General features: G+C 65.3%; 104 protein-coding genes, 1 tRNA gene, 2 pseudogenes and 1 riboswitch (1 of these 108 cut by a window edge). Of the genes and pseudogenes, 69 read left to right on the forward strand and 38 right to left on the reverse strand.

Annotation, left to right across the window (positions count from 1 at the left end):
* The 5 genes from NH14_RS29860 to msrQ all read left to right on the forward strand — a co-directional run.
* Positions 1–340 carry the 3' portion of a c-type cytochrome gene (locus tag NH14_RS29860; protein ID WP_035531697.1) on the forward strand. 332 nt of this gene lie to the left of the window's left edge, so 340 of the gene's 672 nt are visible here — the last part of the coding sequence; the start codon falls outside the window, past its left edge; it ends in the stop codon at positions 338–340.
* A 149-nt stretch (positions 341–489) separates the two neighbouring features.
* On the forward strand, positions 490–2694 hold the full coding sequence (locus NH14_RS29865; RefSeq protein WP_035531696.1) for a cytochrome c biogenesis protein ResB: 2205 nt from the start codon (positions 490–492) through the stop codon (positions 2692–2694).
* A gap of 72 nt (positions 2695–2766) precedes the next feature.
* Positions 2767–4002 carry a c-type cytochrome biogenesis protein CcsB gene (gene ccsB / locus NH14_RS29870; RefSeq protein ID WP_035531695.1) on the forward strand — a complete coding sequence of 412 codons (1236 nt, stop codon included), beginning with the start codon at positions 2767–2769 and terminating at the stop codon, positions 4000–4002.
* A gap of 217 nt (positions 4003–4219) precedes the next feature.
* Entirely contained in the window at positions 4220–5221 is a 1002-nt protein-coding gene (gene msrP / locus NH14_RS29875; RefSeq protein ID WP_035531694.1) for a protein-methionine-sulfoxide reductase catalytic subunit MsrP, read from the forward strand.
* Positions 5222–5285: 64 nt separating this feature from the next.
* A complete protein-coding gene (gene msrQ / locus NH14_RS29880) occupies positions 5286–5990 on the forward strand; it encodes a protein-methionine-sulfoxide reductase heme-binding subunit MsrQ (RefSeq protein WP_052148394.1) in 705 nt (234 codons plus the stop codon).
* Between the two features lie 77 nt (positions 5991–6067).
* Here msrQ and lysA read toward each other — a convergent pair whose 3' ends face one another.
* Together lysA and lptM are read right to left on the reverse strand one after the other, a co-directional pair.
* Positions 6068–7351, reverse strand: a complete 1284-nt coding sequence (lysA, locus tag NH14_RS29885; protein WP_035531690.1) for a diaminopimelate decarboxylase — start codon at positions 7349–7351, stop codon at positions 6068–6070.
* A 36-nt stretch (positions 7352–7387) separates the two neighbouring features.
* Positions 7388–7753 carry an LPS translocon maturation chaperone LptM gene (gene lptM, locus NH14_RS29890; protein ID WP_152617264.1) on the reverse strand — a complete coding sequence of 122 codons (366 nt, stop codon included), beginning with the start codon at positions 7751–7753 and terminating at the stop codon, positions 7388–7390.
* A gap of 35 nt (positions 7754–7788) precedes the next feature.
* On the opposite strand from lptM, the gene cyaY reads away from it, so the two are divergent.
* The gene (gene cyaY, locus NH14_RS29895; RefSeq protein WP_035531687.1) at positions 7789–8106 is read left to right on the forward strand and encodes an iron donor protein CyaY; all 318 of its coding nucleotides are present in this window, start codon (positions 7789–7791) and stop codon (positions 8104–8106) included.
* Positions 8107–8201: 95 nt separating this feature from the next.
* Here the strand turns inward: cyaY and NH14_RS29900 are convergent, their stop codons facing one another.
* On the reverse strand, positions 8202–10685 hold the full coding sequence (locus NH14_RS29900) for a penicillin-binding protein 1A (RefSeq protein WP_035531685.1): 2484 nt from the start codon (positions 10683–10685) through the stop codon (positions 8202–8204).
* A gap of 348 nt (positions 10686–11033) precedes the next feature.
* Between NH14_RS29900 and pilM the strand changes: the two genes are divergently transcribed.
* From pilM to ugpQ, 8 genes and pseudogenes are all read left to right on the forward strand, one after another.
* Positions 11034–12056, forward strand: coding sequence for a type IV pilus biogenesis protein PilM (gene pilM, locus NH14_RS29905; protein ID WP_035531683.1), 1023 nt, complete (start codon positions 11034–11036; stop codon positions 12054–12056).
* A complete protein-coding gene (locus NH14_RS29910; protein WP_052148393.1) occupies positions 12053–12751 on the forward strand; it encodes a hypothetical protein in 699 nt (232 codons plus the stop codon). Before pilM ends, NH14_RS29910 begins: the two co-directional genes overlap by 4 nt.
* Positions 12748–13647 carry a type IV pilus inner membrane component PilO gene (locus NH14_RS29915; RefSeq protein ID WP_152617263.1) on the forward strand — a complete coding sequence of 300 codons (900 nt, stop codon included), beginning with the start codon at positions 12748–12750 and terminating at the stop codon, positions 13645–13647. The genes NH14_RS29910 and NH14_RS29915 overlap by 4 nt, the downstream gene beginning before the upstream one ends.
* Positions 13644–15314, forward strand: coding sequence for a type IV pilus secretin PilQ (locus NH14_RS29920; protein WP_237179818.1), 1671 nt, complete (start codon positions 13644–13646; stop codon positions 15312–15314). Before NH14_RS29915 ends, NH14_RS29920 begins: the two co-directional genes overlap by 4 nt.
* A gap of 151 nt (positions 15315–15465) precedes the next feature.
* A complete protein-coding gene (gene aroK, locus NH14_RS29925) occupies positions 15466–16020 on the forward strand; it encodes a shikimate kinase AroK (protein WP_035531679.1) in 555 nt (184 codons plus the stop codon).
* Between the two features lie 42 nt (positions 16021–16062).
* On the forward strand, positions 16063–17145 hold the full coding sequence (gene aroB / locus NH14_RS29930; RefSeq protein WP_420874243.1) for a 3-dehydroquinate synthase: 1083 nt from the start codon (positions 16063–16065) through the stop codon (positions 17143–17145).
* A gap of 184 nt (positions 17146–17329) precedes the next feature.
* A pseudogene (locus tag NH14_RS29935) lies at positions 17330–18460 on the forward strand (deoxyguanosinetriphosphate triphosphohydrolase); the annotation flags it as partial.
* A gap of 33 nt (positions 18461–18493) precedes the next feature.
* Positions 18494–19255: a glycerophosphodiester phosphodiesterase gene (gene ugpQ / locus NH14_RS29940; protein ID WP_035531673.1), complete on the forward strand. Its 762-nt coding sequence runs from the start codon at positions 18494–18496 to the stop codon at positions 19253–19255.
* Between the two features lie 106 nt (positions 19256–19361).
* Here ugpQ and NH14_RS29945 read toward each other — a convergent pair whose 3' ends face one another.
* Positions 19362–19739 (reverse strand): ElaB/YgaM/YqjD family protein, encoded by a 378-nt coding sequence (locus NH14_RS29945; protein ID WP_035531671.1) that lies wholly within the window; start codon positions 19737–19739, stop codon positions 19362–19364.
* Positions 19740–20146: 407 nt separating this feature from the next.
* Positions 20147–20866, reverse strand: a complete 720-nt coding sequence (locus NH14_RS29950; protein WP_035531669.1) for an OmpW/AlkL family protein — start codon at positions 20864–20866, stop codon at positions 20147–20149.
* Between the two features lie 188 nt (positions 20867–21054).
* On the opposite strand from NH14_RS29950, the pseudogene NH14_RS29955 reads away from it, so the two are divergent.
* The 4 genes and pseudogenes from NH14_RS29955 to thpR form a co-directional block, all read left to right on the forward strand.
* Positions 21055–21744 (forward strand): annotated as a pseudogene (locus NH14_RS29955) (transposase); the annotation flags it as partial.
* A gap of 649 nt (positions 21745–22393) precedes the next feature.
* Complete coding sequence (locus NH14_RS29960) at positions 22394–27094, forward strand: glutamate synthase-related protein (RefSeq protein WP_035531668.1); 4701 nt, start codon at positions 22394–22396, stop codon at positions 27092–27094.
* A gap of 118 nt (positions 27095–27212) precedes the next feature.
* A complete protein-coding gene (locus NH14_RS29965; protein ID WP_035531667.1) occupies positions 27213–28679 on the forward strand; it encodes a glutamate synthase subunit beta in 1467 nt (488 codons plus the stop codon).
* Positions 28680–28989: 310 nt separating this feature from the next.
* Positions 28990–29562 carry an RNA 2',3'-cyclic phosphodiesterase gene (gene thpR / locus NH14_RS29970; RefSeq protein WP_035531666.1) on the forward strand — a complete coding sequence of 191 codons (573 nt, stop codon included), beginning with the start codon at positions 28990–28992 and terminating at the stop codon, positions 29560–29562.
* Between the two features lie 27 nt (positions 29563–29589).
* On the opposite strand, the gene NH14_RS29975 is transcribed toward thpR, so the two are convergent.
* From NH14_RS29975 to NH14_RS29990, 4 genes are all read right to left on the reverse strand, one after another.
* Positions 29590–30966, reverse strand: coding sequence for a D-amino acid dehydrogenase (locus tag NH14_RS29975; RefSeq protein WP_035531665.1), 1377 nt, complete (start codon positions 30964–30966; stop codon positions 29590–29592).
* A 52-nt stretch (positions 30967–31018) separates the two neighbouring features.
* Positions 31019–32323 (reverse strand): MFS transporter, encoded by a 1305-nt coding sequence (locus tag NH14_RS29980; protein WP_052148392.1) that lies wholly within the window; start codon positions 32321–32323, stop codon positions 31019–31021.
* A 231-nt stretch (positions 32324–32554) separates the two neighbouring features.
* Positions 32555–33331, reverse strand: a complete 777-nt coding sequence (locus tag NH14_RS29985) for an SDR family NAD(P)-dependent oxidoreductase (RefSeq protein WP_035531664.1) — start codon at positions 33329–33331, stop codon at positions 32555–32557.
* The gene (locus NH14_RS29990) at positions 33328–35085 is read right to left on the reverse strand and encodes an ABC transporter ATP-binding protein/permease (RefSeq protein ID WP_035531663.1); all 1758 of its coding nucleotides are present in this window, start codon (positions 35083–35085) and stop codon (positions 33328–33330) included. The genes NH14_RS29985 and NH14_RS29990 overlap by 4 nt, the downstream gene beginning before the upstream one ends.
* Positions 35086–35347: 262 nt before the next feature.
* A riboswitch (TPP riboswitch) is annotated at positions 35348–35452 on the forward strand.
* Positions 35453–35715: 263 nt separating this feature from the next.
* Between NH14_RS29990 and NH14_RS29995 the strand changes: the two genes are divergently transcribed.
* The 28 genes from NH14_RS29995 (at position 35716) to tatC (ending at position 57615) form a co-directional block, all read left to right on the forward strand.
* Entirely contained in the window at positions 35716–36858 is a 1143-nt protein-coding gene (locus tag NH14_RS29995) for an FAD-dependent oxidoreductase (protein ID WP_035531662.1), read from the forward strand.
* 126 nt (positions 36859–36984) lie between these two features.
* Entirely contained in the window at positions 36985–37182 is a 198-nt protein-coding gene (thiS, locus tag NH14_RS30000) for a sulfur carrier protein ThiS (protein ID WP_028218467.1), read from the forward strand.
* Between the two features lie 76 nt (positions 37183–37258).
* Positions 37259–38074 (forward strand): thiazole synthase, encoded by an 816-nt coding sequence (locus NH14_RS30005; RefSeq protein ID WP_035531660.1) that lies wholly within the window; start codon positions 37259–37261, stop codon positions 38072–38074.
* On the forward strand, positions 38071–39180 hold the full coding sequence (gene thiE / locus NH14_RS30010) for a thiamine phosphate synthase (RefSeq protein WP_084225819.1): 1110 nt from the start codon (positions 38071–38073) through the stop codon (positions 39178–39180). Before NH14_RS30005 ends, thiE begins: the two co-directional genes overlap by 4 nt.
* Before the next feature lie 177 nt (positions 39181–39357).
* Entirely contained in the window at positions 39358–40179 is an 822-nt protein-coding gene (locus tag NH14_RS30015; protein WP_035531658.1) for an ABC transporter ATP-binding protein, read from the forward strand.
* Positions 40176–40952 (forward strand): lipid asymmetry maintenance ABC transporter permease subunit MlaE, encoded by a 777-nt coding sequence (mlaE, locus tag NH14_RS30020; RefSeq protein WP_035531656.1) that lies wholly within the window; start codon positions 40176–40178, stop codon positions 40950–40952. The genes NH14_RS30015 and mlaE overlap by 4 nt, the downstream gene beginning before the upstream one ends.
* A 54-nt stretch (positions 40953–41006) precedes the next feature.
* Positions 41007–41594 carry an outer membrane lipid asymmetry maintenance protein MlaD gene (gene mlaD / locus NH14_RS30025; RefSeq protein WP_176329294.1) on the forward strand — a complete coding sequence of 196 codons (588 nt, stop codon included), beginning with the start codon at positions 41007–41009 and terminating at the stop codon, positions 41592–41594.
* Between the two features lie 28 nt (positions 41595–41622).
* On the forward strand, positions 41623–42624 hold the full coding sequence (locus NH14_RS30030; protein WP_035531762.1) for an MlaA family lipoprotein: 1002 nt from the start codon (positions 41623–41625) through the stop codon (positions 42622–42624).
* A gap of 177 nt (positions 42625–42801) precedes the next feature.
* Positions 42802–43434, forward strand: coding sequence for an MlaC/ttg2D family ABC transporter substrate-binding protein (locus NH14_RS30035; RefSeq protein ID WP_035531654.1), 633 nt, complete (start codon positions 42802–42804; stop codon positions 43432–43434).
* Entirely contained in the window at positions 43431–43703 is a 273-nt protein-coding gene (locus NH14_RS30040) for an STAS domain-containing protein (protein WP_035531651.1), read from the forward strand. The genes NH14_RS30035 and NH14_RS30040 overlap by 4 nt, the downstream gene beginning before the upstream one ends.
* Before the next feature lie 260 nt (positions 43704–43963).
* Positions 43964–44899: an ABC transporter ATP-binding protein gene (locus NH14_RS30045; RefSeq protein ID WP_035531761.1), complete on the forward strand. Its 936-nt coding sequence runs from the start codon at positions 43964–43966 to the stop codon at positions 44897–44899.
* Positions 44896–45651 (forward strand): ABC transporter permease, encoded by a 756-nt coding sequence (locus NH14_RS30050; RefSeq protein ID WP_035531649.1) that lies wholly within the window; start codon positions 44896–44898, stop codon positions 45649–45651. Before NH14_RS30045 ends, NH14_RS30050 begins: the two co-directional genes overlap by 4 nt.
* Positions 45652–45678: 27 nt before the next feature.
* Positions 45679–45918, forward strand: coding sequence for a BolA family protein (locus NH14_RS30055; RefSeq protein WP_035531648.1), 240 nt, complete (start codon positions 45679–45681; stop codon positions 45916–45918).
* Positions 45919–46026: 108 nt separating this feature from the next.
* Positions 46027–47289: a UDP-N-acetylglucosamine 1-carboxyvinyltransferase gene (gene murA, locus NH14_RS30060; protein WP_035531758.1), complete on the forward strand. Its 1263-nt coding sequence runs from the start codon at positions 46027–46029 to the stop codon at positions 47287–47289.
* A complete protein-coding gene (gene hisG / locus NH14_RS30065) occupies positions 47286–47972 on the forward strand; it encodes an ATP phosphoribosyltransferase (protein WP_035531646.1) in 687 nt (228 codons plus the stop codon). The genes murA and hisG overlap by 4 nt, the downstream gene beginning before the upstream one ends.
* 53 nt (positions 47973–48025) lie before the next feature.
* On the forward strand, positions 48026–49345 hold the full coding sequence (gene hisD, locus NH14_RS30070; protein ID WP_035531644.1) for a histidinol dehydrogenase: 1320 nt from the start codon (positions 48026–48028) through the stop codon (positions 49343–49345).
* Positions 49346–49607: 262 nt separating this feature from the next.
* Positions 49608–50684 (forward strand): histidinol-phosphate transaminase, encoded by a 1077-nt coding sequence (hisC, locus tag NH14_RS30075; RefSeq protein WP_035531755.1) that lies wholly within the window; start codon positions 49608–49610, stop codon positions 50682–50684.
* Between the two features lie 94 nt (positions 50685–50778).
* Positions 50779–51366 carry an imidazoleglycerol-phosphate dehydratase HisB gene (gene hisB, locus NH14_RS30080; protein ID WP_035531642.1) on the forward strand — a complete coding sequence of 196 codons (588 nt, stop codon included), beginning with the start codon at positions 50779–50781 and terminating at the stop codon, positions 51364–51366.
* A 12-nt stretch (positions 51367–51378) separates the two neighbouring features.
* Positions 51379–52020, forward strand: a complete 642-nt coding sequence (gene hisH / locus NH14_RS30085; protein ID WP_035531640.1) for an imidazole glycerol phosphate synthase subunit HisH — start codon at positions 51379–51381, stop codon at positions 52018–52020.
* A 183-nt stretch (positions 52021–52203) separates the two neighbouring features.
* Positions 52204–52956, forward strand: a complete 753-nt coding sequence (hisA, locus tag NH14_RS30090; protein ID WP_035531639.1) for a 1-(5-phosphoribosyl)-5-[(5-phosphoribosylamino)methylideneamino]imidazole-4-carboxamide isomerase — start codon at positions 52204–52206, stop codon at positions 52954–52956.
* Positions 52957–53139: 183 nt separating this feature from the next.
* A complete protein-coding gene (gene hisF / locus NH14_RS30095; protein WP_035531638.1) occupies positions 53140–53913 on the forward strand; it encodes an imidazole glycerol phosphate synthase subunit HisF in 774 nt (257 codons plus the stop codon).
* Between the two features lie 4 nt (positions 53914–53917).
* Entirely contained in the window at positions 53918–54358 is a 441-nt protein-coding gene (gene hisI, locus NH14_RS30100; RefSeq protein WP_035531636.1) for a phosphoribosyl-AMP cyclohydrolase, read from the forward strand.
* Complete coding sequence (locus NH14_RS30105) at positions 54355–54723, forward strand: phosphoribosyl-ATP diphosphatase (RefSeq protein WP_035531634.1); 369 nt, start codon at positions 54355–54357, stop codon at positions 54721–54723. The genes hisI and NH14_RS30105 overlap by 4 nt, the downstream gene beginning before the upstream one ends.
* Before the next feature lie 113 nt (positions 54724–54836).
* Positions 54837–55241, forward strand: a complete 405-nt coding sequence (locus NH14_RS30110; protein WP_035531753.1) for a DUF4870 family protein — start codon at positions 54837–54839, stop codon at positions 55239–55241.
* 70 nt (positions 55242–55311) lie between these two features.
* The gene (locus NH14_RS30115; RefSeq protein WP_035531632.1) at positions 55312–55680 is read left to right on the forward strand and encodes a histidine triad nucleotide-binding protein; all 369 of its coding nucleotides are present in this window, start codon (positions 55312–55314) and stop codon (positions 55678–55680) included.
* A gap of 242 nt (positions 55681–55922) precedes the next feature.
* Positions 55923–56165 (forward strand): Sec-independent protein translocase subunit TatA, encoded by a 243-nt coding sequence (tatA, locus tag NH14_RS30120; RefSeq protein ID WP_035531630.1) that lies wholly within the window; start codon positions 55923–55925, stop codon positions 56163–56165.
* 49 nt (positions 56166–56214) lie between these two features.
* The gene (tatB, locus tag NH14_RS30125; protein ID WP_035531629.1) at positions 56215–56769 is read left to right on the forward strand and encodes a Sec-independent protein translocase protein TatB; all 555 of its coding nucleotides are present in this window, start codon (positions 56215–56217) and stop codon (positions 56767–56769) included.
* Between the two features lie 57 nt (positions 56770–56826).
* Entirely contained in the window at positions 56827–57615 is a 789-nt protein-coding gene (tatC, locus tag NH14_RS30130; RefSeq protein ID WP_035531628.1) for a twin-arginine translocase subunit TatC, read from the forward strand.
* Between the two features lie 84 nt (positions 57616–57699).
* On the opposite strand, the gene NH14_RS30135 is transcribed toward tatC, so the two are convergent.
* Positions 57700–58914 (reverse strand): Do family serine endopeptidase, encoded by a 1215-nt coding sequence (locus tag NH14_RS30135; protein ID WP_035531626.1) that lies wholly within the window; start codon positions 58912–58914, stop codon positions 57700–57702.
* Between the two features lie 19 nt (positions 58915–58933).
* Here NH14_RS30135 and NH14_RS30140 point away from each other — a divergent pair, with 19 nt between their 5' ends.
* The 7 genes from NH14_RS30140 to NH14_RS30170 all read left to right on the forward strand — a co-directional run bounded on the left by NH14_RS30140 (position 58934) and on the right by NH14_RS30170 (position 64075).
* Positions 58934–59680: a Nif3-like dinuclear metal center hexameric protein gene (locus tag NH14_RS30140; RefSeq protein ID WP_035531623.1), complete on the forward strand. Its 747-nt coding sequence runs from the start codon at positions 58934–58936 to the stop codon at positions 59678–59680.
* Positions 59681–59852: 172 nt separating this feature from the next.
* Positions 59853–60473 carry a ubiquinol-cytochrome c reductase iron-sulfur subunit gene (petA, locus tag NH14_RS30145; protein WP_035531620.1) on the forward strand — a complete coding sequence of 207 codons (621 nt, stop codon included), beginning with the start codon at positions 59853–59855 and terminating at the stop codon, positions 60471–60473.
* Complete coding sequence (locus NH14_RS30150; RefSeq protein ID WP_035531617.1) at positions 60473–61873, forward strand: cytochrome b; 1401 nt, start codon at positions 60473–60475, stop codon at positions 61871–61873. Before petA ends, NH14_RS30150 begins: the two co-directional genes overlap by 1 nt.
* Before the next feature lie 24 nt (positions 61874–61897).
* Positions 61898–62680, forward strand: coding sequence for a cytochrome c1 (locus tag NH14_RS30155; RefSeq protein WP_035531750.1), 783 nt, complete (start codon positions 61898–61900; stop codon positions 62678–62680).
* A gap of 112 nt (positions 62681–62792) precedes the next feature.
* On the forward strand, positions 62793–63404 hold the full coding sequence (locus NH14_RS30160; RefSeq protein ID WP_027797364.1) for a glutathione S-transferase N-terminal domain-containing protein: 612 nt from the start codon (positions 62793–62795) through the stop codon (positions 63402–63404).
* Positions 63405–63483: 79 nt separating this feature from the next.
* The gene (locus NH14_RS30165; RefSeq protein WP_035531614.1) at positions 63484–63981 is read left to right on the forward strand and encodes a ClpXP protease specificity-enhancing factor; all 498 of its coding nucleotides are present in this window, start codon (positions 63484–63486) and stop codon (positions 63979–63981) included.
* 18 nt (positions 63982–63999) lie between these two features.
* Positions 64000–64075: transfer RNA gene (locus NH14_RS30170), tRNA-Thr, on the forward strand.
* 68 nt (positions 64076–64143) lie between these two features.
* On the opposite strand, the gene NH14_RS30175 is transcribed toward NH14_RS30170, so the two are convergent.
* Positions 64144–66678 (reverse strand): type IIG restriction enzyme/methyltransferase, encoded by a 2535-nt coding sequence (locus tag NH14_RS30175; RefSeq protein WP_035531611.1) that lies wholly within the window; start codon positions 66676–66678, stop codon positions 64144–64146.
* Positions 66679–66930: 252 nt separating this feature from the next.
* Between NH14_RS30175 and NH14_RS30180 the strand changes: the two genes are divergently transcribed.
* On the forward strand, positions 66931–68094 hold the full coding sequence (locus NH14_RS30180; RefSeq protein WP_035531608.1) for a methyltransferase: 1164 nt from the start codon (positions 66931–66933) through the stop codon (positions 68092–68094).
* Positions 68095–68266: 172 nt separating this feature from the next.
* Here the strand turns inward: NH14_RS30180 and NH14_RS30185 are convergent, their stop codons facing one another.
* On the reverse strand, positions 68267–68587 hold the full coding sequence (locus NH14_RS30185) for a hypothetical protein (protein WP_035531606.1): 321 nt from the start codon (positions 68585–68587) through the stop codon (positions 68267–68269).
* A gap of 387 nt (positions 68588–68974) precedes the next feature.
* Between NH14_RS30185 and NH14_RS30190 the strand changes: the two genes are divergently transcribed.
* Positions 68975–69844 carry a class I SAM-dependent methyltransferase gene (locus NH14_RS30190; protein ID WP_035531603.1) on the forward strand — a complete coding sequence of 290 codons (870 nt, stop codon included), beginning with the start codon at positions 68975–68977 and terminating at the stop codon, positions 69842–69844.
* 42 nt (positions 69845–69886) lie between these two features.
* Here NH14_RS30190 and NH14_RS30195 read toward each other — a convergent pair whose 3' ends face one another.
* Both NH14_RS30195 and NH14_RS30200 read right to left on the reverse strand, forming a co-directional pair.
* Positions 69887–70477 (reverse strand): DUF1415 domain-containing protein, encoded by a 591-nt coding sequence (locus tag NH14_RS30195; protein ID WP_035531599.1) that lies wholly within the window; start codon positions 70475–70477, stop codon positions 69887–69889.
* A gap of 20 nt (positions 70478–70497) precedes the next feature.
* Positions 70498–71172 (reverse strand): TetR/AcrR family transcriptional regulator, encoded by a 675-nt coding sequence (locus NH14_RS30200; protein ID WP_035531747.1) that lies wholly within the window; start codon positions 71170–71172, stop codon positions 70498–70500.
* A gap of 189 nt (positions 71173–71361) precedes the next feature.
* Here NH14_RS30200 and NH14_RS30205 point away from each other — a divergent pair, with 189 nt between their 5' ends.
* From NH14_RS30205 to NH14_RS30215, 3 genes are all read left to right on the forward strand, one after another.
* The gene (locus NH14_RS30205) at positions 71362–72645 is read left to right on the forward strand and encodes an MFS transporter (protein WP_035531596.1); all 1284 of its coding nucleotides are present in this window, start codon (positions 71362–71364) and stop codon (positions 72643–72645) included.
* 148 nt (positions 72646–72793) lie between these two features.
* On the forward strand, positions 72794–73396 hold the full coding sequence (locus NH14_RS30210; RefSeq protein ID WP_035531592.1) for a nitroreductase family protein: 603 nt from the start codon (positions 72794–72796) through the stop codon (positions 73394–73396).
* Positions 73397–73604: 208 nt separating this feature from the next.
* Complete coding sequence (locus tag NH14_RS30215) at positions 73605–74867, forward strand: Hsp70 family protein (RefSeq protein ID WP_035531589.1); 1263 nt, start codon at positions 73605–73607, stop codon at positions 74865–74867.
* Between the two features lie 156 nt (positions 74868–75023).
* On the opposite strand, the gene NH14_RS30220 is transcribed toward NH14_RS30215, so the two are convergent.
* Positions 75024–75227, reverse strand: a complete 204-nt coding sequence (locus NH14_RS30220) for a cold-shock protein (RefSeq protein ID WP_027797379.1) — start codon at positions 75225–75227, stop codon at positions 75024–75026.
* A 431-nt stretch (positions 75228–75658) separates the two neighbouring features.
* On the opposite strand from NH14_RS30220, the gene NH14_RS30225 reads away from it, so the two are divergent.
* Positions 75659–77254 carry an APC family permease gene (locus tag NH14_RS30225; protein WP_035531585.1) on the forward strand — a complete coding sequence of 532 codons (1596 nt, stop codon included), beginning with the start codon at positions 75659–75661 and terminating at the stop codon, positions 77252–77254.
* An 84-nt stretch (positions 77255–77338) separates the two neighbouring features.
* On the opposite strand, the gene NH14_RS30230 is transcribed toward NH14_RS30225, so the two are convergent.
* The 7 genes from NH14_RS30230 to NH14_RS30260 all read right to left on the reverse strand — a co-directional run bounded on the left by NH14_RS30230 (position 77339) and on the right by NH14_RS30260 (position 83564).
* The gene (locus NH14_RS30230) at positions 77339–78133 is read right to left on the reverse strand and encodes a DODA-type extradiol aromatic ring-opening family dioxygenase (protein WP_035531582.1); all 795 of its coding nucleotides are present in this window, start codon (positions 78131–78133) and stop codon (positions 77339–77341) included.
* 133 nt (positions 78134–78266) lie between these two features.
* Positions 78267–78881, reverse strand: a complete 615-nt coding sequence (locus NH14_RS30235; protein WP_276511630.1) for a UbiX family flavin prenyltransferase — start codon at positions 78879–78881, stop codon at positions 78267–78269.
* Between the two features lie 84 nt (positions 78882–78965).
* On the reverse strand, positions 78966–79277 hold the full coding sequence (gene grxD, locus NH14_RS30240; protein WP_035531579.1) for a Grx4 family monothiol glutaredoxin: 312 nt from the start codon (positions 79275–79277) through the stop codon (positions 78966–78968).
* Positions 79278–79375: 98 nt separating this feature from the next.
* The gene (gene prmC / locus NH14_RS30245) at positions 79376–80224 is read right to left on the reverse strand and encodes a peptide chain release factor N(5)-glutamine methyltransferase (RefSeq protein WP_084225822.1); all 849 of its coding nucleotides are present in this window, start codon (positions 80222–80224) and stop codon (positions 79376–79378) included.
* Between the two features lie 23 nt (positions 80225–80247).
* Complete coding sequence (gene prfA / locus NH14_RS30250; RefSeq protein ID WP_035531573.1) at positions 80248–81330, reverse strand: peptide chain release factor 1; 1083 nt, start codon at positions 81328–81330, stop codon at positions 80248–80250.
* A gap of 107 nt (positions 81331–81437) precedes the next feature.
* Positions 81438–82790 (reverse strand): glutamyl-tRNA reductase, encoded by a 1353-nt coding sequence (gene hemA, locus NH14_RS30255; RefSeq protein WP_052148390.1) that lies wholly within the window; start codon positions 82788–82790, stop codon positions 81438–81440.
* A 27-nt stretch (positions 82791–82817) separates the two neighbouring features.
* Entirely contained in the window at positions 82818–83564 is a 747-nt protein-coding gene (locus tag NH14_RS30260) for a response regulator transcription factor (RefSeq protein ID WP_052148389.1), read from the reverse strand.
* 195 nt (positions 83565–83759) lie between these two features.
* Here NH14_RS30260 and NH14_RS30265 point away from each other — a divergent pair, with 195 nt between their 5' ends.
* The 3 genes from NH14_RS30265 to NH14_RS30275 all read left to right on the forward strand — a co-directional run bounded on the left by NH14_RS30265 (position 83760) and on the right by NH14_RS30275 (position 86641).
* Positions 83760–84023, forward strand: coding sequence for a hypothetical protein (locus NH14_RS30265; RefSeq protein ID WP_035531570.1), 264 nt, complete (start codon positions 83760–83762; stop codon positions 84021–84023).
* A 141-nt stretch (positions 84024–84164) separates the two neighbouring features.
* Positions 84165–85979: an aminopeptidase P family protein gene (locus NH14_RS30270; protein ID WP_035531567.1), complete on the forward strand. Its 1815-nt coding sequence runs from the start codon at positions 84165–84167 to the stop codon at positions 85977–85979.
* Positions 85980–86017: 38 nt separating this feature from the next.
* On the forward strand, positions 86018–86641 hold the full coding sequence (locus NH14_RS30275; protein ID WP_035531564.1) for an HAD family hydrolase: 624 nt from the start codon (positions 86018–86020) through the stop codon (positions 86639–86641).
* A gap of 105 nt (positions 86642–86746) precedes the next feature.
* Here NH14_RS30275 and ettA read toward each other — a convergent pair whose 3' ends face one another.
* The gene (gene ettA / locus NH14_RS30280) at positions 86747–88411 is read right to left on the reverse strand and encodes an energy-dependent translational throttle protein EttA (RefSeq protein ID WP_035531562.1); all 1665 of its coding nucleotides are present in this window, start codon (positions 88409–88411) and stop codon (positions 86747–86749) included.
* 48 nt (positions 88412–88459) lie between these two features.
* On the reverse strand, positions 88460–89554 hold the full coding sequence (gene ychF / locus NH14_RS30285) for a redox-regulated ATPase YchF (RefSeq protein ID WP_035531559.1): 1095 nt from the start codon (positions 89552–89554) through the stop codon (positions 88460–88462).
* 347 nt (positions 89555–89901) lie between these two features.
* On the opposite strand from ychF, the gene NH14_RS30290 reads away from it, so the two are divergent.
* From NH14_RS30290 to NH14_RS30305, 4 genes are all read left to right on the forward strand, one after another.
* Complete coding sequence (locus NH14_RS30290; RefSeq protein ID WP_035531557.1) at positions 89902–91074, forward strand: UbiH/UbiF family hydroxylase; 1173 nt, start codon at positions 89902–89904, stop codon at positions 91072–91074.
* A gap of 191 nt (positions 91075–91265) precedes the next feature.
* Entirely contained in the window at positions 91266–91997 is a 732-nt protein-coding gene (locus tag NH14_RS30295) for a DsbC family protein (RefSeq protein WP_035531554.1), read from the forward strand.
* Between the two features lie 152 nt (positions 91998–92149).
* A complete protein-coding gene (locus tag NH14_RS30300; RefSeq protein WP_035531552.1) occupies positions 92150–93940 on the forward strand; it encodes a M61 family metallopeptidase in 1791 nt (596 codons plus the stop codon).
* Between the two features lie 239 nt (positions 93941–94179).
* A complete protein-coding gene (locus tag NH14_RS30305; protein ID WP_035531550.1) occupies positions 94180–94776 on the forward strand; it encodes an FMN-dependent NADH-azoreductase in 597 nt (198 codons plus the stop codon).
* Between the two features lie 132 nt (positions 94777–94908).
* Here NH14_RS30305 and NH14_RS30310 read toward each other — a convergent pair whose 3' ends face one another.
* From NH14_RS30310 to rpe, 8 genes are all read right to left on the reverse strand, one after another.
* Positions 94909–95880: a uracil-DNA glycosylase gene (locus NH14_RS30310; protein ID WP_035531546.1), complete on the reverse strand. Its 972-nt coding sequence runs from the start codon at positions 95878–95880 to the stop codon at positions 94909–94911.
* Between the two features lie 184 nt (positions 95881–96064).
* Entirely contained in the window at positions 96065–96691 is a 627-nt protein-coding gene (locus NH14_RS30315; protein WP_035531543.1) for a CYTH domain-containing protein, read from the reverse strand.
* A gap of 34 nt (positions 96692–96725) precedes the next feature.
* A complete protein-coding gene (gene trpC / locus NH14_RS30320) occupies positions 96726–97511 on the reverse strand; it encodes an indole-3-glycerol phosphate synthase TrpC (protein ID WP_035531540.1) in 786 nt (261 codons plus the stop codon).
* A gap of 50 nt (positions 97512–97561) precedes the next feature.
* Entirely contained in the window at positions 97562–98590 is a 1029-nt protein-coding gene (gene trpD / locus NH14_RS30325) for an anthranilate phosphoribosyltransferase (protein ID WP_035531536.1), read from the reverse strand.
* Between the two features lie 16 nt (positions 98591–98606).
* Positions 98607–99182: an aminodeoxychorismate/anthranilate synthase component II gene (locus tag NH14_RS30330; protein ID WP_035531534.1), complete on the reverse strand. Its 576-nt coding sequence runs from the start codon at positions 99180–99182 to the stop codon at positions 98607–98609.
* Positions 99183–99196: 14 nt separating this feature from the next.
* The gene (trpE, locus tag NH14_RS30335; RefSeq protein WP_035531522.1) at positions 99197–100690 is read right to left on the reverse strand and encodes an anthranilate synthase component I; all 1494 of its coding nucleotides are present in this window, start codon (positions 100688–100690) and stop codon (positions 99197–99199) included.
* A gap of 540 nt (positions 100691–101230) precedes the next feature.
* Entirely contained in the window at positions 101231–101938 is a 708-nt protein-coding gene (locus NH14_RS30340; protein ID WP_035531519.1) for a phosphoglycolate phosphatase, read from the reverse strand.
* Positions 101935–102633, reverse strand: coding sequence for a ribulose-phosphate 3-epimerase (gene rpe, locus NH14_RS30345; RefSeq protein ID WP_035531739.1), 699 nt, complete (start codon positions 102631–102633; stop codon positions 101935–101937). Before rpe ends, NH14_RS30340 begins: the two co-directional genes overlap by 4 nt.
* A gap of 322 nt (positions 102634–102955) precedes the next feature.
* On the opposite strand from rpe, the gene apaG reads away from it, so the two are divergent.
* Positions 102956–103330 (forward strand): Co2+/Mg2+ efflux facilitator ApaG/CorD, encoded by a 375-nt coding sequence (gene apaG, locus NH14_RS30350; protein WP_035531517.1) that lies wholly within the window; start codon positions 102956–102958, stop codon positions 103328–103330.
* 35 nt (positions 103331–103365) lie between these two features.
* Here apaG and NH14_RS30355 read toward each other — a convergent pair whose 3' ends face one another.
* On the reverse strand, positions 103366–103503 hold the full coding sequence (locus tag NH14_RS30355) for a hypothetical protein (protein ID WP_035531736.1): 138 nt from the start codon (positions 103501–103503) through the stop codon (positions 103366–103368).
* Between the two features lie 61 nt (positions 103504–103564).
* On the opposite strand from NH14_RS30355, the gene mltA reads away from it, so the two are divergent.
* Complete coding sequence (gene mltA, locus NH14_RS30360) at positions 103565–104821, forward strand: murein transglycosylase A (RefSeq protein ID WP_237179819.1); 1257 nt, start codon at positions 103565–103567, stop codon at positions 104819–104821.
* 120 nt (positions 104822–104941) lie between these two features.
* On the opposite strand, the gene paaK is transcribed toward mltA, so the two are convergent.
* From paaK to paaN, 5 genes are all read right to left on the reverse strand, one after another.
* Positions 104942–106240, reverse strand: coding sequence for a phenylacetate--CoA ligase PaaK (gene paaK / locus NH14_RS30365; RefSeq protein ID WP_035531516.1), 1299 nt, complete (start codon positions 106238–106240; stop codon positions 104942–104944).
* Between the two features lie 70 nt (positions 106241–106310).
* A complete protein-coding gene (paaI, locus tag NH14_RS30370; RefSeq protein ID WP_035531731.1) occupies positions 106311–106772 on the reverse strand; it encodes a hydroxyphenylacetyl-CoA thioesterase PaaI in 462 nt (153 codons plus the stop codon).
* A 13-nt stretch (positions 106773–106785) separates the two neighbouring features.
* Positions 106786–107577 carry a 2-(1,2-epoxy-1,2-dihydrophenyl)acetyl-CoA isomerase PaaG gene (paaG, locus tag NH14_RS30375; RefSeq protein WP_035531510.1) on the reverse strand — a complete coding sequence of 264 codons (792 nt, stop codon included), beginning with the start codon at positions 107575–107577 and terminating at the stop codon, positions 106786–106788.
* A gap of 131 nt (positions 107578–107708) precedes the next feature.
* On the reverse strand, positions 107709–108911 hold the full coding sequence (gene pcaF / locus NH14_RS30380) for a 3-oxoadipyl-CoA thiolase (RefSeq protein WP_035531508.1): 1203 nt from the start codon (positions 108909–108911) through the stop codon (positions 107709–107711).
* 97 nt (positions 108912–109008) lie between these two features.
* Positions 109009–110709 carry a phenylacetic acid degradation protein PaaN gene (paaN, locus tag NH14_RS30385; RefSeq protein WP_035531506.1) on the reverse strand — a complete coding sequence of 567 codons (1701 nt, stop codon included), beginning with the start codon at positions 110707–110709 and terminating at the stop codon, positions 109009–109011.
* Positions 110710–110848: 139 nt separating this feature from the next.
* Between paaN and NH14_RS30390 the strand changes: the two genes are divergently transcribed.
* Complete coding sequence (locus tag NH14_RS30390) at positions 110849–111625, forward strand: enoyl-CoA hydratase (protein WP_035531501.1); 777 nt, start codon at positions 110849–110851, stop codon at positions 111623–111625.
* Positions 111626–111934: the final 309 nt, after the last annotated feature.

Raw genomic sequence — 111934 nt, forward strand, 5'->3', positions numbered from 1 at the left:
TCAGGATATGATCAACGTTGCGGCCTGGTTCGCATCGCAGACGCCCAAGCCCGGCACCGCGCATGATGCGAATACCGTGCCGGTCGGCCAGAAGATCTGGCGCGCCGGTATCGCTGATAAAGGCGTGCCCGCATGCGCCGCGTGCCACGGACCCACGGGGCAGGGCATTCCGGTTCAGTACCCGCGGCTCTCGGGCCAATGGTCGGAATACATCGTCGCGCAGTTGCAGGCGTTCCAGCAGCGCACGCGCAACAACAACGAGCCGATGCGCGAAATCTCGCACCGTCTCTCGGACGACGAGATCAAGGCGGTCGCCGACTACGCAGCCGGCCTGCATTGACCCCGGCCTCGCGCCGGGCAGCCGAAGAACAAGAAAAGGGTGTGGGCGCCGCGTGCATACGGCGGTCCCGCACCCTTTTTTGCTGTAATGCGCTGACGAACAGCACAGTAAGAAGTGCCATGAGAGGCGCAATGAGAAGCGGAGTTTGAATGAGCGTCACCACGCAGGGTCTGCAGTTGAATATCCGCCAGAGAGCGGTCAGGAGCACCATCGAGCTGCTCAGCTCGATGCGCTTTGCCATCGCGCTGCTCGTGGTGCTTTCCATTGCGAGCATCATCGGCACGGTGCTCACGCAGGACGACCCGTACCCCAACTACGTCAATCAGTTCGGCCCGTTCTGGGCCGATATCTTCCGCGCGCTGAGCCTTTACACGGTATATAGCGCGTGGTGGTTCATGACCATCCTCGGCTTTCTCGTGGTGTCGATCTCGCTGTGCGTGATCCGCAACGCGCCGAAGATGATCGCCGACACGAAGAGCTGGAAGGACAAGGTTCGCGAAGGCAGCCTGCGCGCGTTTCACCACAAGGGCGAGTTTGTGCTCGAGGGCGGCTCGCGCACGCAGACCGCCGCGACGCTCGGTAAGCTCGCGCAGCGCCTCGGCTACAAGTTCGTCACGCGCGAAACCGGAGGCGCGACGCTCATCGCCGCCAAGCGCGGCGCGCTCGCGAAGATCGGCTATATCTTCGCGCACCTCGCCATCGTGGTGATCTGTCTCGGCGGCCTGCTCGACAGTAATCTGCCGATCAAATTCCAGATGTGGCTCTTCAACAAGACGCCCATCCAGAGCAACGCTGTCATCAACGACATTCCGCCCGAACATCGGCTTTCCACCGCGAATCCGACTTTCCGCGGCTATGCGTGGGTGCCCGAGGGCCAGTACGTTTCCACGGCCATCCTGAACCAGCCCAACGGCTCGCTCATTCAGGATCTGCCGTTCTCGATCCAGCTCAACAAGTTCATCGTCGATTACTACTCGACCGGCATGCCCAAGCTCTTCGCGAGCGACATCGTCGTGATCGACCACAAGACGGGCCAGCGCATTCCGGCGCGCATCGAGGTGAACGAGCCGTTCGAGTACGAGGGCGTGTCGATCTATCAGTCGAGCTTCCAGGACGGCGGCTCGCAGATGCACATGACTGCCTGGCCCATGGCCGGCGCGAGCGCGAAGAGCTTCCCGTTCGACGGCACCATCGGCAACTCTGCGAAGCTTGCGTTGCCCGCGGGCCAGAGCGTGCCGGGCGTGGACGGCCAGACCATCGAGTTTGCCGACTTCCGCGCGATCAACGTCGAGAACATCTCGAACGGCAGCGGCCAGACCGACGCGCGCGGCGTCGCGCGTCAGACCCTCAAGGAAGCGTTCGACGAGCGCCTCGGCTCGGGCGCGAAGAGCTCGAAGCCGCTCGATCTGCATAACGTCGGGCCCTCGGTGCAGTACAAGGTGCGCGACAAGGACGGCCAGGCGCGCGAGTACAACAACTACATGCTGCCTGTCGACGTGAACGGCGCGCGCATCTTCCTCGCGGGCATGCGCGAGAACCCCGACGAGCCGTTCCGTTACTTGCGCATTCCCGCCGACAGCGGCGGCACGATGAAGGAGTGGATGCTGCTGCGAGCCGCGTTCGAGGATCCGGCGCTGCGCGATCAGGCCGCGCAGCGCTTCGCCGCACGCTCGGTCCCCGATGCGAACCGCGAGTTGCAGCAGCATCTGCAAGAAAGCGCCTCCCGCGTGCTGACCCTTTTCGCGGGCGCCGATCGTTCGGCGCAGGGCACGTCCCAGGCGCAAAAGGGCGGCTTCCAGGCGGTGGCGATCTTCATCGACAAGTCCGTGCCCAAGAACCAGCAGGAAAAGGCCGCCGGGCTCCTGCTGCGCATGCTCGAAGGCGCGACGTGGGACCTTTGGCAACTCGCGCGCACGCAGGCGGGCGAGCCCGTGCTCAAGCCCGACGCGCAATCGACGCGCTTCGTCCAGGACTCGATCAATGCGGTTTCGGACAGCTTCCTGTACGGATCGCCTGTCTATCTACAGCTTGATTCATTCAAGCAGGTGCAAGCTTCGGTATTTCAGTTGACGCGCGCGCCGGGCAAAAAACTCGTGTATCTTGGCAGTCTGTTGCTCGTAATCGGCATCTTCTCGATGTTTTATGTGCGCGAGCGACGTCTGTGGTTCTGGCTGAAGGACCGGAGCGAGGCCAACGGCGGGGGCGTCGACGTCATCATGGCGATGTCGACCGCGCGCCGCACCCTCGACTTCGAGAAAGAGTTTGCCCGTACCCGCGAAGCGGTGTCCCGAGCCTTGGGCGCGAAACCCGAGGCCGCAAGCGCTAGCAGCAGCGGAACGGACCGTACCCCTTGATCCACGCGCCACTCACGCGTTTCACACGATTGGCGCGATCCACGGAAACTCACGATCGACACCGGTAAGCCCATGGACTTGACTCAAGTAACTTCATCCGCGCAAACCCGCCGCGCCGACCGCGCGGCAGCGGCCGCGTCGCACGATGCGGCGCTTGCGCACGATCCCCACGCGGACGCGTTCTTCGACGAGCGCCCCTTCCTGCGCCGTCTCACGGCGCTCGACTGGCTGTTCGCGCTGGCGCTGGTGCTGGGTGCGGGCTTCGCGCTCTCGCGCTATCACGCGCACATGAATTACTACGACAAGCTGGTGCTGTGCGGCACGGTGCCGGCGCTCGTCGTGCTGGGCTGGCGCTGGAAGCCGGCGCGTCTGCTGATGGCGGGCATTGCCGTGCTGTCGGTCGGCGCGATCCAGATTTATCAGGGCGACCTCGCGCGCGCCGATCAGGCGTTCTTCCTCAAGTACTTCCTCTCGAGCCAGTCGGCCATCCTGTGGATGAGCGCGCTGTTCGTGCTGGCCACGCTGTTCTACTGGATCGGCCTGCTTTCGCGCTCGGCCACGGGCGGCGCGATCGGCACGAAGCTCACGTGGACGGCGGTGCTGATCGGCTTCGTCGGCCTGATGGTGCGTTGGTACGAGTCCTATCTGATCGGCGCCGACGTCGGCCATATTCCCATCTCGAACCTCTACGAAGTGTTCGTGCTGTTCAGCCTCATCACGGCGCTGTTCTATCTGTATTACGAAAAGCACTACAACACGCGCTCGCTCGGCGCGTTCGTGCTGCTCGTGATCAGCGCGGCCGTGGGCTTCCTGATGTGGTACTCGATCTCGCGCGACGCGCAGCAGATCCAGCCGCTCGTGCCCGCGCTGCAAAGCTGGTGGATGAAGATCCACGTGCCGGCGAACTTCATCGGCTACGGCAGCTTCGCGCTTTCGGCGATGGTGGGCGTGGCCTACATCATGAAGGAGCGCGGCGTGCTGGCGGACCGTCTGCCTGCGCTCGACGTGCTGGACGATGTCATGTACAAGTCGATCGCCGTCGGCTTTGCGTTCTTCACCATCGCGACCATCCTGGGTGCGCTGTGGGCTGCGCAGGCGTGGGGCGGCTACTGGAGCTGGGACCCGAAGGAAACCTGGGCGCTGATCGTGTGGCTCAACTACGCGGCGTGGCTCCACATGCGCCTCATGAAGGGCCTGCGCGGCGGCGTGGCCGCGTGGTGGGCGCTCACGGGCCTGCTCGTTACGACCTTCGCGTTCCTCGGGGTGAACATGTTCCTCTCGGGCTTGCATAGCTACGGCAAGCTGTAACGCGAGGTAACACGTGGTATTGGCAGGCGGTGTAACCGCCGCCGCCCGCCCAGCGAACTAACCGTCGGATGCCTCGCGCTCCGGCGGTTTTTTATTTGCGGGGCGGAAGAATTGCGGGCCGCGTGCGTTTGCCTGGTAGTGGAGGGCACCGAACGGCGCGCGGACGCAGCGGGGGCCCGGACAGGCCGAAGCGGGCCGATTCGACAGGAGCAACATCATGTGGATCAAGCGCAGCAGCAGGATCATCCTCAACGGCGACGACATTGCCGCGAGCGAGATCACGCCGCAAAAGGTGTATGAACAGCGTCGCCGTTTGCTGCAGGCGGCCGGAGCGGCCGCGCTGGGCGGTGTGGCGGGCTTGATCGGCGCGCGCGATGCGTTCGCGGAATACGCGCCGCCCGATGCGAAGGCGCCCAGTCTGGCTGCGAAGACCAACACGAAGTTCGTCGCGCTCGACAAGGTCACGCCCTACAAGGACATCACGACCTATAACAACTTCTACGAATTCGGCACCGACAAGGGCGATCCCGCCGAGAACGCGCATACGCTGCGGCCGCGCCCCTGGAAGGTGAGCGTGGAGGGCGAGGTGAAGAACGCGAAGGTCTACGACATCGACGAGATTCTCAAGCTCGCGCCGCTCGAGGAGCGCGTGTACCGGCACCGCTGCGTGGAAGGCTGGTCGATCGTGGTTCCGTGGATCGGCGTGTCGCTTTCCGAGTTGATTCGCCGTGTGCAGCCTACCGGCAACGCGAAATACGTGCAGTTCATCACTCTTGCCGACCACTCGCAGATGCCCGGCCTCGCCGATCCGATCCTCGATTGGCCGTACTCCGAAGGATTGCGCATGGACGAGGCGATGAACCCGCTCACGCTGCTTACCGTGGGGCTCTACGGTCAGGTGCTGCCGAACCAGAACGGCGCGCCGGTGCGCGTGGTGGTGCCGTGGAAGTACGGCTTCAAGAGCGCGAAGTCGCTCGTGAAGATCCGCTTCGTGGAAAAGCAGCCGCCCACGAGCTGGAACACCTACGCAGCCAACGAATACGGCTTCTATTCGAACGTCAATCCGAACGTCGATCACCCGCGCTGGAGTCAGGCGACGGAGCGGCGTATCGGCGAGGACGGTTTTTTCGCGCCCAAGCGCAAGACGCTCATGTTCAACGGATACGGCGATCTGGTAGCGTCGATGTATCAGGGCATGGATCTGCGCAAGAACTTTTGAGCTTTTGCATGGGACCAGAGTAAGGAGCTTTGCTCCAACTCTGGTCGACATTCGCGAGACGGCAATGGAGCAACCGATGGAATCGACGACCGTTTCTCCGCGCACCGGCGCGGCGACCGCGCGCGCGGCGCGGGTGTTGCCCGCCGCTACGGGCCCGCACTGGCTGCCGTGGGCCAAGGGCGCGGTGTTTGTGGCGGCGTGGTATCCGCTCGCGCGGCTGGTGTTCTTCGGCGTGACGGACCGGCTCGGCGCAAACCCGATCGAGTTCATCACGCGCTCGACCGGCCTCTGGACGCTCGTGTTCCTTTGCATCACGCTCGCGGTCACGCCGTTGCGCCGCCTTACGGGCTTCAATGCGCTGATCCGCTTCCGGCGCATGCTCGGGCTCTACGCGTTCTTCTACGCCGCGTTGCATTTCACCACCTATATTTGGTTCGACAAGTGGTTCGACGTGGCCGCGATGCTCAAGGACGTCGGCAAGCGGCCCTTCATCACCGTGGGCTTCACGGCGTTCGTGCTGCTGATTCCGCTCGCCATCACCTCCACGCGCGCGATGGCGCGCAAGCTCGGGCGTCGCTGGCAGACGCTGCACCGGCTGGTCTACGCGATCGGCGTGCTCGCGATCCTGCACTTATGGTGGATGAAGGCGGGCAAGCACGATCTCGCACTGCCGAAGCTCTATGGCGCGATCATGGTCGCGCTGCTTGGCTGGCGAATCGGCGTGTGGCTGCTTGCGCGCTGGAAAGCGCGATCGGCGACATCTCCGTAACCGCTCATGCCGTGCGCGGGCAATAAAAAAGCGACGCACGGAGCGTCGCTTTTTTGCATTCAGCGCCGGAGCATCGCTCAATCGGGCAGCAGATGCTCGCCGGCGAACAGTTGCTGCACCGTCTCGCGCTCGCGCGCGACGTGCACGCGCGTGCCGTCGACGAGGACTTCGGCCGCGCGCGGACGCGTGTTGTAGTTCGAGCTCATCACGAAACCGTAGGCGCCCGCCGAGCGGATCGCGAGCACATCGCCGGCCTCGATCGCGAACGTGCGCTCGCGGCCGAGCCAGTCGCCGCTCTCGCAAACGGGGCCGACGATGTCGTAGGTGTGCGCGTCGCCCGCGCGCTCGGTGACCGGCTCGATGGCGTGATACGCCTCGTACATGGCCGGGCGCGCGAGGTCGTTCATTGCGGCGTCGACGATCGCGAAGTTCTTCTCCACGCCGGGCTTCAGGAATTCGACGGTCGTGAGCAGGATGCCTGCGTTGCCGACCAGCGAGCGGCCCGGCTCGAAGTACACCTCGCGGGTTTTACCGGTTTTCGCGCCGTGCGCCTCGATGCGATCGAGCACGGTGCGCACGAACGCGCCGATATCGGGCGGCGTTTCATCGTCGTAACGGATGCCGAGGCCGCCACCCACGTCGATGTGATGAATGTGCACGCCATCCGACTCGATCTGGTCGACGAGTTCGAGCACCTTGTCGATGGCGTCGAGATACGGCGCGACTTCGGTGATCTGCGAGCCGATATGGCAGTCGATGCCGACCACGTCCAGATGCCGCATGGCGGCCGCCGCGCGGTAGGTCGCGCGCGCCTCGTCGAACGCGACGCCGAACTTGTTCGACTTCAGGCCCGTGGAGATGTACGGATGCGTTTTCGCGTCGACGTCCGGGTTCACGCGCAGCGAGACCGGCGCCTTCTTGCCCAGCTCGCCGGCGACGGCGTTCAGGCGGTCGAGTTCGGGAATCGACTCGACATTGAAGCACTTCACGCCCGCTTCGAGCGCCATGCGCATTTCGTCGGGATGCTTGCCCACGCCCGAGAACACCGTGTTCGCCGCTTTGCCGCCCGCTGCCAGCACGCGCGCGAGTTCGCCGCCCGAGACGATGTCGAAGCCCGCGCCTTCGCGCGCGAACACGTTGAGCACCGCGAGATTGCTGTTCGACTTGACCGCGAAATGCACCGTGGCGCGTCGGCCTGCGCACGCGTCGGCGTAGGCGTGCCAGGTGGCGGTGAGTGCCGCGCGCGAGTAGACGTAGAGCGGGGTGCCGTACTGAGCGGCGAGGTCGGCGGCGGACACGCCTTCGACGAAGAGCGTGCCGTTGTCACGGTGAAAGGCACGATGAGAAGCGGGCTGGGTCATGCGAGCGTCTGGTTGAAGTCGGGGCGGGTTTGCTGCTTACTGATTCGGTGCTGCTGCGGACGCAGGCTGTAAATCGGGCTGCGCGCCGCTGGCGGGCACGGATTTGAGTTCGGCATCCGGGGACAGCGAAAGCGGCGTGCCCGACGTGTCGGGAAGCTCGCCGGCTTGCACGCCCGATGCGGGCAGCGCGGTGGCGGGCGTCGGCTGGGCGTTGTCGTCGGTTTGCGTTTCGAAATTCGGCTTCTGCGGGAGCGGCGGCACCTTGGGCATGTAGAGCGGCCCTCTCTGGCCGCAGCCTGCCAACGAAAGCGCGGCTACTGCGCCGATCGCGAAAGCGGCTAGAATCGCGCGGGGCGTCGATACGCGGGATGCCGGTGCGCGCATCCTGGAATTGACACGCATAATTGTCCCTGAATGATTAACCGGTGGAGTTTAGCATGCCAGATAGTGACTACCTGAGCCGCGCGGAGGCCGTGCTAGCGGCGGTGGAGCGCGTCGCCGACGAGGCCGAGGCCGATATCGAACTCGAGCGCAGCGGCAACGTTTTGACACTCGAATTCGAGAATCGCACGAAGATCATCGTGAATCTGCAGCCGCCGATGCGAGAGATCTGGATCGCGGCGAAAGCGGGCGGGTTTCACTATCGTTTTATCGATGGCGAGTGGCGCGACACCCGCACGGGCACTGAGTTCTTCTCGGCGCTCACGGCCTACGCGAGCGAGCAGGCGGGCGAGCCGGTCACGTTCAAGCCGTGATCTTGCTGTGAATGCCGGTCGCTGCGAAGCGATCAGGCGCTCACCATGAAAAACGGGCACCCTCGGGTGCCCGTTTTTCATGGTGATGAGCGTGCTCAATGGCCGCGGAACAGGTTCATGATGTCTTCCTTCTCCTTGGCGTTGACCTGCTCGGGCGCCGAACCTGCCCCTGCCTGAGCGCCCCCGGCGCCGCTCGACTGAGCGTCGAGCGCGGCCTGGCTGATGCCCACCGTCGAGACGAAGCCGTGGCCCGGCGTGGCGTCGGCGTAATAGAGCTCGTCGCCGAGCGTGACGACGCCATCGGGCATCGGCATCTTGTACTCGGGCACGCCGTTGAGCGCCTTCTGCATGTACTCGATCCACACCGGCAGCGCGAGGCCGCCGCCGGTTTCCTTGTCGCCGAGGCTGCGCGGATTGTCGTAGCCGATCCACGCAATGGCCGCGAGCGTGTGCTGATAGCCCGCGAACCAGGCGTCGCGCGAGTCGTTGGTCGTGCCGGTCTTGCCGCCGAGGTCGGTGCGCTTGAGGACGTTCGACTTCGCGCCCGTGCCGCGCTGGGCCACGCTCTGCAGCAGGCTGTTCATGATGTACGCGTTGCGCGGGTCGATCGCGCGCGGCGCGTTCTGGCCCGCCACGAGCGGCTGCGCCTGTGCGACCACCATGCCGCGCTGATCGGTGACTTCGGCGATCAGATACGGATTCACGCGATAGCCGCCATTGGCGAACACCGAATACCCGCCTGCCATTTGCAGCGGCGTGACGAGACCCGCGCCGAGCGCCATCGGCAGATAGGCGGGATGGCGATCGGCGTCGAAGCCGAAGTGCGTGACGTATTGCTGCGCGTACTTCGTGCCGATGTGGTTGAGGATGCGGATCGACACGAGGTTCTTCGACTTCATGAGCGCGGTGCGCATGGTCATCGGGCCGTCGAAGCCGCCGCCGTAGTTCTTCGGCTCCCACGCCTGGCCGCCCGTTTCGGCGGCGCTGAAGAAGAGCGGCGCGTCGTTGATGATGGTGGCCGGCCCGAGCCCCTTGTCGAGCGAAGCCGAATAGATGAACGGCTTGAAGCTCGAGCCCGGCTGGCGCCATGCCTGGGTGACGTGGTTGAACTTGTTCTTGTTGAAGTCGAAACCACCCACGAGCGCGCGGATCGCGCCGTCTTGCGGCACGACCGAAACGAACGCGCCTTCGATCTGCGGCAGTTGCGTGATCGACCATTCGCCGACGCTGCTGCCTGCATTGTTTCCTGCGCCGTTTCCGGAACTGTTTGCAGCGTTATGTCCGGCGTTATTGCGCGTGATACGGATGATCGCGCCCGGGCGAATGCGCTGGTTCGGCTGTGCGCGCGCGCTCAGGTTGTATTGCGCGAAGCGCAGGCCCTCGCCGGTGATGGTGGCCGTGTTGCCGTCCATGAGGGTCGCCTGCACCTGTTTCGGGCTTGCCGACGTGACCACGGCCGCGACGAGTTCGCCGTTATCGGGGTGTTCGAGCAGGGCGTCGTCGATGGCCTGCTCGCGGTCGTCCGCGTCGGCGGGCAGTTCGATGAACGCCTCGGGCCCGCGATAGCCGCGCCGCCGCTCGTAGTCGAGCAAGCCCTTGCGCAGCACGCGATAGGCGACGTCCTGGTCGGCCGAATCGATGGTCGTGACCACGCTCAGGCCGCGCGTGTACGCCTCTTCGTGATACTGGGCGTACATCATCTGGCGCACCATTTCCGCGACATACTCGGCGTGCACGCTGAATTCCTTGCCCGCGCCCTTGACCACGAGCGGCTGCTGCGCGGCTGCGTCGAATTGTTGTTGGGTTATGTAGTGCAGCTCCAGCATGCGTTCGAGAATGTACTCCTGGCGCACCTTGGCGCGCTTCGGATTCACGACGGGGTTATACGCCGAGGGCGCCTTGGGCAGACCCGCGAGCATCGCGCATTCCGCGAGCGTGAGATCTTTCAGATCCTTTCCGAAGTACACGCGCGCGGCGCTCGCGAAGCCGTAGGCGCGCTGTCCCAGATAGATCTGGTTCATGTACACCTCGAGAATCTGATCCTTGGAGAGCTTCGACTCGATCTTGTAGGCGAGCAGCATCTCGTAGATCTTGCGCGTGTAGGTCTTCTCGCTCGACAGGAAGAAGTTGCGCGCTACCTGCATGGTGATCGTGCTCGCGCCCTGCGAGGCGTGGCCATTGGTGAGCGCGACGAAGCCCGCGCGCGCGATGCCCGTGAGGTCGACTCCGCCATGCTCGTAGAAGCGCGCGTCCTCGATCGCGAGGATCGCTTTCTTCAGATTGTCGGGCACGTCCTGGATATGCACGATGTCGCGCCGTTCCTCGCCGAATTCGCCGATCAGCACATGGTCGCGCGTATAGATGCGCAGCGGCACCTTCGGCCGATAGTCAGTGAGCGCGTCGAGCGACGGCAGGTTCGGGGTGGCGACGATGAGCGCATAGCCGAGCACGAGCGCCGCGCTGGCGGCCGCGCCCACGATCAGCACGACAATGCCGATCAGCAGCTTGAGCCACCACGGCCGCTTGCGTTTGGGCGGCGCGGACGGCGGAACGGATGAGGGAGGCAGAGCTTCTTGCATACGGACACCGAAAAAACAGTCCCGCGATTATAGCCGCCTGCCCAGGCGTGCTTTCGGAACGCTTACGCGAGGTGGCGAGGCGAGCATAACGGCCGAGCGGCATAGACGCACTCTAGCCGTGTCTCGCATGCGCGAGAAGATCGCGTGACGGTTGCACTCGATCGCACTCAGCCGCACCCGGTTGTATTCGGTTGCGGTTGCGGTTCGGTTGCATTCGGTTGACGCGAAGCCACTGCATGCACGGATTGGCCATCCGGACGAGTGTGCGCGGCAAGCACCGCTTCGCACAATTTCCCCCTTGAGCGCGTCACGAATGGTTCGCGGCGCGACGCACATGGGAGGAATGCGATGAGCTTGCTCAATCCGCTGTTGCTGGGTGCGCGCCGCTTTGCTGCGGGCGTCGATGTGGGGGCGCGTGGCGTCACGCTGGTGGTTCTGAGTCAGCGGGTGTTCGGCGGCGGGCCGTTGCGCATCGAATGGCTGGGCCGCGCGCCGCTTGCGCGCGAGGCGCTCTCGGGCGCCGAGATCGTCAATCGTCAGGCGCTGGCAGGCGCGCTGCAGGAGGTGTTCGGTTCGCTGCCGCCCGCTTGTGCGCAGGCCACCTTGCGTTGCGCGATGGCGCTGCCCGCCGGCGCGACAATGCTTGCATCCATGCCGCTCGCGCGGCTGGCGTCCGCGGACCGGGGCAGCCGCGCCGGCGGGATGGACCGGTTGGACATTTCGGGCCTTTACACCGAACTCGAGCCGCTCGTGCTCGCGGAGGCGGAGCGCGTGTCGGGCGTCGAGCGCGCCGAGCTGGCCGTGGATTGGCGCGTCGGCCCGCTTGCACTGGAGTGTGGCGTGGCGTACGCGCACGAAACGCAGGTGACGATTGCGGCCACGGCACGCGCTCATCTGGAGGCGCGCATCGAATGCGCCGCGATGGCAGGCGTCGCGCTATGCGCCGTGGACGACGAGGCGCATGCGGCACTGCGCGCGATGCGTCATGCCGCTGAGTTCGAGTTGCCGCCTCACGAGGCATGGGTGGCGCTGTGGATCGGCGCGGACGGCATGCACGGCTGGTTCGTCGCCGAAGAAACCGTCGTGCGAACCATGCGTTTTCCGGCGCTGGAGCACGTCGATCTGGTCGAAGCGCTGCGCGATCTGGCGGGAAGTGAGCAAACGGGTTGCACGTTCGTGTCCGGCGACCTCGCCCTGTTGCACGGCGCGCATTTTTCGCTCGCCGATATCGGCGACGTGCTCGGCAGTCCGGTGCTGCCGTTCGAGTGCGCGCCGCTTGCAGACATTGAACACCCGCTTGACGCCAATCTGCTGCACGACCCGTCGTGTGCCGTCGCGTTCGGCCTCGCAATGCGCGGGGTAAGCGAATGAGCGCGGGAGCGGGCCGCGTGCGCGAGCAGAGCGTTGTGCCGGGAGCGTGGAGCGATGGATTCAACTTGCTGCCATGGCGGTCGGGTGCGATGCGGCGTTTGCGCCGCCGCCGCGCGGTCGAGTGGCTGGCGGCGTTGATCGTAGGCGGTGCATGCGGCAGCGCCGTGGCCGGGTGGCAGCTGTTCGAGAGCACGCGAATCGAGGCGCGCCGCGAGGCGGTGGATCGACAGCTTGCGCAGTTGGCCGTGCCGCTGGCGCTCGCGCACAAGCTCGAACGCGAAGCCGACGCGCGCCGCGCCGCGCGTTCCGAAGCGCAGCAGCGGGCGAAGCCGCTTGCGCACGTGTTTGCGCTCATGGACGCGTTGCCGGCGGCGCGCACGATGGGCGTGACCCTCGAGCAGCTTGCGCAACGCGCCGAAGAATCAGAGTTGCACGCAAGCGCGATCGACGAGGCGGCGGCAGCGGCGTGGCTCGCAAGCCTGCACGCGATACCGGGCGTCGAGGCGGTCGACGTGCGCGAATTGAAGCGTGCACAGGAGGCTGGACTCATGCGCGAGCGCGTGCCGCCTGGTGCGTCGCGCGGTGCGGTGCCGGCCCGTGCGCCGATTCGTGTGGCCGTGCGGCTGGTATGGATGGGCGCGGCGGCGAAAGCGGCCAGCGCGGCGCGTGGCGTGAGCGCGAAGGGGGCGAAATGATGGCCGCGCTGGGGATGCGCGCCCGTCCGTTTGGACGCGAAAGCTCGCATGGTGGCGTGCTGCACACATGCTTGCGCGGCTGGCGGCCTGTACACGCGTGGAGCGGCCGGCGCCGCGCCATAGTCGCTGCGGTGTTCGGTGTGCTCGCCATGTGTCTGGTGAGCGGCGCTTGTGTGGTTTTGGACGTGGGCGGCGCGCAGGCGGCGCAATCCGCGCTTGCCGATGCCCATACGCGGCTCGCGGGAGCGCGGCAAACACTGGTGCGTCTGCCGGCCTTGCAGCGCGGCACGCAAGACGGGCAGCAGCGCGGGCGCGAGGGCAGCGCCGCTGGCGATATTCGCGACATCTCGCAGCTTGCGGCGCAGGCCGGGCTCGTGCTCGTCGCGCTCGAGCCAGCGGCGGCTTCGGGCGGCGCCCAGGCGCCGGCGTTCCGCACGACGAAGCTGGTTGCGCTGGGCAGCTTCGAGCAACTGTCGACTTTTCTCGAAGGGCTCGCGACATTGCCCGAACTCGTCGTGCCTGCCGAGTTCTCGGTCAGGCGCAGCGGAGGCAGCCTTGCGGTGTCGGCCATGCTGCAGGTGTTCGACGGACTGACCGCGGGTGCGCTCGCGCGCAATGGCAACGAAGGCGGCCCGCTTGCAGATCCGTTCGCAAGCGGATTCTCCGGCGTTCAGGGCGCTGCGGGGATGCAGGGCAACGCTGCGATGCGTCTGTCCGGCATGCTGGTGGAGCGCGGGCGAGCGGTTGCGCTCGTAGAAACCGCCGACGGCACCGTGGCCGTGCAGACCGGCGCCACGCTTGCGGGCGCGCAGGTGTCGAGCGTAGATCCGGTGCGCATCGTGCTCTCGCTCAATGGCGCGACGCACACCCTGGGCTGGGCGGAGGATGCCAAATGAAACTGGGGCAATCGGTGCGTCCGGGCGCTGGCCGACTTTGGGTTCCGGCGCGTCGCACGATCCATTGGCTGAGTTGCGTGCTTGCGTTGATGGCGCAGACCGTGCTGCCGGCACAGGGCGCTGTGCCGCCGCCGCTGCCGGCGTGGAGCCAGGTAGCCGTGCCAGTTGCGCGTTATGATGCGCCGCCGCTGCCACCATCACCACCGCTCCCTGCGGGCGGAACGCAGGGGGAGTCCGATGCCCCGCCAGGCTGGGTCGCGAATCCGTTCGTGCCCGAAAACGGCGCGGGCGCTGCTTCGCTACCCGGTGCTGCCGAAGGTGAAGGCGGCAATGCAGCGGCGCAGCGTGCGGCAGTGCCGGCTACGCCCGAGGCGTCGCCGCCGCTTGAAGGGCCGCCCGTGCCGCTACGTCCACCTGCCCGCTTGAGCGGCGCGGCATCGGATGATGACGGCTTGCCGCCCAATCGGCCGATCTCACTCAATTTTCAGCGTGCGGAACTCACGGCCGACCTGCACGCGTTTGCGCAATTCACGAAGCTGAACGTCGTTGCGAGCGAGCGCGTGCGCGGCCAGGTCACGCTGCGGCTCGATCGCGTGCCATGGCGTGCCGCATTCGATCTGCTGCTCGTGTCGAACGGCCTCGCCATGGAGCGCACGGGCAGCGTGATCTGGGTCGCGCCTGCGGCAGACATGGCGGCGCGCGAGCGCCAGCTATTCGAAGCGCACGCGCGTGCCGCCGAGCTGGAGCCGCTTGCGAGCCGCGCGTTCGAACTTCAGTACGCGCGCGCCGAGGACCTGCGCCGGCTCCTCACTGGCTCGGGCACGCAGCGCGCGCTCTCGAAGCGGGGCGCCGCCGTGGCGGACACGCGCACGAATTTGCTGTTCGTCACGGATTTGCCGGCGCGCCTCGATCAGATCGCGGGGCTGATCCAGCGCCTCGATGCGCCCGCGCGCCAGGTGCTGATCGAGGCGCGCATCGTCGAAGGGGACGAAGGCCTGTCGCGCGAACTGGGCGTGCGGCTCGGGCTCTACCCGACCAATCCCGATGGCGTCCCGCGCGGGGTGCATGGTGATGCGGCAGGCGCGGTCTACGACTTGCCGGCCGGGCCGCTCTCCGGTTTCGAAGCCGCCCAGCTCGGTCTCACGCTGCTGGCCGCGCGCGCGACCCGCCTGCTCGACATCGAGTTGAGCGCGCTGGAAGCCGAAGGGCGCGGGCGAGTGGTGTCCAGTCCACGCGTCGTGACCGCCGACCGCACCAAGGCCGTCGTCGAGCAGGGTACCGAGTTGCCGTATCAGGCGAAGGTCGGACAGGGCGTCTCGGGCGTGCAATTTCGCCGCGCCACGCTGAAGCTGGAGGTCGAGCCGCAGATCACGCCCGATGGCCGTGTGATTCTTGATCTCGACGTGGCCAAGGACAGCGTGGGCGAGCAAACCGCCGCGGGGCCGGCGATTCACACCAAGCACGTACAGACGCGGGTGGAGATCGAGGACGGCGGAACGGTCTCGATTGGGGGCATCGACGCGACCGATGACCGGGACGATGTGACGCGGGTGCCGGTCCTGGGCAAAATACCGTTTTTGGGCGCGCTTTTTTCGCATCGCGCGCATCGTGACCGACGCAGCGAACTGGTGGTGTTCATTACGCCGCGCGTGGTCAGTGCAGACTGAGCGGGCGGCGTGCGCGAAGCGCGTGGTTCGCGCCCCAAATTGAAGCGGCGTCGCGCAGGCTGGCCGAAAAGGGCCGGACCGCGGGCGCCGCAGGCTCGACAACGCCGCTGCTTTGCCAGTAAGCTGCGGCACCAACCTTTCGTAGGAAACGCTGCAAGTGCGGGACGCAAACGCCAATGTATTTTTCGTAGGGCTCATGGGCGCCGGGAAGACGACCGTGGGCCGGGCGGTCGCGCGTCGGCTTGAGCGTCCGTTTTTCGACTCCGATCACGAGATCGAGGCGCGCACGGGCGCGCGCATTCCGGTGATCTTCGAGCTGGAAGGCGAAGCAGGCTTTCGCGAGCGTGAGGCGCACGTGATCGACGACCTTAGCGCGCGCGAAGGCATCGTGCTGGCGACGGGCGGCGGCGCGGTGCTGCGGCCCGAGAACCGCGCGGCGCTCAAGGAGCGCGGCTTCGTCGTTTATTTGCGCGCGAATCCGCACGACCTCTGGCTGCGCACGCGCCGCGACAAGAACCGGCCGCTGCTGCAGACCGAAGATCCCAAGGGGCGGCTCGAAGCGCTCTACGAGCAGCGCGATCCGCTTTATCGCGAGGTCGCCGACTTCGTGATCGAGACCGGCCGCCCGTCCGTGAACGGCCTCGTCAACATGGTGTTGATGCAGCTCGACATGGCCGGCGTCGCTCGAACCCCGGCGAGCGAGTAGGGCGTTCCTGCTCGCATCACCCATCCTGAACGAATGCCTCGCATGATTACCGTCAACGTCGAACTGGGCGACCGCGCCTACCCCATCCACATCGGCACCGACCTCATCGGCCAGACGGCGCTCTTCGCGCCGCATATCGCCGGCAAGTCGGTGACCATCGTGACCAATACGGTCGTCGAGCCGCTTTATGGCGACCAGCTGCGCGCCGCGCTCGCGCCGCTCGGCAAGGACGTCCACACGGTCGTGCTGCCCGATGGCGAGGCGTACAAGAACTGGGAAACGCTCAACCTGATCTTCGACGCGCTGCTCACCGCGCGCGCCGACCGCAAGACCACGCTGATCGCGCTGGGCGGCGGCGTGACCGGCGACATGACGGGCTTCGCGGCCGCTTGCTACATGCGCGGCGTGCCGTTCATCCAGGTGCCCACGACGCTGCTCTCGCAGGTCGATTCGTCGGTGGGCGGCAAGACCGGCATCAACCATCCGCTCGGCAAGAACATGATCGGCGCGTTCTATCAGCCGCAGGCCGTGATCGCCGATATCGGCGCGCTGCGCACGCTGCCGGCGCGCGAACTGGCAGCGGGCGTGGCTGAGGTCATCAAGACCGGGGCGATCGCGGACGCCGAATTCTTCGAATGGATCGAGGCGAACGTCGAGGCGCTCAACCGCTGCGAGCCCGAAGCGCTCGCGCATGCGGTGAAGCGCTCGTGCGAGATCAAGGCGTCGGTGGTGGCCGCCGACGAGCGCGAAGGCGGCCTGCGTGCGATCCTGAACTTCGGCCACACGTTCGGTCATGCGATTGAAGCGGGCCTCGGCTATGGTGAGTGGCTGCACGGCGAGGCCGTGGGCTGCGGAATGGTGATGGCGGCCGATCTTTCGGTGCGCCTCGGCATGCTCGACGAAGCGTCGCGCGAGCGGCTCGTGCGTGTGGTGAAGGCGGCGAATCTGCCCATCGTGGCTCCCGCGCTGGGTGCTGCGCGCTACGTCGATCTCATGCAGGTCGACAAGAAAGCGGAGGGCGGCGCGATCAAGTTCATCCTGCTCGAGCGCTTCGGGCAGACGCAAATCGGCCGCGCGCCCGACGAAGCCGTGCAGGCGACGCTGGCCGCCGCTGTGAAAGGCTAAAAAGGGCTTGAACCTGGCGGCCTGACTTTGCGCGGTCCGTGCCCGCGAGGCCGTGGCCGCCCCACATGCGATCCTTGCGGAGGAACCGTTGAGCGACACCCGCAGCGACATCAGAGGCGAACGTCCCGGTGGGCACACAGGCCCGGACCGTGCCCGCGCGCCGGGCGCGGTCGGTGTGCCAGTCGATCTCGAAGCGGGGCTTGCGCCCTACGCGGCCCGTTCCGCGAAATCGCGCGGACGCCGCTTCGCCGAGCCGCCGCCCTCCGCGCGCAGCGAATTTCAGCGCGACCGCGATCGCATCGTCCATTCCACTGCGTTCCGACGGCTCGAATACAAAACCCAGGTGTTTGTGAACCACGAGGGCGATCTCTTTCGCACGCGGCTCACGCACAGCCTCGAAGTCGCGCAGATCGCCCGCTCGGTCGCCCGCAACCTGCGCGTGAACGAGGATCTCGTCGAGGCCATCTCGCTCGCGCACGACCTTGGCCATACGCCGTTCGGCCATGCGGGCCAGGACGCGCTCAACGAATGCATGCGCGGGCACGGCGGCTTCGAGCACAACTTGCAGAGCCTTGCCGTCGTCGACGAGCTCGAGGAGCACTACGGCGCGTTCGATGGCCTGAATCTATGCTTCGAAACGCGCGAGGGCATCCTCAAGCACTGCTCGCGCGAACATGCACGGCAGCTCGGCGAACTGGGCGAGCGTTTCCTGCTCGGGCGCCAGCCTTCGCTCGAAGCGCAGATCGCCAACATCGCGGACGAAATCGCCTACAACAATCACGACGTGGACGACGGGCTGCGTTCGGGGCTCCTCACCATCGAGCAGCTTGCCGAGATCGAACTCTGGCAGATGCACTACGAGGCCGCACGCGCCGAGTACCCGCAAATAGAGGGGCGGCGCCTCGTGCATGAGATCGTGCGGCGCATCATCAACACGCTGATCGTCGACTTGATCGACGAGACGAGCCGCAATCTCGCGAGGTTCGCACCGCAATCGCTGGACGATGTGCGCGCTGCGCCGCCCATTGTCGCGCACAGCGAGCGCGTCGCGGTCCAGGCCGCCGCGCTCAAACGGTTTCTGTACCGCAACCTGTACCGGCATTACCGCGTGATGCGCATGGCGAACAAGGCGCAACGCATCGTGAAGGGGCTTTTCGAGGCATTTTCCGACGATCCGCGCCTGCTGCCCCCCGCCTATCAGACGCACGACGAAGCCTCGCAACCGCGTCAGATCGCGCACTACATCGCGGGCATGACCGACCGTTATGCGCTCAAGGAGTACCGGCGCCTCTTCGTCGTGTCCGACGAGGTTTGAGCGATCCCCTTTCCTGAATCCGGAGTTCAGACGATGAATAACTGGCCGTATCCGCGCGTTGCCGCGCACCGCGGCGGCGGTACGCTCGCACCCGAGAACACGCTGGCGGGCCTGTGCGTCGGCGCCGGGTTCGGGCACACGATGGTGGAATTCGACGCCAAGCTTTCGGCCGACAACGTCGCGTTCCTGCTGCACGACGACACCGTCGAGCGCACCTCGAACGGGCGCGGCGCGGCGGCGCAACTGCGCTATGCGCAGATTGCGGCGTTCGATGCGGGCAGTTGGTGCGATTCGCGCTTCGAAGGCGAGCACATGCCGACGCTCGCCGAAGTGGCGCAGTGCTGCCGCGAGGAAGGCCTGGTGGCGAATGTGGAGATCAAGCCGTGTCTGGGGAGGGAGGTGGAGACGGGTCGTGTCGTCGGGGCTGAGACGGCGCGGCTGTGGCGTGCGTCGGGGCCGGATAGAGCCGCAGTGCAGCCGCTGCTTTCCTCATTCTCGCCCGAGGCGCTCGCGGCGGCGCGCGACGCCGCTCCCGATCTGGCGCGCGGCCTGCTGGTCGAGCGCGTGCCCGACGACTGGCGCGAGCAGACGGCCGCGCTCGGTTGCGTTTCGCTGCATGCGAGCCACCGGCATCTGGACGAGGGACTGGTCCACCGCATCAAGGAAGCCGGCCTTTTCATCCTCGCCTACACGGTGAACGACCTCGAGCGCGCGCGACTACTCGTAAGCTGGGGCGTGGACACCATCTGCACCGACCGCATCGATCTGATCGGGCCGCACGCGCTCGACGGATAGCACGGCTTCGGGCCCGCATCGGGGCCTGAATAAGGCCCGGATCAGAATTGCCGGGCCGGCCGCGAGCCCATCGGTGCGGCCTCACGGGCGAGCGGGCGGCGCGGCCTCAGCGCAGGCGCGAAAGCAGCGCGCCTGCGACCAGCGCGACGCCGCCTACGATGGCGAGGGCTTGCCACGGGTTGGCGCGCACGTAGTCGTCGGCCTGGGCCATGGCTGCGTCGGTGCGCTCGCGCGCGGAGGCGCGCGCAACTTCCAGGCGCTCGCGCGCCGAATCCAGACGCTTGCGAATGTCGGCGCGCAACTCGGCAGCGTCGGCTTGCGTGCCTTCGCCCAGCGTCGTTTCCAGTTCGGCGAGCAAGTCCCGCAATTCTTCCGTGATATCGGCGGCCGCGTTGCGGCCGCGGCGCGCGATGCGGCGCGCATGGCGGCCCGTACGCGTCCAGGATTCTCCGATGGCGTCTCGCGTGTTCGGAAATGCGCTCATGAATGGCTCCATCGTTAAAAAACGGGGTTAGAGGGCCCGCCGCGCCTGCACCCTAAAAGCGGACGCGGCGGGCGAAAGGATTCAAGTATTGCGCATTTCGGGTGCCCGGTACGCCAGCGTGTACAGCCGGGATTACACGTAGGCCGCCCGGCCAGGCAAGCCTGGCGAGGCTCCGCGGCCCGCGAGAGGGTGCCGGACAGCAAATCGGGGCGTCTTGTTAGCGACAAATGATTACGGGGACAGCACGGCTTTTCCGAGAGGCATAGAATCAGGGAAAGCCAATCGAGACGTAACGGATAGTTGCTGTTGATGTCGGAGGCGTCGCCCTCCGTCGGTCGCCGGGAGGGCGGGACGGAGAGCAGGGCGGCCGGGGAAGGCCGGGGCGGGTTTCCGGGACGCGCTGGCGCTCAGAAGTTGTAGCCGACTTTCAGGAAGGTGACGAGCGGGTTCAGGTGGATCTTGGCTTCGGAGCGTCGCTGGGTGGCCAACTGGTTGGCGACCGTAGTATCGAACGTGGCAACCACACTGACCGGAATGTACGAAAGCGAGAAGCCGGCGAACCAGTGCTTCGTGAAGTTGTAGTTGAAGCCAACATTAAATACGGGTGCCCAGGAACGATCCGTCGAAACACTGGTCGGACCCCCAAGTACACCATGCTCGAATGTGGGGTTCGTGATTTTCGCGTCGGTGAACCAGACGTACGTGAAACCGATGCCGGCGTAAGGACGGAATTTTGCTTCGGGCGTGTTGAAGTAGTACTTGAGCAAGAGTGCCGGGCTCCACAGGCGCGCTTCGCCAACCTTGCCGAACTGGTTGAAGCTGCCGCTGCCGTAGAGGTCGAACTTCGGCGGAATGCCCAGCTCAGCTTCGGTTGCGATGTGGTCGGTAATGAAGTAGCCGAGTGAGAGGCCGACGGTGTCGGACGAGCTAATGCTGGCGCCCGTGTTCGGAATGGCGAGGTTGACGGGCCGGCCGCCCGCGCTGTCGATTTTGAGCGGGTCGCTGCTGTCCTGCGGCGCGAAGTGGAACCATCCGGTTGTAACGTAGAAGGTGTTGGCCGATTGTGCGTAAGCCCCCGACACGCAGGCGAGTGCGGCGGTGGCTGCCAGCGCCTGTTTTAATTTCATATATGTGCTCCTCCATGAAAGGCCCGCTCATTATGAACACAACGTTTGCAACAAACCATACACGACCGTTAGAGCTTTTTCCCTAAGCGCCGCGAGCGTTCCGCTCGAGCCGTCATGCCTGCGAAATCGAGCGCTGGCGCGGCCTGGCGGGCATGCGGGTATTCACTAACGTACCAGGAAGATCGAGCATGGCACGGCTTGCACGTCTTTATGTTCCCGACCAGCCGCAGCATGTGATTCTGCGCGGACTGGACCAGCAGCCCGCTTTCGTCGACGACCAGGATTACGAACTGTTCATCGACTGCCTGAAGGCGGCGGCGCGCGATCATCATCTGGCGGTTCACGCGTGGGTCTTGATGCCCGGCGCGGTGCAACTGCTCGTCACGCCCTCTGACGAATCGAGCCTTCCCAAGGCGATGCAGGCGGTCGGCAGACGCTATGTGGCGCATTTCAACCGTCGTTACGCCCGTCGCGGCACGCTCTGGGAGGGGCGTTATCGCGCCACGGTCATCGAGGGCGAGCGTTTCTTCCTGCTCGCGAGCCGCGTGGTCGAGCTTGCGCCGGTGCGCAATCACCTCGTGACGGCGGCGGAAGACTACCGATGGTCCAGTTATCGGCACCACATCGGGCTCACTGTCGATAGCCTCATTACCGACCATCCGCTTTACTGGGCGCTCGGCAACACGCCGTTCGAGCGCCAGCGCGCCTATCGCGAACTCTGCGAGCAGCCGTTCGACGAGCGCGAGACCACGCAGTTGATGCAGGCCACGCTCAAGGGATGGGTGCTCGGCAGCGACACCTATCGCGAGTGGGCTTCGCGCACGGCTAACCGGCGCGTCTCGCCGCTGCCGCGCGGGCGGCCGCGCAAGGTGCGCGAGACACCCGCCGCATCGGCGGCGCCCGGCGCGCCAGGCGCCAGCGCGGTAGGTGCGGCAAGCACTGCTACTGCCGGCGGCAGCGCAGCGGCGCCGAACGCGCCTCAGTCGCATCCCGGCGGGCAATCCAACCCCAATTACTCGTCGCCTGCTGGCGCGCATCCCGGTACGCATTCGGGAGGCCATGGCGGCACGCATGCGGGGAGTGGTTCCGGCGCAACGCCAGGGACAAATACGGGTGGCGCGGGGGGGCATTCGTCAGGTTCGGCGTCGTCCGGTTCGGATACCGGCTCCGGTTCATCGCCAGTTCATCACGAGCACAAGCCCGGCACCGGAACGCATTAATCCGCTTCCAGATCAACGGGTTACCCAAAAAACGGCATCCTCGGGTGCCGTTTTATTTTGCCCACTTTAGATGCGGCCCCAATAAAAATAGAAGGCGATGCACCATCTTGATAATTAGGGTTCTATCATGCTAATTTATTTGCATGTGCTTGATTCGTCGCGTATATTCGCGATTCGGCTCTCCTGGACGCACAACGCGGGAAGCCAGCATCGCCCGCGCAACGCCGTACAGCGGTCACGCAAGCGGCGGGAAACAAAAAAGTACGGAATCAACGGCCAGCTCTGGCCACTCTTGGACGGTGTCCCCATGAACGATCACCTGCAGCGCGCCGCGGTGCCCCCCGCGCAAGGTCTGTATGACCCGCAAAACGAACACGACGCGTGTGGCGTCGGCTTCGTCGCCCACATCAAGGGCAAGAAGAGCCACGAAATCATTCAGCAAGGTCTGAAGATTCTCGAAAACCTCGACCACCGGGGCGCCGTAGGCGCCGATCCGCTGATGGGCGACGGCGCGGGCATCCTGATCCAGATTCCGGACGCGTTCTATCGCGAAGAGATGGCGCGCCAGGGCGTGACGCTGCCGCCCGCCGGTGAGTACGGCGTCGGCATGATCTTCCTGCCGAAGGAGCACGCCTCGCGTCTCGCATGCGAGCAGGAGCTCGAACGTACCGTGCGCGCCGAAGGCCAGGTCGTGCTGGGCTGGCGCGACGTGCCGGTCGACCACGCCATGCCGATCTCGCCCACCGTGAAGGCGAGCGAGCCGCTGATCCGCCAGATCTTCATCGGCCGCGGCAAGGACGTGATGGTCACCGACGCGCTCGAACGCAAGCTCTACGTGATCCGCAAGACCGCGAGCCACCGCATCCAGGCGCTCAAGCTCAAGCACGGCAAGGAATACTTCGTGCCGTCGATGTCGGCGCGCACGATCGTCTACAAGGGCCTGTTGCTCGCGGGTCAGGTTGGCGTGTACTACCGCGACCTGCAAGACGAGCGCGTGGTCTCGGCGCTCGCACTCGTGCACCAGCGCTTCTCCACGAACACGTTCCCGGCATGGGAGCTGGCTCACCCCTACCGCATGATTGCCCACAACGGTGAAATCAATACCGTGAAGGGCAACGTGAACTGGCTCAACGCCCGTACCGGCGCGATCGCCTCGCACGTGCTCGGCGACGACCTGCCCAAGCTCTGGCCGCTGATCTACCCGGGCCAGTCGGACACGGCTTCGTTTGACAACTGTCTCGAACTGCTCGTGATGGCGGGTTACCCGCTCGTGCACGCGGTCATGATGATGATTCCGGAGGCGTGGGAACAGCACACGCTGATGGACGAGAACCGCAAGGCGTTCTACGAGTACCATGCCGCGATGATGGAGCCGTGGGACGGCCCTGCCGCCATCGCCTTCACCGACGGCCGCCAGATCGGCGCGACGCTCGACCGTAACGGTCTGCGTCCGGCGCGCTACATCGTCACGGACGACGATCTCGTCATCATGGCCTCGGAAGCCGGCACGCTGCCGATCCCCGAGTCGAAGATCGTCAAGAAGTGGCGCCTGCAGCCGGGCAAGATGTTCCTGATCGACATGGAGCACGGCCGCATCATCGACGACAAGGAACTCAAGGACAACCTCGCCAACGCCAAGCCCTATAAGAGCTGGATCGACGCTGTGCGCATCAAGCTCGACGAGATCGAGCCGAAGGCGGAAGACGTCGCCACGGCGCGCGCCGAAGCCGCCGCGCTGCTCGACCGTCAGCAGGCGTTCGGCTATACGCAGGAAGACCTCAAGTTCCTGATGGCGCCGATGGCGATGTCGGGTGAAGAGGCCGTCGGCTCGATGGGCAACGACTCGCCGCTGGCGGTCATGTCCAACAAGAACAAGACGCTCTACAACTACTTCAAGCAGCTGTTCGCGCAGGTCACGAACCCGCCGATCGACCCGATCCGTGAAAACATGGTGATGTCGCTCGTGTCGTTCATCGGCCCGAAGCCGAACCTGCTCGACACCAACAACATCAACCCGCCGATGCGTCTCGAAGTGTCGCAGCCGGTGCTCGACTTCAAGGACATCGCGAAGATCCGCGCGATCGAGCAGTACACGGGCGGCAAGTTCAGCAGCTATGAACTGAACATCTGCTATCCGGTGGCCTGGGGCAAGGAAGGCATCGAAGCGCGTCTCGCGTCGCTGTGCGCGGAAGCCGTGGACGCGGTCAAGTCGGGCTACAACATCCTGATCGTCTCGGACCGCCGCGCGGACCGCGGCAATGTCGCGATTCCGGCGCTGCTCGCCACCTCGGCAATTCATTCGCATCTCGTGAAGCACGGCCTGCGCACGAGCACGGGCCTCGTCGTGGAAACGGGTTCGGCGCGCGAAACGCACCACTTCGCGCTGCTCGCCGGTTTCGGCGCGGAAGCCGTGCACCCCTACCTCGCGATGGAAACGCTCGCGCAGATGGCGCAGGGCCTGAAGGGCGACCTGTCGGCGGACAAGGCCGTCTACAACTTCACCAAGGCAGTGGGCAAGGGCCTGCTCAAGGTGATGTCGAAGATGGGCATCTCCACGTACATGTCGTACACGGGCGCGCAGATTTTCGAAGCGATCGGCCTTGCGGACGACCTCGTGCAGAAGTACTTCGCCGGCACGGCATCGAAGGTGGGCGGCATTGGCCTCTTCGAAGTGGCCGAGGAAGCGATCCGCCTTCACCACGACGCATTCGGCGACAACCCGATCCTCGCGAACATGCTCGACGCAGGCGGCGAGTACGCGTACCGCGTGCGCGGCGAAGACCACATGTGGACGCCGGACGCGATCGCCAAGCTCCAGCACTCGGCGCGCAGCAACTCGTACCAGACGTACAAGGAATACGCGCACCTGATCAACGATCAGACCAAGCGCCACTTGACGTTCCGCGGCCTGTTCGAATTCCGCCTCGACCCGGCGCGCGCGATCTCGATCGACGACGTCGAGCCGGCCAAGGAGATCGTCAAGCGCTTCGCCACGGGCGCGATGTCGCTCGGCTCGATCAGCACGGAAGCGCACGCCACGCTCGCTGTCGCGATGAACCGCATCGGCGGCAAGTCGAACACCGGTGAAGGCGGCGAGGACGAAAATCGCTACCGCAACGAACTGCGCGGCATTCCGATCAAGAACGGCGATACGATGCGCTCGATCATCGGCCCCGAAGTCGTGACGGACATCCCGCTCAAGGAAGGCGACTCGCTGCGCTCGAAGATCAAGCAGGTTGCGTCGGGGCGCTTCGGCGTGTCGGCCGAGTACCTGTCGTCGGCGGACCAGATCCAGATCAAGATGGCGCAGGGCGCGAAGCCGGGCGAAGGCGGTCAGCTGCCGGGCCACAAGGTTTCGGAGTACATCGGCAAGCTGCGTTACTCGGTGCCGGGCGTGGGCCTGATCTCGCCGCCGCCGCACCACGACATCTACTCGATCGAAGACCTCGCGCAACTGATCCACGATCTGAAGAACGTGAACCCGGTTTCGTCGATCTCGGTGAAGCTGGTGTCGGAAGTGGGCGTGGGCACGGTGGCTGCCGGCGTTGCCAAGGCCAAGGCCGATCACGTCGTGATCGCCGGCCATGACGGCGGCACGGGCGCTTCGCCGCTCTCGTCGGTCAAGCATGCGGGCACGCCGTGGGAACTCGGCCTTGCCGAAACCCAGCAAACCCTCGTGCTGAACCAGCTGCGCGGCCGCATCCGCGTGCAGGCCGACGGCCAGATGAAGACGGGCCGCGACGTGGTGATCGGCGCGCTGCTCGGCGCAGATGAATTCGGCTTCGCGACGGCGCCGCTCGTCGTCGAGGGCTGCATCATGATGCGCAAGTGTCATCTGAACACCTGCCCGGTCGGCGTCGCGACGCAAGATCCGGTGCTGCGCGCGAAGTTCTCGGGCCAGCCCGAGCACGTCGTGAACTTCTTCTTCTTCGTTGCTGAAGAAGTGCGCGAAATCATGGCGCAACTCGGCATTCGCAAGTTCGACGATCTGGTCGGCCGCGCGGACCTGCTCGACACCCGCAAGGGCGTGGAGCACTGGAAGGCGAAGGGTCTGGACTTCTCGCGCGTGTTCTACCAGCCGCAAGTGGGCGCCGAAGTCGCGCGCATGCATGTCGAGTCGCAGGACCACGGCCTCGATCGCGCGCTCGATCACACGCTGATCGAAAAGGCGAAGGCCGCGATCGAAAGCGGCGAGCACGTCTCGTTCATCCAGCCGGTGCGCAATGTGAACCGCACGGTGGGCGCGATGCTCTCGGGCGTGGTCGCGAAGAAGTACGGCCATGACGGTCTGCCCGACGACTCGATCCATATCCAGCTGAAGGGCACGGCGGGCCAGAGCTTCGGCGCGTTCCTCGCACGCGGCATCACGCTGGATCTGGTCGGCGACGGTAACGACTACGTGGGCAAGGGCCTGTCGGGCGGCCGCATCATCATCCGTCCGACCAACGATTTCCGCGGCAAGTCCGAAGAAAACATCATCTGCGGCAACACGGTGTTGTACGGCGCGCTCGAAGGCGAAGCCTTCCTGCGCGGCGTGGCAGGCGAGCGCTTCGCGGTGCGCAACTCGGGCGCGACGGCCGTTGTGGAAGGCACGGGCGACCATGGCTGCGAATACATGACGGGTGGCACGGTGGTCGTGCTCGGCGAGACGGGCCGCAACTTCGCGGCCGGCATGTCGGGCGGCGTGGCCTACGTCTACGATCCGGAAGGCACGTTCGCCGGCAAGTGCAACAAGTCGATGGTCGCGCTCGATCCGGTTCTGCAACAGGCAGAACAGGAGCGCACCGTGGACCGCGCGCTGTGGCACGCGGGCGAAACCGACGAAGTGCTGCTCAAGGGACTCGTCGAGCGTCACTTCCAGTTCACCGGCTCGCCGCGTGCAAAGGCGCTGCTGGAAAACTGGGATGCGGCGCGCCGCCAGTTCGTGAAGGTGTTCCCGACGGAATACAAGCGCGCACTGGGCGAGCTCGGCGCGAAGAAGGCGAACCGGGAAGAACTGGCCGCTTAATTCCGCGACGACGACATCAAGACGAAGGAGCGCCCGCCGTGCGACATGAGTTACGACAACTCGCGCAGCGGCGGGCGCGGTCCCCTCACCGAATCAGATAGAGATAGACGAGAACCAAATGGGTAAGGCAACCGGTTTTCTCGAGTTCGAGCGCCAGCATGAGGCGTACGAAGCACCGCTCACGCGCGTGAAGCACTACAAGGAATTCGTCGCGGCACTTTCCGACGCCGACGCGAAGGTCCAGGGCGCGCGCTGCATGGACTGCGGCATCCCGTTCTGCAACAACGGCTGCCCGGTCAACAACGTCATTCCTGACTTCAACGACCTCGTGTTCCGCCAGGACTGGAAGAGCGCGATCGAAGTCCTGCACTCGACCAACAACTTCCCCGAGTTCACGGGCCGCATCTGCCCGGCGCCGTGCGAAGCGGCGTGCACGCTCGGCATCAACAACGACCCGGTCGGCATCAAGTCGATCGAGCACGCGATCATCGACAAGGCCTGGGCTGAAGGCTGGGTCGCGCCGCAAGTCGCGAAGCACAAGACGGGCAAGAAAGTGGCCGTGGTCGGCTCGGGCCCCGCGGGCCTCGCCGTCGCGCAGCAGCTCGCGCGCGCCGGCCACGACGTGACCGTGTTCGAGAAGAACGACCGCATTGGCGGGCTGCTGCGCTACGGCATCCCCGACTTCAAGCTGGAGAAGTGGCTGATCGACCGCCGCATGCGCCAGATGGAAGCCGAAGGCGTGACGTTCCGCACCAGCGTGTTCATCGGCAAGGGCGAGTTGCCGGCGCACATCGGCAATACGGCCAAGCAGACCATCACGCCCGACGAGTTGAAGGAACAGTTCGACGCCGTGGTGATCGCGGGCGGTTCCGAAACGCCGCGCGATCTGCCGGTGCCGGGCCGCGAGCTGGAAGGCATCTACTACGCGATGGAGTTCCTGCCGCAGCAGAACAAGGTCAACGCGGGCGACAAGCTGCCGGACCAATTGCTGGCCAAGGGCAAGCACGTAGTCGTGATCGGCGGCGGCGATACGGGCTCCGACTGCGTGGGCACCTCGAACCGCCACGGCGCGAAGAGCGTCACGCAATTCGAGTTGCTGCCGCAGCCGCCCGAGGAAGAGAACAAGCCGCTCGTGTGGCCGTACTGGCCGGTCAAGCTGCGCACCTCGTCGTCGCATGAGGAAGGCTGCTCGCGTGACTGGGCGGTCGCAACCAAACGCCTCGAAGGCAAGAACGGCAAGGTTGAGAAGCTCATCGCCGCGCGCGTCGAGTGGAAGGACGGCAAGATGGTCGAAGTGCCGGGTTCGGAGTTCGAAATGAAGGCCGATCTCGTGCTGCTCGCGATGGGCTTCACGCAGCCGGTCTCGCCGGTGCTCGAAGCGTTCGGCGTCGAAAAGGACGCGCGCGGCAACGTGCGCGCCGCGACCGAAGGCGAGAAGGCGTACTACACGTCGGTCGACAAGGTCTTCACGGCCGGCGACATGCGCCGTGGCCAGTCGCTCGTGGTGTGGGCGATCCGCGAAGGCCGTCAGTGCGCACGTTCCGTCGATGCGTACCTGATGGGTAGCTCGGAACTGCCGCGCTGAGATTGACTGAGCCGATTCAAGCCGGCGAGCGATCCTCGCTGGCTGCATTGGGTCGCGTTGGTTCGCATTGGGCCGCAGTGACCAACACGCAGTAAAAACAGTTCTGCATGGGACCGGAGTAAGCGCTAAAGCGCTAACTCCGGTCGACACGTCCAGCCGGGCCGCCTGTAAGGGTGGTCCGGCTTTTTTTCGCTGGCTTTTATCGAGGCGAGCCGTCGCTGCGTGGGCCGGCGCAAGCGCTAAAGCGCAGCAAACGCTGGCAGGCGCGCTACCATGGGGCGGTTGTTCCTCACCCAGAGGCCTGCCGATCATGTCCGAAGCCCGCGAGACCGATCAATGGCGGCGCTGCTTCGTTGCGCTCGCGCCCGATGCGCCTTCGCGCGACGCACTCGCCGCGCTCGACGTGCCGCCCAATGCGCGCCGGGTGCCGTATGCGCAGTTGCATCTCACGGTGGCGTTCATTGGCGCGATGTCGTTCGTGCAGGGCGAGTCGCTCGCGGCGCGCCTTGCTGAGCGTACGGCGGCGCCTTTATCTCCATTCCCGCCCGCGGCCGTCACGAAGATCGAGTGCTGGCCGGGGCGTGCGCAGCCGCGCCTGATGGTGGCCGTGCTGGCCATGTCCGATGCGTTCACGGCACTCGACTGGCGGGTGCGCTCCTTGATGGGCGAGGTGGGTTTGCCGCTCGATGCGCGCGCGTTCCGGCCGCACATTACGCTGGCGCGCTTTGCGCGCGACGCGCGTGGCGTGCCGCCTGAATACGCTCTGCGGGAGGGCATTGCGCAGGCGCTGCCGCCATTGCGGTTTACCTCGATCGTGCTGTATTCGAGCACGCTCGCGCGGCAGGGCGCGCGTTATGAGGCGCTGGCGAGCGTGGCGGTCTAACCCGCTCTAACCCGCTCTACACCGCCATTAGCGCCGATACCGCTCCAGCGTCAACCCATCGAGATCGATCTCGGGCGAGCGCCCGGCGATCAAATCGGCGACCACGCGTCCCGAGCCCATCGACATCGCCCAGCCGGTCGAGCCGTGGCCGACGTTGAGCCAAAGCCCTTGCACGCCGGAATGGCCGAGCAGCGGCGCGCCGTCCGGCACCATCGGCCGGCGTCCGACCCAGAACTGCGCGGAAGACGGCGTGGCCGCGTGCGGGAACCAGTCGTCGAGCACTTTCATGAGCGTTTGCAGCGCCTGCTCGCGCAGCGTCGTGCGATGGTTGCCGAGCTCCGCGGTGCCGGCTACGCGCAGGTAGGGCCCGAAGCGCGTGATGGCGGTCTTGAGCGACTCGTCCATAAGCGCCGCGCGCGGGGCTTTTTGCTCGTCGACCACGGGCAGCGTGGCCGAGTAGCCCTTCACCGGATACAGCGGCACCCGCACGCCGAACGGCGCGACGAGCGCCGCGCTCTCCACGCCGAGCGCGACCACCACGGCGTCCGCCGCGAGCGTTTGCGGCTCGGTATCGGCCACCTCGTTCAAGTCGGCGGGGCGCAGCACTTCGGCGGGCGCGCGGCGTTGCTCGCGGCGCTGCTCCCGCAGCTCGCGGCGGTTGTTTGCCGTGCGCCGCCCGGGCACGGGCCGCACGCGCACGCCGCTCACCCGGCCGCCCGTGGCTTCGAGCGCGAGCACTTCGGTGTCGAAAACGAACTTCACGCCCCTTGCCTCACAAACGGCGCGCAACTCGCGCGTGAAGCGTGCGCAGTCGCCGGCCTCGTCGTCGGGCAGATAGATGCCGGCCACGGGCTTCACGCTTGACCACGCGAGGCCTGGCTCGATCTGCGCGCAGCCCGCGGCGTCCACCTCGCGAAAGGCGATGCCAGCGTCGCGCAGCACGCCCAGCGCCGGTTGGGCGAGTTCGACGTCGTAGTTGCTGCGAAAGATCTGGAGGTAGCCCTGGCTGCGCCCGTACTCGAACGCATGCTGCGCGCGAAACGCGTGCAGGCAGGCGCGGCTGTAGTAGGCGATGCGCTGCATGCGCTGCTTGTTCACGCGAAAGCGATCGAGGTCGCACTCGCGCAGCCAGCGCGCGATCCAGCGCCATTGCGCGGCATCGAGCGTGGGCCGGAAGATCAGCGGCGATGTCGGCTTGAGCAGGTACTTGATGAGCTTGCCCGGCATGCCCGGCGCGGCCCAGGGGGTGACGTACCCCGGCGCGATCACGCCGGCGTTGCCGAAGCTCGTGCCCAGCGCGACGCCGGGCTCGCGCTCGATGACCGTGACGTCGCAGCCCCGTTCACTCAGGTAATACGCAGTGGCGACGCCGATCACACCGGCGCCGAGGACGATCGTTTTCATGCCGGTCGTAGTGAGTGAAGCGGGAACGGGCGGTATTGCAGCACGTTCGCGCTCATTGTGCAGTGGAGTCGACGGAGGGGCGGGTGGCCGCGCTGCCTGCCGCCGGGGCGGGATTGTCGGTCAGCGCCTTGCCCTTCGTTTCGGGCAGGCACAGGGCGGACACAATCACGAGCAGATAGCCTGCGCCGGCTACCGCGCCAATCGCTTTCACGAGCGTCGTGGTCTGCGCGAGCGTACCCACGAGAATTGGGAAGAACGAGCCAAGGCCGCGCCCGAGGTTGTAGCAGAAGCCCTGGCCCGAGCCGCGGATCGCATTCGGGTAGAGCTCGGAAAGATAGGCGCCCACGCCCGCGAAAATCCCCTGCACGACAATGCCGAGCGGAAAGCCGAGCAGCAGCATGGCGGTATCGGTGATCGGCAGCATCGTGTAGGCCATGCCGAGCGCGAACGAGCCGATGGCGAACAGGACGAAGGATGCGCGCCGGCCAATCTTGTCGCACAGAATGGCACCGACGATATAGCCCGTGAACGAGCCCACGATCAGCACGACCAGGTAGCCGCTCGTGTTGAACACCGACAGATGGCGCACGGTTTTCAGATAGGTGGGCAACCACGTGGTGATTGCATAGTAGCCGCCCAGCATGCCGGTGCACAGTGCGCTGCCGAGCAGCGTCGTGGCGAGGTGCGCGGGGGCGAAGATCTGCAGGAAATGGCCGTGCGTTTCGCCGCGCTCGCGGGCGCGGCGCGTTTGCAGGAACACTTCGGGGTCGCTCACGTTGCGGCGCACGTAGAAAATCCACAGCGCGGGCACGATGCCGATCCAGAAGCACGCGCGCCACGCGTACTGCTCGGGCAGCAGCGCGAAGAACGCCCAGTAGAGAACAGCGGCGGCGCCCCAGCCGAACGACCAGCTGCTCTGTACGGTGCCCACGGCTTTCGCGCGGTGCTGCGGCGAGCGGATCGTCTCGGCCATCATGATCGTCACCACGGACCATTCGCCGCCGAAGCCGATGCCCTGCAGCGTGCGCGTTGCGAGCAGCTGCCAGAACGAGTGCGTGAAGCCGGACAGAAACGTGAAGAGCGCGAAGGTGGCGATGGTCCACTGGAGCACGCGCACGCGGCCGTAGCGGTCGGCGAGGATGCCCGCGAGCCAGCCGCCGAGCGCCGAGGAGATCAGCGAACTTGTCGCGATCATGCCGGCTTCGCTCTTGGTCATGCCCCAGGCGGCGATGAGCGTCGGGATCAGGAACGAGTAGATCATGAAGTCGAACGCGTCGACCGCATAGCCGCCGAAGCCAGCGTAGAGCGTGCGCCGCTCGCGCTCGTTCAGCTCCCTGAACCACTGGAAAGATCCCATTGTGTCGCCCCCATATTTGTTGTGCTTGCAACGACGCATGAAGCCGTGAAGCGGCGAGTCGCGCTGCGGTGTCCGCCGGGGCGGGCGCCGCAGCAGGCGCTCGAACGGCGCTATTTTACGGTGCGAAAGGCCGTCGCGGCCAGGGGGCTGGAAGCCTGGGTGTGCGGTGGGGCAAGCGATGCCCGCCAGGGTGCGCTTTGGGACTGCGCGCGGAGCCCGTTGCGCCGGGCTTCAGCCCAGCGTCAGGCCGCCGTCGACGTGGATGGTCTGGCCGGTGATATGGCGTGCTGCGTCGGACAGCAAAAAGGCGATGAGTTCGGCGATGTCCGCGGGTTCCGCTACGCGGCCAAGCGGCGTGGCCTCGGCGGCGCGCGCCCAGGCCGGCGCGTTTTCGGGCTTCGGGCCTGCGTCCTTGCGGGTGTAGCCCGGCGCCACGCAGTTCACGGTCACGCCGTGCGGCGCGAGTTCGGCGGCGGCGCTCTTTGCGAGCGATTCGAGCGCGGCCTTGGCGGCCGCGGTGGCGGCAAACGGTGCATCGGCGCGGTAGCGGTGCGCAACAAAGGAGCTGACCGCCACCACGCGGGCGTGCGCCGAGCGCACCAACGCAGGCCGCGCCTCGCGCACGAGCGCCGCGAACGCGGCGGGCATCGAGGCGAAGGTGGCGGCGAGCGTGTCGGGCTCGAGGTCCGTGAGCGACTGACGCCGTGCGTGGCCCGCGTTGGCGACCAGTTGATCGAGCGCCGAAAAGCGCGCAAGCGTCGTTTCGACGAGCCGCGCGGCTGCGCCTGCAACGGCCAGATCGGCGCAGGCGGTCGCGCAGGCCGCGCCTTGCGCTTCGCACGCTGACGCAACGGTGGCGAGGCGCGCTCGCGCCGCTTCATCGGCGCCTCGCGCATGCAGCATCAACGCGACGCCGGGAGCGGCCAGGCGCCGGGCGAGCGCGGCCCCAATGCCGGAGCCCGCGCCCGTGATCAGGACGACGCGCGCGCTGGTGTTTGTCCCGCTCACGCCGCGACCCGCTCCTCAGGCGTGCGCTCGATTTCGAGCGTCTCGTGGTGGTACGCCGCGAGCGACTCGCGGTGCGCCACGCTCACGATTGCCGATTTCGGCAGTCGTTCCACGAAGAGCTTGTAGAGACGGCTTTCGTTGTCGGGGTCGAGCGCGCTCGTTGCTTCGTCGAGGAACAGATAGTCGGGCTTGTGCAGCAGCACGCGCGCGCCAGCAAGCCGCTGCTGCTCGCCCGGCGAGAGCACGCGGGTCCAGTGCGCCGACTCGTGCAGGCGCTCCACGTAGTCTTCGAGGCGGCATGCGCGCAGCGCGTCGCGGCAGTCTTCGTCGCTGTAGTCGTCGGCGGGCGAGGGGTAGGTGAGCGCGGCCTTGAGCGTGCCGATCGGCAGATAGCTCTGCTGCGGAATGAACATCATGCGCGCGTCGACGGGCGCGTCGATTGAGCCCTCGCCGAACGGCCAGAGGCCCGCGAGCGCGCGGATCAGCGTGCTCTTGCCCGCGCCCGAGGGGCCGCGCACGAGCCAGCGCGAGCCGGGCTTGATGGCGATGTCGCGCACCTCGGAGAGCGGCGTGCCGTTGGGCAGCGCGAGCTTGAGATGCTCGGTCGAAACCGCGTTGTTGTCGACGTAGTGCAGATTGATGCCGCCGTGTTCGGTTGCGGGCGAGACGGTCTCCTTCAGGCGCGGCGAGTGCATCACGCGCACGAATTCGCGTAGACGGTTCACGGTGGCGCGCCATTCGACGAGGGTGGAGTAACTGTTGATGAACCACGAGAACGAGTCGCTCACGGTACCGAACGCACTCGAAATCTGCATCAGCACGCCGAAGGTGAAGGCGCCCGCGAAGTAGCGCGGCGAGGCCACGACGATCGGAAAAATGATGGCGATCTGGCCATAAAAACTCAGCACGAAGGTGAGGCGCTTCGTGTACTTCATCACGCGCCACCAGTTGTCGCGGATGTGGTGGAACAGGCCCTGCGCGTTGTTGCGCTCGGTGTCCATGCCGTCGTAGAGCGCGATCTGCTCGGCGTTCTCACGCAGGCGAATCAGGCCGAAGCGGAAATCCGCCTCCACTTTCTGCTGCTGATAGTTGATCGACACGAGCGGATGGCCGACCTTCTGGATCACGAGCGAGCCGAACACGGCGTAGAGCGCGGCGGCCCACACCATGTAACCCGGAATCGTGATGGGCGTGCCGCCCACCGCGAACGTGAGCGCGCCCGCGAGCGACCACAGGATCATGATGAAGGAGACCAGCGTGACGACCGTGGAGAGCAGGTCGAGCGTGAGCGAGAGCGTGGTGGTGGCGAACGACTGGAGGTCGTCGCTGATCCGCTGGTCGGGGTTGTCGGCGAGGCGGTCGCGCTCGATGCGGTAGAACGCGCCCTGGCCGAGCCATTCGTTCAGGAAGCGCGTGGTGAGCCACTGGCGCCAGCGAAACCCGAGCATCTGGCGCAGATACCGCCCGTACACCGCGAGGATGATGAACCCGAACGCCAGCGCGGTAAAGATCATCAGCAGATGCGGGAACTGTTTGGCATCCTTGTTTTGCAGCGCGTTGTAGAAGTCGCGGTTCCAGTCGTTGAGCCGCACGTTGATCCACACGACGGTGAGATTCATTGCGATGATCGCCACCAGCAGGCCCCAGGCGACCCAGCGTTCCTCGGACACCCAGTAGGGCTTGATCAGGCTCCAGGCCGTGATCTTGTGATGCTCGTTCTGATCCGGCGTGGCGCGGGGAGTGAGGTTGGTCATGTGCGTCCTGATGTTGTGCCGGCCCGCGGCCGGAATAGACGATACCCGCCGCACGCGGCGTCGTGGCGCAGCGATTGTGTCCCGAAGCGCTTAAACAAGACTTAATCGTCTGCACGCGGCGTCCGGGCGACGCGGGTTCGACATTGTCTCACCGCCCGCGTGTGCTGGGGTTCACCGTGGCTCGGGCATTGTGCCAGAGCAGAAATAGCCGGCCGTCCCGCGGTGGTTTGCGGCGTGCGCGGCTTTTGTGGTCTAATGACCGCTGACGAAACAGGGGTGCTTCACTGGCAGGCCGCCGTGAGGCTGAGAGAGACCCTTCGCACCCGATCCGGGTAATACCGGCGCGGGAAGTTTCCGGAAAGTCTTGCTGGCGCCGTGGATGATGAGTTCGAGCGGCCGATTCGTTTCGGCCGGGGTCATTCAGGCGTCCAGATTCCCGCCGGGCAGCACGTGCCGCGCATGTCGGGTTTTTGCGCTTCACGTCGTTTGCACGGCCGGCTTTGCCAGCCGGTTTCGTCCTTGGGTACGCATGCTTGTTTGCCGTACGGAAAGGATACGATGACCGCCTCTTCTGCACCTTATTCAGATCATTCCCCGGTTTCTGCCGGCGCTCACGCGTCGGCGTCCTCCATGCCCGATTTCGCCGTGCTCGGCGGCGGGCTATGCGGACGTCTCGTTGCATGGCGTCTCGCGGGCGCGGGGCATCGCGTGGCGCTCTATGAGCGCGGCGGGCCCGAGGGCGGCGAGTCGGCCGCCTGGATCGCGGCGGCGATGCTCGCGCCGCTGGCCGAGGCCGCCGTCGCCGAACTATTGATCACCGAGCTGGGCGTCGCCTCGCTCGAGACCTGGCCGCGCATTCTCGCCGAGTTGCCCGAGCCCGTGTTTTTCCAGCGCAACGGCACGCTCGTGGTCTGGCATCACGCCGATCGCACCGAGGCGCCGCTGTTCGAGCGCCGCGTGCGCGCGAACGCGCCGCGCGCACTTGCAGACGCCAACTTCACTACGCTGGTGGGCGCGCAGATCGACGCCGCCGAACCGGCGCTCGCCGGGCGCTTCGCGCGCGGCTGGCTGCTGGCCGGCGAAGGCCAGCTCGACAACCGCCAGGCGCTGGCGGCGCTGGCAGCGGGCCTCGCGCAGCGCGGCGTGCAAACGCACTGGCACACGAGCGTCGAGGACACGAGCCTGCCGCGCGCGCGCGTGACGATCGATTGCCGGGGCCTTGGCGCCAAGCCGGCGCTGCCGGCGCTGCGCGGCATTCGCGGCGAAGTAGCGCGCGTGCACGCGCCGGGCATCGGCCTCACGCGGCCGGTGCGCCTGCTGCATCCGCGCTATCCGCTCTATATCGCGCCGAAACAGGACGATCTCTATGTGATCGGCGCAACCGAGATCGAGGGCGAGGATCGCTCGCCCGTGAGCGTGCGCTCGGCGCTCGAATTGCTGAGCGCGGCGTTCGCCGTGCATCCGGCCTTTGGCGAGGCGCGCATTCTCGAATTGAACTCACAGTGCCGTCCGACACTGCCCGATCACCGTCCCGCGCTCATCTGGGACGGCGGACAGGGTGACGGCCGGGGGGGCAGCACTACGCTGCGCGTGAACGGTCTCTATCGCCACGGCTTCATGATCGCGCCCGCCGTGGCCGACGAGGCGGTGCGCGTGGCCGAGGCGATGCTGGCGGGCCAGCTCGCCGACGCCGACGCCTTCGAGTCGCTGCGCCGCGAATCGCGCTGGGCGTCGATGCTGCACGCGCCGCAGGGTGCGCACGAGCCCGCGTGAACCAGGGCGGCCCAAGCGCGCCCGGGAACCGATCGTAAAACCAGGCCCGCGCGCGCGACATCACCAACAGGAGACGAGGCGCACGGTTCGCGCCTTGCCGGAAACAACGTAGTCAGACGAATTGCCATGGATATCCAGATCAACCAGAAGCCGCTCACGCTGCCCGAAGGCGCGACTGTCGCCGATGCGCTCGCCGCATTCGGCGCGCGTCCGCCGTTTGCCGTCGCCGTGAACGGCGATTTCGTCACGCGCACCCAGCACGGGGCGCGCACGCTTTCGGCGGGTGACCGCCTCGACGTCGTCAGCCCGGTGGCCGGCGGCTGATCGCACGCGCGATCCCGCCGCTTCACTCGCGTTCCGCGCGCCGCCTGTCCGCTGCCACCTGTCCAGGATTCAAGCCATGACTCATCATCCGACCGCCGATGCCCTCACGCTGTACGGCGAAACCTTCGCGAGCCGCGTGCTGCTCGGCACCTCGCGCTATCCGTCGCTGCAAGCGCTCTCCGATTCGATGGAGGCCGCGCGCCCCGGCATGATCACCATCGCGCTGCGCCGCCAGATGAACGACGGCACCGCGGAAGCCGGCTTTTTCGATTTGCTCAAGCGCCACGGCGTGCCGTTCCTGCCGAACACCGCGGGCTGCCTCACGGTCAACGAGGCGGTCACCACAGCGCACATGGCGCGCGAAGTCTTCGAGACCGACTGGATCAAGCTCGAGCTGATCGGCGATGACTACACGCTCCAGCCGGATCCGGTGGGCCTGATCGAAGCCGCGGCGCGCCTCGTGAAGGACGGCTTCAAGGTGCTGCCTTACTGCACCGAAGACCTCGTGATCGGCCGGCGCCTGCTCGATGCGGGCTGCGAGGCGCTGATGCCGTGGGGCGCGCCCATCGGCACGGGCAAGGGCGTGATCAATCCGTATGGCCTGCGCGTGCTGCGCGAGCGGCTGCCCGACGTGCCGCTGATCGTCGACGCGGGTCTCGGCCTGCCGTCGCATGCGGCGCAGGTGATGGAGTGGGGCTTCGACGGCGTGCTGCTGAACACGGCCGTGGCGCAAGCCACGCACCCCGAGGCGATGGCGCGCGCGTTTGCGCTGGGCGTCGAGGCGGGTCGCACCGCATATCTCGCCGGGCCGATGGCCGAGCGCGAGGCGGCCGTGGCGAGCACGCCCGTGGTCGGCATGCCGTTCTGGCATCAGGATGGAGGCCAGCAATGACCCAAACGCTGCGACTCAAGGATCGCGACCTGTTCTGGCCGCCCGCAGATGAACTCACCGAAACGGTGGAGCGCATTCGCGCGCGCCTTGGCGACTGGCAGCCTACACACGCGCCGTGGCGCATCTGCTTGACGCCGCCCGACTCGCCCAACGGCGGCGATCTGATCATCGTGACCGACGCCGCGCCGCATCTCGCGAACATCGCGCGCTGGATGACCGATGGCGCGGGCGTGATCGAGGCGGCGGGCACGCCTTCGGCGGGCCGCGCGACGCTGCATCTGGGCGGCGAGCGCTACGCGCTCGAAGGCACGCTCGCGGAGGACTGGATTCCGGCGCTGGCGGCGTTTCTCGACTGCGGCTTCGATCCGCACGATGCGCTCGTGCTGGCGCTCGCCTGGCGCGACGGCGACGAGCAGCAGGCTGACGCGTGGCCGGTCGACATCGCCCGTTTTCCGCGCGTGCTCGGCTTGCCCGATGCGCCCGCGCAGCCGTTCGCGCCGTGCCCCGCGAAGCTCGGCCTCTACCCCGTGCTGCCCACCGCCGACTGGGTCGAGCGCGTGCTCGACTACGGCGTGAAGACCGTGCAGCTGCGCAGCAAGCAGCCGAAGTCTCCGGAGCTCACGCGCGAGATCGAGCGGTGCGTCGCGGCGGGCCGCAAGCACGACGCGCAGCTCTTCATCAACGACCACTGGCAGGCGGCGATGGCCGCAGGTGCGTACGGCGTGCATCTGGGCCAGGAGGATTTGCGCGAGGCGGATCTGAACGCACTCGCCGCATCGGGCATCCGCCTCGGTCTGTCGACGCACGGTTATTTCGAGATGCTGACCGCGCTGCATTTCCGGCCGAGCTACATTGCGTGCGGCGCGGTGTTTGCCACCACGACCAAGACCATGCCGACCGCGCCGCAAGGGCTCGCGCGTCTCGCGCGCTACGTGAAGCTGCTCGACGGCGTGGTGCCGATGGTCGCGATCGGCGGCATCGACTTTGCCGCGCTCCCCGCAGTGCTCGCGACCGGCGCACCCAGCGCGGCGGTTGTGCGCGCCGTCACCGAGGCCGCCGACCCGGCAGCCGCGGTTGCTGCGCTGCGCAACGCGTTTACGCAATAATTAGCCCGCTTCGCCGCCGTCCGCGCTCCGGATTCGTTCCGGGCCGGCCGGCGCGCAAGCGCGAGCCGCGGCCCCCTCGGGGATGCCCGACTTGCATCAAGGGGCTTGGGCGTGCCACGGCAGCATTCGTACGATGGCCCTATAATCCCGCCTTCGTATAAATGGACTGCCTGCTACGTGCCCTCGAACTCTGAGACCCTTCTAGAGCTGCGCGACGTCGACTTCGGCTACGGCGACCGGCTCGTCCTGTCCGGCCTGAACATGCGCTTTCGGCGCGGTCAGGTGGTTGCGGTCATGGGCGGCTCGGGCGGCGGCAAGACCACGGTGCTGCGGCTGATCGGCGGCCTCGTGCGCGCCCAGCGCGGGCAGGTGCTGTTCCAGGGCCAGGATATCGGCGTGCAATCGCGCGAAGGCCTTTACGCGCTGCGCCGGAAAATGGGCATGCTGTTCCAGTTCGGCGCGCTCTTCACCGACATGTCGGTGTTCGAAAACGTCGCGTTTGCGCTGCGCGAACACACCGATCTCCCCGAAGAACTGATCCGCGACCTCGTGCTCATGAAGCTCAACGCGGTGGGTCTGCGCGGTGCGCGCGACCTCGCGCCTTCGGAGATTTCGGGCGGCATGGCGCGGCGCGTGGCGCTCGCGCGGGCGATCGCGCTCGACCCCGAACTCATGATGTACGACGAGCCGTTTGCCGGCCTCGACCCCATTTCCCTCGGCATCACCGCGAACCTGATCCGCACCTTGAACGACGCGCTCGGCGCCACGTCGATCCTCGTCACGCACGACGTGCCCGAATCGTTCGCGATTGCCGACTACGTGTATTTCCTCGCGAACGGCCGCGTGCAGGCGGAGGGCACGCCCGCCGAACTGCGCGCCTCGATTGACCCGATCGTGCGCCAGTTCATCGACGGCGCGCCTGACGGCCCGTTCCGCTTTCATTACCCGACGGACGTGCCGCTCGACGCGGACTTCGGCGTCGGCGGAGGCCGCTCATGATCGGCGCCATCAGTTCGCTCGGCCGCGCGGTCCTCGACTCGATCACGCGCGCCGGCCATGCCTCGCGCTTCTTCGTGCGCCTCGTGCTGGAATTCTTCCCGCTGCTGCGCCGTCCGCGCCTTGTCACGAAGCAGATCCACTTCGTCGGTAATTATTCGCTGCTGATCATCGCGGTGTCGGGCCTGTTCGTGGGCTTCGTGCTGGGCCTGCAGGGCTACTACACGCTCAACCGCTACGGCTCCGAGCAGGCGCTCGGGCTGCTGGTCGCGCTCTCGCTCGTGCGCGAGCTCGGGCCCGTCGTCACGGCGCTGCTGTTCGCGGGCCGCGCGGGCACTTCGCTCACGGCCGAAATCGGCCTCATGAAGGCGGGCGAGCAACTCACGGCCATGGAAATGATGGCGGTCGACCCGGTGCGCGTCGTGGTTGCGCCGCGCATGTGGGCGGGCGTGGTCGCCATGCCCGTTCTGGCGGCCATCTTCAGCGCGGTCGGCATTCTGGGCGGCTACGTGGTGGGCGTGCTGCTGATCGGCGTGGACGCGGGCGCGTTCTGGTCGCAGATGCAAGGCGGCGTCGATGTCTGGGCCGACGTGGGCAATGGCGTGATCAAGAGCATCGTGTTCGGCTTCGCCGTCACGTTTACGGCGCTATATCAAGGCTACGAGGCCAAGCCCACGCCCGAAGGCGTGTCGCGCGCGACTACCAAGACCGTTGTGTACGCGTCGCTTGCGGTGCTGGGCCTCGACTTCCTGCTCACCGCGCTGATGTTCAGCTAAGGATGGAGCGCGGGCGCCTCGTGCATGGCGCCGCCACAACGGATTCTGATTGGAATGACGATGAAAAAGACTGCTCTCGACTTCTGGGTCGGCCTGTTCGTGGTGCTGGGCTTCATTGCGCTGCTGTTTCTCGCGCTGAAGGCCGGCAACATGAGCTCGCTGTCGTTCCAGCCGACCTACCCGGTCAAGCTCAAGTTCGACAATATCGGCGGACTCAAGCCGCGCGCGCCCGTGAAGAGCGCGGGCGTGACCGTGGGCCGGGTGGCGTCCATCGGTTTCGACACGAACACCTATCAGGCGCTCGTCACGATCAACATCGACCAGCAGTATCAATTCCCGAAGGATTCGTCGGCGAAGATCCTGACCTCGGGCCTGCTCGGCGAGCAGTATATCGGGCTGGAGCCGGGAGGCGACACGGAAATGCTCAAGGCCGGCGACACGCTCTCAATGACGCAATCGGCGATCGTGCTCGAAAACCTGATCGGCCAGTTCCTCTACAGCAAGGCAGCCGATTCGGGGAAGTCGGGCGGCAGCGCCGCTGCGCCCGCGCCAGCCGCTGCGAACGGGGCTGGCGGCGAGCACGCCGCCTCCGTGCCGGCACCCGCGCCTGCGCCGGCTGGCTCGGGCGCAGCGGCGCAATAAGGAGAATATAAAAATGACGATCCCTCGCATGCGCTCCATCACGGTCGGGGCCGTGGCGCTCGCGCTGACGGCGTGTTCGACGGTGCAGACGCCTTCGAAGGACGACCCCTGGGAAGGCTTTAACCGCTCGGTCTACACTTTCAACGACACGGTCGACCGATACGCGCTCAAGCCGGTTGCAAAGGGCTACGTGAAAGTCACGCCGCAGCCGGTGCGCGACAGCGTGACGAACTTCTTCGCGAACATCGGCGATGTCTACAACGCGGCCAACAACCTGCTGCAGTTGAAGATTGCCGATGGCGTCGAGGACATCATGCGGATCGTGATCAACACGGTCTTCGGCGTGGGCGGCCTGTTCGACGTGGCGTCGCTCGCCAAACTGCCCAAGCACAGCCAGGACTTCGGCCTCACGCTCGGCCATTATGGCGTGCCGGCTGGCCCTTATCTGGTGCTGCCGCTGCTCGGCCCGAGCACCGTGCGCGACGGCGTGGGGATGGTGGGCAATTACTTCATCAACCCGCTCACATATGTGAATCCGCCGGCGCTTTCGTGGGGCCTTTACGGCCTGGACGTGGTGAGTGCGCGTGCGAACCTGCTGGGCGCGAGCGACCTGCTCGAAGGCGCCGCGATCGACAAGTATTCGTTCTTGCGTAATGCCTATCTGCAGCGCCGCCAGTACCTGCTCTCGGACGGTCACACGTCGGGCAATCTGCCCGATTACGGCGATGGCGCGCCGCCGCCGAACTATGGCGAGCCCGACGAGGGTGCGGCAGCGCCCGCTGGGGGGGTGTCAGGAGCGGCGGGAGCGGCGGGTGCCGCGGTTCCGGCATCGGGCGCTGCGCGTGCCGCAGCGCCGACGGCGGCCAGCATGGCGCCGGCCAGCCCCGATAGCGCAACACCGGCGCCCGCGGCGCCGGCGTCAGGGGCTGCGGCACCGGCGGGCGCGTCCGGCGCCGCAGTGCCGGGCGAACAGTTCGTTCCGCCGGCGCGCATTGGTATTGGGGCTCCGGGTCTGCTGCGCTTGCATTGATGGCGCCAGCCGACCAGCACGTTACAGGCGATGGCCCGGGCCCCGGCCCTTAAATGTGACGTAACAAGCTGAAACGCTTGTCGCAGTTTCCTGGCATTCTTTGACTCGGTGCCTCGAAGCGCGCGTGATATCGTTGACCTCCAACGGGGCGTTGTTCCCCAACTTGCAGGACTCGCTATGAAGAAATTCTTTCTGTACCCGATTTTTGCCATGTTTTTTGCGTTTGCCGGCGCAGCGTCCGCGCAAACGGTGGATACCAGCAACCCTGACGCCATGATGAAGTCGATCACACAGCAGGTGATGGACCAGATCAAGGGCGACAAGTCGATCCAGTCCGGCGATATCACCAAGATCACCGAACTCGTGAACGAGAAGATTCTGCCGTACACGGACTTCCGTCGCACGACGCAGCTCGCCATGGGCCGCAACTGGCGCACGGCCACGCCCGAGCAGCAGCAACAGGTCACCGAGCAGTTCAAGATGCTCCTGATTCGCACGTACTCGGGCGCGCTCGCCCAGGTGCGCGATCAGCAGATCATGTACAAGCCGTTCCGCGCGAACCCGGACGATACCGATGTCGTGGTTCGTTCGACCGTCATGAACAACGGCCAGCCGATCGAGCTCGACTACCGCCTGTACAAGACGTCGCAAGGCTGGCGTGTGTATGACATCAACGTGCTCGGCGCATGGCTGATCCAGGCTTACCAGCAGCAGTTCCAGGAGAAGATCCAGCAGGGCGGCGTGCAGGGCCTCATCAGCTTCCTCACGCAGCGTAACCAGCAACTCGCCGCCGGCAAGGCTGCTTCGTGAGCGAGCACTTCGCCACCGGCGCCACGCTGAACCTCGAGAGCGCGAAGGCCGCGCTCTCGGCAGGGCTCGCGCAGATCTCGGCAGGCGCCAGCGCCGTCGATTGCGCGCCGCTCATGCAGTTCGATTCATCGGCGCTTGCCGTGCTGATCGCATGGCAGCGCGCGGCGCGCGAGCGTGGCGTCATCCTCAACGTTCTGAATCTCCCCACCGCGCTCGCGTCCCTCGCGCGCGCTTACGGCGTCGACTCGCTCCTCCACGAGCGACATTGACGCGCGGCGGCCTCGCGGACATGACGGTCGAGCGCCACCTTGGCGCGCGAATCCGGTTGCCGCACGCCGCCGCTTCCGTCTTCAAGTCCAGACCGGGCCCAGGCCGGGCTCTTCGACTTGTCCTATAATCAAACGTTTTTTGGGCGTTGCCCCGGTTTTCGGGAGCTTCGAAGGCGGTATAGCCGTCCCCAATTCCGGTCTTCCCCGCAGCGTAGATGCACCTATCAGCCGCGCCGTTCGCGACGGGCGGCGTTTCAGTCATGCCAGCCATAGAAATCCGCAACGTCAAAAAGCGCTACAAAGAGCTTCAGGCGCTCAAGGGCGTCAGCTTCACCGTAGAAGAAGGCGAGTTCTTCGGGCTGCTCGGCCCGAACGGCGCAGGCAAGACGACGCTCATCAGCTGTCTTGCCGGCCTCGCGCGCGCTGACGAAGGCTCGATTACCGTGCGCGGTCACGACGTGGTGCACGACTATCGCAACGCGCGCCGCAATCTCGGCGTGGTGCCGCAGGAACTGGTGTTCGATCCGTTTTTCACGGTGCGCGAGACGCTACGCATCCAGTCCGGTTATTTTGGCCTGCGCAGCAACGATGCGTGGATCGACGAGATCATGGCCAATCTCGACCTCACCGAAAAGGCCGATGTGAACATGCGCGCGCTGTCGGGCGGCATGAAGCGCCGCGTGCTGGTCGCGCAGGCGCTGGTGCACCGGCCGCCCGTGATCGTGCTCGACGAGCCCACCGCCGGCGTGGACGTCGAGCTGCGCCAGACGCTCTGGAAATTCATTGCGCGCCTGAACCGCGAAGGCCACACCATCGTGCTCACCACGCACTATCTGGAGGAAGCGCAAGAGCTGTGCGATCGCATCGCCATGCTGCGGCGGGGCGAGGTGGTGGCGCTCGAGCGCACCAGCACGCTGCTGCAACGCTTTGCGGGCACGCAGCTGTTCGTGCGCTTTTCCGAAGGCGTGCTGCCCACCGAGCTGCGCGCGCTCGAAGTGGAAACGTCTGATTTGCCGAACGGCCGTGAGCGCCAGCACCTGCTGCGCCTCGCCAACTACGACGAAGTCGAGCGCATTCTGTCGCTGTGCCGCGCGAACGGCTGCAAACTGGAAGAAGTGGAAGTGCGCAAAGCCGATCTGGAGGATGTCTTCGTACAGGTGATGAACGGTCCTGAAGTCATCGAGGGGCTGGCATGAGCGGCTTTCGTACCCTGTTCTACAAGGAAGTGCTGCGTTTCTGGAAGGTCTCTTTCCAGACCGTGCTCGCACCGGTCATCACCGCGCTGCTCTATCTGACGATCTTCGGCCACGCGCTGCGCGGCCACGTGGAGGTGTATCCGGGCGTCGAGTACACGAGCTTCCTGATTCCCGGGCTCGTAATGATGAGCGTGCTGCAAAACGCCTTCGCGAACTCGTCTTCTTCGCTCATTCAATCGAAGATCACGGGCAATCTCGTATTCGTACTATTACCGCCGCTGGCCGCCTGGGAGATGTTTGGAGCCTACGTGCTCGCTTCGATCGTGCGCGGCCTCGCCGTTGGCGCGGGCGTGTTCGTCGTGACGATCTGGTTCATCCCGATGAGCTTTTCCGCGCCGCTCTACATCATCGCGTTTGCGGTGCTCGGCTCGGCGATCCTCGGTACGCTCGGCCTGATCGCCGGGATCTGGGCCGAGAAGTTCGACCAGCTCGCGGCGTTTCAGAACTTTCTTATCATGCCGCTCACGTTCCTTTCGGGCGTGTTCTATTCGACGCATACGCTGCCGCCGGTCTGGCGCGAGGTGTCGCGGCTGAACCCGTTTTTCTACATGATCGATGGCTTCCGCTACGGTTTTTTCGGCTTGTCCGACATTAACCCGCTCGCAAGTCTCGCGATTGTTTTCGTCTTTTTCGTGGTGCTGGCCACGCTGGCGATGCGTCTGCTCGCAAGCGGCTATAAGCTGCGCCACTAAATGCAATTGAGGCAGGAGCCACCCACCATGTTGCCGACTCCGGAACAGGTCAAGCAGTACATCTCGGCAGGGCTCGCGTGCGAGCATCTCGAAGTCGAGGGCGATGGTCAGCACTTCTTCGCGACGATCGTGTCGCCCGCGTTCGAAGGCAAGCGCCTGATCCAGCGCCATCAGCTCGTCTATGCGGCGCTCGGCGAGCGCATGCGCGAGGAAATCCACGCGCTCAGCATGAAGACGCTCACGCCCGCCGAATGGCAGAACGCATAATCTGGAATCTCAGTGCGAATCACCCAGGACAATGGCGCCGCCGCGAGCGGCGCTGCACAACATGACGCGAAGCCGCAAGCCGGCCGCACCGATCAGGAAACCTCAGGCATGGACAAACTCGTCATCGTCGGCGGGCAGCAGCTCGCAGGGGAAGTGACCGTTTCGGGTGCGAAGAACGCGGCGCTCCCCATTCTCTGCGCGAGCCTGCTGAGCGCGGAACCCGTCCATCTGGACAACGTGCCCGACCTCCAGGACGTGCGCACCACGCTCAAGCTGCTCAACCAGATGGGCGTGCGCACGGAGCAGGATGGCAACCGCGTGCAGCTCGACGCCTCGAAGGTCGATAACCTCGTCGCGCCGTATGAGCTCGTGAAGACCATGCGCGCGTCGATTCTCGTGCTCGGGCCGCTCGTCGCGCGCTTCGGCGAGGCGAAGGTGTCGCTGCCGGGCGGCTGCGCGATTGGCGCGCGCCCCGTGGACCAGCACATCAAGGGCCTCCAGGCGATGGGCGCCGAGATCAACATCGAGCACGGCTTCATCGAGGCGCGCGCGAAGCGCCTGAAGGGCGCGCGCATCGTCACCGACATGATCACGGTCACCGGCACGGAAAATCTGCTGATGGCCGCCGTGCTGGCCGACGGCGAGACGGTGATCGAGAACGCCGCGCGCGAGCCCGAAGTGGGCGACCTCGCGCACCTGCTCGTGGCGATGGGCGCGAAGATCGAGGGCATCGGCACCGACCGCCTCGTCATTCAAGGTGTGGAAAAGCTGCATGGCGCAGAGCATACGGTCATTCCTGACCGCATCGAAGCCGGCACCTTCCTGTGCGCGGTGGCGGCCGCGGGCGGCGACGTCACGCTGCGCCGCGTGCGCCCTGGCATCCTCGACGCCGTTACCGACAAACTGCGCGAAGCGGGCGTGGCGATCGAAGAGGGCGACGACTGGATGCGCGTGCGCATGCATGAACGCGCGCGCGCCGTGAACCTGCGCACCGCGGAATACCCGGCGTTCCCGACCGATATGCAGGCGCAGTTCATGGCGCTCAACGCGATCGCGGACGGCACCGCTCAAGTCGTGGAAACGATCTTCGAGAATCGCTTCATGCACGTGCAGGAACTGAACCGCCTGGGCGCGAGCATCACGATCGACGGCAAGACGGCGCTGGTCGCCGGCGTCGAGAAGCTTTCGGGCGCGAAGGTCATGGCGACCGATCTGCGCGCTTCGGCGAGCCTCGTGATTGCCGGCCTGTGCGCCGACGGCGAGACGCTCATCGACCGCATCTATCACCTCGACCGCGGCTACGACCGCATGGAAGAAAAGCTCAACAAGATCGGCGCGAAAGTGAAGCGCATCAAGGGGAATGCGGCATGAGCACGGTCGAGTCCAAGCCCACGCCGGCCGCCGCCGCCGGCGCGCCGCTCACGCTGGCGCTCTCGAAGGGCCGCATCTTCGAAGAGACGATGCCGCTGCTCGCCGCCGCGGGCGTGGAGGTGACCGAAGACCCGGAAACCTCGCGCAAGCTGATACTGCCGACGACCGACCCGAATCTGCGCGTGATCATCGTGCGCGCGACCGACGTGCCCACGTATGTCGAGTACGGCGCGGCCGACTTCGGCGTGGCTGGCAAGGACGTGCTGCTCGAACACGGCGGCGACGGGCTCTATCAGCCGATCGATCTCGACATCGCGCGCTGCCGCCTCTCGGTGGCCGTGAAGTCGGGCTTCGACTACGCGAATGCCGTGCGCCAGGGCGCGCGGCTGCGCGTGGCCACCAAGTACACGGAATCGGCGCGCCAGCACTTCGCGGCCAAGGGCGTGCACGTCGACCTCATCAAGCTTTATGGCTCGATGGAACTCGCGCCGCTCGTCGGCCTCGCCGACGCGATCGTCGACCTCGTCAGCACGGGCGGCACGCTGCGTGCGAACAATCTGGTCGAGGTCGAGGAGATCATGGACATCTCTTCGCGCCTCGTCGTGAATCAGGCGGCGCTCAAGTTAAAGCGCGCCGCGCTGCGGCCGATTCTCGACGCGTTCGAACGCGCGTCGCGTGCATAAACGCGCCTAACTCGCGCAATACCCGCACTTAACCGTTCCGGATGGATATCAGCATGGCTATCACGATGCGCAAACTCGATTCGAGCGCCGAAGGCTTCAAGGCGGCGCTGCATGGCGTGCTCGCCTTCGAGGCGAGCGAGGACGAGGCCATCGAGCGCTCGGTCGCGCAAATTCTCGCCGATGTGAAGGCGCGCGGCGACGCCGCCGTGCTCGACTACACGAACCGCTTCGACCGCCTGAGCGCCACCAGCGTCGACGCGCTGGAGCTGCCGCTGAGCGAGCTCGAGGCGGCGCTCGAAAGTCTCGAACCCAAGCAGCGCGCGGCGCTCGAGGCGGCGGCCGCGCGCGTGCGCGGCTACCACGAGAAGCAGCGCATCGAGTGCGGCTCGCATAGCTGGCAGTACACCGAAGCCGACGGCACCGTGCTCGGCCAGAAGGTCACGCCGCTCGACCGCGTGGGCCTCTACGTGCCGGGCGGCAAGGCTGCGTATCCATCATCCGTGCTGATGAACGCGATTCCCGCGCGGGTTGCGGGCGTGCGCGAGATCATCATGGTCGTGCCCACGCCCGATGGTGTGAAGAATCCGCTCGTGCTGGCGGCTGCGCTGCTCGGCGGCGTCGACCGCGTATTCACCATCGGCGGCGCGCAGGCCGTGGGCGCGCTCGCTTATGGCACCCGCACCATTCCGGCCGTCGACAAGATCTGCGGCCCGGGCAACGCCTATGTGGCCTCAGCCAAACGCCGCGTGTTCGGCACGGTCGGCATCGACATGATCGCCGGGCCCTCCGAGATTCTCGTGCTGTGCGACGGCACGACCGATCCGCGCTGGGTCGCGATGGACCTGTTCTCGCAGGCCGAGCACGACGAGCTCGCGCAATCGATTCTGCTGTGCCCTGACGAAGCGTTCATCAAGCGCGTGGAAGACGCCATCGACGAGCTCCTGCCCACCATGCCGCGCGCCGAAGTCATCGCGACGTCGCTCACGAACCGCGGCGCGCTCGTGAAGGTGCGCGACATGGCCGAAGCTTGCGCGATCGCCAACGACATCGCGCCCGAGCACCTCGAAATCTCGGCGCTCGATGCGCAGAAGTGGGGCGTCGAAATCCGCCATGCGGGCGCGATCTTCCTCGGCCGCTACACGAGCGAGAGCCTCGGCGACTACTGCGCGGGGCCGAATCACGTGCTGCCTACGTCTCGTACCGCACGTTTCTCGTCGCCGCTCGGCGTCTATGATTTCATCAAGCGATCGAGCGTGATCGAGGTGAGCGCGGAGGGCGCGCAAACGCTCGGCGAGATCGCCGCGGAACTCGCCTACGGCGAAGGCCTCCAGGCTCACGCGCGCAGCGCCGAGTACCGCATGAAGCAGGTCTGAAGCGGCACTAGAATCAAAACAGCGCGGCATGCATGAGCTTCATGCGTGCCGCACACCCCCGAGGAGACGTTCGCAAGCATCGGCGCGAAAGACGCACGCACGCCTGAGCCCAATGTTTGGAACACCGAAGTAACCCGCGCGCCCCAAAGCAGGTATGGGCGCCAACCGGGACGGCCCTGCAGCGCATTGGCGCCGCAGTTCGCCGGCGCATCCGGCTGGCCGTCCGTGCCGGCTCCACGCCTCGCGCGCGAGCCAATCGACAATGACGACACCACTAGACATCATCCGCCCCGACGTGCTCGCAATGACGAGCTACCCGGTTCCCGACGCCACCGGCTTCGTGAAGCTCGACGCCATGGAGAACCCGTACACGTTGCCGACCGCGCTCGCGGCGCAACTGGGCGAGCATCTCGCGGGCGTCGCGCTCAACCGCTATCCGGCGCCGCGCCCCGAAGCGCTCATGGCGAAGCTCAAGGCCGCGATGCAAGTGCCGCCCGGGTGCGACGTGCTGCTCGGCAACGGCTCGGACGAGATCATCAGCATGATCACGATGGCGTGCGCGAAGCCGGGCGCGAAGGTGCTCGCGCCGGTGCCGGGCTTCGTGATGTATGCGATGTCGGCGAAATTCGCGCAGGTGGAGTTCGTCGGCGTGCCGCTCAAGGCCGATTTCACGCTCGATTGCGATGCCATGCTGGCCGCCGTCGCCGAGCACCGGCCGGCCGTGATCTGGCTGGCGTACCCGAACAACCCGACTGGCACGCTGTTCGCCGATGCCGACATCGAGCGCATTATCGAAGCTGCCGATGCAGCGGGCGGGCTCGTCGTGATCGACGAGGCTTATCAGCCGTTCGCGCAGGCGAGCTGGATGTCGCGCGCGGGCGCCTTCGATAACATGGTCGTGATGCGCACGATGTCCAAGCTCGGGCTCGCGGGCATCCGTTTGGGCTACCTCGCGGGCCGTACGGCATGGCTCAACGAATTCGACAAGGTGCGCCCGCCCTATAACGTGAATGTGCTTACCCAGGCCACCGCCGATTTTCTGCTCGACCATATCGACGTGCTCGACGCGCAGGCTGCCCAATTGCGCGCGGACCGGGCGCAATTGGCCGCCGATGTTGCAAAGCTGCCGGGCGCCGAAGCGTTCGAAAGCGCCGGCAATTTCCTGCTGGTGCGCGTGCCCGATGCCTCCGCCGTGTTCGATACCCTGCTGACGGCGCGGGTTTTGGTCAAAAACGTGAGTAAAATGCACCCATTGCTGGCGAATTGCGTACGCCTGACCGTCGGGACCCCCGACGAAAACGCGCGCTTGCTCGCCGCCCTGAAGCTCGTGCTCAAGTAATCCGATCTCATCGGCCTGAAGCGCACAGTGTCACCAGCGCTTCGGGCTTTTGTTCCATGAACCCTCCGTTACGGGCTGTTTGAAGGAAATTGCCATGCGCGTCGCGCAAGTCGTTCGCAATACCAGCGAAACGCAAATCAGCGTGAAAATCAATCTGGACGGCACCGGCGAGCAGAAGCTCGCGACCGGCGTGCCGTTTCTCGACCACATGCTCGACCAGATCGCGCGACACGGTCTGATCGATCTGGAAGTCGAGGCGCATGGCGATACCCATATCGACGACCACCATACGGTGGAAGACGTCGGCATCACGCTCGGCCAGGCGGTCGCGCAGGCCATCGGCGACAAAAAGGGCATCCGCCGCTACGGCCACGCCTACGTGCCGCTCGACGAGGCGCTCTCGCGCGTGGTGATCGACTTCTCGGGCCGTCCGGGCCTCGAGTTCCACGTGCCGTTCACGCGCGCGCGCATCGGCACGTTCGATGTCGATCTGTCGATCGAATTCTTCCGCGGCTTCGTCAATCACGCGGGCGTGACGCTCCACATCGACAATCTGCGCGGCCTGAACGCGCACCACCAGATGGAAACCGTGTTCAAGGCCTTCGGCCGCGCGCTGCGCCAGGCCGCCGAGCTCGATGAGCGCCAGGCAGGCAAGATTCCGTCGACCAAGGGCAGCTTGTAAGCGGTAGCCGAGATGAAAACTTCAATTGCGATTGTGGATTACGGGATGGGCAACCTGCGTTCGGTGGCCCAGGCGCTGAAACAGGCCGCGCCGGAAGCCGACGTGCAGATCGTCGAGCGCCCCGAGGCGATTCGCGCGGCTGACCGCGTCGTGCTGCCGGGCCAGGGCGCGATGCCCGACTGCATGCGCAGCCTCGCGGAATCGGGCTTGCAGGACGCCGTGCTCGAAGCCTCGCGCACCAAGCCGTTGATGGGCGTGTGCGTGGGCGAGCAGATGCTGTTCGACTGGAGCGCCGAAGGCGACACGAAGGGGCTCGGCCTGCTCCCCGGCAAGGTCGTGCGCTTCGAGCTCGAAGGGCGGCTCCAGGACGACGGCTCGCGTTTCAAGGTGCCGCAGATGGGCTGGAACCGCGTGCGCCAGTCGCGCGCGCATGCGCTGTGGGACGGCGTGCCCGACGAAAGCTTCTTTTACTTCGTGCACAGCTACTATGTGGTGCCGGCCGACCCGGCCCATACGGTAGGCGAAACGCCGTACGGCGCGGCCTTTACCTCGGCGGTGGCGCGGGATAACATCTTCGCCACCCAATTCCACCCGGAAAAGAGCGCTGCGGCGGGCTTGCGCGTCTATCGCAACTTCGTTCACTGGAACCCCTGATTCACGTGCGGCGCTGTTCGTTCGAAGGCCAAGGCCTGCGCGCATGCGTCGCCCAAAGCCGATTTGCATCAGCAAGGCTGCCGAAAGAGTTGTACTAAACTAGCGAAACGGCGTCGGATCGGGGCTCAGCCCCGACCGTTGCCGGCTGATTCCAACCACACTCCCTGATATCACCCGATTGCTATGCTGCTGATTCCGGCCATCGATCTCAAAGACGGTCACTGCGTTCGCCTAAAACAAGGCGATATGGACCAGGCGACGATTTTTTCCGAGGAACCGGCGGCCATGGCCCGACATTGGGTCGAGCGCGGCGCGCGGCGTCTGCACCTCGTCGATCTGAACGGCGCGTTCGCCGGCAAGCCGAAGAACGAAGATGCGATTCGCGAGATCATCCGCGAAGTCGGCGACGAGATCCCCGTGCAGCTTGGCGGCGGCATCCGCGACCTCGACACCATCGAGCGCTATCTCGACGACGGCCTGTCCTACGTGATCATCGGCACTGCTGCCGTGAAGAACCCGGGCTTCCTTCAGGAAGCGTGCACGGCGTTCGGGGGCCATATCATCGTCGGGCTCGACGCGAAGGACGGCAAGGTCGCCACCGACGGCTGGAGCAAGCTCACGGGCCACGAAGTCGTGGATCTCGCACGCAAGTTCGAGGACTACGGCGCCGAGTCGATCATCTACACCGACATCGGCCGCGACGGTATGCTCCAGGGCATCAACATCGAAGCGACGGTGCGCCTCGCGCGCGCGGTGAAGATTCCGGTGATCGCAAGCGGCGGCCTGTCGAATCTCGCCGATATCGACGCGCTGTGCGAAGTCGAGGACGAAGGCATCGAAGGCGTGATCTGCGGCCGCGCGATCTACTCGGGCGATCTCGATTTCGCCCAGGCGCAAACGCACGCGGACAGCCTGCGCGAGTCTGACGACGCTTGAAGCGTTGCGTGGGCGGCCTCCCGGTGGGGGCCGGTCCACTTTTGGGTTCTCGGTGCGACCGGCAAGGGGCGGCAAGTCCGTTCCTGAAGATTCGGCCGCCGGCTAATTTCGCGATAACCGCTATCGCGCGACTATAGGCGTAGCTGCCGCGGTTTCGGCGCGCCTGGCAACATCGGCAAGATCATGGCTCTACCCAAACGCATCATTCCCTGTCTCGACGTGACCGCCGGGCGGGTCGTCAAGGGCGTCAACTTCGTCGAGTTGCGCGACGCGGGCGACCCCGTCGAAATCGCGCGCCGCTACGACGACCAGGGCGCCGACGAGCTCACCTTCCTCGACATCACGGCCACTTCGGACCAACGCGATCTGATCCTGCCGATCATCGAAGCGGTGGCCTCGCAGGTCTTCATTCCGCTGACGGTGGGCGGCGGCGTGCGCGCCGTCACCGACGTGCGGCGTCTGCTCAACGCCGGCGCCGACAAGGTCGGCATGAACTCGTCGGCCGTTGCCAATCCGCAACTCGTGCGCGATTCCGCCGATAAATACGGCTCGCAGTGCATCGTCGTGGCCATCGATGCGAAGCGCATGTCCGCACCGGGCGAAGCGCCGCGCTGGGAAGTGTTCACGCACGGCGGCCGCAAGGCCACGGGTATCGACGCCGTCGAATGGGCGCGCAAGATGGCCGAGTTCGGCGCGGGCGAAATCCTGCTCACGAGCATGGACCGCGACGGCACCAAGAGCGGCTTCGATCTCGCGCTCACGAGCGCGGTGTCCGACGCGGTGCCGATTCCCGTGATCGCCTCGGGCGGCGTTGGCGGCCTGCAGGATCTCGCGGACGGCATCGTCAAGGGCCATGCCGACGCCGTGCTGGCCGCAAGCATCTTCCACTACGGCGAGCACACCGTGGGCGAGGCCAAGCGCTTCATGGCCGGGCAGGGCATTTCGGTGAGGATGTGACGTCATGAGCAACGCTGATACTGGCAACAAACCTGCCAGCGACATCGCAAAGGCCGGCTGGCTCGACAAGGTCAATTGGGACGCCAACGGCCTCGTGCCCGTGATCGCCCAGGAAGCCACGACCGGCGACGTGCTGATGTTCGCGTGGATGAACCGCGAAGCGCTCGCCAAGACGGTAGAACTGCGCCGCGCGGTTTATTTTTCGCGCTCGCGCCAGCGCCTGTGGTTCAAGGGCGAGGAGTCGGGGCACGTGCAGCAGGTGCACGACATCCGCCTCGACTGCGACGAAGACGTCGTGCTGCTCAAGGTCGAGCAGGTGTCGGGCATCGCGTGCCACACGGGCCGTCACTCGTGCTTTTTCCAGCAATTCGAAGGCACCGTCGACGAAGGCCGCTGGGTCGCCGTCGATCCCGTGCTGAAAGACCCCGAACACATCTACAAATGACGCAACTGAACACCAACGACACCCTGCTGCGCCTTGCAGCGGTGATCGACAGCCGCAAGGGCGGCGACCCCGATGCTTCCTACGTCGCGCGCCTCTTTCACAAGGGCGATGACGCCGTGCTCAAGAAGGTCGGCGAAGAAGCCACCGAAGTCGTGCTGGCCGCCAAGGACGTGCGCCAGGGCGGCGCGCCGAAGGCGCTGGTCGGCGAAATGGCCGATCTGTGGTTCCATTGCCTCGTCACGCTTTCGCATTTCGAGCTGAGTCCCGCCGACGTGCTGGCGGAGCTGGAGCGCCGCGAAGGGCTTTCGGGTCTCGAAGAAAAGGCCCTGCGCAAGAGCCGCGAGCGCGAAGAAAACGGCGACTGATGCCGCGAGATTGAATTCGGGCCCCGGATTCGAGTCGAATTCTCGGGCCGGGCGATCGGCGCCCCTCGCCCATGAGATGCACGCGAGTCGTGCTCGACAGGGAGATGCCATATATGTCCACCCCCGGCGGCTATCCGCCTCCTGCCTACCGCACTCCGGAGCGCGATCCGCTCGACGCGGATCGTCTGCGCAGCCTGCGCACGCTTACGCACGTCCTGTATGGGCTTTACGCGTTCTACTGGCTTACCGGCGGCGTGACCGTGCTGGTGGCGATCATCATCAACTACATCAAGCGCGACGAGGCCGTGGGCACGCCCTACGAGCAGCACTTCACGTGGCAGATCCGCACGTTCTGGCTTGGGCTCGTGGGGCATTTGATCGGTATTGCGCTCTTGTTCGTGCTGATCGGCATTCCGGTTTTGTGGGCTGTCGCAATCTGGACGTTGTACCGTATCATCAAAGGCTGGCTGTATCTGCACGACAACAAGCCGTTGTCCGATCCGCGCGCGTGGTTCTGACGCGCTAGTACGCTGGGTCTCGGAGCGAAATCCGGCACGCTTTCTCTTCGCACGGCTGCCCAGGAACACTATGAGTCACGACCGCAGCACCTGTCTCTTTTGCAAGATCGCCGACGGCCTGATCCCGAGCACGCGCGTCTATGAAGACGACGAGTTCATTGCGTTCCGTGACATCCGGCCGGCGGCACAAACTCACGTGCTGGTAATCCCGCGCCAACATATACCCACCCTTGCCGATTGCGGTGAAAACGAGGCTGCGCTGCTTGGTAGAATGTTTGTATTGGTTGCGCGGTTGGCGAGAGAGCTGGGCGTGTCCTACACAGGCGGCGAGACCGGCTATCGCACCGTGGTGAATACGGGACCCGGCGGCGGACAGGAGGTCTATCACCTGCACGCGCATCTGCTGGCCGGGCCGCGTCCGTGGCAGCGAATGGGATAGCGCGCTTGCGCGCCAGAACGGCAGAACCCGCAGGAGCGGCTGAAAAAGGGGCGCATTGCCACGCAGCCGAAATACCTTACAGGTAGCATACCGGGCGCGTTGCCCGACAACCCGCCTGGCACCGGACACACGGCGTTGCGCCGGACCGGTCGATGGGCGCGGGCGTCATGAAGCGCGTTCGCGCGCCAATGTTTATTCGCTGCGTATGAGGCGCGGCAACGGGGTTAAGGAGAGTTTTGATCATGGGTTCGTTGAGCATCTGGCATTGGCTGATCGTGTTGTTGATCGTGGCGCTCGTCTTCGGCACGAAGAAGCTGCGCAATATCGGCAGCGATCTGGGCGGTGCGGTGAAGGGTTTCAAGGAAGGCATGCGCGAGGGCGAAGAGTCCGGTGCCGATACGCAAAAGCGCGAACTGCCGAATAACGGCGGCACGGTCGATGTCGACGCCAAGGACAAGACCCCGCGTTCGAACGACTTCCGCTAAGCGCGGCAGCCGTTATTTCCCGCCTCACGGCTGACGGAAAGCTTTATCCATGCTCGATCTGGGTCTAACCAAGATGGCGCTGATCGGCGTCGTCGCGCTGGTCGTTCTCGGGCCGGAGCGTCTGCCGCGCGTCGCGCGTACGGCAGGCGCCCTGTTCGGGCGCGCGCAGCGCTATGTCAACGACGTCAAGGCGGAAGTCACGCGCGAAATCGAACTGGACGAATTGCGCCGCATGAAGGGCGAGTTCGAAAAGGCCGCGCACAACGTCGAGAACACCGTTCACGAGAACCTGCGCAAGCATGAAACTGAGCTGAACGACGCCTGGAACGCGGGCACGGGTGGCATGTCCAGCACAGCCGGCAGCGCCGATTCGGATGCGTCCGGCGTGGCCGGCGGCGCGGGTGATTCGGGCGGCGTCACGTCATGGCGCTCGGGCGCCGCGAATGCGGCTGGCGTCAAACGCAAGAACTGGCGCGTGAAACAAACGGCTACGCCGGTCTGGTACAAGCGCGCGACGCTGCGGCGCACGCGCGTGCAATCGGGCGCCGCGCGCGTCGCGCAGCACACGCCGGCGAGCCTGCGCCGGCCCACGCGCTTTCTCTGATGCCTCGCTACTGCAGTCGAGCTTGAATTTGTCTATCTCCAACCCCCGAGGGCCGGTGTGAGCGACCCACAACAAACACAAGACGAGGGCACTGAAGAGACCTTCATCTCGCACCTCGTCGAACTGCGCGACCGCATCATTCGCGCGGGCATTGCCGTGATCGTCGTGTTCGTCGGGCTCGTGTACTGGGCGCCGGACATCTTCAGGCTGCTCGCCCGCCCGCTGATGCAGAACCTGCCGCGCGACGGCAAGATGATCGTCACCGACGTGACCGGCTCGTTCTTCGTGCCAATGAAGGTGACGATGCTGGTTGCCTTCGTGATTGCGCTGCCATTCGTGCTTTACCAAATCTGGGCGTTCGTCGCGCCAGGCCTTTACCAGCACGAAAAGAAGCTGGTCGCGCCGCTGGTGGGGAGCAGCTACACGCTGTTCCTGTGCGGCATGGCGTTCGCGTATTTCGTCGTGTTTCCCACCATCTTCCGGGTGATGGCGCATTACAACGCGCCGCTCGGTGCGGAGATGACGACGGATATCGACAATTACCTGAGCTTCGTGCTCACGATGTTCATCGCTTTTGGCGTGACCTTCGAGGTGCCGATCATCGTCGTGCTGCTCGTGCGCATGGGCGTGCTGACGGTGAAGAAGCTCAAGGAGATTCGTCCTTATGTGATCGTTGGGGCGTTCATCGTTGCCGCGGTTGTCACGCCGCCGGACGTGTTCTCGCAGCTTATTCTGGCGGTGCCGCTGATCGTGCTGTATGAAGCGGGGATTATCGCGGCGCGGCTGTTCATCGGGACCGGCGAGAAGAGCGCCACCGACGAGAGCGAGGCCGCGAACGAGTCCTAAGCCAGTCACGAAGCAAGAAAGAAAGGCCGCGAACGGGAACGTTTCGCGGCCTTTTTCTTGCGCTTGCCGGTTCAGTGCGGGCCGTCAACCGCCTTCGTCGTCGCCTTCGTCGTCCTGATTCTGCTGCTTGGGCGGCGGCGGGCGCTTGCCAATCGTCACGTTCAGGTCCATGTCCTTGTTCTTGCGCACGAGGTGAACCTTGGCGGCGGTGCCCGGCTTGATCTGCGCAATGACGTTCAACAGGCGCGTGGTGTCGGTGATGTCTTCTCCGTTCACCGTGGTCAGGACGTCGCCGGGCTTGATGCCGGCCTTGTCGGCGGGGCCGCCCTGGAGCACGCCCGCGACGATCGTGCCTTGCTTCTGGTTCAGCCCGAACGACTCGGCGATCTCGGGCGTCACGTCCTGCGGCTCCACGCCGATCCAGCCGCGCGTGACCGTGCCCGTCGTGATGATGCTCTCCAGCACGCTGCGCGCCGTGGAGACGGGGATGGCGAAACCGATGCCGAGCGAGCCCCCCGAGCGCGAATAAATGGCCGTGTTGATGCCGAGCAGGTTGCCGTTCGCGTCGACGAGCGCGCCGCCCGAGTTGCCCGGATTGATGGGCGCATCGGTCTGGATGAAGTTCTCGAACGTGTTGATGCCAAGATGGTTGCGCCCGAGCGCGCTGATGATGCCCATCGTGACCGTCTGGCCCACGCCGAACGGGTTGCCGATGGCGAGCACGACATCGCCCACGCGCGCCTGGTCCATGCGCCCGAGCGTGATGGTGGGCAGGTTCGGCAGATTGATCTTGAGCACGGCGATATCGGTTTCCGGATCGATGCCGATCACCTTCGCATTGGTGGTGCGGCCGTCGGAAAGCGCGATTTCGATCTGATCCGCGCCGTCGATCACGTGCTGGTTCGTTAGAATGTAACCGTCCGGACTGACAATCACACCCGAACCGAGGTTCGCGGCGGGCTGTTCCTGCTGCTTACGGTTGGTATTGGGTTTGCCGAAGAAGTAGCGAAATAGCGGGTCGTTCTGGCGCGGATCGGGCGGCAGCGACCCGTCCTTGCTCGAGAACACGTTGACGACCGCGGGCATCGCCTTCTGGGCCGCATCCGCATAGGAGCTCTGCGCGGGACCGCCGCCGATGCCCGGCGCCACTTCCCGCAATGCGACGATCGGCTCCGCGAGCTGCTTGCCGAGTTGCCCCTGGTGCTGGAGCCATTGCGGCTTGAGCGTCGCGATGATGAACATCAACGCCAGCAGGACCGTCACCGCCTGGGCGAAGAACAGCCAAAAGCGTCTAAGCATCTGAAGATTAGAGGATTATATGGATCGGATCGAACTGGAATTGTATCTGAACAATCTTCTGGAATCCGCGCGGTTCAAGGACTACTGCCCGAATGGCTTGCAAGTGGAAGGGCGGCGTCGCGTGGAGAAGATCGCGACCGGCGTGACTGCCTCGCTCGCCTTCCTCGAAGCCGCGCTGGAGTGGGGCGCCGACGCCGTGCTGGTCCACCACGGCTACTTCTGGCGCAATGAGGCGCCGCAGATCACGGGACGCAAGCACCGCCGCCTCAAGGCGCTTCTGGCGAACGATCTCAATCTCTTCGCCTACCATCTGCCGCTCGACAGCCACCCTGAACTGGGCAATAACGCGCAGTTGGGCGCCAAGCTCGGCTGGATCGGCGAAAAACGCTTCGGCGACCAGGATCTGGGGTGGATGACCACGCTGCCCATGCCCATCACGCTCGCGCATTTCTCGGCGCAAGTCGAGCAGACGCTCGGCCGCGCGCCGCTCGTGCTCGGCGACCCCGACTGGGAACTGCGCCATGTGGCCTGGTGCACCGGCGCGGCGCAAGGCTACTTCGACGCGGCGATCGACGCGGGCGCCGATGTCTTCCTGACCGGCGAGATCTCGGAGCCCACGACTCACACCGCGGCCGAAAGCGGTGTGGCGTTCCTTGCCGCAGGCCACCACGCCACTGAGCGCTTTGGCGTGCAGGCAGTCGGCGCGCACCTTGCCGAGGCATTCGACATCGAGCATCTCTTTATCGACATCCACAATCCGGTCTAGCCAGAAAATGGCCCCATTTTCTGGGGGAAAACCCCGAGTTATCAAGGACTTCGCACGGTTTTTGGAGCACGCCTCTTGTAAATGCCAACTCCATTCGAGCAAACTAGCGTTCGGCAGCACCGCGGGTTTGCTGGCGTGACGGATAAATCCAACTCAGAAGTGGGGCGATGTGATGCGAGACAATGAGAACGACCGCGTCGACGGCAGCCGCCGTACCTGGCTGATTGCGACGTCCGTAGCAAGTGGCATTGGAGGCGTAGCCACTGTCGTACCTTTCGTAGCTTCGTTTGCACCATCCGAAAAAGCCCGCGCGGCCGGCGCGCCGGTTGAAGTCGACATCAGCGGACTCGAAGCCGGCACGATGATGACCGTGGCGTGGCGCGGCAAGCCCGTGTGGATCCTCAAGCGCACCGAGCGCATGATGGCCGACTGCAAGAAGGCTGATCCCGAGCTGGCGGACCCTCACTCCGAGCATCCTTTCTCGATGCCGCTGCCAGACTACTGCAATAACGAGTACCGCTCGCGCGCCGAGCATCAGAACATTCTCGTGGCCGTTGCCGTGTGTACCCATCTGGGCTGCACGCCCACGCCGCGCTTCCAGGAAGGCCCGCAGGCCAACCTGCCCGACGACTGGCCCGGCGGCTTCCTGTGCCCGTGCCACGGCTCCACCTACGATCTCGCCGGCCGCGTGTTCAAGAACAAGCCCGCGCCGCAGAACCTCGACATCCCCCGGTACATGTTCACGTCTCCGACGCGGATCGTGATCGGCAAGGACGAGAAAGGAGAAGCGTAATGGCGACGACGGGACACGACAAAGAAGTCACAACGACGGGCGCTTCTTCGGGACTCGTCGGCTGGATCGACAAGCGCTTTCCAATGACGTCGACCTGGAAAGCGCATCTGTCCGAGTACTACGCGCCGAAGAACTTCAACTTCTGGTACTTCTTCGGCTCGCTCGCGCTGCTGGTGTTGGTGAACCAGATCGTCACCGGCATCTTCCTCACCATGAACTACAAACCCGACGCGACGCTCGCGTTCGCGTCGGTCGAGTACATCATGCGCGAGGTGCCGTGGGGCTGGCTGATCCGATACATGCATTCCACCGGTGCATCGATGTTCTTCGTGGTCGTGTATCTGCACATGTTCCGCGGGCTGCTGTACGGTTCTTACCGCAAGCCGCGCGAACTCGTCTGGATCTTCGGCTGCGCGATCTTCCTGTGCCTGATGGCCGAAGCGTTCTTCGGCTATCTGCTGCCGTGGGGCCAGATGTCGTTCTGGGGCGCGCAGGTGATCGTGAACCTGTTCTCGGCGATTCCTTTCATCGGCCCGGACCTGTCGCTCTGGATCCGCGGCGACTACGTAGTCTCCGATGTCACGCTCAACCGCTTCTTCGCATTCCACGTGATTGCGATTCCGCTCGTGCTGATCGGGCTCGTAGTCGCGCATATCGTGGCGCTGCATGAAGTGGGCTCGAACAACCCCGATGGCGTCGAGATCAAGGAGAAAAAGGACGCGAACGGCATTCCGCTCGACGGCATTCCGTTCCATCCGTACTACTCCGTGCACGACTTCATGGGCGTGTGCATCTTCCTGATGATCTTCGCTGCGATCGTGTTCTTCGCGCCGGAGATGGGCGGGTACTTCCTCGAAGCCAACAACTTCGTGCCGGCCAACTCGCTGCAGACGCCGCCCGAGATCGCGCCTGTCTGGTACTTCACCGCGTTCTACGCGATGCTGCGCGCCACGACGGACCCGTTCAAGATCGTGCTGATGATCGTGATCGCGCTGCTCGGCCTGCTTGCGCTGTTGCGCGCACGTGGCAAGTGGCGGGCGGGCCTGCCGGTGCTGGCGATCCTCGTGATCCTGGCGATGCACTTCACCGAGTCGAAGTTCTGGGGCGTCGTGGTGATGGGCACGGCGGTCGTTTCGCTCTTCTTCCTGCCGTGGCTCGACCGCGCGCCGGTGAAGTCGATTCGCTACCGGCCGCTGTTCCACAAAGTCTTTCTCGCGATCTTCGTGTTCGCGTTCCTGACGCTCGGATTCCTCGGAACCCGGCCGCCCTCGCCGGCAGCGACGCTGATCGCCCAGATCTGCGCGCTCGTCTATTTCGCGTTTTTCCTCGGCATGCCGTTCTGGACGACGCTTGGCACCTTCAAGCAGCCGCCCGAGCGCGTGCGGTTCAAGCCCCATTAATCAGCGAGCGAGGAAGACACGATGATGAAATCTCTCTTTTCGACGCTCGCAAGGGCGACCGGCGCGGGCATTGCCGGAGTTGCGCTGGCATGCGCTCTGGGATTCGGGGTGGGATCGGCTGCGGCGCAGGAAAACATTCCGCTCGACCACGCACCCGATAACGGCGAAAATCTTGCTTCGCTGCAACATGGCGCGCAATTGTTTGTAAACTATTGCCTGAATTGCCATAGTGCGAACTTGATGCGCTACAGCCGGCTGGAAGCTATCGGCATCCCGCAGAAGCAAATCGAAGATAATCTCCTTTTCACGACCGATAAAGTCGGCAACACGATGTCCATCGCGATGCGCCCGGACGACGCCAAGACGTGGTTCGGCGTGGCGCCGCCGGACCTCTCCGTGGAAGCGCGTGCGAAAGGACGCGACTGGCTGTACACGTATCTGCGCAGCTTCTATCGCGACGACACGCGGCCGACCGGCTGGAACAACCTGGCGTTCGAAAACGTGAGCATGCCCAACGTACTTTGGCAATTGCAGGGCGTGCGCACGGCGAAGTTCGAAGACATTGTGGAAGAGGAAACGGGGGAGAAGGTCCGCCGTTTTGTGGGGTACCAACAGGTCACACCAGGGAAGCTTTCGCCGGTAGATTATGATTCTGCCGTGGCCGACCTTGTTGCATACCTTGGCTGGATGGCCGAGCCGGAGCAGAAAACCCGCAAGCAGCTCGGGGTCTGGGTGCTCCTGTTCCTCGGCGTTCTGAGCTTTTTCGCGTGGCGACTGAACGCTGCGTACTGGAAAGATATCAAATAATCACGTCCTGACCGACGTGGGCCGGTGCGACGAGACACCGCCTGATGGTTCAGCGACCGTCAGACGGTGTGTTGCCTGCCGGCCTTTTGGGTTTATTGAGGAAATGTAAATCATGATGGTTCTGTACTCCGGCACTACCTGCCCGTTCTCCCAGCGCTGCCGGCTGGTGTTGTTCGAAAAGGGCATGGACTTCGAAATCCGTGACGTCGACCTGTTCAACAAACCGGAAGACATCGCCGTGATGAATCCGTACGGTCAGGTGCCGATTCTGGTCGAGCGCGACCTGATTCTGTACGAATCGAACATCATCAACGAGTACATCGACGAGCGCTTCCCGCACCCGCAGCTGATGCCGGCCGATCCGGTCCAGCGCGCCCGCGCGCGCCTGTTCCTGCTCAACTTCGAGAAGGAACTGTTCGTGCACGTGAGCACGCTCGAAAACGAGAAGGGCAAGGCTGCCGAGAAGAATCACGAAAAGGCGCGCCTCGCGATCCGCGACCGCCTCACGCAGCTCGCGCCGATCTTCCTGAAGAACAAGTACATGCTGGGCGAAGAGTTCTCGATGCTCGACGTCGCGATCGCGCCGCTGCTGTGGCGCCTCGACCACTATGGCATCGAACTGTCGAAGAACGCCGCACCGCTCATGAAGTACGCCGAGCGTATCTTCAGCCGTCCGGCCTATATCGAAGCGCTGACGCCTTCGGAAAAGGTGATGCGCCGCTAAGCCGGTGTTGTAACAGGAGGCGGCGGGTGCCGGGTGGTTGTTTGGCTGCCGGGTGCGCCGCCTTGTCAGAGGATTGTTGATGCAAGAGATTTCCACCAAGCCGTATCTGCTGCGCGCGCTGTACGAGTGGTGCACCGACAACGGCTTCACGCCGCACATTGCGGTGCGAGTCGACAACCGCACGCGCGTGCCGCGCCAGTTCGTGCGTGACGGCGAGATCGTGCTGAACATCAGCTTCGAGGCCACGAGCCAGCTGCAGATGGGCAACGAGATGGTCGAGTTCCACGCCCGTTTTTCCGGCAAGTCGCACAAGATCGAGGTGCCCGTGTCGAACGTGCTCGCGATCTACGCGCGCGAGAACGGCCAGGGCATGGCGTTCCCGGTCGACGCGCCGCCGGGCGACGCCGATGACGTGCTGCCGTCCGCCCAGGAGCATGACGACGAAACGGCGCCAGTTGCTGCCGATGCGGCGCGTGAAGCCGAGGCGCCGGAGCCGGCTGTGTCTGTCCCCGAAAAGGACAAAGGCGACGACAGCGCTGCGAAGGGTGGAAAGGGTCACCTCAAGATCGTGAAATGAGGTAGAATCGCGGGCCACGCCGGCTTAGCTCATCTGGTAGAGCAGTTGATTTGTAATCATCAGGTGGCGGGTTCGAGTCCTGCAGCCGGCACCAAATGCATCGAAAAGGGTTATCGCTTCGTGAGCGGTAACCCTTTTTCGTTTTGGGTGTGGATCGAGGCGCTATTGCTTCCGGCCGCTGCCCTCCACCAGCCCGATCTCTTCCTGTCCCAGCCCATACGCCGCATAAAGCGACAAATCGATCTCGCGCTCGAGCGCTTCGCCTTGCGCCTCCTGTCCCGATTGTTTCAACCGCAGCAACGTATCCACCAAGCGCACAATCTCTGCGCGCACTGCTATATCAGCAGGCACCGGCAATGCGTCGATCATCGCCTTGGTAAACGCCACGCCGCCGTTATAGCTCGACGCCCCATAGCGTGCGCGCGTGACAAATCCCGCGAGCGGGCAGTTCAGCACCGCAGCCGCGAATTTCAGCAGGTTCTCGTCGTTGGAGCGCAGGATCAGCGTTGTCTTGCCCGGGATTGTGTCGCCAGCGAGATCGAGCGTCGCATGCAGATGCGTGAGGCCTTTCACGATCACCTTTTTCGCGTCCGCCCTCGTGCCGTAGCTGTTTGCGAATGTCGCCGCGAAACGCGAACGCTCGACCACGGGACGCGCGTAGCGGCGTCCGAGATAGGTCATCGGCTTGCTGCCCCAGCGTGAGGCGTAGCGGCCCAGCGTGCCGGTGTTGACCACGCGGTAGTGACGGCGCGCATCGAAGCCGTCTTGCGCTTCGTCCATCAATGGCGCGAGCCGGTAAGCGTCCGCCGTCGCGCAGGCGTTCTCGCATCGCAGCAGCGAGCCCAGCGCCGGATGCGCATGGATGAGCCGCCGTACGAACGCAAAGTGCGGCGAGAGCAGTGCATCGAGCGCCCATGGCGCTTCGAGCTCGCGTTTGCGCACGCGCGCGAGCGGCGTGAGTGTTGGCCCTTCGAGGCGCGCCGTCTCGATGTGGTCCGTGCCGGACTTGCGATACACCGTCACGATCGAATCGACCTGCGCGCGTTCGAATACTTCGCGGCCCAGCGCGACGATGCGCGCGATCGTGTCGAGATGGTGCGAACGGAACGCGGAGCCGAACGGCTTCGCGAGCCATTTGTCGGGTGTGAGAAAGGCCATCGTTCCGTGCTGCGCGGTCAGTGCGAGGCCCAGTTCCATGAAGACGATGTAGAGGTCCCAGTTGCCGCGCGCGCTCGGCCAGCGCTGTGCGAGCGCTTCGCGCAGGGGCTTGTGGCCTTCGTTGATCATGCGTTCGGAGTCGATGTACGGCGGGTTGGCGATGACGGCATCGAAGGCGTCGTCGCGTTTTGCGTCGAAGACGATGGGGTCCAGCACGGCATTGCCCTGTTTCAGATGGGCTTCGAGATCCGGCAGCGTGGCGAAAACACCGTCGTCGTCGTACGTCGCGTGCGCGAGTAGTTCAAACGCGAGGCGAAGGCGCGCGAGGCCGAGCGCCTGGTCGTCGATATCCATGCCGAACAGATTGTGTTCGACGATTGCGCGTTTCTCGCGATAAAGCGCGGCGTCGACGCGTTGCCGCTGCACGGGTGTTTCGTCGTGAGCGCGTGTGATGACGTGGCGGTCCGTCACCGTCTCGATTCGTAGTCCAGCGAGCGCAGGATTATCGCGATCGTCGAACAAGCCGAGGCGCGACTTTACCGCGAGCAATTCGTCGAGCGCGGAAGCGAGCAGATGTCCGGTTCCAACGGCCGGATCGCATACGCGCAGCGCGGCGAAGATCGTGCGCGCCTCTTCTTTGTTGTCAATTGATTTGGATAGCTGATCGATAGTCTTGCAATGCCAGCCCTTAACGTGGTTGAAGCGCCCCAGCACCGCACCCGTGATGGCTTCGCGTGCGAGAAACGTGGCGACGCTCTCCGGCGTGTACCACGCGCCGTCGCGATAACCGTTGAGCTTTTCGAAGACGAGCCCGAGCGTTGCGGAATCGACGCGCTTTCCGTCCGCGCTCGCGTCAAACCCGAACTCGAATTCATCGAGGAAATCGAGCAGATCAGCGGCTGTATTGCGCGCATGAGGGGGCAGCGCGGAATCTAGCGAGCCGAGCGTGACCGCATGCTTCGCGAGATCGGCGGGCTCGAACGTGGAGCCGTCGAAGCGCGGCAGATGCGGATAGCGGCGCGGCGACCCGGCGTCAGGCGAGCCACCACCGAGCACTTCGCGCCAGAGCACATCGAGCTCGGCGAACGTGCCAATGCGTTCGCTGTGCAGAAAGGCATAAGCGGGATCGCGTTCGTGCAGCATCAGCAGCCGCGCCTCCAGCAGCTTGAGGAACATGACGCGGCCGATCCAGGCGATGCAAAGCCGCAGAGCAGCGCGAAAGATGAGGGCTTCTCGATCCGGCGAGCAAGCGGGGGCGCGCGAGTTCGTCAGGTTCGGCACGGACGCTTCGGGTGCTTCCAGTGCCTCCGTGCCCGCGATCGCCAACTCGACAAGCGCGCCGGGCCTGCGTTCATCCGGAGCGCACCGCACAACGACGGCCTTGCCGCTTGCCACGGTTTCCTGCAAGCCGGCGATCCGCAGCAGCCCCGCATAGAAGCCTGCGTCGAGTCCGGCGCGGTTGGTGTGGTTGGCGCGCGCGCTTCGCTTATCGGTGCTGCCCGCGCGTTTTGCACGACTCGATTGGTTCGTCTCTGGCATGTTCTGGTTGTGCGCCCCTGCGCGAATTGCCGCTCATTTTACTGGCCGCGTGCGGCTGTTCGTTTCCGTCGTTCGTCCCTGCCGTTCGTGCTACCCCGTCCGGTCAGGTCGACGCCAGCGCGGCGCTGCGCGATGATGCCGTCATGCCGGTCCGATCGGCGTCCCGGCGCTGCGCATGGCCATGGTCTGCTATATGATGGCGCCGCATATCGAGGCGCGCCGTCGCGGCGGGCCGTCAAGCATTCGAATCCTATGACCGACTTTCCCACCTTGAGCTGGCCCGACACCGATGGCCCGCGCACCGTCCGCTGGCGTTCCGAGGCCGGTGCGCCGGCGCCGAAGCGCGTGGTGGTCGCCGACGACCGCACCACGGCCGATGCAGCCTACCGCCTTGCCTGCGAAGGCACCGCGCTGCTGTGGCGCGGCGACTACCAGAATGCGCGGCAACTCCTGCAGGCCATGGCGCGCCGCGCTGATCGTCCCTCGGGCAAGTCGCGCAAGAGCTCCTCCGCGCCGAAGCCGGCGGCCACGCCGCTCGAGGCGTTTCATCTGCACCGTCAGGCGCAGGCGCAGCGTGCGCGCACGCTCGGTATGGTCCTGCTCCCGCTCGAAGGCGACTATTCGATTCCGTTGCGCCGCGCGCCCGATGTCACGCTCGCGTGCGAGCAGGCATGGGGTGCGCCTGACGGCGAGCCATCGGCGGTGTCGCTGCGCGAGGTGCTCGGCTTGATCGGCGCATACGAGTGGCGCAAGAAGGGCGTGGAGATTCCCGCGCTGGGGGGCGCACGCGTTCACCCGTACTACGGCGTTTTTTCGCCGGTGCGCGGCGAGTATCTCGATCTGGTCGCGCGCGTTCCGTTACCGTCGCTCGAGCGGGCGTTCGACATCGGCACGGGTACGGGCGTGATCGCCGCCGTGCTGGCCGCGCGCGGCGTGAAGCAGGTGATCGCCACCGATCAGGACGCCCGGGCGCTCGCTTGCGCGCGAGAGAACCTTGCGCAGCTCGGCTACAGCGATCGTGTGGAAGTCATCGAGGCCGACCTGTTCCCGCCGGGGCGTGCGCTGCTCGTGGTCTGCAATCCGCCCTGGGTGCCGGCGCGACCGGCGTCGCCGATCGAATACGCGGTGTTCGATCCGGACAGCCGCATGCTGCGCGGCTTTCTCGCCGGTTTGAAGGATCATCTGGAGCCGGGCGGCGAGGGCTGGCTGATCCTCTCCGATTTTGCCGAGCATCTTGGCTTGCGCACGCGCGAGGCGCTGATGGAGATGATTGCGCAGGCGGGTCTCGAAGTTGCCGGGCGCGAAGACATCCGGCCCCGCCATCCCAAAGCGAGCGATCCCACCGATCCGCTATATCGGGCGCGCACGGCGGAAATTACGTCGCTGTGGCGACTGAAGGCGAGCGCGGGGTCGTAAAGCGGGGTCGTAAACTAGCCACGGCAATTTCGGGCAAGCGCGCCGCATGCCGATTCGGACAACAGAAGAAAGGCGGCCCGGCGTGCTGCCGGGCCTGGTTGTGGCAGGCGGCAGTGCCTGCCCGAATGCTGTTTCAGCAGCGGCCGGCCAAGGCCATCCGGCGCCAGGTTGGCTAACCTGGATAGGCCTCGTCGACCCTCAGGCCGGCTAGCTTGAAGATCACCCTGAGCGTTTGCGGCTTGATGTCCCTGCGTGCTGCCAGAGCGGACATCACGAAATCAAGCACCTTGGCGTACTTCAGCAGGATCAGGCAGTTCTCGAGATCCGCCGCGCCGTCGCGCATTTCCTCGGCAAGCCGCAGCATCTCGACTGAGATGTCGCGGGCCATTTCCAGTTCCAGTTGCTGCTTTTCCGTCCACTCGGGCACATCTACGAGCTTGGCAAGCAGCGCCTGAAATTTTTGCTCCGCATTACCATCCGGTATCGTGTTCATTGCATGCCCCATGCAGGGTCGCGCAGCACCGTGCGTCATTGCGCAGCGAGGGCTGCGCCGTACCTGTGTCATCGCTTCCTGTGAACCCGGAGCGACCTCCCATGCGCGCATTCCCGGTCCTTGGCCGGTGAGTCGCGCCCCAAATTGGTCCTTTGTGGACGGCGGCGGCACGGCGCTGCCGCGTCTCTTCTAATCAACCCCTCCCTGCCGTCCGGATGTGGGTTAGCGATCCGGACGCACAACCTTCCAACTGTGGGGCAATCGGGCCGTCCCCTCTGGTCCGCAGCCTCTTTGAGCTTTTTCCGTAAAATGTCAGATCTACCTGCCGCGTTCCGTCGCCTGCCGCACGTTTCGTGGCAATTGACGCCTCTCTTTTGTGCCGACCCGATGTCAAGCAAGACTTACGAAATCCGTCCGAACCAGTCGATCGAACTCCTGAAGGAGCTCCATATCCTGACACGCGACGGCAAGATGAACCAGGACAGCCGCCGCAAGCTGAAGCAGGTCTATCACCTGTTCCAGTTCATCGAGCCGCTGCTCAAGGACCTCAAGCAGGATGGCCATGACGTTACGCTCGTCGACCACGGCGCGGGCAAGTCGTACTTGGGTTTTATCCTGTACGACCTTTTTTTCAAGGAACTGCACGACAATTCGCGCATCTTCGGTATCGAGACGCGCGACGAGCTGGTGCAGCGTTCGCGCGAGCTCGCGCAGCGGCTTGGCTTCCCAGGCATGTCGTTTCTCAATCTTTCGGTGGCCGATTCAATTACGTCCACGCAACTGCCGCCCACGGTCGACATCGTCACGGCATTGCACGCGTGCGACACCGCCACCGATGATGCCTTGCGCTTCGCGCTCAAGAAGCATGCGCGCTATATCGTCGTGGTGCCGTGCTGCCAGGCTGAAGTGGCGGGCGTGCTGCGCCGGAACAAGGGCAAGTCGCTGGGGCAGGCGCTCACGGAAATTTGGCGCCATCCGCTGCATACGCGCGAGTTCGGCAGCCAGATCACCAACGTGCTGCGCTGCCTGCAACTGGAGGCGCATGGTTACCAGGTGAGCGTGACGGAACTGGTGGGCTGGGAACACTCGATGAAAAACGAGCTCATCATCGCGCAATACAAGAATCTGCCGCGACGCCGGCCTTCGGAGCGGCTCAACGAGATTCTCGACACCTTTGGGCTTGCGGAGTTGCGCGAGCGCTATTTCGTCGATGGCGCCGATGCGGGCGAGCCGGCCGGCGTGTCGAGCGCCGGGTAAATACCTTTACCGCCCCTTAACCGCTCAAGCGGGCGGCGAGGTTCACTCTTCGTCGCGCTTCGCCATCCACGCGCGCCAGCCTTCGAGGCCGAGGCGCCGCAGCGTTTCCTGATTGCGTTCGTAAATGTCGGCGGCGTCGGGAAACGCGTCTACGGCGCGCTCGATGCTGGCCTCGCGCAGCAGATGCAGGATCGGATACGGCGCGCGGTTCGTGTAGTTTTCGATGTCGTCGGGCTCGGTGCCTTCGAACCGATAGTCGGGATGGAAGCTCGCGATCTGCAGCGTGCCTTCCAGACGCAGTTGCGCGAGCAGCATGTCGGCGAAGTGCAGCGCGTCGTTGTAGTCGAGGAAGTCGGCTAAAGCGTGCGGGAGGATCAGCAGTGTCGTATCGATCTGTTCGGGCGCGGCATCCGCGAGTGTACGCAGTTCGGTTTCCAGGTCGGCCAGCACGCCCTCCAGATCGGTTGCCTCGCTGATCGCATAGCGGATCTGGCCCTTCACATGCACGCTTTTCGCGAACGGACAGAGGTTCAGGCCAATCACGGCGCGCGTGAGCCAGTGGCGGGTCGCGGCGAGAATTTCGGCGTGTTCGGGCTGGGCGCTCGTAGCGCGGGGAGCGGCGGTGTCGGTCATGGCGGCATTCTACCGGCGTGTCAGCGGGGCCCGTGCGGTGGGCGGCACGCCGCGTCGATCAGCAGCTTCGCCATGCGCGGTGCGGCGAGGATCGGCCCGCAGCCGGGTCCATAGGTCTGGCTTGCCGCATAGATGCCTTCGATCAGCAGCGCGAGTTCGTCGGCGAGCGCAGCGGGGTCGGCCGCGTTGGCGGCTTGCGCGAGTTCGTTCAGCCGCGCGATCAGCTTCGACTTGTTGTCGGCCACGCTCTGCCGCGCCGGATGCGCGGCGTCTGGAAACTCCGCCGAGACGTTGACGAACGGGCAGCCACGGTAATCTGCCGCGGACGCGCGCTGTGCGAGATCCTCGAAATACTGGACCAATTGCTTGGCGGGATCGCCGGGATGCTTCGCGATGCTCGCCTCGAAGCGCTCGAAGAAGCGCTCGTCGCAGCGCTTCAGATACGCGACCACCAGATCGTCCTTCGACGAGAACTGCCGGTACAGGCTCATCTTGTTGACGCCCGCGCGTTCGACCACGGCTTCGATGCCAACCGCGCGCACGCCTTCCCGATAGAACAATTCGTCCGCCGCGAGCAGCAGATGCTCCTGGGCGCGCGGCCCGGCCGTCTGGGTGCGGGTGCGGCCCGCGCGCGCCGCACCAGGCTTGGCGGCGGTGGTTGAGGCAGCGTCTTCACGCTTGGGCTGGTTGGACATTTCGGGCATCTCTTCATCAGGGTTACGCTTGACATGTTACCGAGCGGTCACTACTATCGCAACACACTTGTGACCGATCGGTAACAACCGGCGCGGCCCATGAGCAAGCAGGCAGAAAAGAATGTCAACGAAGCTGGCTCCAGACGGAGCAGGCAACCAGGTTGCATGGGACCAGAGTAAGGAGCATCGATGAACTGGGCAGCGAGAATGGTCGGCGGACGTTTCCATTACGGATGGATCGTCGTGGCGGTGGTGTTTCTCGTGTTGCTGGCGGCCGCCGGCACGCGTGCGACGCCGAGCGTGATGATGGTGCCGCTCGAGCATCAATTCGGCTGGAGCCGCGCGACGATCTCGCTGGCGATTTCGATAAACATCGCGCTGTATGGACTCATGGGCCCTTTCGCGGCGGCGGCGATGCAGCGCTTCGGCGTGCGGCCCACGCTGCTCGCGGCGCTCGGCACGATGGCGGCGGGCGTGGCGCTTTCCGCACTGATGACGCATCCGTGGCAGATGATCCTGATCTGGGGCGTGATGGTGGGCGGCGCGACGGGCGTAGCGGCGCTCTCGCTTTCCGCGACGGTCGTGACGCGCTGGTTCACCACCCATCGCGGCCTCGCGATGGGCGTGCTCACCGCGAGTTCGGCCACTGGGCAGCTCGTGTTCCTGCCTTTTCTCGCGGCGATCGCGCAAAAGCACGGCTGGCAGCCCGTGGTGCTGGTGGTTGCGGTAGCGGCCGCCGTCGTGCTGCCGCTTGTGGCGTTTCTCCTGCCGGAGCGGCCGGCCAGCATGCAACTGCGCCCATATGGCGAGTCGCATGACGCGCCTGTCGCGCCGCCGGCACCGCAACAAAACCCCATCAAGCTCGCGTTCGGCGCGCTTACCTCGGCTAGCCGCACGCGCGACTTCTGGCTGCTCTTTTTCAGCTTTTTCATCTGTGGTGCGAGCACGAACGGCTATGTCGGCACGCACCTCATCGCCATGTGCGGCGACTATGGCATGACGGAAGTGCAGGGCGCGTCGCTGCTCGCGACGATGGGCATCTTCGACCTCTTCGGCACCACGCTTTCGGGCTGGCTCTCCGATCGCTTCAACGCGCGCGTGCTGCTGTTCTGGTACTACGGGTTGCGCGGCCTGTCGCTCATCTATCTGCCGCACGCTTTCGGCATCGACTTCTTTGGACTGCCGATCTTCGCCGTGTTCTACGGGCTCGACTGGATCGCGACCGTGCCGCCAACGGTGCGTCTTGCCACCGATGTCTACGGCAAGGAGCGCGCGCCGATCATCTTCGGCTGGGTGGTCGCGGGCCACCAACTGGGCGCGGCCTTCGCGGCCTTCGGCGCGGGGCTGCTGCGCTCGAGCCTTGGCACGTACACGGTGGCCTCGATGATCTCGGGCGGCCTGTGCCTGATCGCTTCGTTTGTCGTGCTGCGCATCAATCGCGGAGCGCGGGCGGTTGGGGTCCAGACGGCTTGAGGACGGCTTGAGGACGGCTTGAGCGGCGCGATCAGCCGACGTACCCCGAAGCGCCAACAGCGCTTTTTTTGCCTGAGCGCGTTTCACCGGGCGCAGGTATGCTGTTGGCCCCGGGCGTGCGCCCGCAACCCTCAAGGACAGACAAGGCATGACGAAGCACAAACCCGCACCGACAGCCGTGCCCATCCACGAACTGATCGCCGGCCGCTGGAGCCCGCGTGCATATTCGAGCGAGCCGGTTTCGCGCGAGACGCTGCACGCCGTGATCGAGGCCGCGCGCTGGGCGCCGTCCGCCTATAACCTGCAACCGTGGCGCTTCATCGTCTTCGACCGCTCGAACGACGAAGTCGCGTTCAAGCGCGCTTTTTCGACGCTCGTGCCGTTCAACCAGCAATGGAACGCGCCCGCGCCGATCCTGATCGCGGTGACGGCGCAGACGCTCAACGCGAAGGGTGAAGTGAACCGCACGGCGCAGTACGACGCCGGCGCGGCGGCCATGTCGCTGGTGCTCCAGGCCCATGCGCTGGGACTGGCCGCGCACCAGATGAGCGGCTTCGACGTGAATGCGTTCCGCAAGGAGTTCGCGCTGCCGAATGACGTGGAGCCGCTCGCGATCATCTCGATCGGCCATTACGGCGAAACCGAGAAGCTCGACCCAGTGCTGCGCGACCGCGAAAAGGCGGAGCGCACGCGCTCGGCGCTGGGCGATATCGCCTACGCGAACGCGTGGAAGCAGCCCTTCAAGCGGTGATGCGGCTCAAGCCCATAGAGCCGGCGACCCCCGCATAGCAAGGGCGGCAGCAACAACGCAGCAGTGAACGAGACGCGCGGCTCAGCCCGCGCGTTTTTTCTTGCGGGGACGCATCACCGCCCTTCGGTTGCCCCGTGCCGCGCTTTCGTGATACAAAGCCGGTCCTCCCAGCCTTCCTCCTTGTGCGCGCCCGCTGCGCGTCATTGCCATGACCCCGTTTTGCGCAATCGACTTCGGTACTTCCAATTCGGCCGTGGCGCTGCCAGGCGCCATGCCCGGCGACGCCATGCGCCTTGCGCCTGTTGAGGGCGCCCACACCACGTTGCCCACCTCGGTGTTCTTCAATATCGACGAGCACACCCGCGAATTCGGCCGCGCGGCGCTGACGTCCTATATCGACGGTTTCGACGGGCGCCTCATGCGCTCGATGAAGAGCATCCTCGGCTCGCCGCTCGCGGAGAGCACGACCGATCTCGGCGACGGCAGCGCAATCCGCTACACGGAAATCATCGCAATCTTTCTGGAGCACCTGAAGCGCAGCGCCGAGCGTTGTGCGGGGGCGTCCATTACGCGCGCAGTGCTGGGCCGCCCGGTATTTTTCGTCGATGAAGACCCGCGCGCCGACCAGCTCGCTCAGGACCAGCTCGAAGCGGCCGCGCGTTCGGTGGGTTTTACGGAGATCGAGTTCCAGTACGAGCCGATTGCGGCGGCGTTCGACTACGAGTCGCGCCTGACTGAAGAGGGCCTCGTGCTCGTGGCCGACATTGGCGGCGGCACCTCGGACTTTTCTCTCGTGCGCGTCGGCCCGAAGCGCATGGCGCAACTCGAGCGCAAGAGCGACGTGCTCGCTCACCACGGCGTACACGTCGCCGGCACGGATTTCGACCGCCGCGTGGAACTTGCGACGATCCTGCGCGAGCTTGGCTATCAGGCGCTCGACCCGGAAGGCCGCGAGGTGCCTAACCGCGTCTATTTCGATCTCGCGACGTGGCATCTCATCAACACGGTTTATCCGCCCAAGCGCGTGACCGAGCTCAAGCTCATGCGCCACCTCTATGGCAACAGCGTGCACCACGACCGCTTGATGCGCGTGGTCGAGTGGCGTCTGGGCCATGCGCTGATGGCGCATGCGGAGGAGGCGAAGATCGGGGTGTCGGCGGGCGGGGAGACGATGATCGATCTGGAGCAGGTGGAAGCCGATCTGCGCCTCGCGTTCGGCGATGCGCAATTGATCGATGCGGGCCGCGAGGAAACGCGCCGCATCGTGCAGGCCGCGCGCGATACCGTCCAGGCGGCTGGCGTGGTGCCGGGCGCGGTCAACGCGCTCTATTTCACGGGCGGCTCCACGGGCCTGCTGTTCCTGACCCAGGCGCTCGCCGAGGCTTTCCCGCAGGCGCAGCCCGTGTTCGGCGACCGTCTCGCCAGCGTGGCGACGGGGCTGGGCATCCACGCGCAGCGCCTGTTCGGCTAAGATGCGCGGTGGCGGCCGGATAGCCGTTGCCCACGAAATTCATCGACAAAACTACAGGCGACAAAAAACCCCACTTTCCAGAGGAAGCGTGGGGTTTTTCGGTAAGCTTGCTGGTCAGGGGCTAGAGGTTGGAGCCCCGACACTCAGAGCGGGTACTTAGACCGGCTTGATGTTTGCAGCTTGCTTGCCCTTCGGGCCCGTACGGACTTCGAATTGAACCTTTTGGTTCTCTTGCAGCGTCTTGAAGCCGTCAACCTTGATTTCCGAGAAGTGCGCGAACAGATCTTCGCCACCGCCGTCCGGCGTGATAAAGCCAAAGCCCTTAGCGTCATTGAACCACTTGACGGTACCGGTTTCCATAATACTTTCCTAAAAATGAATGAAGGCCGAAGCCAAAGAGGTGCACGAAAATCAAGGAAGGGGTATGGGACCAGCCGGAGTACCGTTGATGGGCGAACTACGAAAGACCTATTCACACTCGCCGCTTGAAATCCTGCTCGGACTTTATACGGCTAATTGGCAGCAAGGTCAACCAGGGTCCTGGCTAATTCGACATATTTTTACGCCGGGGTCGAAGCAAAGCCTTACAAAGCTTGCTAAGTGACTGTTTTTTTTGTAGTGCCGTAGCGATTTCCGAGGCGTTTTTTTGGTGCAACCGTTAAACTACGCGCCGCGAATAGGTTGCGCTTCAGGGTGCAATCCATTCGTACGCAGGTGCGACCGCTGTCGGAACCCGCCCGCACAACAGACGGGGCAAGCGGCGTCGAACTGCTCTTGAAACAGGAGAAGACGTGAAAAGTTCAATTCAACGGAACATCGGCCCGTTCGCGCTGATGTTCACCGGCCTCGGGTCGATTATCGGTTCGGGCTGGCTGTTCGGCGCGTGGAAGGCAGCCAAGATTGCCGGTCCCGCAGCCATTTGCGCCTGGATCATTGGCGCCGTGGTCATTCTGGCGATTGCGCTCACCTACGCCGAACTCGGCGCGATGTTCCCCGAGTCGGGCGGCATGGTCCGCTACGCACGCTACTCGCACGGCGCGCTCGTAGGCTTTATCAGCGCATGGGCCAACTGGATCGCCATCGTTTCGGTGATTCCGATCGAAGCCGAAGCCTCGATTCAATACATGAGCACCTGGCCCTATCCATGGGCGCATGCGCTGTTCGTGAATGGTGAGCTAACCCATTCAGGGCTCTTCCTCTCCGCGCTGCTCGTGATCATTTACTTCATGCTCAATTACTGGGGCGTGAAGCTTTTCGCGCGCGCCAATAGCGCGATCACGATCTTCAAGTTCATCATTCCCGGTCTCACGATCGCGGGCCTGATGGCTGCCGGCTTCCACCACGAGAACTTCGGCCAGTCGACCGACTTCGCGCCTTATGGCTGGTCGGCGGTGTTCACGGCCGTGGCAACCAGCGGCATCGTGTTCGCGTTCAACGGCTTCCAGAGCCCGATCAACCTCGCCGGTGAAGCACGCAACCCTGCGAAGAGCGTGCCGTTCGCGGTGATCGGCTCGATTCTCTGTGCGCTCGTGATCTACGTGCTGCTGCAAGTTGCGTACATCGGCGCGGTCAGCCCGGACGACGTGATGAAGGGCTGGAACACGTTCAACTTCAAGTCGCCGTTCGCTGAACTCGCGATCGCGCTGAACCTGAACTGGCTCGCGATCCTGCTCTACGTGGACGCGTTCGTGAGCCCGAGCGGCACCGGCACGACCTATATGGCCACGACCTCGCGCATGATCTACGCGATGGAGCGCAACGGCACGATGCCCAAGATGTTCGGCGATGTGCACCCGTTCTACGGCGTGCCGCGCCAGGCAATGTGGTTCAACCTGCTCGTCTCGTTCATCTTCATGTTCTTCTTCCGCGGCTGGAGTTCGCTCGCGGCGGTGATCTCGGTGGCGACCGTCATTTCGTACCTCACCGGCCCGATCGCGCTGATGGCGCTCAAGCGCGCCGCGCCGGACCTCCAGCGTCCGCTCTCCGTGCCGTTCATGAAGGTCATCGCGCCGTTCGCGTTCGTCTGCGCGTCGATGATCCTGTACTGGGCGAAGTGGCCGCTGACCGGCGAAATCATCCTGCTGATGATCGTCGCGCTGCCGGTGTACTTCTACTATCAGGGCAAGACGGGCTTCGACGGCTGGGGCCAGGATCTGAAGGCCGCATGGTGGCTGTGCGGATACCTGCCGGCGATGGCCGTCCTGTCGCTGATCGGCAGCAAGCAGTTCGGCGGCCTCAATATCCTGCCCTACGGCTGGGACATGCTGGTGGTCGCGATCATCTCGCTCGGCTTTTACTACTGGGGCGTGAACTCGGGTTATCGCACGCCGTACCTGAAGGAACGTGACGAGCACGATGAAGTGCTCGAGGGCATCGGCGCGCACTAAGCGTATTGCGCGATGCAAGACCCACACAAGGCCCGCCTGAAGCGATTCAGGCGGGCCTTGTTGCTTGATGCGGCGGCGTTGGCGTTACTGGACGGCCGATCCGAATACGTAGTTCGTCATCGCGAGCGCGCGCTGGTAGGTGCCGAGCGACTGGACACCCAGTGTGTAGTCGTCATCGGCGGCGCCGAGCGCGGCGAAGACCGGCAGCAGATGCTCGTCGGTCGGGTGCATGAGCACCGCGTGCGGCGCCTGATTGCGGTAATCGAGCAGGGCGTCGATATCGCGCGCGGCGAGCCGTGCTTCGAACCAGTCCGTGAATTCGGTCACGCGCGGGTCGGCGTCTTCGGGGCGCGCCGAGAAGTCCGCGGCACGCAGGTTGTGCGTGATCTGGCCCGAGCCGATCACCATCACGCCTTCCTCGCGCAGTTCCCGCAGCGCGCGGCCGAGCGCGAAGTGGTGAGCGGCGTCGGCGTGCGGCTGGATCGAGAGCTGTGCGACGGGCACGTCGGCATCGGGAAACATCAGCAACATGGGCACCCATGCGCCGTGATCGAGGCCGTGCGCCTCTTCATCCACGGCGACGCCCCGCGCGCGCAGCAACGCCGCCGCGTGCTGCGCGGTCTCGGGCGCGCCGGGCGCGGGGTACTGGATCTCGTAGAGCGCACGCGGGAAGCCATAGAAGTCGTGGATGGTTTCGGGCCGCTTAGCCGTACTCACGGCTGGCTTGAGCGTATTCCAGTGCGCGGAGAGCATCAGCACGGACTTCGGACGCGGCAGATGCTGCGCGAGCGTCGTAAAGCCGCCGGACGGCAGCGACGGGTCGATCGGCAGCGTGGGCGCGCCGTGCGAGAGAAACAGGGTAGGCGTACGGGTGGTCATGATCGCAAGCCGCGAGAGGCGGCCAGAAAGTGTCGAATTGCGATCAATATAGGCCTCAACCCGTGCGAATTAAACGGGGTGAAAGGGATTTGATTGTGTCGTCGATGTTGATAATCGACGGGCTGAGCGAAAGTCAGTCCGCGGCGCCGCGCAAGCCGGGCCAGGCGGGCGAGAGCGCGGGGCCCAGCGCGAACAGATCGAGCACGCGCGCGACCGTGTGATCGACCATTTCGTCGATGCTGGCGGGCTGGTTGTAGAACGCCGGCAGCGGCGGAAAGATCACGCCGCCCATCTCGGTCACGGCGGTCATGTTGCGCAGATGCGCGAGATTGAGCGGCGTCTCGCGCACGAGCAGCACGAGGCGGCGGCGCTCCTTGAGCGTAACGTCGGCCGCGCGGGCGATCAGATTATCGGAGAGGCCGTGCGCGATGCTCGCGAGCGTCTTCATCGAGCACGGCGCGACGATCATGCCGTCGGTCGCGAACGAGCCCGAGGCAATCGTGGCGCCCACGTCGCGCACCGAATGCACGACATCGGCGCGAGCGTGGAGGTCGTCTTTCGTGAGCTGCAGCTCGTGCTGGATGTTGAGCCAGCCGGCCGACGAGATCAGCAGATGCGTTTGCACGCCGCCAAGGCGGCGCAGCGTGTCGAGCATGCGCACGCCATAGATCGCGCCCGTGGCGCCCGTGATCGCGATGATCAGGCGGCGGGAGGGCGGGGCGATAGACGGAACAGGCGTGGGGTTCACGAAAGGCGGGGCGCGAGAAAACGCGAAGGCGGGGGCAAAGCGAAGGCGGCGGGCGTGAGCCGCGCCGCTTCGCTTCAAATTGCTTTACGCCGCGGTGAACAATTGCTGCAGTTCGCCGTTCTGGTACATCTCCATCATGATGTCCGAACCGCCGATGAATTCGCCCTTCACATAAAGCTGCGGAATGGTCGGCCAGTTCGAGAATTCCTTAATGCCCTGGCGGACTTCGTCGTCCTCGAGCACGTTGACGGTCTTGAACTGCTCGACGCCGCAGGCTTTCAGGATCTGCACTGCGCGGCCGGAGAAACCGCACATCGGAAACTGCGCGTTGCCCTTCATGAAAAGGACGACGGCGTTTTCGTCGACGATCTGCTTGATGCGCTGTTGGGTGTCCATGTCTGACCTTGGGATAAATGGATGCTGAAAACAATGAGTGCAGAACGAAATGATAGCGGATTTCGCCTGCGCGGGCCGGGCATGCCCTGGCGGAGCGGCTAGTTCACCAGGCGGCCGCCGCTGATGCGTTCGATGCCGGCCAGATCCGTTTTGGAGCGGACATCGGCGAAATGTTGCGCGTCGAGCAACGCACGTACTGCAGCCGCCTGGTCGTAGCCGTGCTCCATCCAGAGCGCGCCGCCCGGCGCGAGGTACGCCGGAGCGCCGGCGACGATCGCGCGCAGCGCCGTGAGGCCGTCGGCTCCGTCGGTGAGGGCGCCGCGCGGCTCGAAGCGCAGATCGCCTTGCGCGAGATGCGGGTCGCCGCTCGCGATATAGGGCGGATTGCTCACGATGACGTCGAAGCGCAACGCGGGATCGAGCGCGTCGTACCAGCTGGCGGCCACGAAGCTGAGCGCGCCGCCGGGGCGCCTGGCGTCGAGCAGCTTCGCGGCGTTGCGTGCGGCCACTTCGAGCGCGGCCTGCGAGCGGTCGACGGCCCACACGCGCGCGTCGGGCCGCGCCGAGGCGATGGCCACCGCGATGGCGCCGCTGCCCGTGCCCAGATCGAGCACACGCGGCTGCGCGCGACCCTCCATGGCGGCCAGGGCCGTTTCCACGAGCAGCTCAGTTTCGGGGCGCGGAATCAGCACGTCGGGCGTGACGTCGAAGTCGAGCCCGTAGAACTCGCGCGCGCCCACGAGTTGCGCGATGGGCTCGCCCTGCACGCGGCGCGCTTCGAGGGCGCGATAAGCGTCGATTCGGGCGGCTTCGAGGGGATGGTCGCCGCGCGTGATCAGCTCGGTGCGGCGCCAGCCGAGCACGTGCATGAGCAGGACGCGCGCCTCGAGCGCGGGTAACGGCGAGGCGCGCAGCAGGGTATCGGCGGTGGCTATCGGTTCGCTCACGTTCGGGTCGTGCTGGGTTGCGCTCAATCGGCGTCGCCGAGCGAGGCCAGCTGCTCGGCCTGATGCTCGGAAACCAGCGCGCCGATCAGCTCGTCGAGATCGCCGTCCATGATCGCTTCGAGGCGATAGAGCGTCAGGTTGATGCGGTGATCGGTGAGACGTCCTTGCGGGAAGTTGTAGGTGCGGATGCGCTCCGAGCGGTCGCCCGAGCCCACGAGGCTCTTGCGCGTGGCCGCTTCCTTCGCGTGCTGCTCCTGGTACTGCTTGTCCTTGATGCGCGCCGCGAGCACCTTGAGCGCGCGGTCCTTGTTCTTGTGCTGCGAGCGGTCGTCCTGGCACTCGACCACGATGCCGGTCGGCAAGTGCGTCACGCGCACGGCCGAATCGGTCTTGTTAATGTGCTGACCGCCCGCGCCCGAGGCGCGGAACGTGTCGATGCGCAGATCGGCGGGATTGATCTCGACCTCGCCGATCTCGTCGGCTTCGGGCATCACCGCGACCGTGCACGCCGAGGTATGGATGCGGCCCTGCGTTTCGGTGGCCGGCACGCGCTGCACGCGATGGCCGCCCGACTCGAATTTGAGCTTCGAATACGCGGCCTCGCCCGCGATGCGCACGATCACTTCCTTGTAGCCGCCGAGGTCCGACTCGCTCGCGGACATCATCTCGATCTGCCAGCGGTTGCGTTCCGCGTAGCGCAGGTACATGCGCAGCAGGTCGCCCGCGAACAGCGCCGACTCGTCGCCGCCCGTGCCTGCGCGGATTTCGAGGAACACGTTGCGGTCGTCGTTGGGGTCCTTGGGCAGCAGCATCATCTGCAGCTCGTGCTGCAACCGGGCCATGCGCTCGCGTGCGGCTTTCACTTCATCTTCGGCGAAGTCGCGCATCGACGCATCGGCGAGCAGTTCTTTTGCTGCCGCTTCGTCGGCGAGCGCCGCCCGCCACTGGGCGTAATGTTCGACCACCGGCCCCAATTCCGCGTGCTCGCGTGTGAGCTTGCGGTACTGGTCGCGGTTCGACGTCACGTCAGGGCGGCTCAACAGGTCGTTCAGCTCGGCCAGGCGGGTAGTCAGCTGGTCGAGCTTCGATTGCATGCTCGTTTTCATCGGGCGGTGCGGAGCGGGCTCCGGAAAGGACTGCGGGAAAGGGGCGGCGGGCTGGGAACCCAGGTTTCAGGTTGCACGTGCCAAGGCGCGGCGGGCGGCGAGAGCCGCTAACGGCCGGAGGAATCTTCCGACGCGTCCGAATCCGTTGCTTCGGACGATGACGCCGCGTCGCCGCCTTTGGCGGGCTGGCCGTGGCGGTAGAAGCCGCTCAACAGTTCGATGAGCGAATCGCGGTTTTCGCCGCTCGACGTGTTGAGCGCGTGCGTCGGGCCGTGAATCAGCTTGTTGGTCAGCGACTGGGACAGCGCTTCGAGCACAGCCGCAGGGTCGTCGCCGCGCGCGAGCAGCTTGCGCGCGCGCTCGAGTTCGGCGCGGCGCAGGGCGTCGGCCTGGGTATGCATGTGGCGGATGACCGGCACGATGCTGCGCGTGTCGAGCCACTGCATGAAGTTCGCGACGCGCGTTTCGATGATGGTCTCGGCCTGCGCCACGGCAGCCTGGCGCGAGGCGTTGCCTTCACGCACGATCGTGCCGAGGTCGTCGACGGTATAGAGGAACACGTCTTCGAGCTCGCCGACTTCGGGTTCGATGTCGCGCGGCACCGCGAGGTCGACCATGAAGATCGGCCGATGGCGGCGCGCCTTCACGGCGCGCTCGACGGCGCCCAGGCCGATGATCGGCAGCGTGGACGCCGTGCACGAGACGATGATGTCGAACTCGTGCATGCGCGAGGGCAGGTCGGAGAGCGGAATCGCATGGCCGCCGAAGCGTTCGGCGACTGTGCGGCCGCGTTCGGCGGTGCGGTTCGCCACCACGAGTTCGCGCGGCTGCTGCGCGGCGAAGTGCGCGGCGCACAGTTCGATCATCTCGCCCGCGCCGATGAAGAGCACGCGCTGGTTGGCGATCTTGTCGAAGATGCGCTGCGCAAGTCGCACGGCGGCGGCGGCGAGCGAAACCGACTGCGCGCCGATTTCGGTCGTGCTGCGCACTTCCTTGGCCACCGCGAAGGTGCGCTGGAACAGCTGGTTCAAATAGGTGCCGAGCGCGCCGGCCTCGGTGGCGGTGCGCACCGCAGTCTTCATCTGGCCGACGATCTGTGTTTCGCCGAGCACCATCGAGTCGAGCCCCGACGCCACGCGGAACGCATGCCGCACGGCCTCGGACTGCGGCAGCGTGTAGACGTGGGGCGCGAGTTCCTCGGTGCGGATGCCGTGGTAGTGCGAGAGCCATTCCACTGCGGAATCGCGCGAGCTTTGCGCGTCGGTCGCGCAATAGAGTTCCGTGCGGTTGCAGGTGGAGAGGATGGCGGCTTCGGGCGCATTCAGGCTGCGCCGCCCGCCGGACCACGCATCCTTGAACATCGCGAGGGCTGGCTTGATCTGTTCGAGCGGAAACGCCACGCGTTCGCGCAAGGCGACGGGCGCGGTGTGGTGATTGATTCCGATCGTTAGAAGCTGCATACCGTGGGGCGAAGATTTAGCCGGATATTATAACTTTTCCGAGCTTCTGACATTCGCGTCGGCAATGTCAGCGTCCTCCTCGTTTGTTATAGGTAACCGCTCAAGCTGGTAGCCGTAACCATACAACGTTGTCAGACGCCAGCCGTGCTCGGGTCCGAGCTGCAATTTGCTGCGCAACCGTGATGCATGGGTATCGAGCGTGCGCGACCGTACGTCGCGGTTCAGATTCCAGACGGTTTCGAGAATCCGTGCCCGAGAAACGGGGCGCGATGCATTGGTGAAGAGCAGCAGCGCGAAGCGGAACTCCTTCGGCGTGAGCGTGACGGTCTGGCCCTTGAACGACACCTCGTAGCGCGCGGAGTCGAACAGATAGTCGCCGAAGCCGTGGCGCGCGCGATTGCGCGGACGGCGCACGCCCGCACGACGCAGCAAGGCGTCGATGCGCGCAAGCATCTCGGGGCCGCGCACGGGTTTGGCGATGCAGTCGTCGGCGCCCGCTTGCAGGCTCGCGACGATTTCGCTTTCGTGCGGAGAAGCCATCAGCACGATGGCCGGCAGGCCCGGCAGCATACGGCGCGCGCGCGGGATGAGTTCGTCGCCGCCGAGGTCGCCGCACCAGGATGCGGCCATCAGCAGATCGAAGGCGTCGTCTTCGAGCGCTTCGACAAGCGGGGCGCTTTGGGAGAAATGCCGGCACGCATGGCCGCCTGCAATGAGCAATCGCTCGATGATTTCGGCCTGGCGCGCGTCGGGTTCGACAAGTGCAATTCGCATAGGGGAGTCCAGCCGCTGAGGGCTGGGTGCGCTTGCCTTGCGCCACCCCGCCCCCTACACTCAACCGCTACGCGGGAAGCGCCGAGTCGACCGTTTCCAGTAAAAATACCGTTGTTAATGAGGCACGAGAATGCTATCCGGCGCGTCGTCACTGTCCTATCGGACTCTTCTGAAAATTCTTAGGACTGGGCGCTGATGGGTTGGGCAGGCATAGTCGTACTCGGTCTTGTCGTCGGCTTCGCGGGATGGTTTTTCCATCCGCTGCGGCGGGCGTCCGGGCCCGCGGGCGGCGGACTCGCACTCGCCGTCGCGGCGGCGCTCGCGGGCGCTGCGCTGGCGAAGGCGGCAGGTCGCGCCACCGGTCTCTTCTACGATGGCGAACTGATCGAATGGCCGGTTTGCACGGCTGGCGCGCTTGTCCTCGTTGCTGGGTTGGTCGCGCTGCGCGCGCGGCGCTAACCTGTCGCTCATCGGTCGCTAACCCGTCGATAACGAAGCACGAAGGTCGTACCAAGCCGAAATATCAACCGGAATTACCCACCGTCTCCGCAATAGAGCGCTCCCACGAGGCGCGCTTCTCTTACTCGCAGGTGAAAAAACATGAACGCCCGACTTCCCGAAACGTCCACGATTCCCGAACGCATCGCCGCATTGCGCGCCGCGATGGCGAGCACGGGCGTCGACGCCGCGCTGGTGCCGTCCGCCGATCCGCACCTTTCCGAATACCTGCCGCGCCGCTGGCAGGGGCGCGAATGGCTTTCGGGCTTCACAGGCTCGGTGGGCACGCTTGTCGTGACGAAGGATTTCGCGGGCGTGTGGGTGGACAGCCGCTACTGGGTGCAGGCCGAGCAGCAGCTCGCGGGCACGGGCATCCAGCTCATGAAGATGCTCGGCGGCCAGCAGAGCGCGCCGCATATCGACTGGCTCGCGCAGACCGTGCCGGCAGGCGGCACGGTCGCGGTGGACGGCACGGTGCTTGGCGTGGCATCGGCGCGCGCGCTGGCCGAGGCGCTCGACGCGCGCGGCGTGAAGCTGCGCACCGATCTCGACCTGCTCGACGCCGTCTGGAGCGGCCGTCCCTCGCTGCCGCTCGAACCGGTCTACGAGCATGTCGCGCCGCATGCGGACGCGCAGCGCTCGGGCAAGCTCGCGCAGGTGCGCGCTGCGATGCAGGAGAAGGGCGCGCAGTGGCACTTCATCTCGACGCTCGACGACCTCGCGTGGCTCTTCAACCTGCGCGGCGCCGACGTGAACTACAACCCCGTGTTCGTCGCGCACGCGCTGATCGGGCCGGATCAGGCGACGCTGTTCGTCGCCGATGGCAAGGTGCCGGCGGACCTCGCGCAATCGCTCGCGCGCGACAACGTGCGCGTTGCGCCCTACGCGCAGGCCGCCGACGCGCTGGCGGCGCTGCCCGGGGGCGAGTCCTTGCTGATCGACCCGCGCCGCGTGACGTTCGGGCTGCTGCAGGCGGTGTCCTCGGCAGTGAAGCGCGTGGAGGCGATCAACCCGAGCACGTTCTTCAAGTCGCGCAAGACCGCTGTCGAAGCGGAGCACGTGCGCGCGACGATGGAGCAGGACGGCGCCGCGCTCGCCGAATTCTTCGCCTGGTTCGAAGCGGCGCTGGGCCGCGAGACCATCACCGAGCTCACCATCGACGAAAAGCTCACCGCCGCGCGCCAACGCCGGCCGGGCTTCGTTTCGCTCTCGTTCGCCACGATCGCGGGATTCAACGCGAACGGGGCGATGCCGCACTACCGCGCCACGCCTGATTCGCACAGCGTGATCGAAGGCAACGGCCTGCTCCTGATCGACTCGGGCGGGCAGTACCTTGACGGCACGACCGACATCACGCGCGTGGTGCCCATCGGCACGCCGAGCGCCGAGCAAAAGCGCGACTTCACGATCGTTCTCAAGGGCACGATGGCGCTCTCGCGCGCGCAGTTTCCGCGCGGCATCCGCTCGCCGATGCTCGACGCGATCGCGCGCGCGCCAATCTGGGAAGCGGGTGCCGACTACGGCCACGGCACGGGCCACGGCGTGGGCTATTTCCTGAACGTGCACGAAGGCCCGCAGGTCATCTCGCACTACGCGCCCGCCGAGCCGTGGACCGCGATGGAGGAGGGCATGATCACTTCGGTCGAGCCGGGCCTCTACCGGCCTGGCAAGTGGGGTGTGCGCATCGAGAACCTCGTCTTGAATCAGAGCGCGGGGACCACCGAATTCGGCGATTTCCTGAAGTTCGAGACGCTCACGCTGTGCCCGATCGACACGCGCTGCATTGATCTCGCGATCCTGCGTGAAGACGAGCGCGAGTGGCTCAACGCGTATCACGAGACCGTGCGCGTGCGCATCGCGCCGCATGTTTCGGGCGACGCACTCGCGTGGCTCGAAAAACGCACGCAGCCGATCTGATCGATCGTTAAACGAAACTCAGGGCGGAGCGCAAAGGCATGGCGATCAAGGCAGTGGTGTTCGACTTCGGCGGGGTGCTGGTGGACTGGAGCCCCGAGTATCTGTACCGCAAGCTGATTCCCGACGACGACGAACGCCGCTGGTTTCTCACCCACGTTTGCGCGATGGACTGGGTGGTGCGCCAGGACGGCGGCGAGCCGATCGCCGCGGGCACCGAGGAACTGGTGGCCCGGTTCCCCGAGCACGAAGCGCTCATTCGCGCGTTCTACGAGCGCTGGCACGAGATGATCGGTGGGCTGCTCGAAGGCGGCGTGGCGACCTTCGAGCGCCTGGAAGCGGCCAACGTACCGATCTTCGGGCTCACGAACTGGTCGGCGGAGACGTTTCCGTGGGCATGGGAGCGCTTCGGCATCCTGCGGCGCTGCCGCGATATCGTTGTCTCGGGGCGCGTGAAGCTGGTGAAGCCCGACCCGGCGATCTTCCGTGAGATGTTCCGCCGCATCGAGGCGCAGTTGCCGGGCGTGACGGCCGGCGAGCTCGTTTTCATCGACGACAATGCGCACAACATCGACGCCGCCACCGCGCTTGGCTGGCACGGCGTGCATCACATCAGCAGCGTGACCACCGATGCGAAGCTGCGCGAACTCGGCCTGCCGGTTTGATTGAGGCTGCTGCCTGCGCGCGCTCCAATAAAAACGGCAGCTCACGGGCTGCCGTTTGCGTATCCAGAAGGGCGGCGACGCAGTACTCGCGCCGCCCAAGCCTGCTTAGCGGCTGATCGGCTTGTAGCGCAGACGCTTCGGACGCGCCGCTTCCTCGCCGAGGCGCTTGATCTTGTCGGCCTCGTACTCCTGGTAGTTGCCGTCGAAGAACGTGACCTGCGAGTCGCCTTCGAACGCGAGGATGTGCGTGGCGATACGGTCGAGGAACCAGCGATCGTGCGAGATCACCATCACCGAGCCCGCGAATTCGAGCAAGGCGTCTTCGAGCGCGCGCAGCGTTTCGACGTCGAGGTCGTTCGACGGCTCGTCGAGCAGCAGCACGTTGCCGCCCGAGATCAGCGTCTTCGCGAGGTGCAGACGGCCGCGCTCGCCACCCGAGAGATTGCCGACGATCTTCTGCTGATCGCCGCCCTTGAAGTTGAAGCGGCCGATGTACGCGCGGGACGGCGTTTCGTACTTGCCCACCGTCAGCACATCCGCGCCACCCGAGATTTCCTCGAACACGGTCTTGTTGGCGGCCAGCGCGTCGCGGCTCTGGTCCACGTACGCGAGCTTGACCGTCGGGCCTTGCACGATTTCGCCCGAATCCGGCTGCTCCTTGCCCGTGAGCATGCGGAACAGCGTCGACTTGCCGGCGCCGTTCGGCCCAATGATGCCGACGATCGCGCCCGCCGGAATCTTGAAGCTCAGATCGTCGATCAGCAGACGGTCGCCGTAAGACTTGCTGACGTTCTTGAACTCGATGACCTCGTTGCCCAGACGCTCGCCCGCAGGAATGAAGATTTCCTGCGTCTCGTTGCGCTTCTGGTAATCCGCGCTCGACAGTTCCTCGAAGCGCGCGATACGCGCCTTCGACTTCGCCTGGCGGCCCTTCGGGTTCTGGCGCACCCACTCCAGTTCCTTCTTGATGGCCTTCTGGCGCGCCGATTCCGACGCTTCTTCCTGCTTCAGGCGCTCTTCCTTCTGGTCGAGCCAGCTCGAGTAGTTACCCTTCCAGGGAATGCCGTGGCCACGGTCGAGTTCGAGAATCCACTCGGCGGCGTTGTCGAGGAAGTAGCGGTCGTGGGTCACGGCCACGACGGTGCCCGGGAAGCGCGTGAGGAACTGCTCGAGCCACTCGACCGATTCGGCGTCGAGGTGGTTGGTCGGCTCGTCGAGCAGCAGCATGTCGGGCTTTTCGAGCAGCAGCTTGCACAGCGCGACGCGGCGCTTTTCACCGCCCGAGAGATTGCCGATCTTCGCGTCCCATGCCGGCAGGCGCAGTGCATCAGCGGCGATTTCGATCTGCTGTTCCGCGCTGCCGTCGGTGGTCGCGAGGATCGCCTCGTACTTGGCCTGCTCGGCAGCCAGTGCGTCGAAGTCGGCGTCCGGCTCCGCATAGGCGGCGTAGATTTCGTCGAGCTTCTTCTGCGCGTTGAACACGTCGCCCAGACCTTCTTCGACCGCTTCGCGCACGGTCTTTTCCGGATCGAGCTGCGGCTCTTGCGGCAGATAGCCGATGTTGAGGTTGGGCATCGGCGTGGCTTCGCCTTCTATGTCCTTGTCGACGCCGGCCATGATCTTGATGAGCGTGGACTTGCCCGAGCCGTTCAGGCCGAGCAGGCCGATCTTCGCGCCCGGGAAGAACGACAGCGAGATGTCCTTCAGGATCTGGCGTTTGGGCGGCACGATCTTGCCGACCCGGTTCATGGTGAAAACGTATTGGGCCATGAGAGTGTCTTTGGAAACGGGGAAAAGGGCGTGGTGCCTGAACGGCGCTTAAACGTTGAACAGGAAGTTCATCACGTCGCCGTCGTGCACGACATATTCCTTGCCTTCGGCGCGCATCTTGCCGGCTTCCTTCGCGCCGGTTTCGCCCTTGTACTGGATGAAGTCGTTGAACGCGATCGTCTGCGCGCGGATGAAGCCGCGCTCGAAGTCGGTGTGGATCACGCCGGCCGCCTGCGGCGCGGTATCGCCCACATGAATCGTCCACGCGCGCACTTCCTTCACGCCCGCCGTGAAGTACGTTTGCAGGCCGAGCAGCTTGAAGCCCGCGCGGATCACGCGGTCGAGGCCCGGCTCGTCCATGCCCATGTCGGCGAGGAAGGCGATCTTGTCTTCGTCGTCGAGGTCGGCGATTTCCGCTTCGATCGCCGCGCACACGGCCACCACCGGCGAGCCTTCGGCTTCGGCGTGCTTGCGCACGGCCTCGAGATACGGGTTGTTCTCGAAGCCGTCGTCCTTCACGTTCGCGACGTACATGGTCTTCTTCGCGGTGATCAGGCAGAACGGCTTGAGCAGCGCCTGTTCGTCTTCGTTCAGGTCGAGCCCGCGAACCGGCTTTGCCTGATCGAGTTGCGCGCGCACTTTTTCCAGCACGGCGACGAGCTTCGCGGCTTCCTTGTCGTTGCCCGACTTGGCGGCCTTCGAGTAGCGCGTGAGCGCCTTCTCGACGGTGCCGAGGTCGGCGAGCGCAAGTTCGGTGTTGATGACTTCGATGTCGGCGATCGGATCGACCTTGCCCGCGACGTGGATGACGTTTTCATCCTCGAAGCAGCGCACCACGTGCGTAATCGCATCCGTTTCGCGGATGTTCGCGAGGAACTGGTTGCCGAGGCCTTCGCCCTTGCTCGCGCCGGCGACGAGACCCGCGATGTCGACGAACTCGACCACGGACGGCACCACGCGCTCGGGCTTGACGATCTCGGCGAGCGCCTTCAGGCGCGGATCCGGCACTTCGACCACGCCGACGTTGGGCTCGATCGTGCAGAACGGATAGTTTTCAGCCGCGATGCCCGCCTTGGTCAGCGCGTTGAACAGGGTGGACTTGCCGACGTTGGGCAGGCCGACGATGCCGCATTGGAGGCTCATGGGAAACCTTTTTTGAATCAGTTGGTTACGGCTGGCCGTCGTAGTGTTTGCTGTCCGGCGAGGGCCGGAACGCGACAGCCGCAAGGTGAATTCGGGGACGAGTCAAAGCGTGCGCGTCTGGCCGGGAGAGCGGCGATTTCGCACGGATTTTGTGCTCGAAAAGTGGCAATTGTAACCCGTTCGAGGGCGTTGATCGGCGCGCGCGCATGGGAAGCGTCGACGGGCCTGGGCGGCCGGCGCGGGCCGGGCTGCGACACCTCACCGCGCCCTTGCCGCGCCGCAATCCACGCCGCAATCGGCCGCCCATCCGGCCCTGTCAGATTACCCCCCGCAGCTATAATGCGCGGATGAATTCGACCAACCAGACCTTTGACGTCGCCGTGATCGGCGGCGGGCTCGTCGGCAAGGCGGCGGCGCTCGCGCTGACCCAAGGGGGCTTGCGCGTGGCGCTGCTCGCGCAGCCATGCGCACCGCTGCCTGCCGGCGCCGTTTTCGATGCGCGCGTCTATGCTTTCTCGCGCAGCTCGCATGCGCTGTTCGAGCGGCTGCGGGTCTGGCAGGCGGTCGATGCCGCGCGCCTCACGCCGGTCTACGACATGCGCGTGTTCGGCGACGCCGCCGCGGAACTGCATTTTTCGGCGTATCAGGCGTCGGTGGCGCAGCTCGCGTGGATCGCGGAGTCGTCGCTGGTGGAGCGCGCGCTCGACTCGGCGCTTCATTTCCAGCCCAATATCACGTGGATCGACTCGCGCGCGCAGACGCTCGACGTGACGCCCGACGCGGCTGTGATCGGTCTTGCGAGCGGCCGCACGATCGAGGCCGATCTCGCCGTGGGCGCCGACGGCGCGCATTCCTGGGTGCGCGCGCAGATCGGCTCGAAGGTCGAGCGGCGCGATTATCGGCAGACCGGCGTGGTCGCCAACTTCCGTGCGGAACGCCCGCACGGCGAATGCGCTTACCAATGGTTCCGGGACGGCGAGATTGTCGCGCTGCTGCCGCTGCCGGATCAGCACGTCTCGCTGGTCTGGTCGGCGCAAACGGAGCATGCCGATGAACTGCTCAAGCTCGATCCTCAACAGCTCGCCGCCGAAGTCGAACGCGTGACACAGCGGCTGCACGGCGCGCTCGAATGCGTGACGCCCGCGCGCGGCTTCCCGCTCGCCTTGCAGACCGTCGACCGCCTGGTCGCGCCGCGTGTCGCTCTGGTCGGCGACGCCGCGCACCTGATTCACCCGCTCGCGGGCCAGGGCGTGAACCTGGGGCTGCGCGACGTGGCGGCGCTCGTCGACGTCATCGCGCAAAAAGAAGCGTTTCGCGACCTCGGCGACCTCGTGCTGCTGCGCCGCTATGAGCGCGGCCGCCGCGAGGACATCCAGAAGCTCGTGATCGCCACCGATGGCCTGCAGCGGCTCTTTTCGATGCCAGGCACGCTCGCGCGCGCGCTGCGCAACACGGGCATGGCGTTCGTCGGCGCGCAGCCGCTCGTCAAGCGCTGGCTGGTGGCGTCGGCGCTCGGTTGAGCGTCGAGCGTTGTGCGTTGTGCGGGCATCGCCAGCGCTCGCCGAAAACCCTCCAGCGGGTATTCGCGTGCTCCAGGGCCGGGCGGCTTAGAATGGACGTCTGTGGCCAAGGGCCATGTCGCCGTCGAATTTCACCCGGAACGCTTCGTGCGCTACCTGCGCGAAGCGTCCCAGAATCAGGAAAGCATCACATGCAAAAGCGTATCCGCATTGCCGCGTTTGCCCTCGCGGCGGCCATTTCGGTGCTCGGCTGCTCCGCGCAGGCGGACCAGATCACCGACAAAATCAAGGCCACGTTGCAATCGCGCCTCGGCGTGGGCGGCGGCGACATCAAGAGCATCAACAAGGCGCCGGTGGCGGGGCTCTACGAAGTGAACCTCGGCACGCAGATCATCTACAGCGACGCCAACGGCGATTACGTGCTCACGGGCGACCTCGTCGATACCAAGGCACGCCGCAATCTCACCGAAGCGCGCCTTGCCGAACTCAACAAGGTCGACTTCTCGAAGCTGCCGCTCGAGAACGCGGTGAAAGTCGTTAAGGGCAACGGCAAGCGCCAGATCGCGGTGTTCTCCGATCCGAACTGCCCGTACTGCCATCAGCTCGAAAGCACGCTCAAGTCGATCGACAACGTGACGGTCTACACCTTCCTGTACCCCGTGCTGTCCGACGACTCCACGGCGAAGTCGAAGTCGATCTGGTGCTCGACCGACCGTGCGAAGGCGTGGGAGTCGTGGATGGTCGACCGTAAGGCGCCCACCGCAGCGGCCACCTGCAACACGGCGGCCATCGACAGCAATCTCAAGCTCGGCGCAAAAATGAACGTGACCGGCACGCCCACCGTGATCCTCGCTGACGGCACCCGCCTGCCGGGCGCGGTCAGCGCCGACCGGCTCGAAAGCGCCCTCGGCGCCGTGCGCTGAAGCCCTGACCGAATCTGCCGGCCGCTTTTGCGGCCGGTGCCTTTTTTGCCCACTGTTTTTTCGCGTGCCTGAGGTTGCCGCGCGTGCGCCCGCCGCGCGGCGCTCGCTGCAATCACCGCAATCGCTAACCGAACCCGTCACTGTTCCCGCCGATGAAGCCGATCCGATACACCATCGTCCCGAAGAACCCCGCCGCGCACCTGTTCGAAGTGACGCTCACCGTCGAGGATCCTGCGCCGGACGGCCAGTGCTTCATGCTGCCCGTGTGGATTCCGGGCAGCTACATGGTGCGTGAGTTCGCGCGCAACATCGTCACGATGCGCGCGACCAACGAAGCAGGCCGCAAGGTGCGCATCAGCAAGACCGACAAGCACACGTGGCAGGCCGCGCCCGTGAAGGGCGCGCTCACGCTGCGCTACGAGGTTTATGCGTGGGACCTGTCGGTGCGGGCCGCGCACCTGGACGACACCGTCGGCTTCTTCAACGGCACGAGCATGTTTCTCGCGGCCCTTGGCCACGAAGGCGCGCAGCACGTGGTCGACATTCAGCGCCCCGATGGTCACGCGTATCGCCACTGGCGCGTCGCCACCGCGCTCGCGGAGGCGCGCGGCACCAAGCGCTACGGCTTTGGCGAATACACGGCGTCGGGCTACGACGAGCTGATCGACCACCCCGTCACGCTGGGCGAATTCACGCTCGCGAGCTTCAAGGCGCACGGGGTGCCGCACGACATCGTGATCGCGGGCCGCGTGGTGGCGCTCGACACCGAACGCCTCTCCGCCGATCTGAAGAAGATCTGCGAGGCGCAGATCGCGCTCTTCGAGCCGCGCACGAAGCGCGCGCCGATGGAGCGCTACGTGTTCATGACGCAGGCCGTGAGCGACGGCTACGGCGGGCTCGAGCATCGCGCTTCTACGGCGCTCATCTGCAACCGCACCGATCTGCCCGTCAAGGGCAAGGCCGAGATGTCCGAAGGCTACCGGACCTATCTGGGGCTGTGCAGCCACGAGTACTTCCATACGTGGAACGTGAAGCGCATCAAGCCCGCCGCGTTCGCGCCGTACGATCTCACGCGCGAGGACTACACCTCGCTGCTCTGGCTTTTCGAAGGCTTCACGTCCTATTACGACGACCTGATGCTCGTGCGCAGCGGTCTTATTTCCGTCGATGAGTATTTCGGCCTCCTCGGCAAAACCATCGGCGGCGTGCTGCGGGGCGCGGGGCGCCTGAAACAGAGCGTGGCCGAAAGCTCGTTCGACGCGTGGATCAAGTACTACCGCCAGGACGAGAACGCATCGAATGCGATCGTGAGCTACTACACCAAGGGCTCGCTGGTCGCGCTCGCGTTCGATCTGGCCATCCGTACGGAAACCAGCGGACGCAAGTCGCTCGACGATGTGATGCGCCTCCTTTGGCAACGCTATGGCCGCGACTTCTATCGCGGCAAGCCGGTGGGCGTGGGCGAGGACGACGTGGAGGCGCTGATCGCCGAAGCCACGGGCGTGGAACTCGGCAGCCTGTTTGCCGACGCCGTGCGCGGCACGCGCGACTTGCCGCTCGCCACGCTGTTCGAGGGGCTCGGCGTGGCGCTCGAAGGCGAGCCCGAGCGCGGCGCGAAGCCGTCGCTGGGCGCGCGCCTGCGTGGCGGCGCCGAGACTACGCTCGCGGTCGTCTACGAAGGCGGCGCGGCGCAAAAGGCGGGGCTTTCGGCCGGCGATGCGCTCGTGGCGCTCGACGGCCTGCGCGTTACGGGCGCGAGTCTCGATACGCTGCTCGCGCGCTACCAGCCGGGCGCCAAGGTGGAAATCCACGCGTTCCGCCGCGACGAACTGCGCGTCGCGCGCCTGACGCTCGATGCGCCCGAGATCGCGCGCTACAAGCTCACGGTCACCGACAAGCGCCCGGCGCCGCGCGCGTTGCGCGAGCGCTGGCTGGCGGCCTGAATAGCGGCCTGAACGGAGGCCTGAATAGCGGCTTGAGCGTACATGGAGCGGGCGCTCGGCCTGCTTCGGAAAGGAAGGCGACAGGGTGATCCGGCCCTGTCGCCTTTCTTTTTGGTTCTTGGGATTGTTCTATCGCTGCAACAATCCGTCATCGGCGGACTACTTTTTCGGGACGCGGCAAAAAAACACAATGGCTTCACTCGCGCAACGTTGCGCAACCGACACCCGAAGGAGTCACCATGACCACCATCCTGCAAATCAATTCCGCCGCCCGCTCGCAAGGCGCCCAGTCGACGCTGCTCGTCAACGAATTGACGACCAAGCTCCAGCAATCGAACCTGGGTGCGAAGGTTGTCGCGCGCAACCTGCAAGCCGATCCGCTGCCGCACCTCGACGACGCCGTGCTCGGCGCGTTCTTCACGCCGGCCGAGCAGCGCACGCCGGAGCAGCAAGCCATTGCCGCCCGCAGCGAAGCGCTGATCGCCGAACTGCAAGCCGCGGACGTGATCGTGATTGGCGCGCCGATGTACAACTTCGGCATTTCGTCGCAACTGAAGACCTACTTCGACTGGATCGCACGCGCAGGCATTACGTTCCAGTACACCGCGAACGGCCCCGTGGGCCTCGTCACGGGCAAGAAGGTGTATGTGGTTTCGGCACGCGGCGGCAAGTACCACGGCACGCCGAACGACAGCCAGACGCCGTACCTCAAGTCGTTCCTCGGCTTCCTCGGCATGACCGACGTGAGCTTCATCTACGCCGAAGGCCTGAACATGGGCCCGGACGCTGCCGGCGCAGCGCTCGCGAGCGCGCGTGAGGCGATTGCGGCGGCTTGAGCGGCTGCTGTGATGCTGTGAGGTGACGCCGATGCGGTGCTTCATTGCACCGTGTCGCATGCGGTAAAGCAAAAACGCCACGAAGCGTGCTTCGTGGCGTTTTTCATTGTGCGGGCGGCGCGCTTCGCCGCTTCAGGCGAGCACTTCGGCCGTGTCCGGCAGGCGCCAGTCGATCGGCGGGCGGCCGTGCGCGCTCAGGTAGGCGTTGGCCTGCGCGAAATGCCCGCAGCCGAGGAAGCCGCGATGCGCCGAGAGCGGCGACGGATGCGGCGCCTCCAGCACGCAATGCTCGCCAGTGCCGAGAAGCGCGCGCTTGTTCTGCGCGTGCGCGCCCCAGAGCATGAACACGAGATGTTCGTGGCGTGCGGCGATCTCGCGGATCAGCATATCGGTGCAGCGCTCCCAGCCGCGCTTCGCGTGGCTCGCGGCGTTTGCGCGCTCGACGGTAAGCACCGTGTTGAGCAGAAGCACGCCCTGGCGCGCCCATGCATCGAGACAGCCGTGAGCAGGCGCTTCGATGCCGAGGCTCGCCGCGATCTCCTTGAAGATGTTGCGCAGCGAGGGCGGGGTGCGCACCGTGGGCGGTACTGAGAACGCAAGGCCATGCGCTTGCGGCGTGCCGCGGTCATCGCCGTGATACGGGTCCTGGCCGAGAATCACCACTTTCACTTCGTCGGGCGAGGTGAGGCGCAGCGCACGGAACACGTCCGCGGGATAGACGGTCTTGCCGGCGGCGCGTTCGGCGTCGACGAAACGGCACAGCGGCTCGTAGGCATCGCTCTCGATGAACGGCGCGAGCAGCTCGCGCCAGGCCGTGGGAAGCGCGGCGAACTGGTCTTCGAGACGCGCGATCGCGGCGCTGGATGGCGGGTTGCCGGAGGGCGAGGCGGGGGACTGGCTGGCGGGCATGGATGCTGTAGCGAGTGCGGAGACGGGCGCGGGGAATTCGTCGTCGTCGAAGAGCGAGAAGATCGTGATCTGGCGCGGGTCGACTTCGTGCACGGAGGTTTCGTCGAGCGTGGCCATTGCCGCTTCGGGCGGCGTGTCGTCGAACAGCGAGGCTTGCACCGGCGCCATGGCGCGCATGTGTTTCGTGGAGGTCATGGGCGGCAAGTGTCGCAAGAATTGCGCTGCGATTCAATCCGGCTCGACTCGTGAAAGGCCTGCTGGCAGGCGCGGAGATTCGTTTCGCAACTAACAGCGATGAATTTGCGATGACTTCGCGGCGATTCGCTGTGATTTGGCGGCGTCGCGCGCCGCCCCGCGTACGCGCCTCAGCTTCCGCGCCTCAGCCTTCGCGCAGCTTGTAGCCGCGCTGGGCCTTGCTGATGTCGTCGGGCGCGAGTCCCGGCAGTGCTTTCGCCAGTTCCGCTGCAAGCGTGTGCAGTGCGGCTTCCTCGCCGCCCTTCAGTTCCAGCTCGATTTCGCAGATGGGCGTGCGGCGCGTTTCGCCGTTCACGTCCGCCGTGACCTCGCCTTGATCGATGGCCGCTTCCACCTCTGCGCCGTCGACCTGCAAGGTCCACAGCGTGCGCGTGAAATCGGTGCGAAAGAGGGGGATCAGCTTCGCCGCCGCGTCGGAGAGGGCCGTCGAAACGCCCGCTTCATCGCACTCGTGCAGCAGCTTGTCGATCTCGAGCGCTTCGCCGGCCACCGGCATTTCCCACTCATGCCGCGCGTGGAGGCCGTTTTGCGCCGCGCCAACGGTCTTGAACGTCTGCAGCCAGCCTTCGGGCGCGCGGCGCAGTCGCAGCGCGCTCTTCGCGCGCGCGAGCACGAGCGAAGGGGTGTCGAAGTAGATGTTCTCGAGCCGCACCTCACGGCCCGGTGCGCCGGCGCGCGTCTCGAAGAGACGCCGCGCCGCGTCCACCTGGTTGCGCGGCAGCGCGAGCTTGATTTCGCGTTCGATGGCCATCGTCGCTGGTTACCTGTTGGTTGCCTGGAAGCAATCAGAAGAACATGCGCGCAAGTTCCGCGCCGGGATGTTCCGCGCGCATGAACGCCTCGCCCACGAGGAACGTATGCACCGAAAGCTCGCGCATCTTCTCGACGTCGGCACGCGAGAGAATGCCCGACTCCGTCACGACGATGCGGTCTTCAGGCACATCGTCGAGCATGCCGATGGTGGTTTGCAGCGTGGTTTCGAAGGTGCGCAGATTGCGGTTGTTGATGCCGATGAGCGGCGTCTTCAGCGTGAGCGCATGCTCGAGCTCTTCGCGATCGTGCACTTCGACAAGTACCGCGAGGCCCAGCGAATGCGCGAGCGCTTCGAGATCGCGCATCTGGCCGGGTTCGAGCGCGGCGGCGATCAGCAGGATCGCATCGGCGCCCATCGCGCGCGCTTCGACGACCTGATACGGGTCGACGATGAAATCCTTGCGCAGCACCGGCAGGTTGCACGCGGCGCGCGCGGCTTCCAGATACGCGACGCTGCCCTGGAAGAATTGCACGTCGGTGAGCACGGAAAGGCACGCCGCGCCGCCTTCGGCGTAAGAGCGCGCGATCTCGGCGGGCTGGAAGTTCTCGCGCAGCACGCCCTTCGAGGGGCTTGCCTTTTTCACTTCGGCGATCACGGCGGCCTGGCCGTTAGCGTGCTTCGCGCGCAAAGCGCCGACGAAGTCGCGCAGATCACGTGCGCTCGCCGCGAGGCGCAGTTCTTCGAGCGGTGCGCTCTGCTCGGCGGCACGCACTTCTTCGTGCTTCACCGCAATGATTTTTTCGAGGATGTCGCTCATGATGTTCGGGCAAAAAATTGGGCAAAAACAGTGCGAATTCGGCAAATGAGTCAGCGTTTGCACTGTTGCGTGAAGCGTACCAGTTCGTCGACCTTGGCGCGGGCGCGGCCGCTCGCGAGGGTCTCGCGCGCAAGCGCGATGCCGTCGGCGATCGAGTTCACGACATTGGCCGAATAGAGCGCCGTGCCCGCATTGAGCGTGACGATCTCGCGCGCCGTGCCCGGCTCGTTCGACAGCGCGCCAAGCAGCATTGCCTTCGACTCGTCGGCGTTTTCGACCTTGAGAGAGCGGTTCGAGACCATCTGCATGCCGAAGTCCTCGGGATGGATCTCGTACTCGCGGATCTCGCCGTCCTTCAGTTCGCCCACGAGCGTGGCCGCGCCGAGCGAGACTTCGTCCATGCCGTCCTTGCCGTACACCACGAGCACGTGTTTCGCGCCGAGGCGCTGCATCACGCGCACCTGGATGCCAACGAGGTCCGCGTGAAACACGCCCATCAGCTGATTGGGCGCGCCGGCCGGATTCGTGAGCGGCCCGAGGATGTTGAAGATCGTGCGTACGCCCAGCTCGCGGCGCACGGCGGCGATGTTCTTCATCGCCGGATGATGGTTGGGCGCGAACATGAAGCCCATGCCCGTTTCGGCGATCGACGCGGCCACCTGGTCCGGCTGCAGGTCGATGTTCACGCCGAGCGCTTCGAGCACGTCCGCGCTGCCCGACTTGCTCGACACGCCGCGATTGCCATGCTTGGCGACCTTCGCGCCCGCCGCGGCCACGACGAACATCGAGGCCGTGGAAATATTGAAGGTGTGCGAACCATCGCCGCCGGTGCCGACGATATCGATGAAGTTCGAGTTGTCCGTCACCTCGACGTGATTCGCGAATTCGCGCATGACCGTGGCGGCTGCCGTAATCTCGCCGATGGTTTCCTTCTTCACGCGCAAGCCGGTGATGATGGCCGCCGAGAGCACGGGCGAAAGCTCGCCGCGCATGATGAGGCGCATGAGGTGGAGCATCTCGTCGTGGAAAATCTCGCGATGCTCGATCGTGCGCTGCAGCGCTTCTTGCGGGGTAATCATGGTGGTCGCCTCCGTATCAAGCGCTCTTGGTTTGCTTCAGGAAGTTCTCGAAGAGCGCGTGGCCGTGCTCCGAGAGGATCGATTCCGGATGGAACTGCACGCCTTCCACCGCGAGTTCGCGGTGACGCACGCCCATGATTTCGCCGTCGTCGGTCCAGGCCGACACTTCGAGGCAGTCGGGCAACGACTCGCGCTCGATTGCGAGCGAGTGATAGCGCGTCACGTTGAAGTGCTTCGGCAGGTCTGCGAACACGCCTTTGCAGTCGGTTTCGATCTGGCTCACCTTGCCGTGCATGATGGTCTTCGCACGCACGACACGCCCGCCGAACGCCTCGCCGATCGCCTGATGGCCGAGACACACGCCGAGAATCGGCGTCTTGCCCGAGAATTCGCGCAGCACGTCGAGCGTGATGCCGGCGTGCTGCGGGTTGCTCGGTCCGGGCGAGAGGCAGATCCGCGCCGGGTTGAGCTTCCGGATTTCGTCGATCGTGATTTCGTCGTTGCGATACGTGTGGACGTCTTCGCCGAGTTCGCCGAAGTACTGGACGATGTTGTAGGTAAACGAATCGTAGTTGTCGATCATGAGCAACATGGTCTTGTCTCCGCTCAGAAGTCGCTGTCGAGGCCGTCCTGCACCTGCTCGGCGGCGCGCAGCACGGCGCGCGCCTTGTTCTCGGTTTCCTGCCATTCGGACTCGGGCACCGAATCGGCGACCACGCCCGCGGCGGCCTGCACATACAGATTGCCGTTGTGGATGAGGCCGGTGCGGATCGCAATCGCGAGGTCCATCTCGCCGTTGAACGAGAGATAGCCGACCGCGCCGCCGTAGAGGCCGCGCTTTACCGGCTCCAGTTCGTCGATGAGTTCCATCGCGCGCACCTTGGGCGCGCCCGAGAGCGTGCCGGCCGGGAACGTGGCGCGCAGCACGTCGAAGTTGCTCATGCCGGGCTTGAGCTTGCCTTCCACCGAGCTCACGATGTGCTGCACGTGCGAGTACTTTTCGATGACCATCTGGTCGGTCACGGCCACTGAGCCGATTTCGGCGATGCGGCCCACGTCGTTGCGCGCGAGGTCGATCAGCATGACGTGCTCGGCGATCTCCTTCGGATCGTTGAGCAGTTCGGTGGCGAGTTCCGCATCGCGCTCGGGCGTGTTGCCGCGCGCACGCGTGCCCGCGAGAGGACGGATCGTCACGATGCGGTCTTCGCCGCGCTGTTCCTGGCGCACCAGGATTTCCGGCGAGGCGCCCACCACATGGAAGTCGCCGAAGTTGTAGTAGTACATGTACGGCGACGGGTTCAGCGACCGCAGCGCGCGATAGAGCGAAAGCGGATTGTCGCGATACGGCTTGCTGATGCGCTGGCCCACCTGCACCTGCATCAGCTCGCCCGCGGCGATGTATTCCTTCGCCTTGCGCACGGCGGCGAGGTAGTCGTCCTTCTTGAACTCGCGATACGTCTCGGTGCGCACGCTCGCCGTGGTCACGGGCGGCTGCACGGTCTGGCGCAGGCGCTGCTTGAGTTCGCGCAGGCGGTGCTTGGCCTTCGTGTAGGCCTCGGGCGTTTGCGGATCGGCGTAGACGATCAGGTAGAGCTTGCCCGCGAGATTGTCGATGACGGCGACTTCCTCGGTCAGCAGCAGCTGGATGTCGGGCAGGCCGAGGTCGTCGGGCGGGCAGGTAGCGGCGAGCTTCTTCTCGATATAGCGCACCGCGTCATAACCGAAGTAGCCCGCGAGGCCGCCGCAGAAGCGCGGCAGGCCCGGACGCTGTGCGACCTTGAAGCGCGCCTGGTATTGCGCGATGAAATCGAGCGGGTCGCCTTCGTGCGTCTCCGTGACCTGACCGTCGCGCACGACTTCCGAGACGCCATTACGCGTGCGGATCAGCGAGCGTGCGGGCAGGCCGATGAACGAGTAGCGTCCGAAGCGCTCGCCGCCCACCACGGACTCCAGCAGGAACGAGTTGGCGCCGCCGCGCTCGGGCTGTGCGAGCTTCAGATACAGCGAGAGCGGCGTTTCGAGATCGGCCAGCGCTTCGGCGATCAGCGGGATGCGGTTGTAGCCCTCGTTGGCGAGGGACTGAAATTCGAGTTCGGTCATGTTCCGATCCTGTGCGTGCTGCCGGTCGCGACTTCGGGTGCGGGCCCTGTACGGCTCAAAAAGGGGCGCGGCGGGTGCGCGATGGCGTCTGTTTTGAGTGCTCGATTGCGCTGACGATCGTTGGTGGCTCGCTGGTTGCTCATGCTGCCGGGCATCGCTGAAACGCTTGCCAGGCCGGTTGCGGCATCGCGGCGACGGGTGCGAGGCGTAGGCGTTAGCGTGCCCTGGCAGGTGGGCCGCGTCGAGGACAAGTCGGGGACGACTCGGGACGACGAAACCGCACGCAAGGACAGCGAAAGACCACGACCGGACCAGCCGACGGGCTACTGCAACAGTTTAGAGTCGAGACACGCGCGAATGCGCAGCGAAGTAAAAAACGGGGCTGAAGAAGAGCTTGCGCGCGATTGCAGCGAAACTTCAGCGAACCTCGGGAGAGGTTAGTGCGACCAGCGACGCCAGGGCCAGGCTCCCCGGTCGATGCTGCTCAGACTCCGTTTTTTATTCAGAAACATGAAGGTAAGGTGACTGTAAGTACGGGACTCAGGTCAGAAGATTGTGCGCTGCGACAGCCTTGGCGGCGTCGAGCAGCGAGGCAACTATACCATCCGACTCAATTTTTTGTACAGGCTGGCCGTGGTTGTAGCCGTACGGCACCGTGAGCGTGGCCATGCCCGCCGCGCGGCCCGCGAGCGCATCGTTCTCCGAATCGCCGATGGCGACCGCCGCCTGGGGCGCTACGCCCAGACGCTCGCACGCGGTGAGCATGGGCAGCGGATCGGGCTTTTTTTTCGGCAGGCTGTCGCCGCCCAGCACGACCGCGAAGTACTGCGCGAGGCCGTATTGCTCCAGCAGCTCCACGGCGAAGCGGTGCGGCTTGTTGGTCACGCACGCGAGCTTGATGCCCGCGTCGCGCAGCGCGGCAAGACCGGCTTCCACGTCCGGATACAGGCGCGTGTGGCGGCCGTTGATCTTCGCGTACTCGTCCTGGTAGAGTGCGAGCGCCTCGTCGAAGCGCGCTTCAACGTGATCGGCATGAAAGCGCGGCGCGAGCACGCAGCGGATCAGATGTTCCGAGCCCTTGCCCACGTAGCCCATCACTTCCTCGCGCGTGGTTTCGTCCGCGTCGAGTTGCGCGAGCATGCTGTTCAGGCCCGCCGCGAAGTCGTCGGCGGTGTCGACCATGGTGCCGTCGAGGTCGATCAGCGCCGCTTCGATGCGCGGTGCGGTGAACTTGACCGGTGTGCTCATTTTGCGTTCGCCGCGCTTGCCACGGTGGCAAGCTGAGCGCGCATCTGGTCGATCACGGCCTTGTAGTCCGGCTTGCCGAAGATCGCCGAACCGGCCACGAACGCATCCGCGCCCGCCGCCGCGATTTCGGCGATGTTATCGACCTTCACGCCGCCATCGACTTCGAGATGAATCTCACGGCCCGTGCGCGCAGTATAGGCGTCGATCTTCGCGCGCGCCTCGCGCAGCTTGTTGAGCGCCTCGGGAATGAATGACTGGCCGCCGAAGCCCGGGTTCACCGACATGATGAGGATGAGGTCGAGCTTGTCCATCACGTGGTCGAGGTAGTTCAGCGGCGTGGCCGGGTTGAACACGAGACCGGCCTTGCAGCCATGGTCGCGGATCAGCGAGAGCGTGCGGTCGATGTGGTCCGAGCCTTCCGGATGGAAGCTGATCAGGTTCGCGCCGGCCTTGGCGAAGTCGGGCACGATGCGGTCGACCGGGCGCACCATCAGATGCACGTCGATGGGCACGTTCACGTGCGGACGGATCGCCTCGCACACGAGCGGGCCGATGGTGAGGTTCGGCACGTAATGGTTGTCCATCACGTCGAAGTGGATCCAGTCGGCGCCGGCTTCGACGACGTTGCGGACTTCCTCGCCAAGACGCGCGAAGTCGGCGGAGAGGATGCTGGGGGCGATGCGGAATTGCGTCATGGCGGCAATCGGAAAACTGACGGGAAAACCGTATTTTACCGTCAGGCACACGGGCGGTTGGTCGCGGTACGCAGAGTTTCCTTACCGTTGGCCGTCTGGCCAGGGCGTGCCTCGCGGCGCGGGCCGCGGGCTGTGCGGGGCGCAGCGGGTTGCGGGTGCTGCCTGCATCAAGCAGAATGCACTTCCATGGGGCCCGCCTGGCGGGACCCGCGTCCTGAAGCCCGAGTCTTGTGCCGAGGGCGCTTTCACAAAGACGGCAATGCGCGCTGCGCGCGGCCGACGACCTTAATACGGCCCACGCGGCCCGGCAATTGGAACAAGGATGAGCCAGTACGAATTCAGCGTGACCTCGCAGGTGCGCTACCTGCCCGAAGAGTCGGACCCGGAGCGCCGGCAATATGCCTTCGCCTACACGCTGACCATTCGTAATACCGGACAGGCGAGCGCGCAGCTCATCGCGCGGCACTGGGTCATCACCGACAGCGAAAATCAGGTGCAGGAAGTGAAGGGGCTCGGCGTGGTCGGACATCAGCCGCTGCTGAAGCCGGGCGAGCACTTCGAGTACACGAGCTGGGCGGTGATCGCGACGCCGGTGGGCACCATGCGCGGGGAATACTTCTGCGTCGCGGAGGACGGCGAGCGCTTCGAAGCGCCCGTGTCCGAGTTCATCCTGCGCATGCCGCGCACGCTGCACTGAACGCTCTTTGAACCGTTACCCGTTATCCGTATCGGCTAGTCCCGCGAGTCGTGCGGGGCGCGCTTCTTTCTGCCCGATGCGGTCCACATTACGATGAAAATCAACAGGAATAGCGCCAGCAGCGCCTCCAGCCCAAATATGAGCATCGGGTATTCGTCGAGCAGATCTGACATGGTGGCATCCATCGAAAGCAATGATTGTAGGCGGGAGTCGAGACTCGAATGGAGTCTTGGCATGGCGTCCGCGCTGGCGTCAGATTGTGCGCCAGAATCGGCGCGCCGTTCTGGCGTGATGTCGGGATTAACGGCCGCGCGCGAAGGGGCGCGCCGTTTTTTCGCGATTCACGTGCAAGGCAGGGCGGAGCAGCTTGCGGGGCGATCCGGCGGCCGGCTTTGCGGCTGGCTGGGCGCGCTTTCTCTCGCGGTGCTGCTCGCGGCGTGCGGCGGCCCGAGCTACGTGAGCACCACGGCGCCCAAGGGCACGCCGACGCTGCCCGGGCAGATCGCGGCCGCGCGCCTCACGGCGGTAGCCTGGCAGCAGGTGCCGGGCTGGCAGGACGATTCGCTGATCGGCGCCACCGCGGCGCTGCGCCAGAACTGCACGCGCCTCGCGCGTGAGCCGCGCTGGCAGCGCGCCTGCGCGGCGGCCTCGCAACTGGACGATCTCGATGCCGCCAGTGCGCGCGTATTCTTCGAGACGTACTTCACGCCCTATCAATTCGCCAACAACGACGGCACGCTCGACGGCCTCGTGACCGGCTACTACGAACCATTGCTGCACGGCTCGCGCTCGCGCCACGGCGTCTATCAGACAGCACTGTATCGCTGGCCCGCCGGCTACCGCGCGGGCGCGGCGCTGCCGGCGCGCGCGCAGCTGGAGCGCTCGGGCATTCTGAACGGCAACGAACTCGTCTGGGTCGACGATCCGATCGAAGCGTTCTTCCTGCAGGTGCAAGGGTCGGGGCGCGTCCTCATGGAAGATGGCAGCGTGATGCGCGTGGGCTTTGGCGGCACCAACAATCAGCCCTACAAGTCGATCGGCCGATGGCTGCTCGATCGCGGCGAACTCACGCCCGCACAAGCTACGATGCAGGGCATCAAGGCGTGGGCGCGTGCGAACCCGACGCGCGTGGACGCGCTGCTCGACACCAACCCGCGCTTCGTGTTCTTCCGCGAGATGCTGTCCACCGAAGGCGCACCGCACGGCGGCGCCGACGGCCCGATTGGCGCGCTGGGCGTGCCGCTCACGCCGGAGCGCTCGATTGCGGTCGACCCGTCGTCGATTCCGCTCGGCACGCCGGTCTTTCTGCAGACCACGCGCCCGCTCACGAACACGCCGCTCAACCGGCTCGTGTTCGCGCAGGACACGGGCACGGCCATCAAGGGCGGCGTGCGCGCCGACTACTTCTGGGGCCTGGGCGACGACGCTGGCGATCTGGCTGGCAAGATGAAGCAGGGCGGCCGCATGTGGCTGCTGTTCCCGAACTCGTAAGCCGAACTCGTAAGCATTCGGCACGAAGCGCACACATGAAAAAGCCGGCGATCTGAGCAGACGCCGGCTTTTTCGTTTCTATGCCCGGAGCGGCCTGGTTCGGCGGCCTGGTTGGGCCACTTACTTCGGCCGCTTGTCGATCACGCGCCTCGCCTTGCCAACGGAGCGCTCGATGCCATTCACTTCGAGCACATTCACCTTCGCAGTTACGCCGATCAGCGATTTGATGTCGTACGCAAGCTGCTTGCTCGCGGCGTCGAGTGCGCCGTAGTCCGGTGCGGTTTCGGGGCACGGCTCGCAGTTGAGCGTCATCACGTCCATCGGACCTTCCTTGGTCAGGACGATCTGATAATGCGGCGCCAGCGCATGCTGCTTGAGCAACAGTTCCTCGATCTGCGTCGGGAACACGTTCACGCCGCGGATGATGAGCATGTCGTCCGAGCGGCCCGTGATCTTTTCCATACGGCGCATGGTGCGGGCCGTGCCGGGCAAGAGGCGCGTGAGGTCGCGCGTGCGATAGCGGATGATGGGCAGCGCTTCTTTCGTGAGCGAGGTGAAGACCAGTTCGCCAAACTCGCCGTCGGGCAACACTTCGCCGGTATCGGGGTCGATGACCTCGGGATAGAAGTGATCTTCCCAAATCGTCGGGCCGTCCTTCGTCTCCGCACACTCGGACGCCACGCCGGGGCCCATCACTTCGGACAGACCATAGATGTCGACGGCCGTGATGCCCATGCGCTGCTCGATGGCCGCGCGCATGTCGTTGGTCCACGGCTCCGCGCCGAAAATGCCGATGCGCAGCGAGCACGTGGCCGGATCGATGCCTTGCCGCTCCATTTCGTCGGCGATGGCGAGCATGTAGCTTGGCGTGACCATGATGATGTCGGGACGGAAGTCCTGAATCAGCTGGACCTGCTTTTCGGTCTGACCGCCGCCGAACGGAATCACCGTGAGCCCTGCGCGCTCCGCGCCATAGTGCGCGCCGAGGCCGCCCGTGAAGAGACCGTAGCCATAGCTGATATGCACCTTGTCGCCGCGCCGCGCGCCTGCCGCCCGCACCGAGCGCGCGACCAGATTGGCCCAGGTGTCGATGTCGCGCGCCGTGTAGGCCACGACGGTCGGCTTGCCCGTCGTGCCCGACGACGCATGAATGCGCGAGATCTGGTCCTGCGGCACCGCGAACATGCCGAAGGGATAGTTGTCGCGCAGATCCTTTTTCGTAGTGAACGGGAAGCGCGCGAGATCGGCGAGCGACTGCACCTGGGACGGATGCACGCCTGCTTCGTCGAATTTGCGGCGATAGACCGGCGAATTCTCGTATGCGTGGTTCAGCGACCATTTCAGGCGTTCGAGCTGAAGCGCCGCGAGTTCGTCGCGGCTGGCCGTTTCAATGGGCTCGAGCGGCAGCGGGGTAGTCATCGATGTCTCCTCAAACTTCACTAATGGAATGCGGGTCGTGTGGTTCTTGCAGATACAGGCGCGCGCCGCGTTACTCGGCAGCGGGAATCACGTTGCCGCGGATCTGGGCGGACTTGCCTCTGAACATGGCGACGGTTTCGCCCGCGCGGTTCGTTACGCGGATGTCATAAATGCCGTTGCGCCCGGAAAGCACCTGCTCGACGGCTTCGGCGGTGAGCACGTCGTTGGGTTGGACCGGGCGAAGGAACTCGATCGAGCAACCCGCGGCGACGGTGTTCACGTTGTAGGTATTGCAGGCGAACGCGAAGGTCGAGTCCGCGAGTGTGAAGATCAGGCCGCCGTGACAGATCTGGTGGCCGTTGAGGAACTCGGGGCGCACGGCCATGCGCAAGCGTGCGTAGCCCGCGCGCACTTCGAGCAGTTCCATGCCGAGCGCCCGGCTGCAGCCGTCGGCCGCGTACATGGATTGCGCGGTGGCGCGGGCAAGTTCGTCGGGCGTCATGTCGGCGAGCGCGGCGGTTTGCGTGGACATCGATGCGTTCATATCAACGACCCTCGAAGCGCGGCGTGCGTTTTTCGATGAAGGCTTGCACGCCCTCGGCGTAGTCATGCGACGCGCCCAGCTCGCGCTGCAGATCGCGCTCGAGATCGAGTTGCGCATCGAGCGTGTTCGTGGCCGAAGCGCGCAATGCTTCGCGCGTGGCGACGATGGCGCGCGTGGGCTGCTTCGCGAGATGCGCGGCAAGCGCCGCGGCGGTCGCAGCGAGGTCGGTGTCGTCGGTCACTTGCCAGACGAGGCCCCAGCTTTCGGCCTTGTCTGCTCTGAGCTTGTCGCCCGTCATGGCTAGGCCGAGCGCGCGCGCCATGCCCACGCGTTTGGGCAGGAGCCACGTGCCGCCCGAATCGGGCACGAGGCCGATCTTCACGAACGCCTGAATGAAGCTGGCGGAGCGAGCGGCGAGTACAAGATCGCAGGCGAAGGCGAGATTCGCGCCCGCGCCGGCCGCGATGCCGTTGACGGCGGCAATGACGGGCATCGGCAGCGCCTGGATACGCTTGATCAGCGGGTTGAAATGTTCTTCGATGAGCGCGCCGAGGTCAGTCATCGCGCCTGGCGTGAAATCGAGATCGGCGAGGTCCTGGCCGGCGCAGAAGCCGCGGCCTGCGCCGGTCAGCACGAGCGCGCGCGCGCCGGCTGCCGCGACTTCGTCGAGTGCCGCCGCGAGTTCGCGGTGCATGGCGCGGGTGAAGCTGTTGAGCTTGTCCGGGCGGTTGAGCGTGATCGTGGCCACGCGCGAGGATGTGTCGATTTCGACGCGGATTGCATCGTAGGGCATCGGTTGTCTCCTGTCGATCGGAGTTAGTGCTTCAGCACTTACTCCGATCCCATGCAAAGCTGGCTCCATCTCTCATCGGGCCGCCGTGCGCGTTGCCCGGCGGGTGACTGCGCTGGCTTTCAGCGCGTTGCTCAGATGCGCTCGATCGCCAGCGCAATACCCTGGCCGACACCGATGCACATCGTGCAAAGCGCGTAGCGCCCCTGGGTGCGCTCCAGTTGATGCAGCGCGGTCGTGACGAGCCGCGCGCCCGAAGCGCCGAGCGGATGCCCCAGCGCAATCGCACCGCCGTTCGGGTTCACGCGTGGATCGTCGTCGGCGACGCCGAGCGCGCGCAGCACGGCGAGGCCTTGCGATGCGAATGCTTCGTTGAGTTCGATCACATCGAATTGGTCGAGCGTCATATCCAGTTGCTTGAGCAACTTTTGCGTGGCGGGCGCGGGGCCGAAGCCCATGATGCGCGGCGCGACGCCGGCCGTCGCCATGCCGAGCACGCGCGCGCGGCGGCGCAGGCCATACTGGCTTGCGGCTGCTTCATTCGCGATCAGCAGGGCGCATGCACCGTCGTTGACGCCCGAGGCGTTGCCGGCCGTGACCGTGCCGTCGGGTTTCACCACGCCCTTGAGCTTGCCGAGCGCTTCGAGCGACGTTTCGCGCGGATGCTCGTCGAGCGTCACGCGCACCGGGTCGCCTTTCTTCTGCGCGATCTCGACCGCGACGATTTCCTGCGCCAGCGTGCCGTCCTTCTGCGCGCGTGCGGCGTTCTGCTGGCTGCGCAGCGCGAAAGCGTCCTGATCGGCGCGGCTGATGTTGAACTCGGCTGCGACGTTTTCGGCCGTTTCGGGCATCGAATCGATGCCGTATTGCTGCTTCATCAGCTTGTTCACGAAACGCCAGCCGATGGTGGTGTCGTAAATGGCGGCGTCTCGCGAGAAGGCCGATGCGGCCTTGCCCATCACGAACGGCGCGCGCGTCATGCTTTCCACACCACCCGCGATCATCAGCCGCGCTTCGCCGGCCTTGATGGCGCGTGCCGCGCTGCCTACTGCGTCGAGTCCCGAGCCGCACAGGCGGTTGAGTGTGCCGCCGGGCACGTCCGTGGGCAGGCCTGCGAGCAGCGCGGCCATGCGAGCGACATTGCGGTTGTCTTCGCCGGCCTGGTTGGCGCAGCCGTAAAGCACGTCGTCGATGGCGCTCCAATCCACGCCGGGATTGCGCTCGACTAGCGCACGAATGGGCACGGCGGCGAGGTCGTCGGCGCGCACGTCTTTCAGGGCGCCGCCGTAGCGGCCAAACGGAGTGCGAATCGCATCGCAGATATAGGCTTCGGTCATCTCGGATTCCTGCGGCACGAGCGCGGAAGTGCGCTCATGCCTTGCATGCTAGAGGGACGGGGAGTGAGGCGCTATTCGGCCAAACCGCATAGGCCGTTCAGCCGACTGCAACCGGGGCCGCTTTCGGTTCAACATGGACGCGGCTCTGAACCACACGGAAGCGGTTTGCCACGAATGCGGCATCGGCCAGTGCAGCGTTCGCGGCCGGGTTTGCGCCGGTACCGTGGAAGTCCGAGAAAGCCGCGGATTGATTCACGAACACGCCGCCTGTCAGGTTGATCGAGAGAGCTACGCCGCCGGTGATCGCGGCTTCGTGGGCGGCTTCGATCACTGCGTCATCGGTGCTGTAGACCGAGAGCGTGAGCGCGCCGTGGTCGCGTGCGGTCGCGCCGGCCAGTTCGAGCGATTGCGCGGTGGAATCGGTGGCGATCACGAACGAGATCGGGCCGAACCATTCGCGCGTGAACGAGGCGGCGTCGCGTGCGGCGTCGAGCGAGAGCACGAGCGGCGTGCGTACGCGCGCGCCGGCGAATTGCGGGTGCTCGAGCGTCTGGCTGTCGGCGAGCACGGTGCCCAGCTTGCGCGCTTCGTCGATGCGCGCCGTGACACTTTCGTTCTGGATCGCGCCGAGCACTTCCACGGCGCGGGCGGGATCGGCCACGAACTTCTGGACGGCGCCCGCGATTGCTTGTGCGACGGTTTCGAAGCTCACATGGCCTTCGGCAGTCTGAATGCCGGTGCGCGGGACATAGATGTTCTGCGGCGCCGTGCACATCTGGCCCGAATAGAGCGAGAGCGAGAACGCGATGTTGCGCGCGGCGGCCTTCAGGTCAGCCACGGAATCGATCACGATCTGGTTCACGCCGGCTTTTTCGGTGTAGACCTGCGCCTGGTGGGCGTGCTGTTCGAGCCAGTCGCCGTTTTGCGTGCTGCCGGTGAAGTCGATCAGCTTGATTTCGGGGCGCAGCGCGAGCTGTTGAACGAGCGCGCCGTCGTTGGGATCGGTCGCGAGCAGCGTGACCACGTTCGGATCGAAACCGGCATCGCGCAGCACCTCGCGGGCAATGCGCACGGTAACGGCGAGTGGCAGGATCGCACCCGGATGCGGCTTGACGATCACCGTATTGCCCGTCGCCAGATCGGCGAACAGGCCGGGGTAGCCGTTCCAGGTCGGGAACGTGCAGCAGCCGAGCACGAGACCGGTACCGCGCGGCACAACGGTAAAACGCTTTTGCATCGCGAGCGGAGGGTTCTTGCCTTGCGGCTTTTCCCAGTGCGCGTCGGCGGGAATGCGGCGCAACTGGTCCCAGGCGTACGTCACGGCTTCGAGCGCACGATCCTGAGCATGCGGGCCACCCGCCTGGAAGGCCATCATGAACGCCTGGCCAGTCGTGTGCATCACGCTGAAGGCGATTTCGAAGCTCGCGCGGTTCAGGCGCTCGAGAATTTCGAGGCTCACGCCTGCCCATACCTGAGGGCCGGCGGCGCGCCACTCACGCTGCGCCTTTTGAGCGGCTGCGATCAGTTGATCGGGTGTCGACTTCGGGTAGCGAGCCCCAAGCGCGAAACCGAACGGTGACGTCTCGCTGCCCACGGTTTCGCCGGTACCCGGTTGGTCGAGCTCGAAGTTGCGATTGAGGTGAGCCTTGAATGCGGCTTCGCCGTCTGCTGCGGCAGATTCCCCGTACACTTTGGGGCTCGGCATTTCGGCGAACGGGCTCCAGTAGCCGCGCGTCTCGATAGCGGCAAGCGCTTTTTGCAGCACGGCTTCGTGCTTGGCGAACAGCGGATGTGTCATGGCGCAAAGTTGATTGAGAGGTTGGAGGAGGCCCGTGCCAATTAATTGACCGACCGGTTGGTTGGCGAATGTTAGCATTAGTCAAACTTCGGCGTGAAAAAAATTTTTTAGGGACTTTTCTTTGATGGAAGGAGGGCGTATGGGGTACGAAAACATTCTGGTCGAAACGCGCGGCAAAGTCGGCCTGGTCACATTGAACCGCCCGAAGGCGCTCAACGCACTGAACGATGCGTTGATGGACGAACTGGGCGCGGCGCTCAAGGCGTTCGACGCTGATGAGGGGGTTGGCGCAATCGTCATTACCGGCAGCGAGAAGGCGTTCGCGGCCGGGGCCGACATCGGCATGATGGCGAGCTACAGCTTCATGGATGTCTATAAGGGCGATTACATTACGCGCAACTGGGAGGCGATCCGCGGGATCCGCAAGCCGGTCATTGCGGCTGTTGCAGGCTTTGCACTGGGCGGTGGCTGTGAACTGGCGATGATGTGCGACATCATTTTTGCGGCGGACACCGCGAAGTTTGGGCAGCCTGAAATCAAGCTGGGCGTGATTCCCGGCGCGGGCGGTACGCAGCGCCTACCGCGTGCGGTGTCGAAGGCCAAAGCGATGGATTTGTGCCTGACTGCTCGCATGATGGATGCAACTGAAGCGGAGCGTGCGGGGTTGGTGTCTCGCGTGATTCCTGCGGCGGATCTCCTGAACGAAGCGCTTGCCGCAGCCGCTACAATTAGCGAGTACTCGCTGCCTGCCGTCATGATGGCCAAGGAGGCGGTGAATCGCGCGTACGAAACCACGCTCGCAGAGGGCGTGCACTTCGAGCGCCGCATGTTCCACTCGCTTTTTGCGACCGAGGATCAAAAGGAAGGGATGGCGGCCTTCGTGGAAAAGCGCAAGCCCGTGTTCAAGAACAAGTAAGTCGCGACCTTGTGGGCGCCGTCGGCTGCGAGCCGGTGGCCGTTGCTGGCGGCGGGAGAAATTTTCGCCCGCCTCTTGCGGCGGCGGCGTGGTCGCGCTAAGATTCGCCCCCTTCGCTAGCCGATGTATGCCAGCGAAGCCCGCCGCGAGAAACGGCGGGGGGCGGGAAAGTCTTCAGTTTTTAAACGGTGACGTTAAAAAAGATGTTGACGAAACGCCAGAGAGTCTGCATAATCTCGTTTCTCTGCTGCTGACGCAGCAACGCAGAAAGCGCCGGGTAGTTCGAAGTTGTTCCGGTGCCTTGTGCGA

It is taken from the genome of Paraburkholderia sacchari, assembly GCF_000785435.2.
In the GTDB taxonomy this organism is placed as follows: domain Bacteria; phylum Pseudomonadota; class Gammaproteobacteria; order Burkholderiales; family Burkholderiaceae; genus Paraburkholderia; species Paraburkholderia sacchari.

What these genes read in the sequence shown, in the direction of transcription:
- NH14_RS29910 (WP_052148393.1), top strand. Translation starts at nt 12,053, where the DNA reads ATGAGCGCGGGAGCGGGCCGCGTGCGCGAGCAGAGCGTTGTGCCGGGA.
- NH14_RS30220 (WP_027797379.1), bottom strand. Translation starts at nt 75,227, where the DNA reads ATGGAAACCGGTACCGTCAAGTGGTTCAATGACGCTAAGGGCTTTGGC.
- rpe (WP_035531739.1), bottom strand. Translation starts at nt 102,633, where the DNA reads ATGACGCAATTCCGCATCGCCCCCAGCATCCTCTCCGCCGACTTCGCG.
- paaN (WP_035531506.1), bottom strand. Translation starts at nt 110,709, where the DNA reads ATGACACATCCGCTGTTCGCCAAGCACGAAGCCGTGCTGCAAAAAGCG.
- NH14_RS30215 (WP_035531589.1), top strand. Translation starts at nt 73,605, where the DNA reads ATGACCCCGTTTTGCGCAATCGACTTCGGTACTTCCAATTCGGCCGTG.
- thiE (WP_084225819.1), top strand. Translation starts at nt 38,071, where the DNA reads ATGACCCAAACGCTGCGACTCAAGGATCGCGACCTGTTCTGGCCGCCC.
- NH14_RS29915 (WP_152617263.1), top strand. Translation starts at nt 12,748, where the DNA reads ATGATGGCCGCGCTGGGGATGCGCGCCCGTCCGTTTGGACGCGAAAGC.
- ychF (WP_035531559.1), bottom strand. Translation starts at nt 89,554, where the DNA reads ATGAGCCTCCAATGCGGCATCGTCGGCCTGCCCAACGTCGGCAAGTCC.
- mltA (WP_237179819.1), top strand. Translation starts at nt 103,565, where the DNA reads ATGGCGTCCGCGCTGGCGTCAGATTGTGCGCCAGAATCGGCGCGCCGT.
- NH14_RS30265 (WP_035531570.1), top strand. Translation starts at nt 83,760, where the DNA reads ATGGGTTGGGCAGGCATAGTCGTACTCGGTCTTGTCGTCGGCTTCGCG.
- pcaF (WP_035531508.1), bottom strand. Translation starts at nt 108,911, where the DNA reads ATGACCGAAGCCTATATCTGCGATGCGATTCGCACTCCGTTTGGCCGC.
- NH14_RS30305 (WP_035531550.1), top strand. Translation starts at nt 94,180, where the DNA reads ATGACCACCATCCTGCAAATCAATTCCGCCGCCCGCTCGCAAGGCGCC.
- NH14_RS30290 (WP_035531557.1), top strand. Translation starts at nt 89,902, where the DNA reads ATGAATTCGACCAACCAGACCTTTGACGTCGCCGTGATCGGCGGCGGG.
- NH14_RS30355 (WP_035531736.1), bottom strand. Translation starts at nt 103,503, where the DNA reads ATGTCAGATCTGCTCGACGAATACCCGATGCTCATATTTGGGCTGGAG.
- pilM (WP_035531683.1), top strand. Translation starts at nt 11,034, where the DNA reads ATGAGCTTGCTCAATCCGCTGTTGCTGGGTGCGCGCCGCTTTGCTGCG.
- NH14_RS30050 (WP_035531649.1), top strand. Translation starts at nt 44,896, where the DNA reads ATGAGCGGCTTTCGTACCCTGTTCTACAAGGAAGTGCTGCGTTTCTGG.
- NH14_RS30140 (WP_035531623.1), top strand. Translation starts at nt 58,934, where the DNA reads ATGGATCGGATCGAACTGGAATTGTATCTGAACAATCTTCTGGAATCC.
- NH14_RS29965 (WP_035531667.1), top strand. Translation starts at nt 27,213, where the DNA reads ATGGGTAAGGCAACCGGTTTTCTCGAGTTCGAGCGCCAGCATGAGGCG.
- NH14_RS30260 (WP_052148389.1), bottom strand. Translation starts at nt 83,564, where the DNA reads ATGCGAATTGCACTTGTCGAACCCGACGCGCGCCAGGCCGAAATCATC.
- NH14_RS30035 (WP_035531654.1), top strand. Translation starts at nt 42,802, where the DNA reads ATGAAGAAATTCTTTCTGTACCCGATTTTTGCCATGTTTTTTGCGTTT.
- thpR (WP_035531666.1), top strand. Translation starts at nt 28,990, where the DNA reads ATGTCCGAAGCCCGCGAGACCGATCAATGGCGGCGCTGCTTCGTTGCG.
- hemA (WP_052148390.1), bottom strand. Translation starts at nt 82,790, where the DNA reads ATGCAGCTTCTAACGATCGGAATCAATCACCACACCGCGCCCGTCGCC.
- NH14_RS30205 (WP_035531596.1), top strand. Translation starts at nt 71,362, where the DNA reads ATGAACTGGGCAGCGAGAATGGTCGGCGGACGTTTCCATTACGGATGG.
- NH14_RS29950 (WP_035531669.1), bottom strand. Translation starts at nt 20,866, where the DNA reads ATGAAATTAAAACAGGCGCTGGCAGCCACCGCCGCACTCGCCTGCGTG.
- murA (WP_035531758.1), top strand. Translation starts at nt 46,027, where the DNA reads ATGGACAAACTCGTCATCGTCGGCGGGCAGCAGCTCGCAGGGGAAGTG.
- NH14_RS30300 (WP_035531552.1), top strand. Translation starts at nt 92,150, where the DNA reads ATGAAGCCGATCCGATACACCATCGTCCCGAAGAACCCCGCCGCGCAC.
- lptM (WP_152617264.1), bottom strand. Translation starts at nt 7,753, where the DNA reads ATGCGTGTCAATTCCAGGATGCGCGCACCGGCATCCCGCGTATCGACG.
- NH14_RS30055 (WP_035531648.1), top strand. Translation starts at nt 45,679, where the DNA reads ATGTTGCCGACTCCGGAACAGGTCAAGCAGTACATCTCGGCAGGGCTC.
- cyaY (WP_035531687.1), top strand. Translation starts at nt 7,789, where the DNA reads ATGCCAGATAGTGACTACCTGAGCCGCGCGGAGGCCGTGCTAGCGGCG.
- grxD (WP_035531579.1), bottom strand. Translation starts at nt 79,277, where the DNA reads ATGGACACCCAACAGCGCATCAAGCAGATCGTCGACGAAAACGCCGTC.
- lysA (WP_035531690.1), bottom strand. Translation starts at nt 7,351, where the DNA reads ATGACCCAGCCCGCTTCTCATCGTGCCTTTCACCGTGACAACGGCACG.
- hisH (WP_035531640.1), top strand. Translation starts at nt 51,379, where the DNA reads ATGAAAACTTCAATTGCGATTGTGGATTACGGGATGGGCAACCTGCGT.
- NH14_RS30030 (WP_035531762.1), top strand. Translation starts at nt 41,623, where the DNA reads ATGCGCTCCATCACGGTCGGGGCCGTGGCGCTCGCGCTGACGGCGTGT.
- NH14_RS30135 (WP_035531626.1), bottom strand. Translation starts at nt 58,914, where the DNA reads ATGCTTAGACGCTTTTGGCTGTTCTTCGCCCAGGCGGTGACGGTCCTG.
- NH14_RS30210 (WP_035531592.1), top strand. Translation starts at nt 72,794, where the DNA reads ATGACGAAGCACAAACCCGCACCGACAGCCGTGCCCATCCACGAACTG.
- mlaE (WP_035531656.1), top strand. Translation starts at nt 40,176, where the DNA reads ATGATCGGCGCCATCAGTTCGCTCGGCCGCGCGGTCCTCGACTCGATC.
- petA (WP_035531620.1), top strand. Translation starts at nt 59,853, where the DNA reads ATGCGAGACAATGAGAACGACCGCGTCGACGGCAGCCGCCGTACCTGG.
- hisB (WP_035531642.1), top strand. Translation starts at nt 50,779, where the DNA reads ATGCGCGTCGCGCAAGTCGTTCGCAATACCAGCGAAACGCAAATCAGC.
- NH14_RS30190 (WP_035531603.1), top strand. Translation starts at nt 68,975, where the DNA reads ATGTCAAGCAAGACTTACGAAATCCGTCCGAACCAGTCGATCGAACTC.
- NH14_RS30115 (WP_035531632.1), top strand. Translation starts at nt 55,312, where the DNA reads ATGAGTCACGACCGCAGCACCTGTCTCTTTTGCAAGATCGCCGACGGC.
- hisI (WP_035531636.1), top strand. Translation starts at nt 53,918, where the DNA reads ATGAGCAACGCTGATACTGGCAACAAACCTGCCAGCGACATCGCAAAG.
- trpD (WP_035531536.1), bottom strand. Translation starts at nt 98,590, where the DNA reads ATGATTACCCCGCAAGAAGCGCTGCAGCGCACGATCGAGCATCGCGAG.
- NH14_RS30270 (WP_035531567.1), top strand. Translation starts at nt 84,165, where the DNA reads ATGAACGCCCGACTTCCCGAAACGTCCACGATTCCCGAACGCATCGCC.
- ugpQ (WP_035531673.1), top strand. Translation starts at nt 18,494, where the DNA reads ATGAATAACTGGCCGTATCCGCGCGTTGCCGCGCACCGCGGCGGCGGT.
- NH14_RS29900 (WP_035531685.1), bottom strand. Translation starts at nt 10,685, where the DNA reads ATGCAAGAAGCTCTGCCTCCCTCATCCGTTCCGCCGTCCGCGCCGCCC.
- paaI (WP_035531731.1), bottom strand. Translation starts at nt 106,772, where the DNA reads ATGTCCACGCAAACCGCCGCGCTCGCCGACATGACGCCCGACGAACTT.
- NH14_RS30175 (WP_035531611.1), bottom strand. Translation starts at nt 66,678, where the DNA reads ATGCCAGAGACGAACCAATCGAGTCGTGCAAAACGCGCGGGCAGCACC.
- NH14_RS29865 (WP_035531696.1), top strand. Translation starts at nt 490, where the DNA reads ATGAGCGTCACCACGCAGGGTCTGCAGTTGAATATCCGCCAGAGAGCG.
- apaG (WP_035531517.1), top strand. Translation starts at nt 102,956, where the DNA reads ATGAGCCAGTACGAATTCAGCGTGACCTCGCAGGTGCGCTACCTGCCC.
- msrP (WP_035531694.1), top strand. Translation starts at nt 4,220, where the DNA reads ATGTGGATCAAGCGCAGCAGCAGGATCATCCTCAACGGCGACGACATT.
- ccsB (WP_035531695.1), top strand. Translation starts at nt 2,767, where the DNA reads ATGGACTTGACTCAAGTAACTTCATCCGCGCAAACCCGCCGCGCCGAC.
- NH14_RS30110 (WP_035531753.1), top strand. Translation starts at nt 54,837, where the DNA reads ATGTCCACCCCCGGCGGCTATCCGCCTCCTGCCTACCGCACTCCGGAG.
- NH14_RS30185 (WP_035531606.1), bottom strand. Translation starts at nt 68,587, where the DNA reads ATGAACACGATACCGGATGGTAATGCGGAGCAAAAATTTCAGGCGCTG.
- NH14_RS30150 (WP_035531617.1), top strand. Translation starts at nt 60,473, where the DNA reads ATGGCGACGACGGGACACGACAAAGAAGTCACAACGACGGGCGCTTCT.
- NH14_RS30340 (WP_035531519.1), bottom strand. Translation starts at nt 101,938, where the DNA reads ATGAGCACACCGGTCAAGTTCACCGCACCGCGCATCGAAGCGGCGCTG.
- NH14_RS30155 (WP_035531750.1), top strand. Translation starts at nt 61,898, where the DNA reads ATGAAATCTCTCTTTTCGACGCTCGCAAGGGCGACCGGCGCGGGCATT.
- hisC (WP_035531755.1), top strand. Translation starts at nt 49,608, where the DNA reads ATGACGACACCACTAGACATCATCCGCCCCGACGTGCTCGCAATGACG.
- hisA (WP_035531639.1), top strand. Translation starts at nt 52,204, where the DNA reads ATGCTGCTGATTCCGGCCATCGATCTCAAAGACGGTCACTGCGTTCGC.
- NH14_RS30045 (WP_035531761.1), top strand. Translation starts at nt 43,964, where the DNA reads ATGCCAGCCATAGAAATCCGCAACGTCAAAAAGCGCTACAAAGAGCTT.
- thiS (WP_028218467.1), top strand. Translation starts at nt 36,985, where the DNA reads ATGGATATCCAGATCAACCAGAAGCCGCTCACGCTGCCCGAAGGCGCG.
- hisG (WP_035531646.1), top strand. Translation starts at nt 47,286, where the DNA reads ATGAGCACGGTCGAGTCCAAGCCCACGCCGGCCGCCGCCGCCGGCGCG.
- msrQ (WP_052148394.1), top strand. Translation starts at nt 5,286, where the DNA reads ATGGAGCAACCGATGGAATCGACGACCGTTTCTCCGCGCACCGGCGCG.
- NH14_RS30390 (WP_035531501.1), top strand. Translation starts at nt 110,849, where the DNA reads ATGGGGTACGAAAACATTCTGGTCGAAACGCGCGGCAAAGTCGGCCTG.
- NH14_RS30230 (WP_035531582.1), bottom strand. Translation starts at nt 78,133, where the DNA reads ATGACCACCCGTACGCCTACCCTGTTTCTCTCGCACGGCGCGCCCACG.
- NH14_RS30275 (WP_035531564.1), top strand. Translation starts at nt 86,018, where the DNA reads ATGGCGATCAAGGCAGTGGTGTTCGACTTCGGCGGGGTGCTGGTGGAC.
- NH14_RS29945 (WP_035531671.1), bottom strand. Translation starts at nt 19,739, where the DNA reads ATGAGCGCATTTCCGAACACGCGAGACGCCATCGGAGAATCCTGGACG.
- NH14_RS30105 (WP_035531634.1), top strand. Translation starts at nt 54,355, where the DNA reads ATGACGCAACTGAACACCAACGACACCCTGCTGCGCCTTGCAGCGGTG.
- mlaD (WP_176329294.1), top strand. Translation starts at nt 41,007, where the DNA reads ATGACGATGAAAAAGACTGCTCTCGACTTCTGGGTCGGCCTGTTCGTG.
- ettA (WP_035531562.1), bottom strand. Translation starts at nt 88,411, where the DNA reads ATGGCCCAATACGTTTTCACCATGAACCGGGTCGGCAAGATCGTGCCG.
- NH14_RS30160 (WP_027797364.1), top strand. Translation starts at nt 62,793, where the DNA reads ATGATGGTTCTGTACTCCGGCACTACCTGCCCGTTCTCCCAGCGCTGC.
- NH14_RS30330 (WP_035531534.1), bottom strand. Translation starts at nt 99,182, where the DNA reads ATGTTGCTCATGATCGACAACTACGATTCGTTTACCTACAACATCGTC.
- NH14_RS29960 (WP_035531668.1), top strand. Translation starts at nt 22,394, where the DNA reads ATGAACGATCACCTGCAGCGCGCCGCGGTGCCCCCCGCGCAAGGTCTG.
- hisD (WP_035531644.1), top strand. Translation starts at nt 48,026, where the DNA reads ATGGCTATCACGATGCGCAAACTCGATTCGAGCGCCGAAGGCTTCAAG.
- trpC (WP_035531540.1), bottom strand. Translation starts at nt 97,511, where the DNA reads ATGAGCGACATCCTCGAAAAAATCATTGCGGTGAAGCACGAAGAAGTG.
- NH14_RS29980 (WP_052148392.1), bottom strand. Translation starts at nt 32,323, where the DNA reads ATGGGATCTTTCCAGTGGTTCAGGGAGCTGAACGAGCGCGAGCGGCGC.
- tatB (WP_035531629.1), top strand. Translation starts at nt 56,215, where the DNA reads ATGCTCGATCTGGGTCTAACCAAGATGGCGCTGATCGGCGTCGTCGCG.
- NH14_RS30165 (WP_035531614.1), top strand. Translation starts at nt 63,484, where the DNA reads ATGCAAGAGATTTCCACCAAGCCGTATCTGCTGCGCGCGCTGTACGAG.
- paaG (WP_035531510.1), bottom strand. Translation starts at nt 107,577, where the DNA reads ATGCCCTACGATGCAATCCGCGTCGAAATCGACACATCCTCGCGCGTG.
- NH14_RS29975 (WP_035531665.1), bottom strand. Translation starts at nt 30,966, where the DNA reads ATGAAAACGATCGTCCTCGGCGCCGGTGTGATCGGCGTCGCCACTGCG.
- NH14_RS29990 (WP_035531663.1), bottom strand. Translation starts at nt 35,085, where the DNA reads ATGACCAACCTCACTCCCCGCGCCACGCCGGATCAGAACGAGCATCAC.
- NH14_RS29995 (WP_035531662.1), top strand. Translation starts at nt 35,716, where the DNA reads ATGCCCGATTTCGCCGTGCTCGGCGGCGGGCTATGCGGACGTCTCGTT.
- NH14_RS30195 (WP_035531599.1), bottom strand. Translation starts at nt 70,477, where the DNA reads ATGACCGACACCGCCGCTCCCCGCGCTACGAGCGCCCAGCCCGAACAC.
- NH14_RS30315 (WP_035531543.1), bottom strand. Translation starts at nt 96,691, where the DNA reads ATGGCCATCGAACGCGAAATCAAGCTCGCGCTGCCGCGCAACCAGGTG.
- NH14_RS30005 (WP_035531660.1), top strand. Translation starts at nt 37,259, where the DNA reads ATGACTCATCATCCGACCGCCGATGCCCTCACGCTGTACGGCGAAACC.
- trpE (WP_035531522.1), bottom strand. Translation starts at nt 100,690, where the DNA reads ATGACCGAACTCGAATTTCAGTCCCTCGCCAACGAGGGCTACAACCGC.
- aroB (WP_420874243.1), top strand. Translation starts at nt 16,063, where the DNA reads ATGATTACCGTCAACGTCGAACTGGGCGACCGCGCCTACCCCATCCAC.
- NH14_RS30310 (WP_035531546.1), bottom strand. Translation starts at nt 95,880, where the DNA reads ATGACCTCCACGAAACACATGCGCGCCATGGCGCCGGTGCAAGCCTCG.
- NH14_RS29920 (WP_237179818.1), top strand. Translation starts at nt 13,644, where the DNA reads ATGAAACTGGGGCAATCGGTGCGTCCGGGCGCTGGCCGACTTTGGGTT.
- NH14_RS30295 (WP_035531554.1), top strand. Translation starts at nt 91,266, where the DNA reads ATGCAAAAGCGTATCCGCATTGCCGCGTTTGCCCTCGCGGCGGCCATT.
- tatA (WP_035531630.1), top strand. Translation starts at nt 55,923, where the DNA reads ATGGGTTCGTTGAGCATCTGGCATTGGCTGATCGTGTTGTTGATCGTG.
- prfA (WP_035531573.1), bottom strand. Translation starts at nt 81,330, where the DNA reads ATGAAAACGAGCATGCAATCGAAGCTCGACCAGCTGACTACCCGCCTG.
- NH14_RS30200 (WP_035531747.1), bottom strand. Translation starts at nt 71,172, where the DNA reads ATGTCCAACCAGCCCAAGCGTGAAGACGCTGCCTCAACCACCGCCGCC.
- paaK (WP_035531516.1), bottom strand. Translation starts at nt 106,240, where the DNA reads ATGACTACCCCGCTGCCGCTCGAGCCCATTGAAACGGCCAGCCGCGAC.
- hisF (WP_035531638.1), top strand. Translation starts at nt 53,140, where the DNA reads ATGGCTCTACCCAAACGCATCATTCCCTGTCTCGACGTGACCGCCGGG.
- NH14_RS30180 (WP_035531608.1), top strand. Translation starts at nt 66,931, where the DNA reads ATGACCGACTTTCCCACCTTGAGCTGGCCCGACACCGATGGCCCGCGC.